Source organism: Chryseobacterium sp. ISL-6, from assembly GCF_018613715.1.
GTDB classification, from domain to species: domain Bacteria; phylum Bacteroidota; class Bacteroidia; order Flavobacteriales; family Weeksellaceae; genus Chryseobacterium; species Chryseobacterium paludis.
Genome location: NZ_JAGGPT010000005.1, coordinates 115,343 through 230,685 on the forward strand (window position 1 = coordinate 115,343; position 115,343 = coordinate 230,685).

At 34.2% G+C, this 115,343-nt stretch carries 117 protein-coding genes, 8 tRNA genes, 1 other RNA gene, 1 pseudogene and 1 riboswitch (1 of these 128 cut by a window edge); of the genes and pseudogenes, 63 read left to right on the plus strand and 64 right to left on the minus strand.

Annotated features, from left to right (window positions below):
- The first annotated feature begins 116 nt into the window (after positions 1-116).
- On the plus strand, positions 117-1,199 hold the full coding sequence (locus J7E44_RS08125) for a type I restriction endonuclease (RefSeq protein WP_214827705.1): 1,083 nt from the start codon (positions 117-119) through the stop codon (positions 1,197-1,199).
- 211 nt (positions 1,200-1,410) lie between these two features.
- On the opposite strand, the gene J7E44_RS08130 is transcribed toward J7E44_RS08125, so the two are convergent.
- Positions 1,411-2,259 carry an AraC family transcriptional regulator gene (locus tag J7E44_RS08130; RefSeq protein ID WP_214827708.1) on the minus strand — a complete coding sequence of 283 codons (849 nt, stop codon included), beginning with the start codon at positions 2,257-2,259 and terminating at the stop codon, positions 1,411-1,413.
- A gap of 111 nt (positions 2,260-2,370) precedes the next feature.
- On the opposite strand from J7E44_RS08130, the gene J7E44_RS08135 reads away from it, so the two are divergent.
- Positions 2,371-3,504, plus strand: coding sequence for an acyltransferase family protein (locus J7E44_RS08135; RefSeq protein ID WP_214827711.1), 1,134 nt, complete (start codon positions 2,371-2,373; stop codon positions 3,502-3,504).
- A gap of 127 nt (positions 3,505-3,631) precedes the next feature.
- Here the strand turns inward: J7E44_RS08135 and J7E44_RS08140 are convergent, their stop codons facing one another.
- On the minus strand, positions 3,632-5,863 hold the full coding sequence (locus tag J7E44_RS08140; RefSeq protein WP_214827714.1) for a reprolysin-like metallopeptidase: 2,232 nt from the start codon (positions 5,861-5,863) through the stop codon (positions 3,632-3,634).
- Positions 5,864-6,541: 678 nt separating this feature from the next.
- Between J7E44_RS08140 and J7E44_RS08145 the strand changes: the two genes are divergently transcribed.
- The 7 genes from J7E44_RS08145 to J7E44_RS08175 all read left to right on the plus strand — a co-directional run bounded on the left by J7E44_RS08145 (position 6,542) and on the right by J7E44_RS08175 (position 12,813).
- Positions 6,542-8,158, plus strand: a complete 1,617-nt coding sequence (locus J7E44_RS08145) for a hypothetical protein (RefSeq protein WP_214827717.1) — start codon at positions 6,542-6,544, stop codon at positions 8,156-8,158.
- Positions 8,159-8,174: 16 nt separating this feature from the next.
- Positions 8,175-8,747: a DUF6705 family protein gene (locus J7E44_RS08150; RefSeq protein ID WP_214827720.1), complete on the plus strand. Its 573-nt coding sequence runs from the start codon at positions 8,175-8,177 to the stop codon at positions 8,745-8,747.
- A 284-nt stretch (positions 8,748-9,031) separates the two neighbouring features.
- On the plus strand, positions 9,032-9,400 hold the full coding sequence (locus tag J7E44_RS08155) for a hypothetical protein (protein WP_214827723.1): 369 nt from the start codon (positions 9,032-9,034) through the stop codon (positions 9,398-9,400).
- Positions 9,400-9,780: a DUF6705 family protein gene (locus tag J7E44_RS08160; protein WP_214827726.1), complete on the plus strand. Its 381-nt coding sequence runs from the start codon at positions 9,400-9,402 to the stop codon at positions 9,778-9,780. The genes J7E44_RS08155 and J7E44_RS08160 overlap by 1 nt, the downstream gene beginning before the upstream one ends.
- A gap of 147 nt (positions 9,781-9,927) precedes the next feature.
- The gene (locus J7E44_RS08165) at positions 9,928-10,533 is read left to right on the plus strand and encodes a hypothetical protein (protein WP_089756268.1); all 606 of its coding nucleotides are present in this window, start codon (positions 9,928-9,930) and stop codon (positions 10,531-10,533) included.
- 2 nt (positions 10,534-10,535) lie between these two features.
- Positions 10,536-11,540, plus strand: coding sequence for a DUF262 domain-containing protein (locus J7E44_RS08170; protein ID WP_214827730.1), 1,005 nt, complete (start codon positions 10,536-10,538; stop codon positions 11,538-11,540).
- A gap of 139 nt (positions 11,541-11,679) precedes the next feature.
- Positions 11,680-12,813, plus strand: a complete 1,134-nt coding sequence (locus J7E44_RS08175; RefSeq protein ID WP_214827734.1) for a restriction endonuclease — start codon at positions 11,680-11,682, stop codon at positions 12,811-12,813.
- Between the two features lie 239 nt (positions 12,814-13,052).
- On the opposite strand, the gene ssrA is transcribed toward J7E44_RS08175, so the two are convergent.
- Positions 13,053-13,455, minus strand: a transfer-messenger RNA (tmRNA) gene (gene ssrA, locus J7E44_RS08180).
- Positions 13,456-13,699: 244 nt separating this feature from the next.
- On the opposite strand from ssrA, the gene rpsU reads away from it, so the two are divergent.
- The 31 genes from rpsU to J7E44_RS08335 all read left to right on the plus strand — a co-directional run bounded on the left by rpsU (position 13,700) and on the right by J7E44_RS08335 (position 42,190).
- Complete coding sequence (gene rpsU / locus J7E44_RS08185) at positions 13,700-13,897, plus strand: 30S ribosomal protein S21 (RefSeq protein ID WP_045501128.1); 198 nt, start codon at positions 13,700-13,702, stop codon at positions 13,895-13,897.
- A gap of 84 nt (positions 13,898-13,981) precedes the next feature.
- Entirely contained in the window at positions 13,982-14,869 is an 888-nt protein-coding gene (locus J7E44_RS08190) for a tyrosine-type recombinase/integrase (protein WP_214829204.1), read from the plus strand.
- Positions 14,866-15,156: an HPF/RaiA family ribosome-associated protein gene (locus tag J7E44_RS08195; protein WP_214827737.1), complete on the plus strand. Its 291-nt coding sequence runs from the start codon at positions 14,866-14,868 to the stop codon at positions 15,154-15,156. The genes J7E44_RS08190 and J7E44_RS08195 overlap by 4 nt, the downstream gene beginning before the upstream one ends.
- A 108-nt stretch (positions 15,157-15,264) precedes the next feature.
- Positions 15,265-15,338 (plus strand) — tRNA-Thr (locus J7E44_RS08200).
- Positions 15,339-15,354: 16 nt separating this feature from the next.
- Positions 15,355-15,435 (plus strand) — tRNA-Tyr (locus tag J7E44_RS08205).
- A gap of 87 nt (positions 15,436-15,522) precedes the next feature.
- Positions 15,523-15,595: transfer RNA gene (locus tag J7E44_RS08210), tRNA-Gly, on the plus strand.
- An 88-nt stretch (positions 15,596-15,683) separates the two neighbouring features.
- Positions 15,684-15,757, plus strand: a tRNA-Thr gene (locus J7E44_RS08215).
- Between the two features lie 20 nt (positions 15,758-15,777).
- Positions 15,778-15,858: transfer RNA gene (locus tag J7E44_RS08220), tRNA-Tyr, on the plus strand.
- An 87-nt stretch (positions 15,859-15,945) separates the two neighbouring features.
- Positions 15,946-16,018, plus strand: a tRNA-Gly gene (locus tag J7E44_RS08225).
- 40 nt (positions 16,019-16,058) lie between these two features.
- Positions 16,059-16,130: transfer RNA gene (locus J7E44_RS08230), tRNA-Thr, on the plus strand.
- 135 nt (positions 16,131-16,265) lie between these two features.
- Positions 16,266-16,946: a response regulator transcription factor gene (locus J7E44_RS08235; protein ID WP_214827740.1), complete on the plus strand. Its 681-nt coding sequence runs from the start codon at positions 16,266-16,268 to the stop codon at positions 16,944-16,946.
- Complete coding sequence (locus tag J7E44_RS08240) at positions 16,947-18,311, plus strand: ATP-binding protein (RefSeq protein ID WP_214827742.1); 1,365 nt, start codon at positions 16,947-16,949, stop codon at positions 18,309-18,311.
- Between the two features lie 77 nt (positions 18,312-18,388).
- Positions 18,389-19,630: a TolC family protein gene (locus J7E44_RS08245; protein ID WP_214827745.1), complete on the plus strand. Its 1,242-nt coding sequence runs from the start codon at positions 18,389-18,391 to the stop codon at positions 19,628-19,630.
- Positions 19,631-19,634: 4 nt separating this feature from the next.
- Positions 19,635-20,717 (plus strand): efflux RND transporter periplasmic adaptor subunit, encoded by a 1,083-nt coding sequence (locus tag J7E44_RS08250; protein WP_214827747.1) that lies wholly within the window; start codon positions 19,635-19,637, stop codon positions 20,715-20,717.
- A 50-nt stretch (positions 20,718-20,767) separates the two neighbouring features.
- Positions 20,768-23,866: an efflux RND transporter permease subunit gene (locus J7E44_RS08255; protein WP_214827749.1), complete on the plus strand. Its 3,099-nt coding sequence runs from the start codon at positions 20,768-20,770 to the stop codon at positions 23,864-23,866.
- A gap of 194 nt (positions 23,867-24,060) precedes the next feature.
- The gene (locus J7E44_RS08260; protein WP_214827751.1) at positions 24,061-24,621 is read left to right on the plus strand and encodes a hypothetical protein; all 561 of its coding nucleotides are present in this window, start codon (positions 24,061-24,063) and stop codon (positions 24,619-24,621) included.
- Positions 24,622-25,086: 465 nt separating this feature from the next.
- Complete coding sequence (locus J7E44_RS08265) at positions 25,087-25,713, plus strand: hypothetical protein (protein WP_214827755.1); 627 nt, start codon at positions 25,087-25,089, stop codon at positions 25,711-25,713.
- A gap of 498 nt (positions 25,714-26,211) precedes the next feature.
- On the plus strand, positions 26,212-27,423 hold the full coding sequence (gene tuf / locus J7E44_RS08270) for an elongation factor Tu (RefSeq protein ID WP_214827758.1): 1,212 nt from the start codon (positions 26,212-26,214) through the stop codon (positions 27,421-27,423).
- Positions 27,424-27,477: 54 nt separating this feature from the next.
- A tRNA-Trp gene (locus J7E44_RS08275) sits at positions 27,478-27,548 on the plus strand.
- 12 nt (positions 27,549-27,560) lie between these two features.
- Positions 27,561-27,767: a preprotein translocase subunit SecE gene (gene secE, locus J7E44_RS08280; RefSeq protein ID WP_172280674.1), complete on the plus strand. Its 207-nt coding sequence runs from the start codon at positions 27,561-27,563 to the stop codon at positions 27,765-27,767.
- Positions 27,768-27,784: 17 nt separating this feature from the next.
- Complete coding sequence (nusG, locus tag J7E44_RS08285) at positions 27,785-28,327, plus strand: transcription termination/antitermination protein NusG (protein WP_214827761.1); 543 nt, start codon at positions 27,785-27,787, stop codon at positions 28,325-28,327.
- A gap of 334 nt (positions 28,328-28,661) precedes the next feature.
- Positions 28,662-29,294 carry a hypothetical protein gene (locus J7E44_RS08290; protein WP_214827771.1) on the plus strand — a complete coding sequence of 211 codons (633 nt, stop codon included), beginning with the start codon at positions 28,662-28,664 and terminating at the stop codon, positions 29,292-29,294.
- 14 nt (positions 29,295-29,308) lie between these two features.
- A complete protein-coding gene (locus J7E44_RS08295; protein ID WP_214827774.1) occupies positions 29,309-29,956 on the plus strand; it encodes a hypothetical protein in 648 nt (215 codons plus the stop codon).
- Positions 29,957-29,964: 8 nt separating this feature from the next.
- Positions 29,965-30,633, plus strand: coding sequence for a hypothetical protein (locus J7E44_RS08300; protein WP_214827777.1), 669 nt, complete (start codon positions 29,965-29,967; stop codon positions 30,631-30,633).
- Between the two features lie 268 nt (positions 30,634-30,901).
- Entirely contained in the window at positions 30,902-31,345 is a 444-nt protein-coding gene (gene rplK, locus J7E44_RS08305) for a 50S ribosomal protein L11 (protein WP_214827780.1), read from the plus strand.
- Positions 31,346-31,356: 11 nt separating this feature from the next.
- Complete coding sequence (rplA, locus tag J7E44_RS08310) at positions 31,357-32,049, plus strand: 50S ribosomal protein L1 (RefSeq protein ID WP_214827784.1); 693 nt, start codon at positions 31,357-31,359, stop codon at positions 32,047-32,049.
- Between the two features lie 17 nt (positions 32,050-32,066).
- The gene (gene rplJ / locus J7E44_RS08315; RefSeq protein ID WP_214827786.1) at positions 32,067-32,666 is read left to right on the plus strand and encodes a 50S ribosomal protein L10; all 600 of its coding nucleotides are present in this window, start codon (positions 32,067-32,069) and stop codon (positions 32,664-32,666) included.
- A gap of 48 nt (positions 32,667-32,714) precedes the next feature.
- On the plus strand, positions 32,715-33,080 hold the full coding sequence (rplL, locus tag J7E44_RS08320; RefSeq protein ID WP_034710359.1) for a 50S ribosomal protein L7/L12: 366 nt from the start codon (positions 32,715-32,717) through the stop codon (positions 33,078-33,080).
- A 547-nt stretch (positions 33,081-33,627) separates the two neighbouring features.
- Entirely contained in the window at positions 33,628-37,449 is a 3,822-nt protein-coding gene (gene rpoB, locus J7E44_RS08325; protein WP_214827789.1) for a DNA-directed RNA polymerase subunit beta, read from the plus strand.
- A gap of 80 nt (positions 37,450-37,529) precedes the next feature.
- The gene (gene rpoC / locus J7E44_RS08330; protein ID WP_214827793.1) at positions 37,530-41,795 is read left to right on the plus strand and encodes a DNA-directed RNA polymerase subunit beta'; all 4,266 of its coding nucleotides are present in this window, start codon (positions 37,530-37,532) and stop codon (positions 41,793-41,795) included.
- 86 nt (positions 41,796-41,881) lie between these two features.
- Positions 41,882-42,190 (plus strand): DUF3467 domain-containing protein, encoded by a 309-nt coding sequence (locus J7E44_RS08335; RefSeq protein WP_089027859.1) that lies wholly within the window; start codon positions 41,882-41,884, stop codon positions 42,188-42,190.
- A gap of 356 nt (positions 42,191-42,546) precedes the next feature.
- Here the strand turns inward: J7E44_RS08335 and J7E44_RS08340 are convergent, their stop codons facing one another.
- The 4 genes from J7E44_RS08340 to J7E44_RS08355 all read right to left on the minus strand — a co-directional run bounded on the left by J7E44_RS08340 (position 42,547) and on the right by J7E44_RS08355 (position 46,777).
- Positions 42,547-44,754 carry a T9SS type A sorting domain-containing protein gene (locus tag J7E44_RS08340; protein ID WP_214827800.1) on the minus strand — a complete coding sequence of 736 codons (2,208 nt, stop codon included), beginning with the start codon at positions 44,752-44,754 and terminating at the stop codon, positions 42,547-42,549.
- Positions 44,755-45,059: 305 nt separating this feature from the next.
- The gene (locus J7E44_RS08345) at positions 45,060-45,977 is read right to left on the minus strand and encodes a hypothetical protein (RefSeq protein ID WP_214827803.1); all 918 of its coding nucleotides are present in this window, start codon (positions 45,975-45,977) and stop codon (positions 45,060-45,062) included.
- Between the two features lie 28 nt (positions 45,978-46,005).
- The gene (locus J7E44_RS08350; RefSeq protein ID WP_214827806.1) at positions 46,006-46,332 is read right to left on the minus strand and encodes a helix-turn-helix domain-containing protein; all 327 of its coding nucleotides are present in this window, start codon (positions 46,330-46,332) and stop codon (positions 46,006-46,008) included.
- Positions 46,319-46,777, minus strand: coding sequence for a transposase (locus J7E44_RS08355; RefSeq protein WP_214827809.1), 459 nt, complete (start codon positions 46,775-46,777; stop codon positions 46,319-46,321). Before J7E44_RS08355 ends, J7E44_RS08350 begins: the two co-directional genes overlap by 14 nt.
- Positions 46,778-46,987: 210 nt before the next feature.
- On the opposite strand from J7E44_RS08355, the gene J7E44_RS08360 reads away from it, so the two are divergent.
- The 8 genes from J7E44_RS08360 (at position 46,988) to J7E44_RS08395 (ending at position 53,343) form a co-directional block, all read left to right on the plus strand.
- Positions 46,988-47,965 (plus strand): helix-turn-helix domain-containing protein, encoded by a 978-nt coding sequence (locus J7E44_RS08360; protein WP_214827812.1) that lies wholly within the window; start codon positions 46,988-46,990, stop codon positions 47,963-47,965.
- A 388-nt stretch (positions 47,966-48,353) separates the two neighbouring features.
- Positions 48,354-48,998, plus strand: a complete 645-nt coding sequence (locus J7E44_RS08365) for a Crp/Fnr family transcriptional regulator (protein ID WP_214827816.1) — start codon at positions 48,354-48,356, stop codon at positions 48,996-48,998.
- Positions 48,999-49,132: 134 nt separating this feature from the next.
- Positions 49,133-49,975 (plus strand): DUF5777 family beta-barrel protein, encoded by an 843-nt coding sequence (locus tag J7E44_RS08370; protein WP_214827818.1) that lies wholly within the window; start codon positions 49,133-49,135, stop codon positions 49,973-49,975.
- Position 49,976: 1 nt separating this feature from the next.
- A complete protein-coding gene (locus J7E44_RS08375) occupies positions 49,977-50,327 on the plus strand; it encodes a c-type cytochrome (protein ID WP_214827823.1) in 351 nt (116 codons plus the stop codon).
- A 12-nt stretch (positions 50,328-50,339) separates the two neighbouring features.
- Positions 50,340-50,885: a YceI family protein gene (locus J7E44_RS08380; RefSeq protein WP_214827827.1), complete on the plus strand. Its 546-nt coding sequence runs from the start codon at positions 50,340-50,342 to the stop codon at positions 50,883-50,885.
- Positions 50,882-51,409 (plus strand): ankyrin repeat domain-containing protein, encoded by a 528-nt coding sequence (locus J7E44_RS08385; RefSeq protein ID WP_214827830.1) that lies wholly within the window; start codon positions 50,882-50,884, stop codon positions 51,407-51,409. The genes J7E44_RS08380 and J7E44_RS08385 overlap by 4 nt, the downstream gene beginning before the upstream one ends.
- Before the next feature lie 3 nt (positions 51,410-51,412).
- Positions 51,413-52,162 carry a T9SS type A sorting domain-containing protein gene (locus J7E44_RS08390; RefSeq protein WP_214827837.1) on the plus strand — a complete coding sequence of 250 codons (750 nt, stop codon included), beginning with the start codon at positions 51,413-51,415 and terminating at the stop codon, positions 52,160-52,162.
- A 326-nt stretch (positions 52,163-52,488) separates the two neighbouring features.
- The gene (locus J7E44_RS08395; RefSeq protein WP_214827840.1) at positions 52,489-53,343 is read left to right on the plus strand and encodes a GNAT family N-acetyltransferase; all 855 of its coding nucleotides are present in this window, start codon (positions 52,489-52,491) and stop codon (positions 53,341-53,343) included.
- 66 nt (positions 53,344-53,409) lie between these two features.
- Here the strand turns inward: J7E44_RS08395 and J7E44_RS08400 are convergent, their stop codons facing one another.
- The 3 genes from J7E44_RS08400 to J7E44_RS08410 form a co-directional block, all read right to left on the minus strand.
- Positions 53,410-53,724 carry a transcriptional regulator gene (locus J7E44_RS08400; protein WP_251040528.1) on the minus strand — a complete coding sequence of 105 codons (315 nt, stop codon included), beginning with the start codon at positions 53,722-53,724 and terminating at the stop codon, positions 53,410-53,412.
- Positions 53,725-53,948: 224 nt separating this feature from the next.
- Positions 53,949-54,260 (minus strand): hypothetical protein, encoded by a 312-nt coding sequence (locus J7E44_RS08405; protein WP_214827844.1) that lies wholly within the window; start codon positions 54,258-54,260, stop codon positions 53,949-53,951.
- A gap of 209 nt (positions 54,261-54,469) precedes the next feature.
- Complete coding sequence (locus tag J7E44_RS08410; protein ID WP_214827847.1) at positions 54,470-54,928, minus strand: hypothetical protein; 459 nt, start codon at positions 54,926-54,928, stop codon at positions 54,470-54,472.
- A gap of 232 nt (positions 54,929-55,160) precedes the next feature.
- On the opposite strand from J7E44_RS08410, the gene J7E44_RS08415 reads away from it, so the two are divergent.
- A complete protein-coding gene (locus J7E44_RS08415; protein WP_214827850.1) occupies positions 55,161-56,441 on the plus strand; it encodes an alkaline phosphatase family protein in 1,281 nt (426 codons plus the stop codon).
- A gap of 70 nt (positions 56,442-56,511) precedes the next feature.
- Here the strand turns inward: J7E44_RS08415 and J7E44_RS08420 are convergent, their stop codons facing one another.
- Positions 56,512-57,396, minus strand: a complete 885-nt coding sequence (locus J7E44_RS08420; protein WP_214827853.1) for an NAD(P)H-binding protein — start codon at positions 57,394-57,396, stop codon at positions 56,512-56,514.
- Between the two features lie 170 nt (positions 57,397-57,566).
- Between J7E44_RS08420 and J7E44_RS08425 the strand changes: the two genes are divergently transcribed.
- A complete protein-coding gene (locus J7E44_RS08425; protein WP_214827861.1) occupies positions 57,567-57,941 on the plus strand; it encodes a winged helix-turn-helix transcriptional regulator in 375 nt (124 codons plus the stop codon).
- A gap of 82 nt (positions 57,942-58,023) precedes the next feature.
- Here J7E44_RS08425 and J7E44_RS08430 read toward each other — a convergent pair whose 3' ends face one another.
- Together J7E44_RS08430 and J7E44_RS08435 are read right to left on the minus strand one after the other, a co-directional pair.
- A complete protein-coding gene (locus tag J7E44_RS08430) occupies positions 58,024-59,076 on the minus strand; it encodes an NAD(P)-dependent alcohol dehydrogenase (RefSeq protein WP_214827863.1) in 1,053 nt (350 codons plus the stop codon).
- A 30-nt stretch (positions 59,077-59,106) separates the two neighbouring features.
- The gene (locus tag J7E44_RS08435) at positions 59,107-59,514 is read right to left on the minus strand and encodes a cupin domain-containing protein (RefSeq protein WP_214827865.1); all 408 of its coding nucleotides are present in this window, start codon (positions 59,512-59,514) and stop codon (positions 59,107-59,109) included.
- Positions 59,515-59,645: 131 nt separating this feature from the next.
- On the opposite strand from J7E44_RS08435, the gene J7E44_RS08440 reads away from it, so the two are divergent.
- From J7E44_RS08440 to J7E44_RS08460, 5 genes are all read left to right on the plus strand, one after another.
- Positions 59,646-60,548, plus strand: coding sequence for a helix-turn-helix domain-containing protein (locus J7E44_RS08440; protein ID WP_214827867.1), 903 nt, complete (start codon positions 59,646-59,648; stop codon positions 60,546-60,548).
- Between the two features lie 184 nt (positions 60,549-60,732).
- Complete coding sequence (locus J7E44_RS08445) at positions 60,733-62,067, plus strand: carboxylesterase family protein (protein ID WP_214827869.1); 1,335 nt, start codon at positions 60,733-60,735, stop codon at positions 62,065-62,067.
- Positions 62,068-62,383: 316 nt separating this feature from the next.
- Positions 62,384-62,641 (plus strand): hypothetical protein, encoded by a 258-nt coding sequence (locus J7E44_RS08450; protein ID WP_214827871.1) that lies wholly within the window; start codon positions 62,384-62,386, stop codon positions 62,639-62,641.
- A gap of 37 nt (positions 62,642-62,678) precedes the next feature.
- Positions 62,679-62,963 (plus strand): hypothetical protein, encoded by a 285-nt coding sequence (locus J7E44_RS08455; RefSeq protein WP_214827873.1) that lies wholly within the window; start codon positions 62,679-62,681, stop codon positions 62,961-62,963.
- Between the two features lie 31 nt (positions 62,964-62,994).
- Positions 62,995-63,168 carry a hypothetical protein gene (locus tag J7E44_RS08460; protein ID WP_214827876.1) on the plus strand — a complete coding sequence of 58 codons (174 nt, stop codon included), beginning with the start codon at positions 62,995-62,997 and terminating at the stop codon, positions 63,166-63,168.
- A gap of 90 nt (positions 63,169-63,258) precedes the next feature.
- Here J7E44_RS08460 and J7E44_RS08465 read toward each other — a convergent pair whose 3' ends face one another.
- From J7E44_RS08465 to lpxK, 6 genes are all read right to left on the minus strand, one after another.
- Positions 63,259-64,731, minus strand: a complete 1,473-nt coding sequence (locus tag J7E44_RS08465) for an alpha-amylase (protein ID WP_214827877.1) — start codon at positions 64,729-64,731, stop codon at positions 63,259-63,261.
- A 43-nt stretch (positions 64,732-64,774) separates the two neighbouring features.
- Positions 64,775-65,872, minus strand: coding sequence for a DNA polymerase IV (gene dinB / locus J7E44_RS08470; protein ID WP_214827887.1), 1,098 nt, complete (start codon positions 65,870-65,872; stop codon positions 64,775-64,777).
- 41 nt (positions 65,873-65,913) lie between these two features.
- Positions 65,914-66,375, minus strand: coding sequence for a GNAT family N-acetyltransferase (locus tag J7E44_RS08475; RefSeq protein WP_214827889.1), 462 nt, complete (start codon positions 66,373-66,375; stop codon positions 65,914-65,916).
- Between the two features lie 14 nt (positions 66,376-66,389).
- Complete coding sequence (locus J7E44_RS08480) at positions 66,390-66,905, minus strand: TlpA family protein disulfide reductase (protein WP_214827892.1); 516 nt, start codon at positions 66,903-66,905, stop codon at positions 66,390-66,392.
- 106 nt (positions 66,906-67,011) lie between these two features.
- On the minus strand, positions 67,012-67,827 hold the full coding sequence (locus J7E44_RS08485) for a purine-nucleoside phosphorylase (RefSeq protein ID WP_214827895.1): 816 nt from the start codon (positions 67,825-67,827) through the stop codon (positions 67,012-67,014).
- On the minus strand, positions 67,799-68,836 hold the full coding sequence (gene lpxK, locus J7E44_RS08490; protein ID WP_214827897.1) for a tetraacyldisaccharide 4'-kinase: 1,038 nt from the start codon (positions 68,834-68,836) through the stop codon (positions 67,799-67,801). The genes J7E44_RS08485 and lpxK overlap by 29 nt, the downstream gene beginning before the upstream one ends.
- 49 nt (positions 68,837-68,885) lie before the next feature.
- Here lpxK and truA point away from each other — a divergent pair, with 49 nt between their 5' ends.
- From truA to J7E44_RS08505, 3 genes are all read left to right on the plus strand, one after another.
- A complete protein-coding gene (truA, locus tag J7E44_RS08495) occupies positions 68,886-69,677 on the plus strand; it encodes a tRNA pseudouridine(38-40) synthase TruA (protein WP_214827899.1) in 792 nt (263 codons plus the stop codon).
- Positions 69,678-69,700: 23 nt separating this feature from the next.
- Positions 69,701-70,045, plus strand: a complete 345-nt coding sequence (locus J7E44_RS08500; RefSeq protein ID WP_214827901.1) for a hypothetical protein — start codon at positions 69,701-69,703, stop codon at positions 70,043-70,045.
- 207 nt (positions 70,046-70,252) lie between these two features.
- The gene (locus tag J7E44_RS08505; RefSeq protein ID WP_214827903.1) at positions 70,253-72,016 is read left to right on the plus strand and encodes an ABC transporter ATP-binding protein; all 1,764 of its coding nucleotides are present in this window, start codon (positions 70,253-70,255) and stop codon (positions 72,014-72,016) included.
- A 62-nt stretch (positions 72,017-72,078) separates the two neighbouring features.
- Here J7E44_RS08505 and J7E44_RS08510 read toward each other — a convergent pair whose 3' ends face one another.
- The 7 genes from J7E44_RS08510 to J7E44_RS08540 form a co-directional block, all read right to left on the minus strand.
- Positions 72,079-73,860 (minus strand): GEVED domain-containing protein, encoded by a 1,782-nt coding sequence (locus tag J7E44_RS08510; protein ID WP_214827905.1) that lies wholly within the window; start codon positions 73,858-73,860, stop codon positions 72,079-72,081.
- A 105-nt stretch (positions 73,861-73,965) separates the two neighbouring features.
- The gene (locus J7E44_RS08515) at positions 73,966-74,655 is read right to left on the minus strand and encodes an aspartate/glutamate racemase family protein (RefSeq protein ID WP_214827907.1); all 690 of its coding nucleotides are present in this window, start codon (positions 74,653-74,655) and stop codon (positions 73,966-73,968) included.
- Positions 74,656-74,677: 22 nt separating this feature from the next.
- Positions 74,678-77,041: a patatin-like phospholipase family protein gene (locus J7E44_RS08520; protein ID WP_214827909.1), complete on the minus strand. Its 2,364-nt coding sequence runs from the start codon at positions 77,039-77,041 to the stop codon at positions 74,678-74,680.
- Between the two features lie 60 nt (positions 77,042-77,101).
- Positions 77,102-77,716, minus strand: a complete 615-nt coding sequence (locus tag J7E44_RS08525) for a class I SAM-dependent methyltransferase (protein WP_214827911.1) — start codon at positions 77,714-77,716, stop codon at positions 77,102-77,104.
- Positions 77,717-77,789: 73 nt separating this feature from the next.
- On the minus strand, positions 77,790-78,383 hold the full coding sequence (locus tag J7E44_RS08530; protein ID WP_214827914.1) for a hypothetical protein: 594 nt from the start codon (positions 78,381-78,383) through the stop codon (positions 77,790-77,792).
- Positions 78,370-78,843, minus strand: a complete 474-nt coding sequence (locus J7E44_RS08535) for an RNA polymerase sigma factor (RefSeq protein ID WP_214827916.1) — start codon at positions 78,841-78,843, stop codon at positions 78,370-78,372. Before J7E44_RS08535 ends, J7E44_RS08530 begins: the two co-directional genes overlap by 14 nt.
- Positions 78,843-79,694 carry an alpha/beta fold hydrolase gene (locus J7E44_RS08540; protein ID WP_214827925.1) on the minus strand — a complete coding sequence of 284 codons (852 nt, stop codon included), beginning with the start codon at positions 79,692-79,694 and terminating at the stop codon, positions 78,843-78,845. The genes J7E44_RS08535 and J7E44_RS08540 overlap by 1 nt, the downstream gene beginning before the upstream one ends.
- A gap of 394 nt (positions 79,695-80,088) precedes the next feature.
- Here J7E44_RS08540 and J7E44_RS08545 point away from each other — a divergent pair, with 394 nt between their 5' ends.
- Entirely contained in the window at positions 80,089-80,304 is a 216-nt protein-coding gene (locus J7E44_RS08545; RefSeq protein WP_251040529.1) for a hypothetical protein, read from the plus strand.
- Positions 80,305-80,365: 61 nt separating this feature from the next.
- Here the strand turns inward: J7E44_RS08545 and J7E44_RS08550 are convergent, their stop codons facing one another.
- From J7E44_RS08550 to J7E44_RS08570, 5 genes are all read right to left on the minus strand, one after another.
- A complete protein-coding gene (locus J7E44_RS08550) occupies positions 80,366-81,658 on the minus strand; it encodes an MFS transporter (protein WP_214827926.1) in 1,293 nt (430 codons plus the stop codon).
- Positions 81,659-81,679: 21 nt separating this feature from the next.
- Complete coding sequence (locus J7E44_RS08555; protein ID WP_214827929.1) at positions 81,680-83,092, minus strand: porin; 1,413 nt, start codon at positions 83,090-83,092, stop codon at positions 81,680-81,682.
- A gap of 101 nt (positions 83,093-83,193) precedes the next feature.
- Positions 83,194-84,462: a sensor histidine kinase gene (locus J7E44_RS08560; protein ID WP_214827932.1), complete on the minus strand. Its 1,269-nt coding sequence runs from the start codon at positions 84,460-84,462 to the stop codon at positions 83,194-83,196.
- Complete coding sequence (locus J7E44_RS08565; RefSeq protein WP_214827935.1) at positions 84,459-85,136, minus strand: response regulator transcription factor; 678 nt, start codon at positions 85,134-85,136, stop codon at positions 84,459-84,461. The genes J7E44_RS08560 and J7E44_RS08565 overlap by 4 nt, the downstream gene beginning before the upstream one ends.
- A 99-nt stretch (positions 85,137-85,235) precedes the next feature.
- Positions 85,236-85,988, minus strand: a complete 753-nt coding sequence (locus tag J7E44_RS08570) for a DUF3575 domain-containing protein (protein WP_214827938.1) — start codon at positions 85,986-85,988, stop codon at positions 85,236-85,238.
- 205 nt (positions 85,989-86,193) lie between these two features.
- Here J7E44_RS08570 and J7E44_RS08575 point away from each other — a divergent pair, with 205 nt between their 5' ends.
- A complete protein-coding gene (locus J7E44_RS08575) occupies positions 86,194-88,281 on the plus strand; it encodes an outer membrane beta-barrel protein (RefSeq protein ID WP_214827941.1) in 2,088 nt (695 codons plus the stop codon).
- A gap of 75 nt (positions 88,282-88,356) precedes the next feature.
- Here J7E44_RS08575 and ribB read toward each other — a convergent pair whose 3' ends face one another.
- The 18 genes from ribB to J7E44_RS08665 form a co-directional block, all read right to left on the minus strand.
- Positions 88,357-89,007 carry a 3,4-dihydroxy-2-butanone-4-phosphate synthase gene (gene ribB, locus J7E44_RS08580; RefSeq protein ID WP_214827945.1) on the minus strand — a complete coding sequence of 217 codons (651 nt, stop codon included), beginning with the start codon at positions 89,005-89,007 and terminating at the stop codon, positions 88,357-88,359.
- Positions 89,008-89,098: 91 nt separating this feature from the next.
- Positions 89,099-89,224: riboswitch (FMN riboswitch) on the minus strand.
- A 215-nt stretch (positions 89,225-89,439) separates the two neighbouring features.
- Positions 89,440-90,219, minus strand: coding sequence for an alpha/beta fold hydrolase (locus J7E44_RS08585; RefSeq protein WP_214827947.1), 780 nt, complete (start codon positions 90,217-90,219; stop codon positions 89,440-89,442).
- Between the two features lie 131 nt (positions 90,220-90,350).
- Positions 90,351-91,136 (minus strand): hypothetical protein, encoded by a 786-nt coding sequence (locus J7E44_RS08590; RefSeq protein WP_214827950.1) that lies wholly within the window; start codon positions 91,134-91,136, stop codon positions 90,351-90,353.
- 153 nt (positions 91,137-91,289) lie between these two features.
- Positions 91,290-91,910, minus strand: coding sequence for a hypothetical protein (locus tag J7E44_RS08595; RefSeq protein ID WP_214827952.1), 621 nt, complete (start codon positions 91,908-91,910; stop codon positions 91,290-91,292).
- 165 nt (positions 91,911-92,075) lie between these two features.
- Positions 92,076-92,576: a DinB family protein gene (locus tag J7E44_RS08600; RefSeq protein ID WP_214827954.1), complete on the minus strand. Its 501-nt coding sequence runs from the start codon at positions 92,574-92,576 to the stop codon at positions 92,076-92,078.
- 142 nt (positions 92,577-92,718) lie between these two features.
- Positions 92,719-93,564 (minus strand): sialate O-acetylesterase, encoded by an 846-nt coding sequence (locus J7E44_RS08605; RefSeq protein ID WP_214827957.1) that lies wholly within the window; start codon positions 93,562-93,564, stop codon positions 92,719-92,721.
- 27 nt (positions 93,565-93,591) lie between these two features.
- Complete coding sequence (locus tag J7E44_RS08610; RefSeq protein ID WP_214827960.1) at positions 93,592-94,224, minus strand: TetR/AcrR family transcriptional regulator; 633 nt, start codon at positions 94,222-94,224, stop codon at positions 93,592-93,594.
- Positions 94,225-94,362: 138 nt separating this feature from the next.
- Positions 94,363-95,598: an RNA polymerase sigma factor gene (locus J7E44_RS08615; protein ID WP_214827962.1), complete on the minus strand. Its 1,236-nt coding sequence runs from the start codon at positions 95,596-95,598 to the stop codon at positions 94,363-94,365.
- Positions 95,599-95,612: 14 nt separating this feature from the next.
- A complete protein-coding gene (locus J7E44_RS08620; protein WP_214827964.1) occupies positions 95,613-95,960 on the minus strand; it encodes a YciI family protein in 348 nt (115 codons plus the stop codon).
- 68 nt (positions 95,961-96,028) lie between these two features.
- Positions 96,029-96,784: an SDR family oxidoreductase gene (locus J7E44_RS08625; RefSeq protein ID WP_214827966.1), complete on the minus strand. Its 756-nt coding sequence runs from the start codon at positions 96,782-96,784 to the stop codon at positions 96,029-96,031.
- Between the two features lie 95 nt (positions 96,785-96,879).
- On the minus strand, positions 96,880-97,233 hold the full coding sequence (locus tag J7E44_RS08630) for a DUF2200 domain-containing protein (RefSeq protein ID WP_214827969.1): 354 nt from the start codon (positions 97,231-97,233) through the stop codon (positions 96,880-96,882).
- A gap of 5 nt (positions 97,234-97,238) precedes the next feature.
- Positions 97,239-97,784, minus strand: coding sequence for a dihydrofolate reductase family protein (locus J7E44_RS08635; RefSeq protein WP_214827972.1), 546 nt, complete (start codon positions 97,782-97,784; stop codon positions 97,239-97,241).
- An 18-nt stretch (positions 97,785-97,802) separates the two neighbouring features.
- Positions 97,803-98,381 (minus strand): peroxiredoxin family protein, encoded by a 579-nt coding sequence (locus J7E44_RS08640; protein ID WP_214827975.1) that lies wholly within the window; start codon positions 98,379-98,381, stop codon positions 97,803-97,805.
- A 91-nt stretch (positions 98,382-98,472) separates the two neighbouring features.
- Complete coding sequence (locus J7E44_RS08645; RefSeq protein WP_214827977.1) at positions 98,473-99,135, minus strand: DUF2461 domain-containing protein; 663 nt, start codon at positions 99,133-99,135, stop codon at positions 98,473-98,475.
- 92 nt (positions 99,136-99,227) lie between these two features.
- Positions 99,228-99,716, minus strand: a complete 489-nt coding sequence (locus J7E44_RS08650) for a GDYXXLXY domain-containing protein (protein ID WP_214827980.1) — start codon at positions 99,714-99,716, stop codon at positions 99,228-99,230.
- On the minus strand, positions 99,703-100,776 hold the full coding sequence (locus J7E44_RS08655; protein WP_214827983.1) for a DUF4401 domain-containing protein: 1,074 nt from the start codon (positions 100,774-100,776) through the stop codon (positions 99,703-99,705). Before J7E44_RS08655 ends, J7E44_RS08650 begins: the two co-directional genes overlap by 14 nt.
- Positions 100,766-101,722 carry a DUF2157 domain-containing protein gene (locus tag J7E44_RS08660; RefSeq protein WP_214827986.1) on the minus strand — a complete coding sequence of 319 codons (957 nt, stop codon included), beginning with the start codon at positions 101,720-101,722 and terminating at the stop codon, positions 100,766-100,768. Before J7E44_RS08660 ends, J7E44_RS08655 begins: the two co-directional genes overlap by 11 nt.
- Positions 101,723-102,020: 298 nt before the next feature.
- Positions 102,021-102,401 (minus strand): nuclear transport factor 2 family protein, encoded by a 381-nt coding sequence (locus J7E44_RS08665; protein ID WP_214827990.1) that lies wholly within the window; start codon positions 102,399-102,401, stop codon positions 102,021-102,023.
- A 53-nt stretch (positions 102,402-102,454) separates the two neighbouring features.
- Between J7E44_RS08665 and J7E44_RS08670 the strand changes: the two genes are divergently transcribed.
- Positions 102,455-102,898 carry a winged helix-turn-helix transcriptional regulator gene (locus J7E44_RS08670; RefSeq protein WP_214827993.1) on the plus strand — a complete coding sequence of 148 codons (444 nt, stop codon included), beginning with the start codon at positions 102,455-102,457 and terminating at the stop codon, positions 102,896-102,898.
- 23 nt (positions 102,899-102,921) lie between these two features.
- Here J7E44_RS08670 and J7E44_RS08675 read toward each other — a convergent pair whose 3' ends face one another.
- From J7E44_RS08675 to J7E44_RS24100, 14 genes and pseudogenes are all read right to left on the minus strand, one after another.
- A complete protein-coding gene (locus tag J7E44_RS08675) occupies positions 102,922-103,299 on the minus strand; it encodes a VOC family protein (RefSeq protein WP_214827996.1) in 378 nt (125 codons plus the stop codon).
- A 75-nt stretch (positions 103,300-103,374) separates the two neighbouring features.
- Positions 103,375-103,812, minus strand: a complete 438-nt coding sequence (gene arr, locus J7E44_RS08680; protein WP_214827999.1) for an NAD(+)--rifampin ADP-ribosyltransferase — start codon at positions 103,810-103,812, stop codon at positions 103,375-103,377.
- A 44-nt stretch (positions 103,813-103,856) separates the two neighbouring features.
- A complete protein-coding gene (locus tag J7E44_RS08685) occupies positions 103,857-104,522 on the minus strand; it encodes a DUF4919 domain-containing protein (RefSeq protein ID WP_214828002.1) in 666 nt (221 codons plus the stop codon).
- A 57-nt stretch (positions 104,523-104,579) separates the two neighbouring features.
- On the minus strand, positions 104,580-105,755 hold the full coding sequence (locus J7E44_RS08690; protein WP_214828004.1) for a T9SS C-terminal target domain-containing protein: 1,176 nt from the start codon (positions 105,753-105,755) through the stop codon (positions 104,580-104,582).
- Between the two features lie 18 nt (positions 105,756-105,773).
- On the minus strand, positions 105,774-106,538 hold the full coding sequence (locus tag J7E44_RS08695; RefSeq protein WP_214828007.1) for a hypothetical protein: 765 nt from the start codon (positions 106,536-106,538) through the stop codon (positions 105,774-105,776).
- 16 nt (positions 106,539-106,554) lie between these two features.
- The gene (locus J7E44_RS08700) at positions 106,555-106,962 is read right to left on the minus strand and encodes a helix-turn-helix domain-containing protein (protein ID WP_214828010.1); all 408 of its coding nucleotides are present in this window, start codon (positions 106,960-106,962) and stop codon (positions 106,555-106,557) included.
- Positions 106,963-107,119: 157 nt separating this feature from the next.
- Positions 107,120-107,506 carry a hypothetical protein gene (locus tag J7E44_RS08705; RefSeq protein ID WP_214828013.1) on the minus strand — a complete coding sequence of 129 codons (387 nt, stop codon included), beginning with the start codon at positions 107,504-107,506 and terminating at the stop codon, positions 107,120-107,122.
- A gap of 259 nt (positions 107,507-107,765) precedes the next feature.
- Positions 107,766-108,641 (minus strand): longin-like domain-containing protein, encoded by an 876-nt coding sequence (locus J7E44_RS08710; RefSeq protein ID WP_214828016.1) that lies wholly within the window; start codon positions 108,639-108,641, stop codon positions 107,766-107,768.
- Positions 108,642-108,832: 191 nt separating this feature from the next.
- Positions 108,833-109,039: pseudogene (locus J7E44_RS08715) on the minus strand (TCP-1/cpn60 chaperonin family protein); the annotation flags it as partial.
- Positions 109,040-109,138: 99 nt separating this feature from the next.
- Complete coding sequence (locus tag J7E44_RS08720) at positions 109,139-109,786, minus strand: hypothetical protein (RefSeq protein WP_214828020.1); 648 nt, start codon at positions 109,784-109,786, stop codon at positions 109,139-109,141.
- Between the two features lie 27 nt (positions 109,787-109,813).
- Positions 109,814-110,599, minus strand: a complete 786-nt coding sequence (locus J7E44_RS08725; protein WP_214828023.1) for a TIR domain-containing protein — start codon at positions 110,597-110,599, stop codon at positions 109,814-109,816.
- A gap of 90 nt (positions 110,600-110,689) precedes the next feature.
- Positions 110,690-112,315, minus strand: coding sequence for a chaperonin GroEL (groL, locus tag J7E44_RS08730; protein ID WP_214828049.1), 1,626 nt, complete (start codon positions 112,313-112,315; stop codon positions 110,690-110,692).
- A gap of 104 nt (positions 112,316-112,419) precedes the next feature.
- The gene (locus J7E44_RS08735) at positions 112,420-112,698 is read right to left on the minus strand and encodes a co-chaperone GroES (protein ID WP_089027780.1); all 279 of its coding nucleotides are present in this window, start codon (positions 112,696-112,698) and stop codon (positions 112,420-112,422) included.
- Positions 112,699-112,889: 191 nt separating this feature from the next.
- Complete coding sequence (locus tag J7E44_RS24100; protein WP_261509882.1) at positions 112,890-113,024, minus strand: hypothetical protein; 135 nt, start codon at positions 113,022-113,024, stop codon at positions 112,890-112,892.
- 279 nt (positions 113,025-113,303) lie between these two features.
- Between J7E44_RS24100 and J7E44_RS08740 the strand changes: the two genes are divergently transcribed.
- On the plus strand, positions 113,304-114,488 hold the full coding sequence (locus tag J7E44_RS08740; protein ID WP_214828052.1) for a trypsin-like serine peptidase: 1,185 nt from the start codon (positions 113,304-113,306) through the stop codon (positions 114,486-114,488).
- A gap of 98 nt (positions 114,489-114,586) precedes the next feature.
- Positions 114,587-114,712 (plus strand): hypothetical protein, encoded by a 126-nt coding sequence (locus J7E44_RS24105; protein ID WP_285439738.1) that lies wholly within the window; start codon positions 114,587-114,589, stop codon positions 114,710-114,712.
- On the opposite strand, the gene J7E44_RS08745 is transcribed toward J7E44_RS24105, so the two are convergent.
- Positions 114,709-115,343, minus strand: the 3' portion of a protein-coding gene (locus J7E44_RS08745) for a cation:dicarboxylate symporter family transporter (protein WP_214828055.1). 598 nt of this gene lie beyond the right edge of the window; only the last 635 of its 1,233 coding nucleotides appear in the window; its start codon lies off the right edge, out of view; its stop codon occupies positions 114,709-114,711. The two genes, J7E44_RS24105 and J7E44_RS08745, sit on opposite strands and share 4 nt — an antisense overlap.

Sequence of the window (115,343 nt, forward strand, 5' to 3'; positions counted from 1 at the left end):
TTTACAAGTTATTCTTTTAAGACGCTCTGTATTAAAAGAAATGCCGTACTTAAATAAATAAAACCTTAATAGTTTCACATAATTTGTAAATTTGAAATTAAACTAAACAATAACCAATGGAAGCAGACTTAAAATTAAAACTAGAACAACTTCATCAAAGGGTTGATTCTCTAAAAGATCAAATCAACACAGAAGAAGGTACTAAAAATGCATTTGTGATGCCATTTATACAAATATTAGGATACGACATTTTCAACCCTACAGAAGTGATACCTGAATTTATTTGTGATATAGGAACAAAGAAAGGTGAAAAAGTTGATTACGTTATTAAAAAGAACGATGAACCAATCCTTATCATTGAATGTAAACATTGGAAAGAAAATGCAGATGCACATAATTCTCAACTCCATCGATATTATCATGTTTCTAAAGCTAGATTTGGTGTTCTAACAAATGGGCACACCTACAATTTTTATGCTGATTTGGAGAAGCCAAATATTATGGATGAAAAACCATTTTATACGTTAGATCTTGCAAATCTAAAAGATTCGAGTTTGAAAATTCTTGAAAACTTTACTAAAAATGGATACAATTTGGAAAGTATTTTGGATTCTGCCGAAGCATTAAAATATACTAAAGCTATCAAGAATGAATTTGAAAAAGAGTTAGATAATCCTTCAGATGAAATGGTAAAGCTCCTTGTTGGTAAATTTTTTGATAAACCGATAACGGCTGCAAGACTCGTAATATTTAAGGAGTATACAAAACGAGCGCTTGCGAATTCAATTAATGAATCAATTAATTTTCGTTTAAAAAATGCACTTAGTATAAGCGAGACAGTACCTTCTAAGGAATCAGGTGGAACCTTACCTATTGATGAAAATATTGATTTGGTGAAAATAAATACTACAGAAGAAGAGGTGGAAGGATCACAAATTGTAAAAGCTATACTTCGAGAGGAATTAGTAGCTTCTAGAATTGCGTTTAGAGATACTCAATCGTATTTCGGAATTTTATTTGATGATAACAATAGAAAGCCATTGTGTCGTTTGCATTTTAACTCATCAAATAAGTATATTGAATTATTCCATAATGGTAAAGATAGTGGTGAAAAAAAACTTTTAAATAGTTTAGAGGATATCTATCTTTATAAAAAAGAGTTGTTACAAACGGTGAAAAGTTATAGTGACAGTAAGTAGATGTTTTAGTATAAGATAGCTGGAGTTTTTGCTTTGTATTTTAGATAAGACTTTCAGTGATTTACAAATATTGGAAAAGGAAAATCCAGGAAAATTCTTTCCTGGATTTTTAAAATATCTTCTGGGGCAATCATCTTGCTCGTATCCAAATAGGGATGGTTAATAAAAGTCGTCATGTAAGGACTTTTAATTACAAAAGTAGAACACAGTACTAGTGATATTTATTCCTATAATAACCCGGACTCATCCCTTTGATCTTTTTAAAAACCCGATTATAATAAGGAATATCACTAAAACCCGATGCTATACAGATTTCTTTCACGGACAGTTTTGTTTTTAATAGCATTTGACATGATGATTCGATCCGGAATTCGGTTAAATAAGTGAAGAAAGATTTTCCGGTCATTCTTTTAAAGAAAACACAAAAGGAAGATTTCTGCATACCCACAGATTGTGAAATTTCTTCCAGAGTGATATCTCGTTGGAAGTTACTCAGGATATAGAGGTGTATTTTCTGTAGCTTCTTTTCCTGTTTATTTTCAGTTATTGGTCTTCCAACAATCCGCATGTCTTTGCAATAGGAAATCAGCTCTAATAATATAATGAAGGAAGATATCCGCTTAATATCATTCTGATGAATCATTGAAGTCATTAAAACCTGAAGTTTTTCTAAGGGTTCTCCTGTAAATGAAACTGCATTTTCATTGTTTTGAAGTTCAGAAATGACAGTAAATAGCTCAGGAAAAATCAGGGTGCAGTTTTTCAGGAAGTTATTTTCAAAGACTATAGTAATGTTTTCAATTTTGCCTTCACGGTCATGAACAGATTCATCAAAAGACCAACAATGTGGGATATTAGGTGGAATCAATATGATTTCGCCTTTTGAAAAATTTTCCACGACATCGCCAATAATTCTGGCTCCGCTTCCAGTGATGATATAAGACAGTTCCCACGTTTCCTGTTGGTGGAGTGGAACCTGCTGATCCCATTTGATATGTACATGGTCAAAGTGAAACCTTTTGGTTTTGATATTTGGATAATATTTTAAATTTTGCTTCATTTATATGATAATAAAATCAATTATGTAAATATAAGACAATGATTAAAAAATATAGAACAAGTATTTTAAACTACGAACCTATATTTTTGTATCAAATTTTATAATCCATATATGAGCTCAACCTTACCCATTTCCTCTTCTAAACCTCACTACGAAATTCTTGACGGATTACGTGGAGTAGCTGCCATTATGGTGGTATTCTTTCATATTTTTGAAGTGTATTCGAATGGTGATCATACGAAACAGATTATTAATCACGGTTATTTAGCGGTAGATTTTTTCTTTATGTTATCGGGTTATGTAATCAGCTATGCCTATGATAACCGATGGGGTCAGATGACAATGAAAGATTTTTTTATACGCCGTTTGATAAGGTTGCAGCCTATGATCATTATTGGCTCGTTGGTAGGAGCAGTTTTATTTTATTTCCAACACTCGGAAGGAATGGGATGGGGTGGTATTTCAACAACTCCGGTATGGAAGCTCTTGTTGGTAATGTTCATTGGAATGACGGTAATTCCAGTAGGAAAGGGTCTTGATATCAGAGGTTGGAATGAAATGCATCCACTGAATGGTCCGGCTTGGTCATTATTTTATGAATACATCGCGAATATTTTTTACGCCCTGATTTTACGGAAGGTTTCAAAAATCGTATTAGGGATCTTAGTTTTGGTTTCGGCAGCATTTACCATTCATTATGCATTCACTAATCCCAGTGGCGATATAATCGGAGGTTGGTCTATTGATGATGCCAAGCAGTTGAGAATTGGTTTCATAAGGTTGGCCTTTCCATTTCTAATGGGAATATTTTTAGCCAGAGCGGCCAAATTGAAATTGACGAAAAATGCTTTTTTTACCACAAGTGTTTTATTGATGGTCATATTGGCTATTCCACGACTGGGGGGAAATGATGCTTATTGGCAGAATGCTTTATATGAATGCTTTGCATTAATGATTTTATTTCCGGTGGTTATTTTACTGGGAGAAGGAGGGAAAATTTTAAATAAAAATACCCATCAATTCTGTAAGTGGCTGGGTGATATTTCATATCCTATTTATATTACTCATTTTCCGTTGGCATGCACTTATTATGCATGGGTTGCCAATGGAAAACATACATTGGCAGAACCCCGATCATGGGTTTTTGGTTTACTGACTGTCGTTATTTCTATTATAATGGCTTACCTGTATATGAGATTTTATGATGTGCCTGTACGGAAGTGGCTTGTGAAAAGGTTTCAATAAATAGTGTTTCGGTTCTAACTGATATTGATAATCCAATGGGTTTTATATCATTTAATTATAAAAATAAAAAAGGTTGTTTTACAATGAAAACAACCTTTTTTTATTAAACTGATGGATTTAGATATTCTTATTCTTTAACCCATTTTACGGATTTCTCCATATTTTTAGTTTTAATCTTAATCACATAATCTCCTGTCATTAAGTGAGCTAAATTGAAAGTGCCCACCTTGCCAGCGTCTAATGTATTATTCAGCTTACTGAATGCTACTCTTCCGCTTGCATCATACACCATGATGTCGTAGTTTTCATTGGAGTTGGTAAATTTAATATTCAAAAGTCCTTTACTTGGGTTAGGATATACTACAAATACATCTTTACTTCCTACTACTTCGCTAACACCTAATACCTTATCAATCGCAAAATTAACAGGATTAATATTATAAAACACATTACCCTGTCCTGCAACCATAATTCTTGCTTGTGCTGTAGTTACATTAGGAACTATAATCGTTTCTGAACCATCATTTGGAGTAGAGGCGATAATTGTGGTAGGATAAGTAAGACCTCCGTCTGTTGAAAGTAAAATACTTACATTCGCACAGCTCACAGGTGCAGCAGTTGTATTCGCTACATTCCATGTGATGGTCTGAGTAGTATTGCCCGTCCATGTTACAGCAGTTGTTGGTGCGGTAACTGTAAATGGCCCAGAATTTCCATCCACTGTAACTATTGCATCATCGTTTGCAACCCCTGCACAGCCTGGATTATTATCTCTAACCGTTAATCTGAACTCCATGGTTCTTGCATAAGATGGCAAGATCTCTCCTCTGGTCATCGTATTATTAATTACATCAGTAATTTTTGGAAAATATCTGTAAGGAACAGTGACAGGGACAAATGATCTGAAAATAGCAGCATTTCCAGTTGGAGCATTCCAGTTTCCAGCAGGTCCTACATCATTTTGTTCCCATGAGTAGGTAAGTGCATTATTTTGTGCATCAGTAGCAGAACCTGTTAACTTAAACGGAGTTCCTTTAGGAATGGTGTAATCATTTCCTGCATTCACAACGGGAGCTGTATTGGCAACCGGCGTTGTCACCTGACATGTTGTTGATTGAACTTTCGTGGTGATCGATTGGAATGATTTGGTGTGAAAAGTAGGAATACTGTTTGGTGCAAGGTCGTTTACAGAACCACAAATACCTGCGTAAGCCATGATCGTAACTCCGCTTCCCGGTTCTACAGCATTTGAAGCACTGCGGTTTCCTGCACAATTTCCTGTTATTGCATTAAAAGTATGAGGACCGCCGAACTGATGTCCAACTTCATGGGCAACATAGTCGATATCATAAGGATCTCCAACAGGATTGGATGATCCGGTAATGCCGCTTCCTTTGTTACCGGTGCTGCAGATAACTCCTAATCCAGCCAGTCCGCCACCTCCTGTACTGAAGGTATGTCCTATGTCATAATTGGCGTTTCCTATTAATGCATCAATCTGTGCCTGACTTTCATCTATTAAGGTATATGCATCATTATTGCCTGTAAAAGGGTCTGTAGTAGGGTTGGTAAAGATAACGTTGGTTTCAGTAGGAACCAATATCAACCTTACAGCTACTTCCTGTTCGTATACTCCATTTACTCTGTTTACAGAGGTTACGATGGCAGACAGGGCTTGAGCAACTGTAGGTGTAGCTAATCCTGTTGCAGCCTTTGCATATTCACCAGTACAAGCTACTGCAAATCTGAAAATTCTAATTTGAGTACCTACGCTTGGAGTAACGCTTTTCTGAACGCTTTTTTTTTCGGGTGTTATTTCCTCGTCTTTTGTTCCGCAAATCCTTGGATTTCTATCAATTAAATCACTCTTTTTGTAAACAATATAATCATTGATATTAGTTTTTGCATAAGGATCAATATAGGTATCACCAGTTATTACAGATTTTATTTGAGCATGAAACCCTAACTCTGTAAAATCCAATTTTATAGTAGCATATTGGTCATCTACGCCCTGTCCTGTGAAAGTAACCAGTTGAGGGAATTTCTGAGCCAGTTCAGGAGCCATTACTGAAGACTTCCAGATTCTGAATTTTGCTTTCGTCCCATCAGGCATAGGCAGGACAATAATCGGTGCGTTGTCTTTACGCTCATTGTCTCTCAGTTCCGGAACCGAATTGAAATAGCTTTTCATTCCAGACACATTCAATGTGTATGTCAATGATTTTTCGGGTTGAACCGTTCTGTTTTTTGGGTCTGCTTTAATGGATCTCTCACTGATCGTGGTGAAAAAATCCTGTGCCTTTCCCAGGGAAATGGATAAAATAAATATCCCCAGATAAAGTAATTGTTTAATTTTCATAGTTAATATATTTAATATGGTGTTTGGTGGTGTTATTTCGTAAAATGAAAAAAAATCCTGATTTATGGAATTTTTAATTCAAAATATAAATAGCCATAAAAGTAATTAAATTTGCATAATTATTATAATAAAAACATATTATTATGATTTTTTTTATTAGAAACTGCCTTTTTTGGGTTATTTTAAAATAAAATTCTCAATAATATTTATATGTAAAAAATATTAATTTATGGCAGTTAATCTTGTTATGATCAAATTTTTAGCGGGATATTGCACTTGTTTCTGTCTTTTGAAACAAAAACTCCTCGTAAATCAATGTTGACGATTCTATATTTTTTATAATTTAAGAAATAATGAAAATAGTCTTACAGTGGGGACAATAAGTCATTTCGACCCTGAATTAAATTTCTATATTTTATTTTAAATGCCGATATTCTATAATAGCGAAAATAAAATGTTTACAATAGCAAATTAAGATTATTTGCATCATAAATTTAACACGACATGTTCTGTCGTTATAGTGAATTAGCTTTACTTATTCAACAAAATGAGAAATAAAAAGATCCTAAACAATAAAGCTCTAAGTTTTCTCGTTTTACCGATATGAATTACGAAATTAATATTAAAAAGTGTTAATACTTGTAATTATATTTAAAAACTAAAATTAATAAACTAGAAATGAAAAACAAATTTTTCTTATGGTTATCATTATTGATAACATTAAGTGTTGGCTTACAATCATGTCGAAATGAAGATTTGGTAAAAGCCGAAACTAATCCAAAAAGAAACAATTCTGATTTCTTTAAACACCCATCATCTATTCAATCAAAATCAAGTGTAGATTACATTAACATTCTTGAAGCCTACAATAGAGAAACAGATTTTTTATCTAAAATGCCTGATCAAAATGGAATGCCAATTTGGGATAAAATGTATGAAGTAGTGACTGAAAATGCAGTAGGCCTTATGATTCCTCTTTCTGATGACAATGAAACAATGAGTTCCATACTTTTTGCAACTTTAGATAGCAAAGACGTGGTAACAGCTGTAAAAGATTATGACAATGCATTACTTGAAGATATAGTCTACGATCAAAGGATCAGTGTAGAAAATCGGGAGAAACTTTTTCTTACTTTCATGCACATGGATAATAGGACATTTGGAAATGAACATTTTATAGGAATACCAAAAGATTTGTTTATTGGTAAAAAGTCTGATGACGAATATGGAATCATGTGGATGAGGAATTTTGCCCCTTCAACGAAAGTTACAATTCAGCAAGAAGGGAAACTAATGATTATAGAAACATGTTTTATAGCGCTTCATTGCACCCATCATGGCGAAGGGATTTGCGATGCTGAAAGTGGCTGTACCGACTGTGGAACTACATATTGCACCTATGAGGTTATCGGAACAGTAGATGATCCTTTTCCCTCAACCCCTGGCGGAGGTGGAGGCGGCGGCGGTGGCGGCGGCGGTGGCTGCTTCGGTTGCGGAGGCGGTGGCGGGACACCAGGCCCTAATGTTCCGTCAAACCCCTGTGGTTTAAACTTTAGCAGAGCCTTTTATAGACTTGCTCCAGGATGCGGAGGCGGCACTCTTCCTGATCTGGATGACCCTTGTGAAAAAACTAAAGCTATGTTAAAAAAACCAAATGCCCAGCAAGCCATTGCTGATGTAACTGAGCAAGCTAAAAAAGCAGCTAATGACATTAATGAAGGAGAAATAGGAAGAATAGAAAATAATGGACAGTTTACATCTGCCGATGTTTCAGCAGATCATCATGTTACTTTTAATAATATAAATGGAGCGAAAGGGATTTATCATAGTCATACATTTAATGGAGCAAAAATGCATTCACCGCCAGATATTAACTTTGTACTAAACTTAGCAAGCGGGCAAACAAATGCTTCAAATTATGGAGATGTTTATGTCGGAATGATAGGAGCTGTAAAATGTTATCCAGCAACAGCTGGATGCTATAGAATGCATCATTATTTAATTCGATTTATTGGTACAGCATCTGATTTGGCAACATCTTTTACCGACGATCAAATGAAAAATTTCATAAGATTTACTAAAAAAAGAGAAAGTGAGTTAGCTGAAATTTTACCTTATGTAGACTTTTTAGGAGATGAATTAAATAATAAGGGGGTAGAAAAACTTTTTTTTGATACCTTAGCTAAAATGGGGTTAGCAGGAAAAGTGATGTTGCAAAGAGTAGATGATGACGGTACTGTAAATAATATTGATTTAGATGCTAATGGAGTTCCTACAGCTATGCCGTGTCCGTAACTTTAAAAATAAACAAATGAAAAATACATTTTTTAAAATACTTTTTGTAACAGGTTTAATAAGTGGTTTTATATCCTGTAATGCACAACTTCCTTTAAATACATTAATGGAAAACATTCCACAAGATGCACACGTTAAGGATCTCAACAATGAACTAAATCCATATATGGGTATTTATAAAGCAAACTATCAGGGAAGAGAAATTACTTTGTATATTACCAAGGTTGAAAATAAGCTGGAAAAAAGTGTGGACAAAACATATTATTTAGATGCACTCGTTATCAAATATATCGTCAAAAGTTCTTCTGGTGTTATTTTACAGGATACCCAAAATGTAATTTTACAGAATAATGCCATCACCAGTCATAGAGTAAGATCATATGATAATACTATTATTCTTTATTATGAGGGCACTAATTGCAGTGTCGGTTGGGGAAATATTTATTTAAAAAAAATAAATGCTACACAAATATCTTGGCTTTATAAACCAGATGATGTTATTCTTACCCCAAGTAAATGTCCTGGAAATCCTGATTTAACAATTTATCTTCCAGAGACAGAAAATCCTTTGATTTTTACTAAACAATAATAACAATAAAAGAAAACAGGCATATTCGGGCCTGTTTTCTTTTTATTGTATTTACATTTCTTAAAATGCACCAAAAACCACTACTTTCCATATTTTCATAAATTTCACCATTAATAACCCCAAGTACAGGGGAAATTGGTTTCAAGGAAAAGAAAGATGGAACTGTAGTTCCAGCAGATGTAAATTCATCACACCAAGTAGTATTTAATGATGTAACTGATGGCTGAGTAATTCTTCAACGTATTGAGGCTATGGAACAGTATACAACGTAGCAAAAGATAGCAATGGAGTCATTACAGCAACACAGAGGTAAACAAATTTATAAGGATATTTTCTCTGTAAGATACATTATAAATAATTCTTCTGGAGCTATACTCCAAGACACTAAAAATATGACATTTCAGCCAGACCAATTGCATACTATTTATAGTTTGTGGGTGATAGAAAACGGTACAAAGACAAGGCTAAACTATGCGGGTACTAATTGTAGTGTAGGTTGGGTAGATATTTTCTTAAAGAAAATTAATAATACCCAAATCTCTTGGGAATACAGACCTGATGATATAGTTACAATTTCAAGTAAATGTCCTTCTAATTTAAATACAACTATTTATCTTTCAGAAACAAAAGACCTGATATTTATTAAACAATAATGAAAATCTTATTAATAGCAGGAATATTTATTGTGTTTTCTTGTAAAGCTCAGAATCTTCCTTTAAATACTGCATTATCAAATATTCCTAATAATGTTTATGTTAAAGATACTAATAATGAACTAACTCCATACATAGGCAACTATAAAGCCAATTATGGAGGAAAAGAAATTACATTATTTATTACAAAACAGGAAAATAAATTAATTGATTATGGTGATCAAAAGTTTTATAGAGATGCTCTCATTGTAAAATATATCGTAAAAAATTCTTCAGGTACAATTTTACAAGACACTAAAAATAATAATACGGACATAGACTTTTATAGTACTAAAATTAAATCTACTCAAAGTTCGATAACATTCGCCAATCCAAATTAAAATATTTATAAATAATTGATAATAAAGTCTTCAAAATTAATTTTATATTAGCAGTAGAAATGGCTTTACGCAAGTCATATAAATCAGATTTACGCAATTTGTAAATCCAATAGTTAGCTGCAAGCAAAATAACACAACAACGATAAAATGACCTTAGAAGAATTTAAAGCAGAACTTAATGCAATTTCTACTGAAATTGAAAGGACAACTTTTGTTCAAAGGAATTTTTTCAACGGTACACCTTTTGTGTTTCGTGAAAGAGATGGTGACTATTACAATTTCTCTAAAAGAATAGCCGACCAATTTAACATTAGATATACAGACATAAATATCGTTGGGTCATCTAGATTCGGATTTAGTCCATATAGATTTACAGAGTTTTCATTTGAATCCGATATTGATGTTACGATATGTAATGAGACACTATTTGAACAGTACTTTGAGCTAATTTCTGATTATACATATAAGTTAAGATACCGCGAAATATTTTTACGGAAGGATCAGTACAATCAATACATTAAGTTCTTAAAATACTTTAGCACCGGTTGGATGAGACCTGATTTATTACCTTCAAACACTGTTGAATTCATTGAAATAAGAGAACGATGGGATAATTTTTTTAAAACAATTTCATACGGAAAATCAGAAGTTGGAAACTATAAGGTAAAAGCTGGTTTATTTAAAAATCAAGCATACGCAGAAAAATACTATCAGAGCAGTATAGCTCAATTGCAAAAAGAAATAAAACAATAAATATGGCAAGGCAAATACAAGCACAACCAGATAAAAAGACAATTTCCGACCTAATTGGAAAAATTCAAAGAAATGAATTAATTCTGCAACCGGAGTTTCAAAGAGGATTTGTTTGGACACCAGAACATATGGAGAATTTTATTAAGACAATCTTAGAAGGTTATCCGTTTCCTGAAATATATATATCGCAAAAAGGAATTGACTTAGAAACACTTTCTACACAAAATGTTGTTGTAGATGGTCAGCAAAGGTTAACTACAATTAAAAGATATATTGAAGGTACCCATAACTTTGAAAGACGAATTCCAAAGTTCGCTGATCTATCCGGCCAGGATAAGACGGATTTTTTAAATTATGATGTTACAGTTCGAGATTTGAAAGACGTAAATCCAGAAATAATGATTGAGATATTTCAAAGGATTAACTCAACCAAATTTACATTAAATGCAATTGAGATTAATAATGCTATCTATGATGGTCAATTCATTAAATGTGCGAAAGATGTATTAGAGCATTTCAAAAATGTTGAGTTTAAAGTACCAATATTCAGTGAAAGCGAACTGACAAGAATGGCTGATCTTCACTTTTTACTTCTTATTATGGCTACAATTGAAGAAGGTGGATATTTCCCAGCTGACAATGAGGTTGAAAAGTATATAGCACAATTCAATGATGAATATCCAAGATTCATCGAAATGAGAGATAACTTAATAAGAACTATATTATCAATAAATCAAAGCGACCTAGCTACTGACTCGATATGGTATAGAAAATCAAATTACTTTACGTTGGTTTGTGAATTACTTTGGAGTGGCAAACAAATAGAAGACTTGATTGAAGACTTAAATGCATTCGAGGTAAATGTTTTAGAGAATAAATCATCTGATAGAAGTACAAATGAATTTGCAATCTATTATGCTAATATGTATGCAGGTACGAATAGTAGAAACGCAAGAGTAACACGGAGTGAAATATTAAAAGCAAAGACAAATATTGCCAGCAGCTAACAACGGTTTTGAAATAGTGGGGCGAAACTACAAATTTCAACGATATTTGTTCGATTCAGCTTTTGTGCAAAATTGAAGATTTGTGCTTTTGCCCCACCATCGCAAAGCCCCGAAACGTTATGTGCAATTTTATTCCAATATGGTTACAAGGACAATTAATCCAATACATTTTGAAGATTTAGAACCACATCGATTTGAGGATCTAATTCGGCAATTAATGTATGATTTTAAAGATTGGAAATCAATCGAAGCAACTGGTAAACTTGGTTCCGATGATGGTATCGATATATTAGCAATAGAAAATAATTTTGAGGAAGCAGATAATTATGATGATGATAATTATGATGATAAATTTATACTTAAGGAAAGAGTCTGGATAATTCAATGTAAGCGTGAGAAAGCTATTTCCCCAAAAAAAGTTGAAAGTATAATTGAAAATGATATAATAAAGCAAGCATTACCTCCGTATGGTTATATCTTAGCAGCCTCAACTAATTTTTCAAAAAAAGCACGTGATACTTTTAAGTACAAACTAAATGAACTTGGAATAAAAGAGTTTTACATATTTGGGAAATCAGAAATAGAAGACTTACTTTTTCTACCAAAATATGACCATTTATTATTCGCGTATTTTGGTATTTCTTTACAGAAAAAAAGAAGTTCTATTAAGTCAAATTTATCTTCCCAATTAGCCACTAAAAGGAAACTGATAAAACATATTTCAGATTTGTCAAGTATTAAACATAAAATTATTTTTATTCGCCCTGCTAATGTTTTAAACTACCCAAAATTGAATGGAGAAAAACCATTATGGAGATATTACGAAGCATATGAATATATGCCATTTAATTGTATCTCTGTAATTGCTATAAAACATTATGCTTTTATAAATTGGGAAACTGAGGAATGGGATTATATTGATATTTATGACAGTGCATTTTTACGCTATCCAGAAATTTTTGATTTTAATTATGAGAAAGATGAAAATCAATTAAATCATAATAAAGCTTGGGAAATTTGGAACAAATTGGAAGATAAAAACAAAGGCTTTTATATAGAATTAAAATCAATTCATTTTGACAGAATATTACAAGTAGACGAAATTGGAGATCGATATAATAGTAATACTCCTCATTTAATTGTTGATTACATAAATGATTCGCCGTTCGAAAATAGAACGGTTTGCATTCTTGAGTCATTCAATAACACTCAAAACAAAGTCATTGAAGCTGATTTTAGTAAAAAATTAAATTTATATAAAAACTGCACATAACATAGGTTTTGCAAAATGCGGGGTTTAGCGGTTGATTTCAAGAAGGTTCACGGTCTTATTTTTTTTGAAAAAAACCCACGCCGTTGTATATACTTCTAAAGTATTTAGTAAGATAATATCAGCAACGTATAAAACGATATTACGCAAACAGTGCGAATAATATTGAATTGAAAATTAATGGCACCTAAAATAGCACCTTGAAATAGAAAACCCTGTAAATAAGCGACTTACAGGGTTTTAAGTGGAGTTGGAGGGATTCGAACCCTCGTCCAAACAAGCAATACATAAGATTTCTACATGCTTATTCTACTATTGGTTTTCGACTGGAGGCAGAGAGCAGACACCCAACTTCCAGCTTATCTTCTGAGGTTTTCGAGTTTTAGCCAAAGTATCTAAAACCTTATTTTTGCATTCCTATATCTCAGGATCAAACGCCGCAAAACAGAGCATTTGTGAGATATCTTGCTTCCCTACTGAAATCTTCGGGAAAGCGCTTGAATCTACTAAACTTCGATATTAAGCTGCAAGAGCGAACTCTTCGTTGCCAGTTAAAATTTTGTAGCAAGGGATTTAAGAGATCGCGCTACGGTTCTCTGCATGCTTACTTACCCATTGGTCTTGCTGTCGAAACCAGTCAACCCCATGTTAAAGTGAATGCAAAAGTAAGGATTTTTGTTCAAATATGAACGGTTTTTTAACGAAGCCTTTAATTGATCTCTGTTTGGGAGGTTTTAAAGCAATGTTCCAATTTACTGTTTTTAAGAAAATCAAGGTGTGAGTGGTGTTACAATTGGTTTTCGTATAAAAAATGTAAAATAATTTGAGAGTAATTTTGCACATTAAGAAAAAAAGTCCTAGTTTTGCAATCCAAAATGAGATGTAATATATGTTAATAATTCCAGTAAAAGATGGTGAATCCATCGACAGAGCATTAAAAAAATATAAAAGAAAATTTGATAAAACGGGTACAGTTCGTCAATTGAGATCTAGACAAGCGTTTATCAAGCCTTCTGTAACTTTGAGACAATCTAAGTTAAAAGCTGCTTACAAGCAAAGAGCACTTAGCAAAGAAGAGCAGGCTTAAGAAATTTTTCTTAAACAAATACTAAATTCACTTCTTAAATACTTATATTTGAGGAGTGAATTTTTTATGTTCACTCCAGACGTGATGCTGAATAAGTATTTAGAATATTTAGAGTTCGAAAAGAGGTATTCACCTCATACTATTACAAGTTATAGAAAAGATCTTGAAGATTTTTCTTATTTCTTCCTTGAAACAGAATCTTCTGAAGATATTTCCAAAGCTGATAAAAAAGTAATCCGGAATTTTATTGTTGCGTTAAGCGAAAATAATATCTCCAAGAGAAGTATCAACAGAAAACTTTCTTCACTTCGCAGCTTTTATCTTTTTCTTTTAAAGATTGGTGAAATTACAGTTTCACCCACAGAAAGTATTTCTTCACTTAAATTTTACGCCGAAAAACAGATTCCCATTTCTCAGGAAGAAATGCAAGTGCTTGATAATGCATTTTTTGAAGATGGGCATGATGTTTTAGACCATTGTGTCATAGAGGTTTTATATCAGACGGGTATTCGTAAAGCGGAGCTTTGTGGCTTGATATTTGAGAATGTAAACCTAGATGGAAATGAGTTGAAAATTATAGGTAAAGGGAATAAAGAAAGATATGTTCCCATAGCTGAAGATTTAACACATTTACTTCGAAGTTATTTAGAATTAAGAAAACCTGATGAAGAATATAAATCCTATTTTTTCGTCAATAAGAAGGGTAAAAAACTGTCGGAAAAGTTTGTCTATGTAGTCGTAAATAAGTACCTTAGTCTTATAACTTCAAAGCAAAAAAGAAGTCCTCACATTCTGAGACATAGCTTTGCTACACACGTTTTAGATAATGGGGCAGAGATTTCTAAAGTAAAAAAAATATTAGGTCATTCCAGTCTTGCGAGTACGCAGGTCTATACAAATGCTAATATTGAACAATTGAAAAAAGTGTTTAATCAGGCTCATCCAAGAGCGTCTAAAAAAGAAGAATTATGAAGATCACAGTACAATCAATTGGTTTAACTCCACACGAACCATTAGAATCACACATCGAAAAAAAAGTAAGCAAACTTGAAACCTTTTATGACAAAATTCATGAATGTAAAATATTCCTGAAAGTTGAAAATAATTCGGATAAATCGAATAAAACGACCGAGATTATTTTGGCCGTACCAGGAGACGATATCGTAGTAAAAAAGACAAGTGTAAGTTTTGAAGAGAGTTTGGATCTATGTGTTGATACTGCTAAGAAGCTATTAATCAAGAAAAAAGAAACCGCATAGAAAAAACTTTTAAAAAAGTTAACGAAAAATTTGAGAATTCAAAAAATCCGTTCTATATTTGCACTCGCAAAAAGGGAACAGTGATCTTTTGAATTCTTTTTAAAATATGCCTCCATAGCTCAGCTGGCCAGAGCACGTGATTTGTAATCTCGGGGTCGTGGGTTCGAATCCCTCTGGAGGCTCATTTAATATAAACTAGGGAAGATTCCAGAGTGGCTAAATGGGACTGACTGTAACTCAGTTGCTTCGGCTTCGCAGGTTCGAATCCTGCTCTTCCCACTGTTTATATTGAAAATAAAACTTGCAAGTTTAAAAGCTTTTTTATAGATTTGCACAGCGTTTACCAATAGTTTTGGAAACAAAATTGCGGAAGTAGCTCAGTTGGTAGAGCGTCAGCCTTCCAAGCTGAATGTCGCGGGTTCGACCCCCGTCTTCCGCTCAGTAAAATCACACCATAAGGCGTGATTTTTTTTAAACCTGATACAGCTTAAGATAGAGTCTTCGAAAAGCTTCAGAAAGTTTAAATTGCCTCCATAGCTCAGTTGGCCAGAGCACGTGATTTGTAATCTCGGGGTCGTGGGTTCGAATCCCTCTGGAGGCTCAATTTAATATAAAACATGAGGGAAGATTCCAGAGTGGCTAAATGGGACTGACTGTAACTCAGTTGCTTCGGCTTCGCAGGTTCGAATCCTGCTCTTCCCACATTTTATATTAGAAAAAAGACTTGCAAATTTAAAAGCTTTTTTATAGATTTGCACAGCGTTTACCAATAGTTTTGGAAACAAAATTGCGGAAGTAGCTCAGTTGGTAGAGCGTCAGCCTTCCAAGCTGAATGTCGCGGGTTCGACCCCCGTCTTCCGCTCAAAGAAAATCACGCTTTTAGTGTGATTTTTTTGCTTAATGCCGACTTAGCTCAGCGGTAGAGTGCTTCCTTGGTAAGGAAGAGGTCACGGGTTCAAGTCCCGTAGTTGGCTCTCGTAATAATCCCGGATTCTTTCGGGATTTTTTTTTGGAAATAAATTAAATTCAAAGAAACATATAAATCATCTGCTGATGATTTTAATCAACAATCATAAAAATTTTCGTTAAATTCGTATAAATATTTTTTGATGAATATACTTTTATTAGAAGACGATCTTATTCTCTCAGCTGAACTTTGTAAATTTTTGGAATCAAATCATTTTACCTGTGATAAAATTTATGACGGTGAGACTTTCCTTCGCCAGATAAAAAACAATTCTTACGATTTATATCTTCTTGATATTAATGTTCCCAAGATAAACGGGTTGGATGTCTGCCAGACGATTCGTTCTTTTGATAAAAATACCCCCATTATCATTATTTCGGCGTACGGAGATCTTTCTGATAAAAAAGATGCCTTCACAAGACTTGCGGATGATTATCTTGTAAAGCCTTTTCAGTTTGAAGAATTGCTTTTACGTGTAAATTCTCTGTTGAGAAGAAAAATGCCTGTAGATACTTCAGATCAGGAAATTGTACGGATTGATGATCTTATCATTAATAAAACAGAGCAAAAAGTTTTCAGGGCCGGAAATGAAATTACCCTTACTTTGAAAGAATTTCAATTATTGGCCTATCTGGCCGAAGCTCAGGGAAGGACGGTTTCCAAGCAACAGATCACAGAACATGTTTGGGAGCATAATTTTAATACCAATACGAATACCGTAGAGGTATACATCAATTTTTTAAGAAAGAAAATAGATAAAGACTTTAAAGTTAAACTTATTCATACCCGATCGGGATTTGGATATTACTTAAGCCCACTATAAATGTCGTTAAAAAGGAAGATCGCTTTAAATTTAAGTATTGCCTTCTCATTACTTTTCGGTATTGTGATGGTTATAATATACATGTCTTTTAATGATTTTAGAAGAGATGAATTTAAAGAGAGATTCAGACAGAGGTTAGAATTTACATCTCATTTTATCTCAGAATCTAAAGATTTCGAAAGGGAAGCACCCATTTTTTTTAATGAAAATTCGGATAATATCCTTCTTAATGAAAAGATCCTGATCTTTAATGCAGAAAAGGAGTTGATCTACAGTACCATAAAAGATCGGAATGTCACCTGGGACGCCGCTTTATTAAAGGAGCTGGATCAGAAAAAAATGATCTATACAGAAAAGACAGTTCCTGAGATATATGCAGCATTAAAAAACATCCGTGGAGAAAATTACTATATTCTCACCAGCGCTTTTGACAGCAATGGGAAATCAAAGTTGAACTATTTAAAATATCTACTTATCACTGCCTATGTGATGAGTACACTTTTGATTGGTCTTTTCAGTTACTATTTTATGGGACAGTTTCTTCGTCCATTAGAAGAATTGAATCAAGAAATATCCGAAGTTACAGCCCACAAACTGACTACACAAATTCCCGTACAAGAATCTCAAGACGAGATTAGCATTCTGGCACAGTCATTCAATACGATGATTGTAAGGCTAAATGACGTATTTCAATCTCAAAAAGATTTCACAGCGAGCGCCTCGCACGAAATAAGAACCCCCATCACAAGGATGGCATTCCAGTTGGAGAATCTGATTAAATTTGAAAAACATTCTCCTGAGACACTATCTTCATTAAAACAGATTCAGAAAGATGTATATCAGTTGTCTGATCTGACCAATTCCTTGCTGCTTCTTACCAAATTTGACAAAGAGAATATTCAGAGTTTGTATGAGGAAGTACGAATTGATGAAGTTATATTCAGTTCCTTTGAAACCGTAGAAAAAAGTTATCCGGATCTGAAAATGGATTTTTTAATTTCTGAAGAAACTTCAGAACAAGCACTATTAACCATTAAAGGAATACAATCATTGCTAGATATCGTGTTTATCAACCTGTTCAAAAATGCAGCGGTATATTCAGATAATACTGAAGTGGATGTTCTTATTACAGAAACTACTTCAAAACTGATTGTGGATGTTATTTCTCATGGAAATACTATTTCAGAGGATGAGCAGTCAAAACTATTTGAGGCATTTATGCGGGGACACAATTCCCAGCATATTTCCGGCTCCGGATTAGGACTTCGTATTGTAAAAAGAATTTTAGAATACCACGGAGCTGATATCATTTATTCTTCACCATTAGAAAACGTAAACAAGTTTAGTGTTACCTTCAAAAACTAAAATTTAATTTTTTTTTAAGCCTCATTTAAGTTCGTTTTAATCGTGTCTTAGCACTTTTGTATCATAAAATTGAAAGAATGAACAAAATTGCAGGACTGTTTGTTGTCATTTCCTCATTCATGACAGCACAACAGAAAATGTCACTCCTGGATTGTGAAAATGCTTTCCAGACGAATAATCTTCAACTTCTCGCCCAACAGTATAATATCAATATGGCGGATGCTGATATTTTACAGGCCAAGATCTGGGAACTGCCGCAACTAAGTGGACAAATCAATGCTTATAATCCTGAAAAGAAAAAAGTATTTGATGTTGGAAACGCTAAAGGGGCACAGGTAACTCAGCTGATCTACATGGGTGGAAAGAAAAAGAATGAGATTGCTTTTGCGAAATCGAATAAGGAACTGGCACAATTTCAATTTTCTCAACTTTTAGTTGATCTTAAAACACAATTACACACCACTTACTACAATCTTTACTTTGAAAAATTAAAACTGGAAAACACCAACAAGCAGTTGGGATACATGAAAGAGCTTCTGAGTGCTTACAAAGTACAGTCCGCAAAAGGAAATGTATCACTTAAAGACGAGGTAAGATTACAAAGTATCGTTATTCAGCTGAACAATGATAAGGTAGAGATCAATAAAAATATTCTCACAGTAGAGCAAAATCTAAAAGTCCTAACAGGAATTACAGAAGATATAGAACCGCAGCTGTCGGATTCTGAGGCTAAGGAAATTCTTGCCACACAGCCTTTTGGTGATGAGGAGGAATTAAAGAAAAAGGCATTGGAAAATAATGCAGACTATCAATACAACATAAAATTGATTGATAATAGTAAATTATTTGCCCAATGGCAGAAGTCTTTAAATGTTCCGGACCTTAATGTAGGAGCAGGCTGGGATCAGAATGGAGGGACTTTCAAAAATGAAATTAATTTGATGGTAGGTATTCCGTTGCCTTTATGGAAAAGTAATCAGGGAAATGTTGAAAAAGCAAATTATGCTATTCAGCAGAATCAGAAAAATGCTGATTACCAAAAACTGGATCTTGAAACAAAAGTACAGGCTTCATACAGAACCTGGAAAAGCCAATATGATCAGTTAGCCGAAATAAAAGCGACAGATCTTAATAATCTTGATCTTGTATATAATGGGATGCTTAAAAATTTCAGAAGCGGAAATGTAAGTCTTATTGAATTTACTGACTTTATGGAAAGCTACAGACAAACGGCTCTTCAGATATATGACATGAAAAATGATATCATCCAATCGGCTGAACAGCTTAATCAATTAGTACAAACTAAAATCTTCTATTAAAAAAATGAAAAAATATATAATTGCTTTATTTGTGGCCATTGCATCATTATCTTGCTCTAAGAAGGAAGAAACGAAAGTTGTAGAACCAAAAGGATTTGAACTAAGCAATACAATGCTTAAATCCATCGCTTTAGCAAAAGTTGAAAAAAAATATATCGCAGACAATTATAATTTTTACGGAAAAATATCTGCAGATCAAAACAGCTATATAGATGTTTATCCTTTAGTAGGAGGAAATGTTTTGAGTGTAAATGTTGAACTTGGAGACCATGTAACAAAAGGTCAGGTTCTGGCGACCATCAGAAGTACGGAGCTTGCTGAAGTACAAAAGGATGTAAGCGATGCTAAAACAGATTTGGTAGTTGCTCAAAATAATGTTCGTGTTGCTAAAGAAATGTATGAAGGCAAACTGAATACAGAAAGAGATGTCCTTGAAGCTAAAAGTCAATTGCAAAAAGCACAGGACCAAATGCAGAGAGCAAGTGCGATAAGCACGGTTTATAATGTAAAGAGAGGAAATATTTATAGTGTCTTAGCTCCCATCAGTGGATTTATTGTTCAGAAGAATATCAATAAGGATATGCAGTTGAGAACAGATAGAAGTGACAATATTTTTGATGTTGCCAATACCACTAATGTTTGGGCTATTATGAACGTTAATGAATCTGACATTGATAAAATTAGTCTTGGAATGAAAGCTGAGGTTTCTACACTTTCTTATCCTGATAAAATATTCTACGGAAAGATTGATAAGATATTCAAAATTATTGATCCTCAAACCAATGCGATGCAAGCCAGAGTTGTTTTAGATAATGCAAACGGATTGCTGATCCCAGATAGTAAGGCTACCATAAAAGTTTCTACTTCAGAAAATAATATGGCATTAACTGTCCCTTCCAAAGCGGTAATTTTCGATGATAACAGAAGCTTTGTTGTTGTTTTTAAATCCAGAACTAATTTAAAAGTTAAAGAAGTCAAAGTTTTAAAACAGGTGGGAGATACCACTTATATATCTGATGGGTTAGTGGATGGAGAACAAGTCATTACTGAAAATCAATTGTTGATTTATCGTTCTCTTAACAACTAAATCAAAGTCTTTTTTTAAACGACTTTTCTAGGTCATCAATTTAAAATACTATGAATAAATTCATTAAAAATATAATTTCTTTTTCACTTAAAAATAAAGCATTTACCTTTATTTGGGTAGCAATATTGGCTGTTGCAGGGTTTATAAGTTTCAAAAATATGCCTATTGAAGCTTTTCCTGATGTTACCAATACCCAGATTGTAATTATTACCCAGTGGAACGGACGAAGCGCAGAAGAAGTAGAACGCTTTGTTACCACACCAATAGAATTAGCAATGAGTCCGGTTCAGAAAAAAACAAGTGTAAGAAGTACCACTATGTTTGGTCTTTCTATTGTTAAAATTCTGTTCGATGATGGGGTGGACGATACTTTTGCCAGAAATCAGGTGAATAACCAACTAAGAACTATAAGCCTTCCTGATGAGGTAGATCCCGAAGTACAACCACCCTACGGACCAACAGGTGAAATTTTCAGATATACTTTAGAGAGTAAAACGAAAGATTCACGGGAATTATTAACACTACAAAACTGGGTAGTAGACAGAGCATTGAGAGGAGTGCCGGGTGTAGCAGATATCAATGTCTTCGGAGGCCAGGATAAAGTTTTCGAACTGAGCATTGATCCGAGAGCTTTGGATAAATATAATCTGACACCACTTCAGGTGTATGATGCTGTTACAAAAAGTAATCTGAATGTAGGTGGAGATGTGATAGAGAAGAACGGTCAGGCTTATGTGGTAAGAGGTATTGGCTTGGTAAAATCTATCGGAGATATTGGAAATATTACCATTGAGAATGAAAGTGGAAATCCTGTATTGGTAAAAAATGTTGCCAATGTTCACGAGAGCTCTATGCCAAGAGTGGGGCAGGCGGGGCTAAACAACCATGAAGATACGGTGGAAGGGATTGTGGTAATGAGGAAAGGAGAGAATCCCCGCGAGGTATTGGTAGGTGTTAAAGCCAAGATCAAGGAGCTGAATGAAAAAATCCTTCCAAAGGATGTGAAAATGGTTACTTTTTATGATCGTGATAACCTGATGGATTTTACGACAGAAACCGTAATGCATAATTTACTTGAAGGCATTGTACTGGTAACTGTCATGGTTTTAATATTCATGGCAGACTGGAGAACGACATTAATAGTTTCTATTATTATTCCTTTATCCTTATTGTTTGCATTCCTATGTCTGAAGCTGGCGGGTATGAGTGCTAATTTGCTTTCATTGGGAGCTGTCGATTTCGGAATTATTATCGATGGAGCCGTCGTCATGGTGGAAGGTATCTTTGTTATGCTTGACCATAAAGCCAAAAAGTATGGAATGGAAAAATTCAATAAGCTTGCAAAAGGTGGGTGGATAAAACAAACCGGAACAGGTTTAGGAAAAGCAATATTCTTTTCTAAATTAATTATCATTACTTCTTTAATCCCAATTTTCTCATTCCAGAAAGTTGAAGGTAAAATGTTTTCACCTTTGGCTTTTACGCTAGGATTTGCTTTGATGGGGGCATTAATATTTACTTTGACATTAGTACCCGTTCTTTCTCATATTCTATTAAATAAAAATGTAAGAGAAAAGAATAATCCATTTGTAAATTTCTGGGATAGGATTGTTGAAAAAGGATTCAGCTATACTTTTAAAAATAAAAAATTAAGTTTAATTGTTTCTATTTCTTTCTTAGTCGCTACATTATTTTCGGGAAAATTCTTAGGAACTGAATTTTTACCCCAGCTTAATGAAGGGTCATTATGGATCACTGCAGAAATGCCGATGAGTTCTTCACTGAAAGAATCTTTAAAAACTGCAGATCTCCTAAAAAAAGACATTATGAGCTTTTCTGAAGTTACCGACGTATTGGCACAGACAGGACGTAGTAATGATGGAACAGATCCTAATGGATTTGGATTTGTACAGTTTGCCGTCAATCTGAAACCACGGGAAGATTGGAAGCGAAAGATTTCTTATGATGAACTGATCCAAGAGATCGATGGAAAGCTAAGAAATTATCAAGGAATTACTTTTAATTATTCGCAGCCAATTTCTGATAATGTTGCGGAAGCGGTAGCAGGATTTAAGGCTGAAAACGGAATCAAAATTTATGGGGATAACCTGCAGACTTTAGATCGTTTAGCAGCGGAGGTCTTAAAAGAAATAAAAAATGTGGATGGGGTTAAAGATCCCGGAATCATTAAAAATATTGGTCAGCCAGAGGTTAGTGTGGTGCTTGATAGAGATAAAATGGCAGCCTATGGAGTAATGCCGGCTGATGCACAGGCGGTTCTGGAAATGGCTTTTGGTGGTAAAACTGCCTCAGAAATGTTTGATGGTGAACGGAAATTTCCAATAAGACTTCGTTATTCTCAGGAATATAGAAAAGACGAAAATGATATTGCGGCATTGATGGTTCCCACTCAGGATGGGGCGAAAATACCTTTAAAAGAAATAAGCAATATTGTAAAAGATAATGGTGCCGCCTTTATTTATAGGGATGATATTAAACGTTACATCGGTGTGAAATTTTCAATACGTGATCGTGACTTGGGGGGAACAATTGCTGATGCTCAGAAAAAAGTTTCCAAGATTGAACTTCCCGATGGCTATTCAATTGGATGGACCGGTCAGTTTGAAAATCAACAAAGAGCATCACATCGATTGGCACAAGTAGTCCCGGTAAGTATTCTGATGATCTTCTTTTTATTGTTTATACTATTTGGAAATATAAAAGATTCTCTATTAGTTTTAGCGAACGTTCCATTCGCACTGATTGGAGGTATAATTGCTCTTCATGTTACGAGAATGAATTTTGGGATATCAGCAGGAGTAGGAATGATCGCACTTTTAGGAATCTGTATCCAAAATGGGGTAATTCTAATTACAGAGTTTCATCAGAATATTAAAAATGGATTAAACCTGGATGAGGCAATATTCACTGGGGTGAAATCCAGAACCAGACCGGTAATTATGACTGCCTTAATGGCCTCCATTGGTCTTTTGCCTGCTGCACTTTCTACAGGTATAGGTTCCGAATCTCAAAAGCCATTGGCAATTGTTATTATTGGGGGACTGATAACTGCGACAGTACTTACATTGCTTATTTTTCCAATTATTTTCTGGATTTTTAACAGAACGAAAAAATCGGAACATATATAGTTGATCGATTTTTAAAATAAAAAGATAAGTTCGGGATAGGTTTATTCCGAACTTATCTTTTTATTTTATTTATTATAGGTAGAACTTTAATTCTTTTATCGGAATCATTTATTTCATGATAATGAGTTTAAAAAATAAAGTATATTTGCGCACAAGTAAACCGTTTCCCACTAAAAACACAAGAAATCCCTCACATGAAACGTTATAAGAATACCGTATTATTCGTATTTGTAGGCTTTTGTATACTATTACCCCTGCAATTGTTTTTTAAAATAAGTTTAGAAGAAACCTATCCCTCATTTAATTTTCCTGGATTTGCTTCGTTACCTATTAAAGAAGAAAAATATATTGTATTTACTAAAACGACTACCAAAGTTTATTTTAAAGACAAAACTGATACAATTGTAGCGCAAAACGATTATTTAGGAAATAAAATCCCGCGAACGATACAAATTACGCTCATTAAAAATCTTCTTTTTCCCACAGAATATCCCATACTTGATGCAAGGGTCAATTCCTTACCGCCCTACAAAAAAAGATTGTATATACTAAAAAAGTCTATTCTCAATAGAAATATTAAGAAAATCAATTTAGAGGAAAGCAAAGCTTTTGTTGTAAAAAAGCTTAGAGAAAACTTCCCAAACAAAGAGGTAGCTCAGATATTAGTCACTAATGAGAATAAAGATTTTGATATAACGACTAAACAATTAACGAATAGGGTAACCAGGGACACACTGATTAATTTCAAGTTTTAATGAGCACAATGATTGAAAAAATAAAAAAACTACCGTTCACAAGCTACAATCCGAGTGATGAGTTTTTGGCTTTCTATAGGATATTTTTTTCTTTATATTTATTATGGATGGGAATATCAAACGATAGCTGGGTATATAGTATTCCCAATAGTGCAATGCATCCACCAATAAGTATTTTATCATTTACAGATAATGTACCTCCGGAATGGTTTTTTATTGGATGCTATTACAGTATGTATTTATGTCTTTTATTGATTTTAATAGGGTTGAAGCCCAGGATATTTGCAATACTATATATGGTGGTCTATATTGTGAGCAGTAATTATGCCTTTTCTTTTGGAAAAATAAATCACACTTTTGTTTATGCTCTCCCTATAATAATTATGGCTTTTTCGCCCTGGAATACGACCTATAGTTTTTTTCCGGAGCCCAAGAGAAACTGATATACTTTCTAAATCATGGCCTATGTTTTTATTAAGTATGCTTCTTGGATTTGGAATTTTTACAGCAGGTCTTGCAAAAATTTTAGGAGGTTGGCTTAATACTGATATACAAAGTACTCAGGTGTTTTTTTATCAATACAGATATGGTATTGGATGGGATGATCTTATGTCAGATACCTATGATAAAATCAACTCTCAATTTTTTTGGGAATTTTTAGACTATTGTACCGTGTTTTTTGAAACTATTTTTCTAGTGGCATTTTTAAAACCCAAATTCTTTAGGTTGATGATATTGGTTACATTGTTTTTTCATTTAAATGTGCTGCTGATGTTTAATATATCATTTACCTATTCTATAGGTTTCTATGCGCTTTTTATTCCCTCGCAATTGATACCATTAAATTTTAAAACAAAATTAAAAAGGCTGTTGAAAACAGTATTTCAACCTAGATATAAACTTTGGGGTATTGCTTTTGTTGCTTTATATCTGCTACTTATTGTAGTTTTCGATTTTAATTGTGTAAGTTATATTCTAAATAAATTCTTTGAATTGTTTGATTCTATTTATGCTTCATCCTTAATTATATTAGGGGGAGCTTTCCTGTTTGGAATTTACCTTCTTATCAGATCATTTAGAAAATATGCTTGATAGCTTGACATAAACCAGCGATTCAATGTGATGAAATAATTCTTATCTAAAATTTTAATAGGAATTTACCTTTATCTTAAGTTAAATATATTAATTAAAGCCTATCAATAATTGTTGACAGGCTTTTGTTTTATTAAAAGAAATAAGTTGCAAATTATCTAAAGAGGAAATAAAGCTATTTTGTTGATTTTCTACTTGGTATATGTCAAAATTAATGTCGTTTTTTCTAGTACTTTTTTATATGAATGAACAATTTTCAATTCTCTATAATATTCAGAATTAATCAGATAGTTTAGATTTTAATGAAAAGATTTCCAATGATTTTTTCTATCGAGAAATTTGTGTAAATTTGCACTTCAATACATCGAAGTATATAAGGTTTGTAATTCTTTGGATTTGAATATTAAAATTTTTTAGGAAAAAAGATTTTAGTATTTAAAAATTCATTATATTTGCACACCGAAAATTTGAATAAACAATAAATAAATAATTTAAATCATGGCAAAGGAAACGTTTAATCGTAACAAACCACACTTGAACATTGGTACTATTGGTCACGTTGACCATGGTAAAACTACTCTTACAGCTGCTATTTCTGCTGTATTAGCTAGCAAGGGTCTTGCTGAGAAAAAAGACTTCTCTGCGATTGACTCTGCTCCAGAAGAAAAAGAAAGAGGGATCACTATCAATACTGCTCACATTGAGTACGAAACTGAAAATAGACACTATGCTCACGTTGACTGTCCAGGTCACGCCGACTATGTTAAAAACATGGTAACTGGTGCTGCTCAGATGGATGGAGCAATCGTAGTATGTGCTGCAACAGATGGACCAATGCCTCAGACAAGAGAACATATCTTACTTTGTCGTCAGGTAAACGTACCTAGAATTGTTGTTTTCATGAACAAAGTTGACATGGTAGACGATGCTGAGTTATTAGAGCTTGTTGAAATGGAGCTTAGAGACTTATTATCTACTTATGATTTTGACGGAGATAACTCTCCTGTAATTCAAGGTTCTGCACTAGGTGCACTTACTGCAGCTACTGCAACTCCTGTTAACACAGAAGATAAGTGGTTCAAAAGCGTAGAAGAATTAATGGATGCTGTTGATACTTGGATCGAGCAACCAACAAGAGATATGGATAAGCCATTCTTGATGCCTATTGAAGATGTATTCTCTATTACAGGTAGAGGTACTGTAGCAACTGGTAGAATAGAGGCAGGTGTTATCAATACTGGAGATCCAGTTGATATCGTAGGTATGGGTGATGAAAAATTAACTTCTACAATTACAGGAGTTGAGATGTTCAGAAAAATCCTAGACAGAGGTGAAGCTGGTGACAACGTAGGTCTATTGTTGAGAGGTATTGAAAAAACTGACATCAAGAGAGGTATGGTTATCGCTAAGAAAGATTCTGTGAAGCCACACAAAAAATTCAAAGCATCTGTTTATATCCTTTCTAAAGAAGAAGGTGGACGTCACACTCCATTCCACAACAAATACCGTCCTCAGTTCTATGTAAGAACTACTGACGTTACAGGTGAGATCTTCTTACCACAAGGTGTAGAAATGGTAATGCCTGGTGATAACTTAGAGATCACTGTAGAATTACTTCAACCAATCGCTCTTAACGTAGGTCTTAGATTTGCGATCAGAGAAGGAGGTAGAACAGTAGGTTCTGGTCAGGTTACTGAAATCTTAGATTAATATCTTAAAATAAATAAAGCTTCCGTAAGGAATTTCTTTACGGAAGCTTTTTCTACGGGCATCGTCCAATGGTAGGATACCGGTCTCCAAAACCGTTGATCAGGGTTCGAATCCTTGTGCCCGTGCAAATAATAATTATGAGTTCATTTATCGATTTTTTAAAAGGTTCTTATAACGAATTCAGACATAAAGTTGAATGGCCAAAATGGGCTGATCTGCAATCATCTACAATTGTAGTAACTATTGCAACAGTTATTCTGGCGTTATTTACCTTTGGAGTTGACGAATTGTTTTCAAAAGCAATTAGCAACATAATAGGAATGCTAATTAATGTGTTCAACTAAAAAAGTATTTTCCCATAATGAGCGAATTGAAATGGTATGTGCTGAAAGCAATCAGCGGACAGGAAAATAAAGTGAAAAACTATATTGAGACAGAAATCAAACGTTTAGGGTTTGAGCAGTACGTTACTCAGGTGGTTATTCCTATGGAAAAAGTTATTCAATTAAGGAATGGTAAAAAAGTTCCTAAAGAAAGACCTTACTATCCTGGTTACTTAATGGTTGAAGCAGATTTAATGGGAGAGATTCCTCACGTTATTAAGAATATTCCAGGAGTTATATCTTTCTTAAGCTTAACCAAAGGGGGTGATCCGGTTCCAATGAGAAAATCTGAGGTTAACAGAATGCTTGGAAGAATGGATGAGTTATCAGAATTTGCTACTGATCTTGAAATTCCATATGTAGTAGGAGAGAATGTTAAAGTGATCGATGGTCCATTTAACGGATTCAATGGAACAATTGAAAAAATTCTTGAAGATAAAAAGAAAATTGAAGTTTCTGTTTTAATCTTCGGTAGAAAGACTCCAATGGAGTTAAGCTATATGCAAGTAGAAAAAGTATAAAAATACTCTCAATAATATAAAACCACTCATCTGAGTGGTTTTTTTATTTTAAGTCAGATTCATCATGGTATTTTAATGCTAAGATGTTTTTATTTTAAAACTTTTTATTTATTTTATACGCTTTAATAGTAATGTCTTATTAGTAATTTAATTAAAACTAAATATTTAGATAAAAAATATTTTTTATCTATGGCACACTTCTTGTAAACTATACTTTCGAAAAACACAAATGAGTTCTATTATTCTGATTTTTAAACTTATACACTGGTTTAATTAACTGTTTCTTTAGAATTCTTTGTCAGGAATTTAAACACAAACATAAACACATACTTCAATGACAAAAATTATTTCGATAGTACTTTGTACAAGTACTATTGCACTGATGAATGCTCAGGTTACTGGTAAAGTAGGGATCAATACAAAAACGCCTGAAAAAGAATTATCTGTAAACGGGACAATGAAAACTTCTGGAATGGTTTTTAAAGATCCAATCGAAAAATTGGGTTCTAATGAAAATTATACCTTTATCATTAAGTCTCCCGCACCGGAAAACAAAATTACAGCGTATAATGACACCTTTGTACCCAATTCTCCTGCACCTATCAATATTATCCAATATAAGATCACCTGTGACCCGACAGATAAAGATTGGGTTAATCAGTATGACACAAAAATTAACTCGGATAAATTTCTTGTTGTCATTTCTTCTTTCGGATTTACTCAGCCAATAAGAACGAATAGTCCAGATTGGATTACACCAGTACCTCAAATATATGCTTATTATAATGCAGGCACCTGGAAGGTGAAGGCTGACTATCAGGGTTTCGCTCCAGCAGCAAATTTACCAGCTGGGGTATGGACACTTAACTTACTAGTTTTTGATAGGGCCTACGCAAAAGAAATCAATAAAACACAAGCGATGGCCACTTCCACTACTGGTGTAGCTGCATCTCCTTTAATTCAATAAAAAACATTCACATAATGAAAAAAATTACCATACTATTTTTTATGGCTTATGCGTTCTGTGGCGTTAAGGCCCAACTAGGAATTAATACAAATACACCACAGGGAACTTTAGATGTGGTTGGTGGTACACTAGTAGAATCCTATATTATAGATACAACGAATTCGCCAGCAACAGGAAACTATTTTCTGCTTACAAGATCAAAGGATACTACTCCTGTAGGTAAAGTTAAGATGCTTGACATTTCTCTAAGAGATGTAGCTCCGGTCAATGCATATAATGTGGTTTTGAAAAACGTTAAACTGGATGAAGTTATTAATTTGAACACTGGATTAGAGGTTAATAAATATGTAGTAGCAATTACCGGTGCCGTATTTACTGATGCGGTTTCAGCATCAAATACTTCTACTACTCCTAAATCATATGGTGCCTACTCAACTGAAATAACCCAAGTTACCAGCGGAGGAAAAACTTATCATGGTATTAACCTGGCTTTTAAAGGAGCGGGAACTGTAGGATCAAAAAATGGAACCTGGACCCTTACTTTGAATGTTTATGAAAGATCATTGATTAAGGATTGGGGAACTTTTACTGGCTCAGTTTCTTCTTCAGCATCTCCTGGATATTCAGGAGTATCCACAAATACACCCGTAGGACTTCAATAACAAAAATTATGAAAGAAAAAATTTATATCATCATTATGGCTTGTATGGGGATGATCCTACAGGCTCAAACAGGAAATGTAGGTATTAAAACTACAACTCCTACTGAAACACTGGATGTTAATGGTAATTCTCTTACGAATTCTTTATATATGAGAAATCCAGGCGAACCAACCACAACAGGAGGACACTTTTTAGCGACTTCTCAAAACTCATTACAGATATACGATCCGAATTTGGAAACCAGTGGATTATTCAATTATATCAAATTATCACTTACTGGGGTTTCTGCTTCTGGAATTACAGATTACGATACCAAAATAAATGCAAATGACTTTTTGGTAACTGTACATAATTACTCTTTTAAATTAAATGACGGGAGTACGAGTGTCGCTCTTGATTATGGAGATAACGGAATTGATGATAATGCACAAGGATCTCCTAATGTAATTGCATTTAAAAGTAACGGGACATGGCATTTAAAAGCAGGATTTACAAATAGTAAATTAATTGCCTTTACTTCGGCCAGACCATCAAGAGTGTACAACGACTTTACAGTGGAATTTTATCTGATGGTATATAAGCGATTGATCACCAAGCAGAATATAAATGACATCAATACTGATCTTGGTGGTAAAGATGGATCTACGGAAACGATTAATAAACCGTCTGGGTTTTAAATAAAAAGATAAACCATATAAAAAGCCATATACCAATAATAGGATATGGCTTTTTTTCTTTTATAGCAAAATTTATCGGGAAGGTTGAGTACACTTGTTTGTAAAAAATATTAAAAACTTTCTAAAAATCAATCAATTCCATTTGCTATTTCAAAAATATTTTATAATTTTGCAGTCCGAAAAGTAGGTTTACTATATGTGAGTGCGGTAACCTGCTGAATAATAAATGCTTCCAAACTCATTAATTATTCAATTAAAAAAAAAGAAAATGGCTAAAAAAGTCTTTAAAATGGTAAAGCTTCAGGTGAAGGGAGGGGCTGCAAACCCGTCTCCACCAGTAGGTCCTGCATTAGGTTCTGCCGGTGTAAACATCATGGAGTTTTGTAAACAATTTAACGGAAGAACTCAGGATAAGCCTGGTCAAGTTTTGCCAGTAGTAATTACTGTATACGAAGACAAATCTTTTGAATTCGTAATTAAAACTCCTCCAGCTGCAATTCAGTTAATGGATGCTGCAAAAATTAAAGGAGGTTCCGGAGAACCAAACAGAAACAAAGTAGGTTCTGTATCTTGGGATCAAGTAAAGAAAATCGCAGAAGATAAAATGGTAGACCTTAACTGTTTTACATTGGACTCTGCTCTTTCTATGGTTGCAGGTACTGCTAGATCTATGGGATTGAGAGTAACAGGAACTAAACCAGCTAACGCTTAAAACTTAGAGAAATGGCAAAATTAACAAAAAAGCAAAAGGAAGCTTTAAGCAAAGTAGAAAAAGGAAGAGTATATAATCTTGAAGAAGGTTCAGCTCTTGTAAAAGAAGTGAACACTGCAAAATTTGATGCTTCTGTAGATATCGCTGTTAGATTGGGTGTAGATCCAAGAAAAGCAAACCAAATGGTAAGAGGTGTAGTATCTCTTCCTCATGGAACTGGTAAAGATGTTAAAGTATTAGCTCTTGTAACTCCAGATAAAGAAGCTGAAGCTAAAGAAGCTGGTGCTGATTATGTAGGTCTTGACGAATATTTACAAAAAATAAAAGATGGTTGGACTGATGTTGACGTTATCGTTACTATGCCAGCTGTTATGGGTAAATTAGGACCTTTAGGTAGAATATTAGGACCAAGAGGTTTGATGCCTAACCCTAAATCAGGAACAGTAACTATGGAAATAGGAAAAGCTGTAACTGAAGTGAAATCAGGTAAAATTGATTTCAAAGTAGATAAATATGGTATTATCCATGCAGGTATTGGTAAAGTATCTTTTGATGCTGCTCAATTAAGAGAAAATGCTCAGGAATTAATCCAGACATTGGTTAAAATGAAACCAACTGCTGCTAAAGGAACTTATGTGAAGAGTATTTATTTATCTTCTACAATGAGCCCGGGTATTGCAATTGATACTAAATCTGTTAACTAATATAAATCCTTAAGACAATGACAAAAGACCAAAAAGTTGTAGCAATACAAGAGATCAAAGACTTGCTTCAGGATGCAAAAGTAGTATACGTAGCAGATCTAGATGGGTTGAACGCTGCTAAGTCTTCAGAATTCAGAAGACAGGCTTTCAAACAAAACATCAAAGTAAAAGTGGTAAAAAACACACTTTTACAAAAAGCAATGGAGCAGATTGAAGGAGTAGATTACTCTGAAATGTTCCAGACTTTTAAAGGGAATACTGCATTAATGGTTGGAGAAACTGCAAACGGTCCAGCAAAATTAATCCAGGGATTCAGAAAGAAAGAAGATAAGCCGGCTTTAAAATCTGCTTACCTTCAGGAAACTTTCTATGTTGGAGACGAAAACTTAACTGCACTTGCTAACATCAAGTCTAGAGAAGAAATGATTGGTGAAATCATCGGATTACTTCAATCTCCAATTCAAAGAGTTGTTTCTGCTCTTCAAAACAAACCTGAAACAGTAGAAGCGAAAGCTGAAGAAGTAGCTGCTGCACCTGCTGTTGAAGAAACTCCTGCTGAAGCAGCTCCAGAAGCTCCTGCAGCAGAAAGCACGGAAGAAACTCCAAGTGCTGAATAATTAGACTCAAAAAATTAAATAAAATAATCAACAAAAAACATTACAACAATGTCAGATTTAAAAAATTTAGCTGAAACGCTAGTAAACTTAACAGTAAAAGACGTAAATGAATTAGCTACTATCCTTAAGGATGAGTACGGAATTGAGCCAGCTGCTGCTGCTGTAGTAGTTGCTGCAGGTGGTGGAGAAGCTGCTGAAGAAAAGACTGAATTCGATGTAATTCTTAAGGCTGCAGGTGCATCTAAATTGGCTATCGTTAAATTGGTAAAAGATTTAACTGGTGCTGGTCTTAAAGAAGCTAAAGATATCGTAGATGGAGCTCCTGCTGCAATCAAAACTGGTATCTCTAAAGACGAAGCTGAAGCTCTTAAGAAGCAACTTGAAGAAGCTGGTGCTGAAGTAGAAGTAAAATAATTCAATTTATCTTACAAATATAAGCCCGGACATTTGTTCGGGCTTTTTTTATTGATTCTTTTTAGATATATTTCCAGTATTAATTTTAAGTTTGAGAAAGCTTTTAGCAGCATCGTTAAAGGTTTTATTAAAATTAATTCACATTCTGGAAATCATTAATACATTTTACGTTAATACATTACATAATAAATCTTGTGAATGTGGATAACTTTTTGTACCTTTGCTCCTCTTTTGGCGCTAATAATTGTTTGTAAATCTATAAAATATTATAAATCAACTCTTTCATAATGATGAAGGGGATTTTATGTTTATAGGTGTTACGAAATTTCTGCCTCAAAAGTATTAAGAATATTTTGCATTACGCTGTGAAAAGATATACCAGTGTTGCAGTTAGGAATCAGATTCTTAGAATAAAGAAAAAAGAATAAAGACTATTTCTAAATAGCGCCAAACATTTGAATTCTTTTATCTTTTCTCTATTTTCTTTCTTCTGTTCCTGATATTTTTTTATAAATCAAAATATTTTTTAACCCTTCTTAAAAGTTTTATGAGTAAAACAACAGTAACAACTAGGGGAAATCAGAGAATTAATTTCTCATCAGCGAAAGGAAAAATTATTACTCCTGACTTCTTGGATATCCAATTAGAGTCTTTTAAAGAGTTTTTCCAGCTTGATACCCTTCCTGAAGACAGGAAAAAAGAAGGTCTGCATAAGACTTTCCAGGAAAATTTCCCAATTACAGATTCAAGAAACCAATTCGTATTGGAATTCTTAGATTATCTGGTAGATTCTCCACGTTATTCAATCGACGAGTGTGTAGAAAGAGGTTTAACGTATTCCGTTCCTCTTAAAGCAAGACTTAAGTTGTATTGTACAGACCCTGAGCACGAGGATTTCCAAACAGTAGTTCAGGACGTATATTTAGGTCCGGTTCCTTATATGACACCTAGTGGTTCTTTCATCATCAATGGTGCTGAGAGAGTTATCGTTACGCAGTTACACCGTTCACCTGGTGTATTCTTCGGGCAAACTTACCACGCAAACGGAACTAAACTTTACTATTCAAGAATTATCCCTTTCAAAGGATCTTGGATGGAATTTACTACGGATATCAATAGCGTAATGTATGCGTATATTGACCGTAAGAAGAAGTTACCATTAACTACTTTATTAAGAGCTATCGGATTTGAATCTGATAAAGATATCCTTCAGATCTTCGACCTTGCGGAAGAAGTGAAAGTTTCTAAAGCTGCTCTTAAAAAAGTGGAGGGAAGAACATTAGCTGCGAGAGTATTGAACACTTGGTTCGAAGATTTCGTAGATGAAGACACTGGTGAGGTTGTTTCTATCGAAAGAAATGAAATTATCCTGGATAGAGAAACTGTTCTTGAAAAAGAGCATTTAGATCTTATTCTTGATGCTGGTGTGAAATCTATCTTGATCCACAAAGAAAACAGCAATGAATTCTCTATCATCCAGAATACATTACAGAAAGACCCTACTAACTCTGAAAAAGAAGCAGTAGAATATATTTACCGTCAGTTAAGAAATGCAGATCCACCAGATGAGGAAACAGCTAGAGGAATTATTGAAAAATTATTCTTCTCTGAGCAGAGATACTCATTAGGAGAAGTAGGACGTTACAGATTGAACAAAAAATTAGGTCTTAATATTCCTACAACAACTGAAGTTCTTACAAAAGAAGATATTATCGCTATTGTAAGACACTTAATTGAATTGGTAAATTCAAAAGCAGAGGTAGATGATATTGACCACCTTTCTAACAGAAGAATTAAAACTGTTGGAGAGCAGTTAGCAGGACAATTCGGTGTAGGTCTTTCAAGAATTGCCAGAACGATTAAGGAAAGAATGAACGTTAGAGATAACGAGATCTTTACTCCTCTTGATTTGGTGAATGCTAAGACTTTAACATCAGTTATTAACTCATTCTTTGGTACCAACCAGCTTTCTCAGTTCATGGACCAAACCAACCCATTGTCAGAGATCACGCACAAGCGTAGACTTTCTGCCCTAGGACCTGGTGGTTTATCAAGAGAAAGAGCAGGTTTCGAGGTTCGTGACGTTCACCATACTCACTATGGAAGAATTTGTCCGATTGAAACTCCAGAAGGACCAAACATTGGTTTGATCTCTTCTTTAGGTATCTATGCTAAAATTAACAACTTAGGTTTCATCGAAACTCCATATAGAAAAGTAGAGAACAGTAAGATCGATCTTGATGCTGCTCCTATTTATCTGAATGCAGAAGACGAAGAAGATAAAGTTATTGCTCAGGCAAACGTTGAATTGAATGATAATGGTGAATTCTTAACTGAAAGAATTATTGCGAGACTAGATGGAGATTATCCGGTAGTTGAGCCATCTGAAGTTAATCTTATCGATGTTGCACCAAACCAGATCTCTGGTATTTCAGCTTCATTAATTCCATTCTTGGAACATGATGATGCGAACCGTGCATTGATGGGATCAAACATGATGCGTCAGGCAGTTCCTCTATTGAAGCCACAAGCTCCAATCGTGGGTACGGGTCTGGAACAACAAGTTGCGAAAGATTCTAGAATTTTGATCAATGCTGAAGGTAATGGTACTGTAGAGTATGTAGATGCTGATCAAATTACTATTAAATATGAAAGAAGCGATGACGAAGATTTAGTATCATTCGAATCTGCTACGAAAACATATAAACTGACTAAGTTTAGAAAAACCAACCAGAGTACAACTATTACATTGAGACCAAACGTAAGAATTGGTGAAACTGTAGAAAAAGGACAGGTACTTTGTGATGGTTATGCTACTGAAAACGGAGAATTGGCTCTTGGTAGAAACTTAGTGGTTGCGTTCATGCCTTGGAAAGGATATAACTTTGAGGATGCGATCGTAATCAATGAAAAAGTAGTTCGTGAAGACTGGTTTACTTCGATCCACGTGGATGAATATTCTCTTGAAGTTCGTGATACCAAATTAGGTATGGAAGAATTGACAGCAGATATTCCAAACGTTTCAGAAGAAGCAACTAAAGATCTTGATGAAAACGGGATGATCAGAATTGGTGCTGAAGTGAAGCCTGGTGATATTATGATCGGTAAGATCACACCTAAAGGTGAATCTGACCCAACTCCTGAAGAAAAACTTCTTAGAGCGATTTTCGGTGACAAAGCTGGTGATGTAAAAGATGCTTCATTAAAAGCAGATTCTTCATTAAGAGGTGTTGTTATCAACAAGAAATTGTTCTCTAGAAATATTAAAGATAAAAAGAAAAGAACTGAAGAAAAACTTAAACTTGAAGAAATTGAAAACACTTACAAGGCTAAGTTTGATGAGTTGAGAAATACTTTAATTGAAAAATTAAATACACTTGTAAGCGGTAAAACTTCTCAAGGGGTTACTAATGACCTTGACGAGGAAATTATCGGAAAAGGAGTGAAATTTACTCATAAATTATTGACTTCAGTTGAAGATTACGTTAACGTTAGCGGTGCAGATTGGACTGTTGATAATGATAAAAATGAATTGATCAAACAATTAATTCATAATTATAAAATCAAGTTCAACGATATCCAAGGGGTTAAAAACCGTGAGAAATTTGCAATTTCTATCGGAGATGAGCTTCCAGCAGGTATCATGAAGTTAGCTAAGGTTTATATTGCTAAAAAACGTAAACTGAATGTAGGAGATAAAATGGCAGGACGTCACGGTAACAAAGGTATCGTTTCGAGAATCGTTCGTGAAGAAGATATGCCATTCTTAGAAGATGGAACACCAGTAGATATCGTATTGAATCCACTTGGGGTACCTTCTCGTATGAACATCGGACAGATTTATGAAACAGTTCTTGGATGGGCTGGTCAGAAATTAGGAATGACGTTCGCTACACCAATCTTCGATGGAGCAACTCTTGATCAGATTACTGAATATACTGAAAAGGCAAGTCTTCCTAAATTTGGTAACACTCACCTTTATGATGGTGGTACTGGAGAAAGATTTACTCAGCCTGCAACAGTAGGGGTAATCTATATGTTGAAACTAGGACACATGGTAGATGACAAGATGCACGCACGTTCTATTGGTCCTTACTCATTAATTACTCAGCAGCCGTTAGGAGGTAAAGCTCAATTCGGGGGTCAGAGATTTGGAGAGATGGAGGTTTGGGCTCTTGAAGCATTCGGAGCATCAAATATCTTGAGAGAAATCTTGACTGTGAAGTCAGATGACGTGATTGGTAGAGCAAAAACTTATGAAGCAATTGCAAAAGGTGAATCTATGCCTGAACCAGGTATTCCGGAATCATTCAATGTATTACTTCACGAGTTACAAGGACTTGGACTTGATGTAAGACTAGAGGAATAATTTTAAATTTTGAGTGTTGAATTTTGATCAGTTCAGAATTTAAATCCAAAATTTATAATCCAAAATCTAAAATCTAAAAAATGTCAAATAAAAATAAATCAAGTAGATTTAATAAAATAACCATCGGTTTAGCTTCTCCGGAATCCATTCTTCAGGATTCAAGAGGGGAGATCCTAAAACCGGAAACTATTAACTACAGAACGCATAAGCCTGAAAGAGATGGTTTGTTCTGTGAAAAAATCTTTGGTCCAATTAAAGATTACGAATGTGCTTGTGGAAAGTATAAGAGAATTCGTTATAAGGGGATCGTTTGTGACCGTTGTGGGGTTGAAGTTACAGAGAAGAAAGTAAGAAGAGAGAGAATTGGACACATTAATCTTGTTGTTCCTATCGCTCATATCTGGTATTTCCGTTCTTTACCAAACAAAATCGGTTACCTTTTAGGTATTCCTTCTAAAAAATTAGATATGATCATCTACTACGAGAGATACGTAGTAATTCAGCAAGGTATTGCTAAAAAATTAGATGGTTCTGATTTTGATAAAATGGAATTCTTAACAGAAGAAGAGTACCTTGATATCATGGAAACTCTTCCTGTTGAAAATCAATATCTTGATGATTCTGATCCAAACAAATTCATCGCTAAAATGGGTGCTGAAGCTGTAGAAGAATTATTAAAGAGAATTGATCTTGATGCATTGTCTTTCGATTTGAGACACAAAGCTCACAATGAAGGTTCTAAACAAAGAAGAACTGAAGCTCTTAAAAGATTGAACGTTGTAGAAGCATTGAGAGGTGCAAATACTAGAATGATCAACAGACCGGAGTGGATGATCATGCGTGTACTTCCTGTAATACCACCAGAACTGAGACCATTGGTTCCATTGGATGGAGGACGTTTCGCTACTTCTGACTTAAATGACCTTTACAGAAGAGTTATTATCAGAAACAACCGTTTAAAGAGACTATTGGAGATCAAAGCTCCAGAAGTAATCTTAAGAAACGAGAAGCGTATGCTTCAGGAATCAGTAGATTCACTATTCGATAATACAAGAAAATCTTCTGCCGTAAAATCTGAATCAAACAGACCATTGAAATCACTTTCAGATTCATTGAAAGGTAAGCAAGGTCGTTTCCGTCAGAACTTACTAGGGAAAAGGGTAGATTACTCTGCGCGTTCGGTAATTGTTGTAGGTCCAAACCTAAAACTTCACGAATGTGGTATCCCTAAAGATATGGCAGCAGAACTTTACAAACCATTTATCATTAGAAAACTAATTGAAAGAGGGATTGTAAAAACAGTAAAATCTGCGAAGAGAATTATTGATAGAAAAGAACCTGTAGTTTATGATATCCTTGAAAACGTGATGAAAGGCCACCCGGTTCTATTGAACAGGGCACCTACTCTTCACAGATTGGGTATTCAGGCTTTCCAACCTAAGATGATCGAAGGTAAAGCTATTCAACTACACCCGTTGGTAACAACAGCCTTCAATGCCGATTTCGATGGTGACCAGATGGCGGTACACTTACCGTTAGGCCCAGAAGCGATTTTGGAAGCTCAGTTATTGATGTTAGGTTCTCAGAATATTTTGAACCCTGCTAATGGTTCTCCAATTACAGTACCTTCTCAGGACATGGTTCTTGGTCTTTATTTCATGACTAAAGAATTGAGTTCTACAGAAGATATGAAAGTAAAAGGTGAAGGTCTTGCATTCTATTCTCCTGAGGAAGCAGAAATTGCTTATGCAGAAGGTAAAGTTTCTTTAAATGCTAAGGTAAGATGTAGACTACCGGTTAAAGAAGATGGAGAATTAGTAATTAGATTAATTGAAACGACAGTTGGTAGAATTTTGTTCAACCAAATTGTACCTAAACAATCAGGATATATTAATGAACTTCTAACTAAGAAATCATTAAGAAACGTTATCGGTAAAATTCTTGCAGATACTGACTTCCCTACAACAGTGAAGTTCTTGGACGCAATGAAGGATCTTGGATATTCGAACGCATTTAAAGGTGGTCTTTCGTTCTCACTTGGGGATATTGTAGTTCCTGTTGAGAAAAAACAAATGGTCGCTCAGGCAATCGGAACTGTAGATGAAATTAGAGCCAACTATAACATGGGTCTTATTACAGATACAGAACGTTATAACCAGGTAATTGACGTTTGGACAAACACAAATGCTGGATTAACTGAGATGATCATGAGCAGAATGAAAACCGATCAAGGTGGATTCAACTCTGTATATATGATGCTTGATTCTGGTGCGAGGGGGTCTAAAGAACAGATCCGTCAGTTATCAGGGATGAGAGGTTTGATGGCAAAACCGCAGAAAGCCGGTTCTACTGGTGCGGAGATCATCGAAAACCCGATCCTTGCAAACTTTAAGGAAGGTCTTTCGATCTTAGAGTACTTTATCTCTACCCACGGTGCACGTAAGGGTCTTGCGGATACCGCTCTTAAGACTGCCGATGCAGGTTACTTAACAAGAAGATTAGTAGACGTAGCTCAGGATGTTATCGTTACAGAAGTAGATTGTGGTACTTTAAGAGGTACTGAGGTTACTGCCCTGAAGAAAAATGACGAGATCGTTGAGAAGATCTCTGAAAGAATTTTAGGTAGAGTTTCTCTTCATAATATCTATGATCCTGAAACAGATGAGTTAATTGCTGAGGCTGATCAGGTGATCAATGAAGAATTAGCTAAGAGAATTGAAGAAACAGGTTTAGAAGCTGTTGAAGTTCGTTCTCCATTAACTTGTGAAGCTAAGAAAGGTATCTGTGCTAAATGTTACGGTAGAAACTTGGCAACAGGTAAAGTAATTCACATGGGTGAAGCGGTAGGTGTAATTGGTGCACAATCAATTGGTGAACCGGGAACTCAGTTAACATTGAGAACCTTCCACCAAGGGGGTACTGCAGGTAACGTATCAGAAAATCCTTCAATCGTAGCAAGAAGAGATGGTATCGTTGAAATGGATGAAGTAAGAACAATTACTTCTGAAGATGAAAACGGAAACACTGCTGAAGTAGTAGTATCTCGTTCTACGGAATTTAGATTAGTCGCTGATAACGAAACTAAAACACCATTGATGATCGCTAACGTACCTTACGGTTCAGTATTGGCGGTAAAACCTGGTGATAAAGTGAAGAAAGGTGATATTATCTGTAAGTGGGATCCGTATAACGCGGTTATCATTGCTGAAACTTCTGGTAAAGTAGAATACGAAGATATTATTCAGGGTATTTCATTCCAGTTGGAAATTGACGAACAAACAGGATTCGAAGAGAAAGTAATCTCTGAATCTAGAAATAAGAAAGCCGTACCTACCTTGAAGGTGGTAGACTCTAAAGGTGTTGAGCAAAGAGCTTATAATTTACCGGTAGGAGCCCACTTAATGGTAAATGATGGTGAAAAAATTAAGGCTGGTAAAGTCTTGATCAAGATCCCAAGAAAATCTGCAAAAGCAGGGGATATCACCGGAGGTCTTCCAAGAGTAACCGAATTATTCGAAGCAAGAAACCCTTCAAACCCAGCGGTTGTTACAGAAATTGATGGGGTAGTTTCTTATGGAAAAATTAAGAGAGGTAACCGTGAACTTATTGTAGAGGCTAAGACAGGAGAAAGAAAAATTTACTTAGTGAAACTTTCTAATCAGATCTTGGTTCAGGAGAATGACTTCGTAAGAGCTGGTTCTCCGCTTTCTGATGGTTCTATTACTCCAGATGATATCTTAAGAATTAAAGGTCCAACTGCGGTTCAGGAATATCTTGTAAATGAAATTCAGGAAGTTTACCGTCTGCAAGGGGTAAAAATTGATGATAAGCATTTTGAAATTATCGTAAGACAGATGATGACAAAAGTATCTATCGTTGACGGAGGTGATACTCAATTCCTTGAAGGAGCTTTAGAACATAAATACGATTTCTTAGAAGAGAACAACAGAGTATTTGGTCTTAAAGTAGTTGTTGAAGCTGGTGAGTCAAAAGAATTCAGACCAGGTCAGATGATTACAGCAAGAGAACTAAGAGATGAAAACTCTAAACTGAAACGTGAAGATCAAAAACTGGTAGAAGTAAGAGAAGCACTTCCTGCTACAGCAACGCCTGTATTGCAAGGGATCACAAGAGCAGCTCTTCAAACCAAGTCATTCATGTCTGCAGCATCGTTCCAGGAAACCACTAAGGTTCTTAACGAAGCAGCAGTTGCTGGGAAAGTAGATTTCCTTAGCGGTCTTAAAGAAAATGTAATTGTAGGACACAGAATTCCTGCAGGTACAGGTCTTAAAGAGTATCAGAGTGTAATCGTAGGCTCTAAAAAAGAATTCGAAGATATTAACTAAAATGTATATAAAAGTTTCAGGATTCAAGTTTAAATTTTAAATTAGAGGCCTGAAACTTTTTAAACAAAAAAATATTTAAAGAAAACATGGACAATCAAAATCAAAATCCACAAGACGGAAACATCAACATCGAACTGAATGAAATGGTAGCTGCTGGTATCTATGCTAACTTAGCTTTAGTGAACCACTCTCCATCCGAGTTTGTAGTGGATTTCATCCAATTAATGCCAGGTGTTCAACAAGCTAAAGTGAGATCAAGAATCATTCTTGCTCCTCTTCATGCTAAAAGAGTATTATCTGCTCTTCAACAAAACATCGCTAACTACGAGCAACAATTTGGAGAAATCAAAGAAGTTGAGCCTTTCGTTTTAGGAGGTAACAATGTACAAGCATAAGATTTTTCTTAAAATAAATCAGAATGCCTCAATTTATTGAGGCATTTTTTTATTATATCATGTAAGATTAATAATAAAAATTAACCTTAAAAAAATATCTAAAATTCTGATAGGGGTACATAAAAATATTATGGTTGTATTTTTGCCTTTTTTTCCCAGTAAGTAAATACTGATCCGATTACATATCATATTTCAGACTAAAAAGTTCTACTAATATCACGGATTATTTGATATAAAATTGATCTATAAAATAAAGATGGCCGGATTTTTCCGGCCATCTTTTGCTGTTTTATGATTTTTCTATTCTTCAGTATAGAATTTTTAAACAGTTTTTATATTTAAATAGACATTAAAAATTAGTCTTTTAAAAATTTATTGCTATGCTTTCCATCAGCATCTTCTACTGTAAGGATGTAAGTACCTTGCATAAGTTTTGTAACATCTATTGCAGTATCTTCTGAAACAGTACCAGAAGCGACTGGTCTTCCTCCTAAATTAAAGATTTGATATGAAGCTTTCCCTTTGATAGGAGAAACCTTAAGAAAATCTTTTACTGGGTTTGGATATAATTTTAATATCGTTGATTCCTTGGTTGTAACAGTTTTTGTTTCAATATCATTTTTCATTGCATTTGCTGAAACTGACGCCATTCTGTTAGAAATTGTACCATTATCCTCGTCTTCCACACGTGCACTGCACTTACTGAAGGCTACAATAACATCATCATATTTAGTGTCAAAAGTTACAGTAAGCTCTGTGTAAGGCTGGCTAGCCGAAATAATATAAGCAACTCCTGCAGCATTTCTACTAGATATGTTACCTGCTGTTCTTAAGAAAGTTCCAGAATTGTTGGTAACCAATGAAGCATCACCAGCTATCCCTTTCATTTCTAGTGTTCCTCCACCCTTGGTCGTTATGATTGCTGAATCGTTATTTGCGTACCAAGTTGATTTGAATCCAATATTATTAACAGGTCTATCGAATACCAGCGTCATACTATTAACATAACCATTCCCCATTCTGAAACGTGCACAGGCATTCCCCATAGTAATTCCATTTTGGGTCTGAGAAAATGCTGCATAACAACTTGGGTATTTTGCTCTGTTAGTGGTTTTTCTATATACTTTTACTTGCTCGCCTCCGATCATAAGAGTTGTCGGAGCATTGGGATTTTCAGATATGTTGTAACCAAAGTCTTCTGCAGAATTGCAATTTGCATCTAGGATTTCATCTTCTACTCTTACCGTAAATGAACAAGATTTGTTTCCAATGTTTACAGTGAATGTAGCCGTACCACTGGATTGAGGAGTTCCTGTGATTTTATAAGTAATAGTACCAGAACCATTATTTAATATTCCAGCTTGTGCTACTGCGGTTAATCCTGTTACTCCTGTAGAGTTGATTACCATTTGATTGTAAGTGCTTGATGCACCTCCTTGATAACTGACTACTTTAGTTCCGTTGGATGTATAACTTTTCTTTCTGTAAGTACCTGTTAATGTACCATTACAATTTAGGCTTGTAACAGTAGGATGGCTTCCTACATTCACTGAGAATGTACAAGTTTGATTTCCTATTCTTGCTACAAAATTTGCGGTACCTGCACTAGCGGGAACACCTGAAATTTGATAGGTAATGTTACCATTACCAGAATTTAATACACCGGCAGTAAGTACTGCGGTCAACCCTGTTACCCCAGTAGAATGTGCTACTTGCGGAGCATGAGCTTTTCCATTACCAGAGAAATATTGTACTATTTTTGCACCATTGCTGTTAGCGCCTACTATAAATGATCCTGTTGCTTCTGATGCAGCACAGTTTAAAGAAAGAACACTTCCGTCAGCATCGGTCACATCTACAGAGAAAGTACAATTTTGTCCACCAAAAGATACTGTGAAATAAGCTTTTCCTGCACTACTTGGAACACCGTAAATTTGAAGTGAAAGTTTTCCCGGAACTGAATTACCGGAGTTCAATGTTCCACTATTCAATACAGCAGTTAATCCGGTTACTCCGGTAGAGATTATTTGTTTCTCTAAATAAGGACGTCCGTTACCTCCTGTATATAGAATATCCTTGCTTCCTGCGCTTGGCATGTTTGCAGAAAAAGTTCCGACAACGGTTGCAGAAGAACAGTCTAAAGAGGCTACCCTTTCGCTGCTTAACGCCTCTTTTACAGTAACCTGAAATTGAACAGGAGTATTATTGATAACAGTCCAGAAGTATGCTGTACCTACGGCAGAGGGAGTTCCACTTATATTGAACGTAATATTCCCCCCAGTTCCGGCATTGGCTACGGCTGTTAATCCTGTTACTCCTTGGGATGCTATACTCATTGCCGAATAAGCTCCCCCAGTGTATGGTACAGCCAGAGTTCCTGTAGAATATACATTAGCGTAATATTCTGAATTAACAAAATTAACGCTGGTGGGTGAGATCCCTGAAGGCACGATGAATCTGCTTGCCGTTAATTTTGATGTTTCCATTTTGTTATCAAAATGGATGTCATTAGCCATTGCCAGCGACTGCGCTGAAGCAGCTAACAAAAAAATGATTTTTTTCATAACTGAAATTTTTAGGTTAAAAAATTGTATAATAATTTAGTCTGTACAGGTGATTTTTCTAAGGTTGCCAACAAAAATGCATGTGAGGGTAATGCTTTATTTCTGTTGAAAGCTGTAGCATATAAACATAGTACACCCATACAATTCATCTATGTTTTTTAATATTTATTTTTCAAGAAGATTCTATTGCCATACTTTATTCAGAATGGTGTAATGTAGACTTGTATCTTATCTATGATCAAATCTGTGAAAAATAGTACAATGAAATAGATCACTTGAATTCTGATCTTTTTAATACTTTTGGTTTAATGATTTTCAATGGGTACCTGGATCGTAGCTGCACATGGTACTGAATTTAAAATGCTTATATTGAAAACAGCATAGCCTTGCTGATTGGCAGTTCCGGTTACTGTAAAATCAAGAGGATTGTTGTTATCAAGTGTTGAAGGAAGAGAGGTGGCAGTTAAGCCTGTAACTCCAGTTGAATTAAATATTTGTCCACCAGCATAGTTTGCACCATTACCATTGATATAGGGGATTCTTAGTTGCCCTGAAGACGTTCCGCCTACAGTAGTATTTCCGAAGAATTGAGCTTCTCCACACTTGAAAGCAAAGTTGTTAGCGGAGGTTACTTGTATTTGGAAATGACACGTTTGTCCTCTCAGGGTTATCGCAAAATTAGCAATACCTTCACCACTTGGTATACCATTGATGCTGAGTGCAATGGTGCCACTGTCATTTGCCATGGTACCTGCAGGTGCTGTAGCAGTAAGGCCGGTAACACCTGTAGATGCAATACTGATGGCTCCGTAAGATTGTCCCTGGCCGGCTGTGTAGTTAATTACTTTGCTTCCCGAGCTGCTAATTCCCGGTTTATAGATTCCTGCAAGAGCTCCATCGCAGGTTAATGTGAAAGTAGGATCTGTGTTTTTGCAATCATCACATAAGCAGTTGGACCAGCCTGATGGTTTAAAAACCCTGACACAGCTGAGAGTAGAATCATACATAATGGTTCCTATTGCTACAGAGCCACCTATTGGGTTGATGAGATTATTAGGATCTGCATTAATAGGCAGTACAAGTCCCATATTATTGGTGGTAGGTTTGTTGATATCAAGTGCTCCCCTTGGAGTGCTGTTTCCTATTCCGATCTGAGCGGACAGATTGCCCATCGATAATGAATAAATTATACAAATTGCTAAATAATAAATTTTTTTTCTCATTGCTTTGTGTTTAAAATTAATTGTTCCTTTATAGTGATAATGGAAATTGACTTTTCCATTTGGCAAGTGTATTTCGGCTTATTCCAAATAATTTAGAGGTCTGTATATTATTGATTTTATTCACTCTCTGATATTCTATAATTTTTTGGATACTTATCTGATCATAAGAATGAAGTTTCTGATTAAAAGCATGCATTTCTTTGGTCTGATGAGTGAAAATACTTCTGTGTATTTCAATAAATTCAAGAGAAGTTTTTATTTCTTTGGATAATAATGGATTGAGCTCTTTCCTTCTTTCAGGAAATTCTTTTTCAATCAGATCACTATAAATTTTATTGTAATTAGGGTTGTTCATATTTGGTATTTTTTGATATCCATTTATAGAGTGTGGTTTTAGGGATTCTGTATTCATTTATAATCTGTTGCTTTGTTTTTTGTTGACTGCTGATCAGTTCTAAAATAAAATTGATTATTTCCCGGGTATAAATATTCTTTTTAAAAACTGGCAGTCTGCTTTTTTTATTATTTTCAGTAATGGACAATCCTTGCTTTGAAGGTGGTGAGTAGAGTACTAAATGCTGGGAATACAACCTGAAAAAATCATACTCCAGTAATTTGCTCCATCTCAATAATTGCCGGCTGTCTATACTTTCAGATTGATACATTATTTCTACTTCTTCTTCTAAGACATTTAGAAAATTACAGATCCTAGCCATTGGGACTTGAAGCTCTTCAACTTTAATCTTTAGGTATTGACCTATATGGATATGTTTAAAGTTTTGTTGTATAGGGTGATTCATTTATCTTTTGAATAGTGTTTTTTTGTTTTTTTTGCTTTCCTTGTATGTTTTTTGTAAAATTATGTACTTTTGTAAATCAGTTATATGGGATATAAATTAAATTTGAAAATAAATTTATTTTTTATTTAATGTATTTAAAATCAGTATATTACATGAAATAAAATTGAAAAATATTTAGATAAAACACTAATGATAATTTATAAGGTAAAAATGGAAGAGCTTAAACGTCGTTTTATATACCAGTATTTCATTTTGATGAGCAGCATTGTCTTGTTAGAGATTGGGATTAGATTTTTTATAGATGATACAGTCATGGCTTTATATAATATAGGTGGGCTGATATTTTTATCTTATGGCTATTTAATGATGCGAGAAAGATATCTTGCAGATAAAATGGTACATGCCTATCTGATTATACTTCCCTTGTATCTTTTTTTTAGTATGCTTGTACATTGGGAAAGTACAGTGGTAACTTTTGCATGGTTATTTCCTTTGCCACTGATGGCTTACATATTTTTCTCAAAAAAAGTTGCTATAGCCTATTCTGTGTATATCATTGCCAATATACTAGCTTCTTTTGTTGTTTATTACTATTTTAATTTTCAATTTAGAGACTATTCTCGTGGAGAAATTATTATTCTTGATACTATTGCTTTTGTTTCTAATTTTACTTTCATCATGATGTTGTTGATTTATAATAACGAAATCAATAAATTGGAATTCTTATTGGAAATTCAGGAGCAGGAATTAGGTCGTAATCGCATTAAAGTTCAAAAAGTAACTGTTTTAGAGAAGATAGAAAGGAAAGATGATATGATTAATGAAGAAATAGCAGAACAGCTGGAAAGGTGTATGAGGGATGAAGAATTATTTAAAAATTCGAATCTCACTATATCAATAGTAAGTACCCATTTAAATGTAAATTATACTTATATTTCAAAAATTATCCGTTACAAAGGGTATAAGAACTTTAATAGTTATTTAAATACGTTTAGAGTTAACTATGTCAAAAATCTTATCAATGAAAGTGATTTGCAGAAGGTGACCCTTATGTATATTTATACGGAAGCGGGATTTAGCAATCAGGCTACTTTCAATAGGGTATTTAAACAGATAGAAGGGATTACGCCAAGTGAATATGTAATACAAAGCTTAGAGAAAAAAAGAGTTAAATCTAGGTCTTTCTAATTTTTTCAGATGAAGAATACAACTCAAAATGGAAGTTAGGGAAAATTAATGAAGTTGAGCCTTTCGTTTTAGAGGTAACAATGTACAAGCATAAGATTTTTATTAAAATAAATCAGAATGCCTCAATTTATTGAGGCATTTTTTATGTATAATTTTAATTATTCCAGAATTGCTGTGTTTATCACTATAATTTATGATAGTTTATATTTTGATAAATTATTATTCGATTAGTAATTTATGATTACGAATTTGAGCGGTGTAATTTTTTTTATTTAGTATTACTTTAAATAGAGTAAAATATTCGTCATTTGAATGCGGATAATAAAAATTTAACATTTATTCACCAATTCATTTTATATATTTGTCTTCTATTAGTTTGATATAATATATGATCGATCATCAATTTATTGTTAATAAATTCGGCTTTCTAGGTAATGATTTTGTAAATGAAGTGCATGAATACGGTATTACAGATAAAATCAAAGCAAAGACTGAATTGATCAGAGAAGGAGAGAAAATTAAGTATATCCCTTTTATGATTAGAGGATCTGTGAAGGTATACTGTCTGAATGATGGACGGGAACTGATCTATTATTATGTAAGACCTAATGAGAGCTGTGTGATGACATTTTCGTCTATCTTCAGTAATTACATCAGTAAAATCTATGCAATCACCGAAGAAGAATCTGAAGTATTGTTAATACCTGTTTCTGTAATGCACGATTGGCTCATTCGTTTTCCTGGAATTAACAGAGTTTTTTATCAGGAATATGATAAGCGATTTATAGACGTAATGAATATGGTGAATGAAGCCGTATTCCATAGGTTGGATAAAAGGGTACTTAATTATATCAAACAACAAATTTCAATAACAGGGAATCATCCTATAAAATTAACACATAGAGAAATTGCGAGTAACCTTGGGACATCCAGGGAGGTCGTAAGCAGAGTCCTGAAAAAGATAGAAAATGAAGGTGAGATCTTTCAGGGAAAAGAGGGGATTAGAATTGCTATTCATGAAAATGTTAGCTAACTCTAATAAAAATTGTTTTAATAGTTTTTTTTAATAAGCTAATTGATAAATACAATTTGTTAGGTGACTTTTATCACACATTTTTGAACTGATAACTCTATAAGTTTGCCATACTAATATTTTTTAAAATTTGTATGACAAAAACTCTATTATTTTTGTCAATATTATCCTCAACTCTTGCCTTTTCACAGGAGGATTTGCTGAAAGATATTGACACCATTAAAGCAAACACAGAAAATTCGCAGCCCGCTTTTAAGGCCCTGCAGATTGTTACAGGACAATCTACAAAACTTGCTGCTAAAAATGAATGGTACATTGTGGTGGCGCACCGTTTTGGTGACATCAGTACAGGATTCAAAAATTTCTTTGGACTGGATGAAGCTTCTACTAAATTAGGAGCTATTTATGGGGTTAACGATTGGCTATCTCTAAACCTATCCAGAGAAACCAATCAGAAAACTTTTGAATTAGGCGCTAAATATAAGATCCTTAAACAAAACGAAAGTTTTCCTGTTGATGTAGTTGGTTACAATGTATTGGCCTTGAATACTGATCTTGATAAGGATAATTATCCGGGGCTTCATTTTGGCGACAGACTTTCTTATCTTACTCAGGCTTTAATTTCCAGAAGATTTGATGATAAACTTTCGTTACAGTTAACTCCCTCATACATTCATAAGAACCTTTACGAACCTAAAAATGAAGATAAAAATCAGTTCTTAACAGGATTAGGAGGACGTTACAAAATTTCTAAAAGGATCTCTATCAATGCTGAATATTTTGTGAATTTTGACAATCATAGTTTTTATAAAAATCCTTTATCATTAGGCATGGATATCGAAACAGGAGGCCATGTTTTCCAGCTGGTATTTAGCAACTCCCAGCTAAATTCTGATATAGGTTATCTTTCCAATGCTGTTGGAAACTGGGGAAAAGGACATATTTACTTTGGTTTTAATCTTTATAGAGTTTTTTAAGATGAAGAAGTTAATATACATCATAGCATCGACGGCTTTACTTATTTCTTGTGAAAGCAGAACATACGAAGAGATTTCAGATAATACGCCAATCACTCAACAGGTAAAGTACACAACAGATATAAAACCAATTATTGATGCCAATTGTATCAGTTGTCATTCTGTAAATGGTCCAGCTGCCTATAAGCCATTTACCAATTATGATCTGGTGAAAGCCAGTATAGATGATATGTTAAATAGGATACAAAGACCACTTGGAGATCCTGAGAAAATGCCGCAGGGAGGATCGTTACCACAATCACAAATCAATATTTTTATCAAATGGAAAGCTGATGGACTTATTGAAAATTAAATCAATTTTAATATGAAAAAATTAACACTCATAATGGTTTCGTTACTTTTTAGTAATCTGATTTTAGCGCAAAAATACAGCTCTAAAACAGGCAAAGTAACTTTTGAAGCATCTGTACCACTATTCGAAGATGTGTATGCCCAGGATGATAACAACATCGTTGTTGTGAATACAGATACGGGTGATATGGCATCTATATCAATAGTGAAGAATTTCCATTTTAAAGTAAAATTAATGGAAGAACACTTCAATGAAAGCTATGCAGAAACGGCAAAATATCCCAAAACAACTTTTACAGGAAAGATTGCCAATTTTGATAAAAGTAAGCTGTCTGCAACACCGCAAAAATATACAGTACAGGGAACATTAAATTTCCATGGGGTAAATAAACCGGTTTCTTCTACAGCAACAATTTCCTCAAAAGACGGAAAGATATACATGCAGGGAAGTTTTGTAGCGAAGCCAGCCGATTTTAATGTGACCATTCCTAAAATGGTTACGAAAAAAATTGCTGAAAGTATCAATGTTGAATACAATTATACACTGGTTAAACAATGAGAAAACTAATTATTATTCTAAGTGTTTTCCTGAGCTTTTCTTTTGTGTCTGCTCAGGAAAAAGCAAAATCAATTTTTGATATTGCCAGAAGTGGAACTGTAGCTGAAGTTAAAGAACAGATGAAACAGAATCCGGATGTTATCAACCAAACCAATGAAAGTGGCTTCTCTCCTCTGATTTTAGCATGCTATAAAGGCAATTTGGAAGTGGCTAAGTTTTTGATGGACAATGTGAAAGACGTTAATTATAAAAGTCAGGAAGGAACTGCTTTAGCAGGACTTTCTGTCAAATATAATAAAGATTTGGTAGAGTATTTATTAAAAAAGAATGCTGATCCTAATATTGGGGACACAACAGGATCTACCCCTTTATTCTGGGCTGTTAAATTCGGAAATAAAGAATTAATAGAATTATTGCTTAAATATAAAGCTGATAAATCTAAAAAAGATTCAATGGGAATGACTCCATTTGAATATGCACTTAAAACAAACAATACTGACATCATTAACCTTTTAAAAAATTAATATATGAAAAAAGTTTTACTAACATTAACAATGGCTCTGGCAGCTTCTCTCGGAGCGCAATTTAGCTCGGGTGTTGTGAATCTCACGACAACAGGAATGACAATAAAGTTGGATACTACTCCAAGTTTAGTGACAATGACCCTTACTGGAAATGATAATGCTTTTATGGGAATTGGCTTTGGAAGTAGTGGAATGGCAAGCGGAGCTGATGGATTTATTTATAATTCTTCTGCCAATAGAGATTATACCTTTAATGGAGTAGGGGTTATGCCATCTGCAGATGCTTCTCAGGATTGGACCGTAACAACTAATACAACTTCAGGAGGAATAAGAACTGTAGTTGCAACCCGATCTCTTTCTGGGGGAGCGGGTGATACGGCAATTCCAAATGCAGCAGGGACTATTAGTATTTTCTATGCCAAAGGAAATAATACTTTGAATTTAAGTTATCACGGTGGTGGAAATAGAGATTATGCAACATTAAATATGGCAGGAACTTTAGGAACAGGGGAAGTTATTGCTGAAAATAAGAAAATTGTTCTTTATCCAAATCCTGCAAAAGAAACAGTGAACTTCAAAAATGCTGACAGAATAAAATCTATTGATATCTATGAAACAACAGGTAGAAAAGTGAGAACCGTAAAATTGAATGGTGAAAATATCAGCGTTTCTGATTTAAAATCTGGAACCTATTATTTTGAAATCACTTCTAAAGACGGAACTTTATCTTTCGAAAAATTGATCAAAGAATAAGAAAAAAATAATTCTTTAATTTATAATACCTCTAGAAATAGAGGTATTTTTATTTTTGTGGAAACCTGAGCTTAAACCATATTGGGAAGAGATGGTATTTTTTGATGTATGTTCAGGTGAGAATATCAATTGTGAGATCGAGTGTTTTTCGAAATACAGGATGTAATCGTGCGAGCTTAGTTCAGAAGAAAAATGTATTGAGATCTGCTGTAAATCACTTGAGATTATTTTACAAAGACCTGCTCAAAATCATGTATTATAACACGATCATCCACAGCACGAATTCATATGAATTCAGTAATTTTAGTACATATAAAATAATTTAAATGGAGTTTAGAAATTTAGTCAGCCTCAATATAACAGACCTTTTATCAGTATTTAATCTTTCTTTTTCTGATTATTTGGTTCCTTTTCATTTGACTTTGGAGCAGCTCACATCAAAAATTAATGCAGAAAAAATAGATATGAATTTTTCAGTTGGCGCATTTCAGGATGATCAGATTGTTGGTTTTATTCTGCATGCTGAAAAAGTAGAAGATAGAAAACGAATTGTGTATAATGCAGGAACTGGGGTTACTCCTGAATACCGTGGACAGGGATTGGTAAGAAAGATGTATGATTATATTATTCCAATACTACAAGATAGAAATACAGATGTGTTGACTCTGGAAGTTATTGAAGGAAATGAACCTGCCATCAGAGCATATACCAATCTAGGATTTAAGATTTCTCGAAAACTGCTTTGTTTTAAAGGAAATATTGAAACTAAAGAAACATCTTCTGAGATCAATGTGCAACAGCTGGATCACTTCCAATGGAAAACGTTCAAGTCTTTCTGGGATATTGAACCCTCATGGCAGAGTTCGGTAATTGTCCTTGACCAGATGCGAAATGACTTGGTTATTTTGGGAGCATACGAAATGACTGAGCTTGTAGGTTATGCTATATTTAATCCAGCGATAGGAAAAGTATATCAGGTGGCTGTTAATAAAGAAAATAGGAGAATGGGGATTGGGGCGAAACTTTTTAAGGTGATAAGAGAGATGAGTGCTGGATCGGTGACCGTTGTTAATAATGTGGATGATTCCTCAGAAAATACGTCTCATTTTCTTAGTGGAATGGGTCTTGAAAATTGGGTGTCTCAGTTTGAGATGGCGAATAATATTAATATTGAATCATAAAAAAGAATGCTGCTTCTATAGAAACAGCATTCTTTCATTTATATTTTTAGTAGAAATGATCAAAGATTATTTTCCAGATTTAAACTTTTCCAAGTCTTTCTTCTGAGACTCATTTTGCTCTTTAAGTAAGTTAATATAGTCATTTAAATGATCTAAAACATGATTGGGAATACTACAATAATAATTATAGTTACCCGAGCTATCATTAAATGTAAGATTGTCATTATTCTGGATGATACTTGAAGGCTTTTCTTCTTTTATATCTTCAACCGGAACCTCTAAAGCTTTAGCCAGCTTTTCCCATTCATCGTCAAATATTCTCACATCTCCACTTTCCTTCCTGCAATAATTGGAAACATCCGTTGAAAGAATGTTCGACATGTATTCCTGAGTATATCCTCTTTACTTTCTTAAACTTCTTAGCTTTTCCATAGTTGTTGTATATGTGCTTTGTACAAATATAAAGAAAATTGTTGTTTTTAATATTCTTGTTGATACTTATCCTTTGAGAAAATTGCTCTCCTTGATGTGCTCTGAAGTAAACAAAATTGTCGTTTACTATTTTATTACAAAAAAGCCACTCATAAACATGATTGATTCTTTTCTTATTTAGATTTCTGCCAGTTATAATCCAGTGCTTTATTTGTGTAATTATATATAGTTTCACTATCTGATTGGAGCTCCTGTTTTATGAGAATATTTCCATCTTCAGTAGTTTTAAAATCTTCACCATAGTAGCTTAAAACTTTCTTTAATCTTCTATGAAATTCTGAATTATTTTCAGGAATATAACTTTCATAATTATTACCATCAAACCTGGTAGGTTGAAATGTAGTATAAGAGTTTCTGTAAAATAAATAACCAGCAAAAAATACAATACAGGTTAAAAATAGGATTATTATGTTTCTCTTTTTCATAATATTATTACTTGCACGCTACCGCACGAATCTTTTCGTGTGGATAAAATTATATTCCTGCATCTTAAAAAAATAAGATCTCATTCAAAACCTATTTTTAACCAGATTTCTACATGTTTTATATAAAGATATAAAATGAGGCAGTTTGTCGAAAGTAATTATAATAAAAATGCCACACGAAAGGATTCGTGCGGCAGCGGAGGATTTTTTTATTTAAACATTGTATTTTCTTTTACAAAATCTATATCAGTGGAATTGGCAACTACCCATATATATCCTTCGGAACTTTGTTTTGTCTGTACATTATAATAATGACTATTTTTCTCACACGATTTTAATCTAACACTATCACCCTCATTTATTCCACCGGGTATTATTGTATATAGTTCAGCGAGAGATCCTTCAATTCTATAGGGATAAATTCCATTTTTTACTGTGTCGTTAAGTGACTTATTAAACTCTTTTATACTGCTATGTGTCAATCTTAATTGAATAATACCAAAGGCATGATTACGTGACTGTTTAATATTTGTAACATAACCATTCAATTCTACATTATTATTTAAAACATTATTTAATCTAATATCTTCTTTTGCACCTGTTTTTTTAAAAAATATTACTATTGTTGCAAAAACGATAAACACTATAAAAAATCTTAAATATTTCATATTAATTAAGTTAAAGCCTTTCTGTACAAATTTAAGTCTATTTCCATGGTAATTATCAGCAGTTATCTTATTATTAATTCTTTTAATCTATTGTCGATCTTAGCTTGTGGATTATTCGAATTAACGGATAGGATAATTAATTTTCATCAGTTTCCAATTTCTTTAATATACTTTTAATCTATTAAACTTTTCAGAGAAAAACATAGGATGTAACTTTACCAAAAATTTTATAATGAAGCGAGGAATACAAATTTTACTCCTGTTTATTTCGGTAATGGGATTTGCTCAGAAAGCACCAGTTGATACGACACAGGTCGTGATCCCTAATCGATATAATAGTGTAGATGCTCAAACGAAGCCATATGTTATTATGATCTCAACGGATGGGTTTAGATATGATTATGCTAAAAAATACAATGCTGAAAATCTTTTAAAATTATCTAATAATGGGGTTCAGGCAAAGGCAATGATTCCAAGTTATCCAAGTATTACATTTCCTAATCACTGGAGTTTAATCACGGGATTGTATCCTGCACATCATGGATTAATTGATAACTTTTTCTACGATTATAAAAGGAAAGAGTTTTATGCGATGAGTGATAAAAAGAATGCTGAAGATGGAAGTTGGTATGGTGGAACTCCACTTTGGGGGCTGGCTGAAAAACAAGGGATGATCTCTGCCACAATGATGTGGGTAGGTTCTGCGAGTGATGCAGGAGGGAAAAGACCAACCTATTATTATCCTTATCATGAAAAGTTCACTCCTTCTGAGAAAGTGGATAAAGTGGTTAACTGGTTAAAATTGCCAATGGATAAAAGGCCGCATTTTATTACATTATATTTTCCGGAAGTAGATGGAAGCGGACATCATTTTGGACCTGATGCTAAGGAAACGGAAGTAGCCGTTCATCTGGTGGATAATGCAATCGGAGAACTGGTTCAGAAAGTAAATAATCTGGGATTAAAAAATGTAAATTTCATTTTTGTTTCTGATCATGGAATGATAAAAGTAGATGGAGGGACTCCTTTAGAAATCCCTGAGATGCTTTTTAATAAAGAAAGATTCGATTTCTTTAATTCTCAGACCTTGTTAAGGGTTGTGGTAAAAAATCCCGCAGAAACTAAAACAGTTTATAACGAACTTAAAGCAAAGAAAACTGACGATTACGAAGTTTACTTAGATAAAAGGCTTCCTAAATACATGCATTTTGGAGCTAAAGATGATCAATATCACAGAATAGGACAGATTCTTTTAATACCGAGGGCTCCTAAAATATTTTTAGAAAAAGGAAAGAAGACATCGGTTGGAAAACATGGATATAACCCAAGACTTGTTCCGGAGATGAAAGCAACGTTCTTTGCCTGGGGTCCACAGTTCAAAAATAATCTGGTTATTGATGAATTTACCAATGTGAATGTCTATCCTTTAGTGACTGAAATCTTGGGATTGAAAAATGACCAGCCAATTGATGGTAAATTGAAAGTTTTAAAGGGAACTTTAAAAGATAAATAAGATTAAGATCCGATTAAATAAAGTTTCGGAGGACCAAAGGTCCGCCGAAACTGTTTTATTGATAAAAAATCTAGGAATTAAATTGAACTGCAAATTCCTTCGCAAACTCTTCTAATTTAACTCCTCCTGAAACAGGTGAGCCGTGCTCAATAAAATCGGCCTGTACCACTCCCGTTCTCATCCCTTTCCCCATTTCGGTGTATAATTCAGCCATTTCCTGGGGAAGACCTCCCTGAAGTGCTCCATTCAGATATTCTTCATCTGTAAATTCTACCCAAGGCAATTCAGGCTTTCCAACAGCTGAACCCAGAATGGTAGCAAAATCTGAAGGCGTACGTACATCACTTACTATATATCTGATGTTTTTACTATCAGAATTTTTAACCAGTTCTTCCGCTGCTGCTTTTGCAATATCTGTTGGATGTACCAATGGAATGCTTGCATTTTCAGGAAAATTTCCGCCAATGATTCCAGCATTTTTAACTAGTGGAATATCATTAAAGAAATTGATATAAAAATATCCGGCGCGTAATAGTGTCACAGATGTGTTTTCTAACTCATTATAAAATTTTTCGATACGGTGAAGACCTTTAATAGGACCGGTTTCTATTGGAGAAGCTGCACCTACACTACTTAACATGACAAGTCTCTTCACGTTTGCTTTTCTGATTGCTTCTGCATAATTCTTTCCTACATTTGCCGTTTCTTCAACAATATTTACACCACCCATATTTGGAGGGGTCATGGCAAAAACGGCATCTGCACCTTCAAATGTTTTATTTAAGAAATCTAAGTCTGTAATAGAGCCGATAGCTGCTTTTGCTCCTAATGATTCAATTTCACTTTTTTTAGATTCATTACTGCTGATGACAGTAATATCATGTCCTTCTGTAATTAATTGTTGAGCTAATGGTTTGGCTACATTTCCTAATGAACCTGTGATTATAATTTTCATATGTAAAATTTTTATTGTTTTTAATGGTCATATGTAATCGTTGAATATTGATTAGTCTTTATGAATTGATCAAGTGATTGCGATTTCATATGTAAATATTTTTTTATTTCTGAGAACAAAGTTATATTTGTACTTACTTTTATACAAGTACTTACCCTAAAGTATGTATCATGGCAGAAATTAAAGAAAGTTCAACCATCCAGGAAAACAAAAGAAATATACTGGATCAATGTCCCGTAATGTACGTTATGGAAAAGATTGGTGGTTTTTGGAAACCTATTATTCTATTTCAGTTGTCAACAGGAGGAAAAAGATACAGTGAGCTAAAAAGAGCCATTCCCGAAGTAACAGAAAAAATGTTGATCCAGCATTTAAAACAATTGGAAGCTGATGGTTTAATCATTAGAACGGCGAAGCCTGTTGTTCCACCTCATGTAACGTATGAGCTAAGTGAAGCAGGCAATAAACTGGCTCCTGTGATCGATGCGATGGCAGATTGGGCTTTTCAGGATATGAAAGGAGAGCACAATTGGAAACCAGTGTAATTAAAACGTTAAGAGAAAATTAAAAGTATAGCAAAAAAGCCCCTCAATTGAGGGGCCTTTCTATTAAAAAATATCCGAAGAATTACAAAGATTGCATATCAATGACAAAACGATATTTAACATCGCTTTTCAACATTCTTTCATAAGCTTCGTTGATTTCGTTCATTTTGATTATTTCGATTTCAGAGACAATATTGTGTTTACCACAGAAATCAAGCATTTCCTGAGTTTCAGCAATTCCACCGATGACAGAACCTGCTACCGATTTTCTTCCCATGATCATTGGAACTGTATTTAAGATGGGTTCCAATCCACCTAAATAGCCAACAACAACTAATGTTCCACTGATATTTAGAGTGGCTACATAAGGATTCACATCGTGAACGTAAGGAACAGTATCGATGATCACATCAAATTTTCCTTTTACAGAATCCATTTCAGACTGTTCTGTAGAAATCACTACGTGATCTGCTCCTAATTGTTTTGCATCTTCAGATTTTCCAGGAGTTCTTGAAAATAGAGTTACTTCAGCTCCCAATCCTTTGGCTAATTTGATGGCCATGTGTCCTAATCCTCCCAATCCTACAACAGCCACTTTTGAGTTAGGTCCTACGTTCCAGTGTCTCAATGGAGACCAAGTTGTAATTCCAGCACAAAGAAGAGGAGCTACAGCGGCCAGATCTAAATTTTCAGGTACTTTTAATACGAAGTGATCATCTACCACTACTTTTTGAGAATAACCACCAAAAGTATGTCCTCCTAAATGTACATCTTTTCCATTGTAGGTTCCGGTAAATCCGTTTAGGCAATATTGTTCCAAATCTTGTTTACAGCTGTCACATGTTCCACAAGAATCAACTAAACAGCCAACTGCTGCTAGGTCTCCAACTTTAAATTTAGAAACATTACTTCCTGTTTTTGTGATTCTTCCGACAATTTCGTGTCCCGGAACAGCCGGGTAAATAGTTCCGCCCCAATCGTTTCTTGCAGTATGAAGATCAGAGTGACAAACCCCACAATATAGAATTTCAATTTCTACATCATTAGGAGTTATTTCTCTTCTTTCGATATTCATTTCTTTCAGGTCTGCCGTAGTAGACTCTGCTCCGTAAGCTTTTACAGTGAATGTGTTCATTTGATTTTTAATTTTAAGTTATGTTTTAGTTTATAAATTGTTATATTCTTCGTCGGTTACCGGTTCCATCCATTCCACAATACCGTTCTGAGTATTGGGATTCACAGCGATGTGGGTAAATTCACTATTGGGACTGGCACCATGCCAGTGAATGATGTTAGGAAGGATATTCATGACATCTCCGGGATTTAGAATTTGTATAGGCTTTCCTTTTTCCCGATAATAACCGGTTCCTGAAGTTACAATTAAAATTTGTCCGCCACCGTGAGAATGCCAGTTATTTCTACAGCCAGCTTCGAAGATTACATTTCCGATCTGGCAATTTAGTTCGTCTGTATTAGGCTTTAGAATTTGTATCCAGGCTGTTCCTCCCGAAAAATATTCGGAAGGTGCTTTTTTTCCTTTGGGAAAAATGTTTTTGTTTTCTGATGTTTCCATAACAATACAAAAGTCGATACTTTTAACCAAACGGGACTTATACAGATTACAGAAACATGTACCAATTTTACAGACCTTATAAAAAGTAGAATAGAAAGTGGTAATTTTGGATAAGATTAAAAGGGTATTTTATGGAAAATCAAGAGGTTCAGATAATTAGCAGTGTTTCGGATTATAATAAAATGATGAATCATGAGACCTTACATCCCTTGGTAAGTATTGTAGATTTTTCTAAATCAGATCCTATTTCCCAATACAGAAGGAGTTATGGTTTTTATACTGTGTTTCTAAAAGATGTTATGTGTGGAGATATGTATTATGGAAAGAATAATTATGATTATCAGGAGGGGACATTGGTTTTTATAGCCCCCGGACAAGTGTATGGGATCAATAATGATGGAACGTATACCCAGCCTGGAGGATATGCTCTGATATTTCATCCCGACTTAATAAAGGGAACCAATCTGGGTAAAAACATCAAAGATTATTCTTTCTTTTCATATGATGTTCATGAAGCTTTACACCTTTCTGAGAAGGAAAGGGAAATTGTTCTTGAATGTTTTAAAAATATCAAACTTGAATTAGAACAGTCTATCGATAAACATAGCAAATCTTTAATCGTTAATAATGTTGAATTATTTTTAAATTATTGTATGCGGTTTTATGATCGCCAGTTTATCACTAGAGATCATATTAACCAAGGTGTTATTGGTAAATTTGAAAATCTCCTGAATGAATACTTGAAATCTGATAAGCCTAAAAGCATTGGATTTCCAATGGTTAATTATTTTGCAGAACAACTTAATCTTTCGGCCAACTATTTCGGAGATTTAATTAAAAAAGAATTGGGTGTTTCAGCTCAGGAATTTATTCATAATAAACTGATCGATGTCGCTAAAGAGGAGATTTTTAATCCCGGCAAGTCAATCAGTGAGATTTCTTATGATCTGGGATTCAAATATCCACAACATTTTACGAGGTTGTTTAAGGCTAAGGTGGGAGTGTCTCCCAGTGAATATAAATCGTTGAATTAATCTTTTTTGACACTAATAGCACTAATTTTTTACACGAATTGTTATATTTATTATTTGTGAACATTTGTGCTAAAAAATCTGTGGCATTTGTGTTTAAGTAAATTAAAAGGATAGTCATTTTCTTTCAAATAAATTCGAGATTTAAAAAAAACTGCTTTAATTTTAATAAAGAAGTTTTTTTGAGATGAAATCACAGCAGCAGATCGGCACTTATGTCTTTCAAACTCCTTTCGGAAGAATAATAGCACTTAGAGAAAATGGCGTTATCAGGGCCAGAAGTATCCGTTATGCCCGTTCCGAAAGATTTAAAAAGCCTGTTCCTATTCAGCCATCAACTACTGAAATTATTTTCCCGGATCAAACACCTGTTTGTCCACAAAGCATTAGCCCTCTTATTGAAAAAATGATTGGACATACCAATCTTGACAACTTTGAAGTGGATGAATCTACACAATATCTTTCCGTTGTTCGTTCTGAAGGTGAAAAAAATAAACTCCCTGTTGTTGTTTGGATTCATGGAGGCTCCCACGAAATAGGCTGTGGAGATATTCCCACTTCAGATGCCAGTGAATGGGTGAAAGAACAGGATATTATCGTTGTTTCAGTTTCTTACCGGTTAGGAATGTTTGGTTTTTTAGGAGGGAATGAAGAAAGACCTGCAAACCTTGGTTTGTTTGATATCATTGAAGCATTAAAATGGATCAAAATGAATATCGAAAGCTTTGGTGGCGATGCAGAAAATATTACCCTTTTTGGACAGTCTTCCGGAGGTGATGTGATTGCCCATTTAATGATCTCAGACGGTATTGAAGGATTATTCCAACGGGTTATTATTCAAAGTGCACCATTAGGACTTCGTCATGGCAGGCAAAAAATGTCCGCTGAATTTCTCAGGAGAACAGACGGTATAAAAAATGAAGCTGATGTTTTAAAAATGATGTTAGCATACAAAAAAGAAGTTCCCTCTGTCATAAAATACGGTCTGAAAGCGGTAATGCCATTTGGCCTTCAATATGGGTTTCCACCTTTATGCAGAGAAGATGAAGCAGAAGAAAGATGGAATACCAGGGCAAATAAATTTGATGTTTTAATAGGATTAAATAATGATGAAACCGCTTTTTACCTTAAAGCATCTGAAGCATTAAATACCTATTTCGGTAAGGGTTTTGGGCAGAAACTCATCAATAAAACAGTTCATTTAACCACAGAAAAGATCTATGGGAAACCAGCAGAGCTTTTTGCTGAGAATTATGCGTCGGCGGGAGGTAATGTTTATTTATTCAGGATTTACTCGACGCTGGAAACGAATCATATCGGCGCAGTTCATAGCATTGACTTACCCTTATTATTTGGAAATGAAGGTGCATGGAAATCTGCAGGATTATTAAAAGATATTCCTTGGGAGTATATTCATGAAAACGGAAGAAAACTAAGAGCGTTATGGGCGGAGTTTGCTCGAAACGGGCATATTTCCGATGATTCGGAAAAACCGGAGATCTTAAAAATCCAAAGAATGTAGTTTAGATCTAAACACAAATAACACTAATGATTTCACGAATCACACCGATATTTATTTGGGAATACTGAGCTTTAAAAATCTAGGCCATTGCATTTGAATTAAAAAATGTCAGAAATGTAACCAATAGAATGAGACTTTTGATAGGTCTACAAAATCTATTTGTAAACATTTGTGCTAAAGATTTGTGTTCTTTGTGTTTAAAGAAGAAATCAAAATGTGTTTTTGGTAGCTTTAATTCTTTATTTAGTGATTTTTATTCAATAATACGTTTAATATTTTGTTATATTTGAGTAATCAAGTCTTAAATGTAATAAATATGAAAACAAAACTTTTTCAAAAACAGTTGAGCAGAACAGCTCTGAAAACAGTACTAGCTGGTGGTGAAGGCTGTACTAATGTATCCGCCAGAGGAGGTGAGGAATGTCTTTATCCTTATGTATGTGGATTATATGGATGTGAACTTTCCGGAAGTAGTGGTGGTTCCGGTGGAGGTACTGGTACAGGTGGCTCTGGTGGTGGTGGCGGAGGAACTGGTGGTGGCCTGGGTGGACCAGATCCTGAACAAACAACATAAACCAAAAAAGTAACTACTAATACCAAATTAAAAGATCATGAATACCAAATTTCAATGGAATGAACTGAGTAGAGATACACTAAAGAATCTACTGGCCGGATCTCCCGGAGAGCCTGCTTATTGTTTTTCAGGAGGTGGCCCCGGAGAGGGGGGCTGTGGCTCTGGTGAGATATGTGATAATGGACGATGTGTACCTTATAATCCTTCTACTGGTGGTGGTACAGGAGGTGGAGGTGGCACAGGGTCAACACATACCTGCTATTGTGGGACTTACAATTATGTGACTTCGGATCCTTGTCCGAATTTCTGTTTCAGCGATTAAACTTTACTTTATCAATCAAAAATATTTCAAAATGAAAAATAATACTTTACAACAGCGTCGTGTTCGACAGCTCGACAGACAGGAACTTAAAACTATAAAAGCAGGAGACATTACCCGGGGTAAGGTTTGTTGTACTTCAAACGAAGACAATCAATGTTGCGAATGGGCTACGGACATATGGAACTGTAGATATATACAGTGTTAGGATCTACAAACTAATTAAAAGATTCCACTTTTAAGCATACATGACAGAAGGAATAACCTTTCCTGCCATGTATGCTCTTTTTTTGAAAATTTATTGAGGGATCCATACACTTACATTTCCTGCAGGAACCGGAAAATTTCCCCAACCTTTCTCATCAATGATTATTTTTTCGTCAAATCTGCCGAGTAAATCGTAAAAAGTTTGTCCAATATATTTTTCACCCATTTCCATGGGCTTATTGTAAGCCTCTTTATTACTTAGAACAATGGCACAGCCTGCATGCTCATCATTTCCTTCACGAATCCATCCCAGGCAATTGGAATCTTCAAAATAATCTTTTTGAATCCCATAGGCATACTCCTTTCGGGCTTTCAGTAATTCTTCAATTCCATCTACCTTATTCAGGAAAATTTCCTGATCATTCCCTTCCCTGTCTTTATCAACATAATGAGCACCATAGAGATCGGGGTAAAATACGCATGGATACCCATCTTCTCTTAATAGGATCAAAGCATATGCGATCGGTTTGAACCATTCTTCAACAGGAGCTTCAAGGTCCTGTAGTGGCTGAGTATCATGATTATCAACAAGACTTACCGAATGTAAAGGATCTGCCTGGGTCAAGGTCTCATCAAATATTTTTCTTAAATCATAAGAACCTCCTTCTTTAGACGCATTATGAAAATTATTTTGTAAAGAGCTGTCAAACAAACTCATACATCCTTCCGTGACGTCAATGTATTTTTGAAGTAGATGTAAGTATCCCGGCGCCCAATATTCTCCAACAGCAAAAATATTTTTCCCTGAGTTGGACCGGATCAGCGTAAGCCATTCTTTATAAAAATCAAAAGAAATATGTTTTAAAGCATCCAGTCTCACTCCATCAAAATCAGTTTGATCAAAATACCATTTTGCCCAGTTATTAAGTTCCTCACGAACAAAAGGATTACGATGTTCAATGTCATTATACATCAGATAATCATAATTTCCTTTTTCATCATCTATCATCTCTTCCCAGTCATTTCCATATTCAGACTGTATTTTAAAAATATGAGAATCCATTCCTTCCGCATAATCTACACCGCTGAAACAGGTAAAGTTCCATTCAAAATCAGAGTATTTTTTATGTCTTCCGGGAAAGGTAAATTTAGTATAAGACTCTATTTCAATAATATCAGAAATTACTTTTTCCCTATTGTTTTCATCCACTTTTACAGCTTTGAATTTTTCAAGCTCATCACCCCCTGCCTTATGTCCTAAAACAATATCAACAATAACCTGGATATTCTGTTTTTTTAAAGCCTGAATTGCTTTTATATAGTCGTCTTTTATACCATACTTGGTAGGAATTCCTCCCTTTTGATCAAATTCTCCGAGATCGAAAAGATCATAAGCGTCATATCCTGTAGAATACCCACCGCTAGTTCCTTTGTAAGCTGGTGGAAACCATACTGATGTAATTCCTAATTCTGCAAGATATTCGGATTGATTTTGAGCCTCCTTCCAAAGCATTTGATTTCCATCTGAGTACCAGTGAAAAAACTGAATCATTGTTGAATTCATACATTATAAGGTTTACTTACTACAATGTAGTGAAAATTTATAACTATTGATTTCCAAACTCTTCAAACGGGATTTTTAGTTGAACGGAGATTTGTTTTTTTTCTTCCGTATTAAGGTGGGAGAGGGATAATCCCAGTAAACGGACCGGCTTATCAAAAGGTCTAAGTTCCCATAGCTTTTGGGCTGTTTTGAAATATTCTTCATCGGAAATATAATATTCTTCTTTTGTCATACTTCTGGTAAAAAGCGAAAAGTCTTTATATTTTATCTTTAAAGTAAGTGCTCTTCCAAGAATATTATTCTTTTGTAATCTTTGATGTAATTCCTCGCTTAAACTTTTTAATTTTTCATTGATCTGCTGTTCATCATAAAGATCTTCAAAAAATGTACGTTCTACAGCTACACTTTTTTGAATTCGATGAGGTTTAACTTCAGAATTATGAATGCCACGGACTACATTATAATAGTAACTTCCTGATTTACCAAAAAGGCTGACAAGTTCCGGGAGTGTTTTCTTCTTTAGATCTTTTCCTTTAAAAATCCCCAAAGTAAACATCTTATTAGCAGTCACTTTTCCAACTCCATAAAATTTTTCTACAGGTAATTCTTCCAGGAAACTTTCGATCTTATCAGGATGTATTGTTTTCTGGCCATTAGGTTTATTAATATCAGAAGCTACTTTTGCTAAAAATTTGTTGACAGAAATTCCTGCTGAAGCCGTAAGGCCGGTTTGTTCAAATATTTTCTGACGGATCTCTCTTGCGATCTCATTAGCAGATTCTATATCTTTTTTATTTTCAGTAACATCCAGATAGGCTTCATCTAAAGATAAAGGTTCTACCAAATCTGTATATTCATGGAAGATTTCCCGGATCTTTTTTGAAACTTCCTTATATCGTGCGAAGTGTGGCGGAACGAAAATAAGATGGGGGCATTTTTCTTTTGCTATTTTACTAGGCATGGCAGAACGGACTCCGAATTTCCTTGCTTCATAACTTGCAGCTGAAACAACTCCGCGATGTTCACCGCCTACTGCGATGGGCTTCCCCCGAAGTGCAGGATTATCATGCTGTTCTACAGAAGCATAAAATGCATCCATATCAACATGAATAATTTTGCGGATGGGAAAAGAAAAATCCATATACAAAGATATGGATTCATTTATTTCTATTTTTCAGTGAATTAAGATTCTTTTTTTAATCTCATCGTAAGAAGCAGGGGTTCGAAACCGGCCTTTTCATAAGCTTTTACTGCCGATTCATTTTTATCATATACATCTAACCTTATTTCATACATTCCTTTCTCTTTTGACCATTCAATCAATTTATCAACAATAGATTGATTGATTCCCTGGCCTCTATATTCGGGTTTTACAAACATAAAACCGAGGTAGGCATATTTTTTAAAATTGCTGTAATCTTTTTGTGTTTCCTTGATCAAGGCATATCCTGAGGCAACAATTTCGTTGTTTTTTTCAACCACAACTAATAAAGCATTTTCTGAACTAATCAAAAAATTTAAATCGTAATAATGAATTTCACCATCAATTAAAGTTTTATCAAAAGGTCTTTCAGAATCAACAATACCTTGTTCAAATTCTAAAAGAACTTTTAAATCTTCTTTCGTAGCTTCTCTTATAGTCATAACAGTATATTATTCTATTGTAAAAGCTTATTTATGGTAGTTTGAATTTCAGGATCTTCCGGTGTGATCGCATAGTATTTTGCAATTGCAGATTTTTGGTCAATCACCATATATCTTGGGATCCAGTTGAGGTCAATATAGTTATTGAAATCATTTTTCCATCCCGTTGCAAACCAGTAATTATCTTTATCCTTCATATCAAATCTTTCAAGGCTTTTATCAAAACCCTCTTTAGATCTTTCTAATGAAAGAAATACAAAATCTATATTCGGATTGTTTTTCTCCAATTCCTGAGCTTTTGGTAGTGCCTTCAGGCAATCTCTGCACCATCCGGCCCAGAAATCAATCACAACAACTTTCCCTTTATGCTGATCAAGAATATCTTGTATCGTAATATTTTTTCCGTCTTCATTTTCAAGCTTTTGTTGTAAAGCTTCTTTAGAAAAACTGGTTTTCAGAACTTTTGGAGTTTGCTGTGCATAAGAAAGTCCAAAACTTCCTAACATAAAAAATAAGAATAGCTTTTTCATTTTCAATTTCATTTTTTTTACAAATCTAAACAATGAAACGAAGTTATGAATTGCTTTCTGTATTAATTAGAAAAAATTTAAGAAATTTGAAAATTCAATAAAAGAATTATTGAAAGTTTTTAACCAAGCCTTTTACAACCGTAATTACATTAGGCATTGCTTTGTTGGCTGCATTCAGAACTTCTTCATGTGATACAGCGAAAGCAACATCCGGGCCTCCAAGATCGGTAATAATAGAAACACAAAAGACATTCATATCCATATGTTTGGCAACGATAACTTCAGGAACGGTGCTCATTCCAACCATGTCACCACCTATCGCTTTTATCATTCCATATTCTGCAGGCGTTTCAAAAGTTGGACCTTGCAGACCTACATAAACTCCCTGATGAATTTTAATATTATGTTCAGAAGCTGCCTTTTCTGCTACAGCGATCATTTTTTTATTGTAAGGCTCGCTCATATCAACAAAGCGAGGTCCGAATTCATCAATGTTTTTGCCTCTAAGAGGATGCTCAGGCATCATATTGATATGGTCTTTTAAAAATACAATATCTGCTACATTATAATTGGGATTTACTCCTCCTGCAGCATTAGAAAGAAGAAGGTTTTTGATTCCTAATAGATGAAAAACACGGATAGGAAATACAACAGTTTCCATAGAATAGCCTTCATAATAATGAAAACGACCACTCATCATCAAAACTTTTTTACCTTCTAAAATTCCATAAATTAATTGACCTTCATGACCAGCCACGGTAGTTTGAGGAAAGTTGGGAATGTCTTTATATTCTAATATATGAATAGGTTCAACTTCATCCTGTAGTTTTCCTAATCCCGATCCTAAAACAATAGCAAATTCAGGGGTATCCCGAATAATATTTTTAATGAAATTAACGGTTTCCGTGATTTTTTCTAACATAATCTAAGATGATTTGGTTAAACTCTTCCTTTTTATCAATGATCACATTGATAGGCCAGTAGTAAACAATATCTCTAAGATAGTCAAAGCTTTTTAAACGGACATAATCTTTTTCCGTTGTAAGGATTAATTTGTATTCACCTAATTTTTTATATTCAGCAACAATTTTTTTGATATCGTCGTCAGAAAAATTATGATGATCCCTGAATTTTAAATGTTTTACTCTATTGGAAAATTTAGCCAAATGTTCTAATAGAGGTTTTGGATTTGCAATTCCTGTAATGAAAAGAATATCATAATAATTAAGGTTGTTGTCAGGAAGCATTTTTTCTTTCCCATATACATTTTCGTCATATCCTATAGATGAAAAGAATACTTTCTGATAACGATCAGGTCTTATTCTCGAAATGTAATACTGTTTGGTTTCCTCAGTCAATTCGTCAGGACATTTACTGACCATAATGATATCTGCTCTTTTTACTCCGCCTCTCGATTCTCTTAAGTCTCCTGCAGGAAGAAGATGATCTTTAAAATAAGGATCATTAAAATCGGTCATCAAAATATTGAAACCAGCTTTGATCGCTCTGTGCTGCAGTGCATCATCAAGCACCAAAACATCGAGATCCATATCCTCAATCACTTTTTTAGCACCAGGAACTCTTTCTTCAGAAACGGCAATTACAAACCGGTTCTTAAAACGTTCGAATAACTGCATAGCTTCATCACCAACCATTTTATAGTTGCTGTCATAATTCGTTATTTCATAACCTTTTGTAAGTCTGCCATAGCCGCGTGAAAGAACACCGGTTCTATAATGTTTAGATAGATATTGGGCAAGGTACATCACCATTGGTGATTTTCCACTTCCGCCAACAGACAAGTTACCGACATTGATGATCGGTGTTTTGAATTTCGTAGATTTAAAGATCCCCAGATCATACATTGTGTTTCGGATACCCGTTACCAAATGATAACCTACAGAGAAGGGATAAAGGTACCATCTTTTCATACGATTGCAAAAATAGTAATTTTCAAGAGGATTTTGTTTAATATTCTCAATGACTTTTCAACAAATATTTAATAAAATTAAAGTATTTTTGTGGAGTTATTCTATTACATTGAGGTACTTTATAGAGTTTTCTTACAACGGGAAAAATTATTTCGGTTATCAGATCCAGCCGGATGCTAATTCTGTACAGGAAGAATTAGAAAAAGCACTTTCCACAATTTTAAGGGAAGAAATTAAAATGACGGGTGCCGGAAGAACGGATACTGGTGTTCACGCTAAAAAAATGTTTGCTCATTTTGATACTGAAGAAGTTTTAAATGATCAGCTTTCCCATAAACTAAACAGCTTTCTTCCACCAGATATTTCCATTAAAAGAATTTTTCCGGTAAAAGATGATTTCCATGCGCGATTTGATGCTACTTATAGAACTTATGAGTATTATATTTCTTTGGAAAAAAATCCTTTTACAATAGATTCTGCATGGCAGATGTGGAGAAGATCTTTAAATGTGGAGGCGATGAATGAAGCTTGTAAAATTTTATTTGAATACGAAGATTTTACAAGTTTTGCTAAATTGAAAACAGATAATAAAACCAATATCTGCAAAATGTATAAAGCAGAATGGGAGCAAAACGGGAATGAATTAAAGTTTACTGTTTCTGCCAATCGTTTTCTCAGAAATATGGTACGGGCAATTGTTGGAACAATGGTAGAGATTGGTGCCGGAAAAATAAAACCCGAAGATTTAAGAAAAGTTATTGAAGATAAAAACCGTAATTCTGCTGGAACTTCTGCTCCGGCTCAGGGTCTCTTTCTTGTTGATGTAGGCTACGAATTTTAAAATAAAACTAAAAAATAATAACTATGATGTCAATTTTTATTCTGATAGGAGCCTATAGATATTACGCGGGGCTGGCCGAGAAATTTGGAAAAACAAAATGGCATTTTGGGCTTTTGGCGATTGGTATCTACTTGGGATTTCAGGTAGTGTTTCTTTTATGCTACGGCGTTTATACTGCGATTACGAATCCCGGTTCTCTGGAAGATAATAACTATAGTGGTTTTACACTGGTTAATGTTATAAGCTGGATATTTGCTATAGTTGCGGTCTGGGGTATTTATCAACTTCTTGAAAAAAAGTTTAAGAAAGAAGTTATGAAGAAACCTAGTTTAGAGATTGAAGAAATAGGCATTAAAGAAAATATATAAATACTTATCTGTCATTGTATTTATCCATCGTATGTGTGATGGATATTTGGGTTGAAAATGACGAATATGTAATGACAGGATATTCATATTTTAAATAATAGGTATCAGAAATTTTCTATTACTATTTGAATAAGTTGTTCCCGCTTTCAAATTATAAAGTGTTATTTTTGCAAAGAATTTAATTGAATTCTTTCTTCAATTTGTACAATGAAAAAACAAGATACCTGGGGAATTATTAAAAGGCTCTTCTTTATCGGAATGAAATTTCGTTCTTGGTTTATCCTTACCCTAATAATTTCTATTATACTATCAATAGTTTCTACTTACAGACCTTATCTTACAATGCAGGTTGTAGATAACGATATCACGAAACTGCAGGATAAAGCTTTAATGATGAAGCATATCTACATTTTAGTGGGATTGGTTTTTGCTGAAACTGTTTTAAATTTCTTTTTGGTGTATTTCTCCAACTATATTTCTCAGAATGTAATCAGGGATATAAGAGAAAGGCTGTATGCTAAACTTATCTATTTCAGGACATCATTTTTTGATAAAACTCCAATTGGGCAATTGGTAACACGTGCTGTTGGTGATGTTGAAACCATTGCTACTGTATATACAGATGGTTTCCTGATGGTTTTTGGAGATATACTGAGAATTGTGTTTGTATTGGTGATGATGTTCAGTACCAATGTTCATTTGAGTTATATTACCCTTGCAATTCTCCCTTTAATGGTGTTGATCACGAGATTCTTTCAAAAGAGACTGAAGAAAGCTTTTGGAGATGAAAGAACATGGACAGCGAACCAAAACTCTTTTGTTCAGGAAAGATTAGCAGGGATGCCCATTATTCAGGTTTTCAACAGGCAGCAAGCAGAATTCAAAAAATTTGATGATATCAATATTACGCTGAAAGGCGCTTTATTGAAAACTGTTTTCATTTTCTCATTATTCTTTCCTGTAGTAGAACTTATTTCTTCATTATTTATCGGATTCATTCTTTTTTATGGTGGATACATTACAATTAGTGCAGGGGTAGTTATTGCGTTTATTCAATATATCTCAATGTTGATTCGTCCGTTGCGACAAATAGCGGATCGTTTTAATAATATTCAACGTGGAATTGTTGGAGCAGAAAGGGTTTTGGGGGTAATGGATGAAGATTATGCAATGCCTAATCATGGTACCATTAAGAAAGATCATTTTGATGGTAAAATCGAGTTTAAAGATGTTCGTTTTGCCTATGATGAGAAACAGGAAGTTTTAAAAGGAATAAATTTTAAAGTAAATCCTGGAGAAACTGTAGCGATTGTGGGAGCTACTGGAGCTGGAAAATCTACGATCATCAGTTTGATCACAAGACTATATGATATTAATTCCGGGGAAATTTTTATTGATGATGTGGAACTTAAAGATTATGAGCTATATAATCTAAGAAGTCATATAGGGGTGGTATTGCAGGATGTTTTCTTATTCCACGGAAGTATCTTTGAAAACCTTGCATTCGGAGATGATTCTGTTACATTAGAAAAAATAAAAGCAGGTGCTAAAGAGATTGAAGTAGATGAATTTATTCAGCAGCTTCCGGGTGGATATGATTATGTAGTAAGTGAAAGAGGTTCATCGATATCTTTAGGTCAGAGACAGTTGTTGTCTTTCTTAAGGGCTTATTTATCAGATCCCAAAATTCTTATCCTTGATGAAGCTACATCTTCTATTGACCATGAAAGTGAGAAGCTGATTCAAAGGGCAACCGAAAAAATTACCAAAAACAGAACTTCTATTATCATTGCCCACAGGCTTTCAACAATTGAGAAAGCAGATAAGATCATTGTCATGGAGCATGGTAAAATTGTTGAGGAGGGAAAACATATGGAATTGCTTAATAAAAATGGATATTATTCTACTTTGTATAAAGCTCAGCTGAGACATGAGGTTGAAATGGAAGCAGAGAGTGAAGCTTCAAAATAAAATAAATAGAATTTAATAGATATAAAAAGAGAGCTGAAAACCAGCTCTCTTTTTTTGTGTTTTTAGAATCTTAATTTTTGGGTGATCACTTTTCCATTTTCCAGTGTTGCACGTACTATAACGACAACATTTTTAGCATTAATTGGAACCGTTACTTCAGTTGATCTGATGTTGGTTTGGTTGATCAGCATTCTTCCTGAAGAATCATAGATGGTGAGTGAAACAATTTTTATATCACTGTTTATTTGGACTGTATTTTCTATCTGGGAAATAGTTGTCCTGTTTTCAATCATATTATTTTTAGTGGATAAAGTTCGGGGCTGAATAATAACTGAATAATCTTCCACTTGTCCATATTTTGGGGTATAACATGAAGTCACCGCAGTACCATTATATTCACCGATCACACGCATTCTTAAAGCTTTATTAACGACAGCGTTCGATGGTGGAGTAACAGCTGCGGTCGCAGTAGTTCCACTTGCTATATTACTCTGGTTAAGAACCAATTCTGTTGTTTCATTGAACTGGCCATCATTATTATAATCGATGTATGCTTTAATTATATGTGGGTTATTTGCTCCGGGAGCAATCGTGAGGGTTGTTGGAGAGCCTGAAGGTATGGATGTTTTTGATGCGCCTAAGCAATAATTTCCTGTGAAATTTTCATAGAAATTGTTAGATACGGCCTTAAAATTGGTTGAATAATTATTAATGCTTCCAAACTTAACGGATGTAATTCCGATATTGAAATTTCCTGGATTGGTAATGGTTGTCGGTATACAAGCTGTTGTTAAAGATACCGTGTTGTTAGGAGGAGTTGCATTACCTACAGGAGAATTTATAAGTGATTGTCTGTATTGTAAAAGCTGTGCTGTTGCCCTGTCAGATTGGCCGTTGGTAAATAAATCCCTGAAACAGAAAGTATAAGACATTACATTTCTTTCACCTCCTGCATAGGTTAGACTTGTACAAGGATTGATCTGCCCTGTCTGACACGTAAAAGGAACAGAAGAATGATAGAGGCTCTTCATAGGTTCTGTATCACATACCAGGTCTCCCTGTAATGTACAATCTGTATTGGTGGGACATGCGCCAGTGGAGTCATTAAAGCCTTCATGAGTGTGGCGAAGTCCTAGGGCGTGTCCAAATTCATGTGCCAATGTTTGGGCATTAACAGCAGATGCACTGGTGGACATAAATGCATAATCATTGCTTCCGCCAGGATAATAGGCAAAACCATTAAGAGTTCCAGAGTTGGATGCTAATTTTTTAACGACGTAGATATTGTAATATTTGCTGGTATCCCACATTCCCATGGCTGTAATTTCAGATGCAGTTACGGCATTGGTGGTATTGTCATTATTTACGCCGCCACTTACATACTTAGGGAGATTTGATGCGTTGATCCTGTTGATTCCATTCGTTGTTGCACAACTGGGGCTGATTTTAGCAAAAACAAACTTTACAGGCAATATAGCACTGGAAGGTGACATACCGCTGGAGGAATTTCCTGCGAAAACACCGTTCGTGTAATTTACCCAAGCAATAATATCAGCATCGGATTTGTTGTTTACCGTACCTATAGCACTTCCGTCGCCTACGACATGAACTACGATAGGAATTTCATAGACTTGATTTTTGTCGATAGTTGATGCTAGTTTTCCACTTTTGATCAGTTTTGATAATTCTAAATTAAAAGCATCGTCTCTGGCTTTTTCTTCCGGAAATCTCTGATAATGTTTTCGCATTAATTCATCGGTTCCGCATTCTACTAACTCGGTTTTCTGTGCATAAAAAGTAGTGCACGAGAAACCAAGAATAACAGAGAATAATAGTTTTTTCATAATATATTTGTTAATGGTGTTAATAAAATATTATTAAAATTAAACAAAAATATCAATACTATGGGAAATAATTTAAAAGCCCTCTGAAGTGCCTAAGAGGTGATATTAGGAAGATATTGCATATTCAATAATGGCTTCAGAATGAATTTTTGTAGTGTCAAAAACAGGGATTGAAAAATCATTTTGGTTAAGAAGTAAAGGAATTTCTGTACAGCCTAAAATAATTCCTTCGGCACCTCTTTTAATCAGATCCTGGATGATCTCCAGATATTTTTCTTTAGTATGATGGTTTACAATTCCTCTTCCCAATTCTTCCTTTACGGTATGTTGAATATAGTCTCGCACTTCTTGTGTTTCAGGGGTCAGTACCTGTATTCCAAAGCTTTCTAATTTAGTGCTGTAAAAATCCATTTCCATCGTGAATTTGGTGCCTAAAAGTCCTATGGTTTTCAAGCCAGCCTTATTAATAGATTTTGCAGTTTCAGAGATGATGTTTATGAATGGCAATTGAATCTGTTCTTCTAATTTATCAGCAAATAAATGGGCTGTATTAGCACATAAAACAATTGCTTCAGCACCGCTTTTCTTTAGGCTTTCGCAGGCATTAAGCAGAAGTTCATAAGAATTTTCCCAGGTTTTTTCCTGGATATCCCCAAAGTTCAATGAGTAAATGATGCATTCGGCAAAGTTTAATCCACCCAACTTATTATTGATTCCCTCATTAATGAATGTATAATAATCTAAGGTGGATACCCAACTGATTCCGCCTACCAATCCGATCTTCTTTAATTTCATTTTTTAATTGCTAAGGTGAAAATTAGAATTTAAAACCAATACTGAAATAAGCCCTCCAGAAATTAAGAGCATCATTTCTTGATATATTGAAGTTAATAGGTCCTAAAATAGATTCATAACCAAGATTTAGTCCATAACCAATTAGCTTGGCATTACTTTTAAAAGGAGAAAGCTCATCACTAATCGCTGCATAATGAAAAGAAGGGGTAAGATATAACTTATGGTAAAATCTATATTGAACTTCTAGTCCAACTTTCGCAACAGAATTTATGGGAACCTCTTTTTGTCTGAAACCATTAAATTCAGGACTCATACCATCAAAATTAAATTCACTTCCACCAAGGTTAAATTTCTGGTTCAGAAATAGGTAAGGCATACCTTCTGAAGATCCTAAAGTCTGAGGTGAAAAATTGGTTCCTAAAAAAGCACTTGCCTTTACAGATACCTTTTTATTGATGGGAATGATATAATTCTCATTAAGGGTTAAAGTAATAAGATTCTTCGGTTTATAATATCCATCAGTTCCCGGGTTTAAATATTCATATAATTGCGGCTGTATTTCCTTTAGATCGTATAAATCGTGCTGATCTCCGAAATAGTATTTTGTAATAAACTGTAAATTATTTCCTGAGGTTGGATAATACCTTGTATTAAAACTGTTTTGATTAAATTTAAAGAATAGATCGAGGTTGGTGTGATAGTAGACTTTTTTGCTGTATAAATCGGTAAAGGTCTGACTAATTCTGTCGACAGATCTGTTCAGCTTTTCTGCATTGAACTCTAATCCAAATGAAGCCATTGTATTTGGATGGATAGAATAATTTATGGCTGTATTAGCCTTGATGTTTCTATAAATATAATTTGGAAAAAACAAATTATTCTCTGCGTCATTGTTATCAGAAAATCTTAGCAGGAGATCATTACTTTTTAAAAATGAAATATTCCCTTCCATACTTACCCACCAGTGATAATCAGTATCCAGAAACTTCTGAAACTGTAAGCGTGCTTTAAAACGTTCTGAAATATCAACAGTAGCCAATGCTCGAAATTTTCCTTCCGCATAATCACGGTAAGTGTAATTTAATATAATCCCTACAGATTGTTCATTATCGTAATGAAGGGCTAATTTTAGGTTGCTGGGAGCCGATCTTTTTACGAAAATATTCATAATTAATCCATTTTCAGAATCGGTGTAGGTATAATAAACCCTATCATACTGTCGCACTCCAAAAACTCTGTCAATTGCTGCATTAATTGTTTTTGCATCATAATATATGCCTTCCTTTAATCCCATCAGGCTTTTTATTGCTTCAATTTCTGATAGATTAGTGATTGGTGTACCATTGTCTTCACTATATGTAAATTGTATAGTTGGCTTTTTTACCTCTTCGATAAGCTGATGATCATAAATAATTCCCAGTCTTCGCTGTTCATTGGCAAGGGCTATAAATTCAGGAAGATGTCTTTTAGCTTCCTGTTCACCTATTTTAATGATCTCTTTATATTTTCTGAAATCCTTGGTGGTATAATCATTAAGCGGTGTTACAAAATCGACGAGGATATCAGAGGTTTTCTTTTGTTCATTGAAGTCCTGAACAGAATGAAATGCGTGAGTCTGATAGATCATTTTCATTGGGTTCTTGATTTCTTCTTTTGTGAAAAGCCTGAATCCCGTGTAACCACCGATAATATAATCAGCGCCCATATCTTTTACTTCCTTTACGGGAAAATTTCTATCAAGTCCTCCATCTACAAGAAGTTTTCCATCAATATAAACGGGCGCAAAAGCTGCGGGTATAGCCAATGTAGAACGTATAGCCAATGCGAGAGACCCTTTTTTCTGCATAACCAATCCTCCATTTACAATGTCCGATGAGGTAAGCTCTACAGGAATACGTAGTTTGCTGAAGTCATTGATATGTTTTGCAGGAAAGGTAAGCGTATTAAGTACTTCACTCATGTACTGACCTTCTATATAAGAACTTGGCAAAGAAGGGCGCCCATCATTAACGGGAAATTCAAGGATATATTTATTGTACTCATCTTTTTCACTTATATTGACCTGGTTATATGGAATTTTATTACTTAGAATCCTTTTCCAGTTCATGCCATACACCATTTTTTTTAACTGATCTCCATTGTATCCCATTGCATAAAGCCCACCAAGAATTCCACCCATACTGGTTCCGGTAATATAATCTACTTTTATACCGAGTGAATCTATCGTTTTTAATATTCCTAGATGTGCAAATCCCTTGGCGCCACCCCCACTGAGTGCTAATCCGAATTTTGTATCTTTTGTAATAGGTGTTGGGGCTTTTATCGAATCCTGAGCAGAAAACAAAGAAAATACAGATAAAAAAAAGACAAGAAGAAAATTTTTCATTTTGATTATATTACTTGAAAAATAGCGAGAACGAGAAACATTATAACGAAATGTGTCCTGCTATCGTTTTTTAAAACTACAGAATGTGAAATTTTGAATCGTATTGAAAGGAGTAGTATGATCTATTGAAGTACATTCTATTTTTTCAAAATGAGTTTCAAATTGTCCTGTCATAGATTCTTCATCATATTGCTTAATTTCCAATCCACTGCATTTTGTCGGTCCATTTTTTGAAAAAGTACCCAATATTAAAAATCCTTTTACATTTTTTTCTGTAATGCTGAGGTATTTCAAAATTTGTTCTTGTTCCGTTAAAAAATGAAAAGTAGCTCTGTCATGCCAAATGTCATAGTGATGATCTGGCTTGAATTCTGTTATATCTGTCGCAATAAATGTTACTTTTTTTGCTCTGTCTCCCAATCTAATTTTTACTTTTTCCAATGCTTTTTCAGAAATGTCAAGTAAAGTAATATCCTGATATCCCTCATCAAGTAAACAGTCAATAAGGTTACTGTCGCCACCGCCAATGTCAATTATTCTAGCATCTTTTCCAAGTCCAAAAGAAGCAATAAAGTTGAGTGAAGTTTCAGGTCTTTCCTGCGTCCAGCTTACTTGATCAGGGTTTTTAGTTTCATATACTGTGTCCCAGTGATTTTTATTCGTTGGCGAGCCCATAAGTAATGATGTTTTTAGCAGGGACTAAATTACAAAAGACATCATGAAAGAAAATATTTTAATCAAACTATTTTTAGTCTTTTAGTTGTTTGTTGATATCTTCAAATTTTTTAATTAATTCGTTAAGTTGGGTCTGTTGTTTTTTTATAGTCTTTGGTCTTACATAAAACCAGTTAAATCCTATCCAGATCAAGGTAACCCCATAAGCGAAAACAGCCATGAAAATAGTCATTCGTGAAGCATATTCATACATATATAAGCATATTCCGGTCGATAACATGATGAAATACAGATTCATCATCGTTGTTTGCATAAATCCCTGTTTGCTTTTCAGTACATAAAGACTTTGCAAATATTCGCTGTTCGTTTGCGTGCTGTCAGTTACATAGAAAAGTGAAAATAGTTTATTATAAGCAAATAGATAAATAGCCATAGCCAAAATAATAAGAACAATTCCAATTTTTGTAGTGATCATCTGGGGTTGATAATGATACCAGATCAAGCCAATACCGACACTTGTCAACAGTAATAAAATGTTTGTAATGATCAATTTCCGCAAACTTTTATTTTTAAACTGTTTTAATTTTCGTAGCAAATCTTCAAAATTGGGCTCACTGACCTTTTGTTTTTGCCAGATGTTTTTAAAATCTATATTAGTGGGTTCCATGTTCCTTAAACTTTTGAGTTAATTTTTCTTTTATCCTATGAATTTTTACTCTTACATTGGATTCTGAAAGTCCAACGATATTAGCTATTTCCGCCTGTTTTAAGTCTTCTAATTCCAAAGAAATGATGATACGGTCTGTTTCCGGAAGCTCTGAAATAAATTGATAAAGAAGCTGTATTTCGGTTTCCAAAGACTCTTGTTTTTTCTCCTCCAGATTGATGGGCAGATCACCTTTTGTAAACCGCTTTTCTTTTTCAATCTGTCGCAGACAATTGTTTGAAGCTATCCTGAATATCCAGGTTCCAATACTGGATTCATTTCTAAATTTTGGAAGTTGCTGCCAGACGATGATAAATGTTTCCTGAGCCAGATCCTGGGCAGAATCAGAATCGTTCACATATCCCATGCATAGGCGGAATATTTTTTGCCAATACAGCTGATAAATCTCTTCAAATGCCATTACTTTGGTAATAAGAAATTATTCAATTGGGTGAAATACCATTCTTTATCATCGTACATAATAAAGTGTAATCCTTTTGTAGAGTATAGTAAATTAGCATTTTTCATATTTTTATATTGATCTTCCATGGCTGGCTTAAAATTAGCAAAATAAGATTCTAATAAAATAAGGGAAGGACACTGAATGGTTTTTATTTTTTCCCTTAGGTCTGTATTTGAAAAGTCACAATACATTTTAGCAAAAGTTTCTCGGTCTGATCGATCGCTCCAACCAATAACAGTCTCCTGCATGGTAGTATCTGCCAAAAGCTGTGGAATGGATTTTACCTGCATTTGGTGAAACTGTTCATCTGTCATAGCAGTCATTTTACTGATCATTGGGGAACAATCATTATTTTCTTTAGATGTAAAAGAAGGGTTCATTAATGCTGATAAGCAGGGTAGAGCATCCACCACTACTATTTTGCCGATTAATGTTGGATAGTCGGCAGCAAGAGCCAATGCCAGACCGCCACCCATACTGTGGCCAATGATAATGGGTTTATCGATCTTATTATCTGCAATATATTCTGCAATTTTACTTTCCCAGTTTTTAAAAGTAGCGTCAGACTGTGGTTTTACTCCTGCGAATCCTGCCATTGTTAATGTATAACATGTAAAGTTCTTTTCGAATTTTGCTGTTGTTTCTTTCCATACATCACCTGAAGAAGCAAAACCTGGAATGAAAATTAATGATTGTTTCCCCTGTCCTGTTTTTTTTACCTCAAATGGAAATGATTTTATCTGTCCAAATACATTAGCACATAATGCTAGAAATAATAATATCACGGCTAAGAAAGTTAGTTTTTTCATTTTTTTCTAATTTTTAATGGTTAATTTATCTTTTAGATACGACACCTTTTAAAATGTTACAAAATTTTTAAATTAATTTAAAATATTATGTGAAATGCTTGGAAATGCCCTTGGATTCTGGAAATTTTAAAATCACATTTAATGAAGTAAAGTCAAGTTTTGGTTGTTAGTCCTCATTTCCTGTAAGTTAACTTCGGTTTTTTTAAAAAATATTATGTAATCCCTATAATAATAGGTATAGTTTTTGCATCGTATAGGAATTAATAAAATTTTAGTGAAACCTAGTGTTTGTATTAGAAAATTCACTAAATTTAGTAAGAATTTATAATTGCCCCATGAAGATAGTGGGGGTGTTGTAAATAAAGTAGCCGTTTTTTTAATTAAATCCAAAAATATGATGAACAATATACAAGACGAATTTCAAGTTCTAAAAGACGAATTGAGAAAATTGAATATCGAAGTACAAAAAGTAGTAAAAGTAGGAAATGGAAGCATGGACTTTCATGAAGTATTTTATAAGTCTCCCAAATATGAGGAGGTGAAAACAATCTATGTGCAGCGTCACAATTTAGATGATCTTATCGTCAAATTCAGACAAGCTTATAGCTAAAATAAAAATAAAAGACGCGCCACAGAATTTCTGTGGCGCGTCTTATTAATGGGATATGTATTTAATCCTTATTTAATGTTGATGTTTCTTTGGTGTCTTTCATTCGGGCATATACGACCAATGAAAAGAATATACACGCTGTGATATACCAATAAAAGTAAGACTCCATATTAGATTGTTTAAGCCAAAGAGCAATATATTCTGCCGTTCCTCCAAAAATAGCGACTGTTAAAGCGTAAGGTAGACCAACGCCAAGTGCCCGTACTTCGGATGGGAAAAGTTCTGCCTTTACTACAGCATTAATCGAAGTATAACCACTTACTATAATTAAAGCGATCATAATTAAAAAGAATGCACCCCACATGGAAGTTGTTGTACTCAAGGCAGTAAGCAGGGGTACAGTACAAAGGGTTCCTAAAATTCCAAATCCTAAAAGCAATGGTCTTCTTCCAATCCTGTCTGATAAGCCACCAAAAACCGGTTGGAGGCATGCGAAAATAAATAAGGAGATAAAAGAGATCAGTGTAGATTGTTCTTTTGTGAGATGAACGGTATTCACAAGGAATTTCTGCATATAGGTAGTGTAGGTATAGAAAGCTAATGTTCCTCCTAAAGTTAACCCTACAACAGTAAGAAGAGCTTTGGGATGTTTAAGAAGCTCAGTAATAGTTCCTTTTTTCTTATCGCTTACTTCCTTTTTATTTTCAAAAGCTTCCGTTTCATGAAGGTTAGCCCGTAAATATAAAGCGATAATCGATAGGGCTGCTCCGATGATAAAAGGTATCCTCCAACCCCAATCTTCCAACTGTGCCTCCGTTAAAAGCAATTTTTGTAAAACCAACTGAATTCCCAGTGCAATCAGCTGACCACCAATAAGCGTTACATATTGAAAGCTTGAATAAAAGCCCCGTCTGTCTTCGGTGGCCATCTCACTGAGGTACGTTGCTGAAACTCCATATTCTCCACCTACACTTAACCCTTGCAATAATCTAGCAATTAAAAGTAAGATGGGTGCCAAAATACCTATGGTTTCATAGGTCGGGGTAAGGGCAATAAGCAAAGAACCAAATGACATCAGTAAAACGGAAAGGGTCATTGCTTTTTTTCTTCCGATCTTATCGGCAATACTTCCAAAAAGCCATCCTCCAATAGGACGCATTAGAAATCCTACTGCAAATATCCCTGCAGTATTCATCAGTTGAGCATTAAGATCCGAATCCGGGAAAAATGAATTGGAAAAATAAATGGCAAAGGCTGCATAGGCATACCAATCATACCATTCTACAAGATTTCCAATGGAACCACCAACGATGGCTTTGATCCTTTGGGCGGTTGTAATTTGAGTCGTATTCATAGGGGTAATATATTAAATTTTTTAAAGTATAATTTGCAAAGACAATAAGAATTCTCCTTTTCTGTCAAAAATTGTTTTCGATGTCAGATCATATAGTGGTCTGCTGCTGTATTGCGCAACTATTCTTGCATTCTGACCATATAAATAGAAATTGGCACCCACATCATAATAGCTTCCACTTTGGTTAAGCGCTTTCATATCTTTCAATGCATAGTTAAAGAAGGGCTGTACTTTCAGGATCTTACTGAATTTAGGAAGAACAAAACCCACTTGAGAAAACCAGATATTTCCTGTTCCCATCAAAACTCTGTTATTTCCTGCTCCTTCTAATGCCTTTTGTCCTGTAAATTGTGGATCTGGAGTACCTGGATTCAGAAGCCCGCTTACCCTTAAATAATTCGGACCATAGTTGTAATTATAATAAACAGAATATAAGGTTAATCCCATTTCCTTATTCTTATTTCCTAATGGAAGTTCTGAATAAACATCTGCGCCAAAAACATTGGCATCATGAGATTCAAAAACATTTTCTGAAGGTTGAGATTGAGTGGCATCCTTAGTGGTATAAAAGCCTGCTCCAAAGTTTAATATTTTTTTAGCTGCAAGATTATTTCCGGGAAGAAAAGAGGTTACGGTAGTTTCTTTATTAAAAAACTGATAAAATGCATATCCTGAATAAGACAATTTCCCACTTTGATTATTATCTACAGCAGGTCCTCCAATAGCAGGTTTTAAATTAGTTGCAAAAGGTTTGTTCACACTAAATCTATAATTTAATCTATCAAATTCTCCATGAACGAAAATACCAAATTGTCTTGAAAACTGATCGGCAATTTCTATAGCAGGAAAATTAAAAACCGGAATATCACCAGCCAGCATTTTCGTAGTACTTGCATTGGTTAATCTGCTGACACCATTCCATGAGTGAAGTCCTGCTCCCAGATACAAATTGTTTTTATTGGGCTTTCCAGTCTGAAAATCATTTCTCGGAATAATGGCCAATTCATTATAAGCATCGTGAAAAAAGAATGGGGCTTTTTTTCCGGCACCATTATTTCCAGTACCCGTTCCACCTCCCGAAATAAAAGACTGATTGTTGATTCCCATTTGTAAAAAGATAGAATAAAACGGTGTCAGTTGACTTTGAATCGTTAATCTCATTCTTCGGATTCCGGCATCATAGGTTTGTTCTTGAGGAACCCCATTCACTAAAGTTCCAGGGTTATTATCAATACTACGTAGCCAAATCTGACTCGAAATACCAAATTTCAGCCATTTGTCTCCTTTTGAATTCAGATTGATTTTAAGCTCGCCGATATCCAAAGGATCTTTTTCAGTCACAATTTCTTCAGGGTTCTTATCGACTTTAAGAGTATCCTGGCTATAGGTATATTGTATAGCAGCTAAACCTAAAATAATGAGAAGTTTTTTCATTGATGCTTTATTTGCACCTAAACAATAGATAAATTCTGAAGAATTTCTGAAGTTTTAATCAAAATTCAATATTTGTTGTTATGTTTTTGAAATTCAGTCGTTTATTTTGTGAAATTGACTTTTAATATGTGCTGATTGTTTTCAAAATGATAAGAGATTTCAGAATCATAAATCTCCAAAATCTTCTTCACGAGCGCTAGACCGATACCAATCGAGTTTTGATCTGGATTTCCACGCTTGAATCTTTTGAACAATTCTTCAGTAGGAATAGTAGGCGGATTTCCTGTATTTGAAATCTGAAAATAGCTTTCTGTAAGTGTTACAGCGATCTTTCCATTTTCAATATTGTGTCTTTTAGCATTATTGATGAGGTTATTGATAACGATGATGGCTAAGTTTTCATCAAAATTAAGATAAACTTCTTTCTGGATTTCTTTCGTCAGTGTAAGATTCTGAATTTCGAATAAGTCTTCAAAATAATAAAGCCTTTCAGTAAGCAGTTCTGAAAAATTAATATGATGTGAATCATTTTTTTCAAAATGCTCCAGCTTGGCTAAAAGAATAAGGGATTGATTAATGGAAGAAAGTCTATCCAGCTCATCATTCATTGAAGAAAGCGTAAGGAGTTGCTTTTCGGAAAGATCACTATCCATCAATAATTCTATCTTCCCTTTAATAGAGGCCAAAGGGGTTTGTAATTCATGAGAAGTATTTTCTGAAAGTTCCTCTAATAAGTGATAATCTTTTTTTGAACTCTCAGACATTTTAAGTAGAAAGGTATTTAATGATTTAAATTCTTCCGTCTGTGTTTTCATTAAGCTCATAGAACGATTGTCTTTCAGACTGAACTTTTTGATCTCATCTATAGCATGGTAAAAAGGTTCAAGAATTTTTTTAGAAACCAGAACTCCTACGATAATGGTCAGAATAATAAGAAAGACCATAATCCATGCAACAACCATAATGATGCTTATGAGGAAATGATTTTCTATGATGGTAATATATCGGACACTTGTTATTGCATATCTTTTTTGATGAATTACTGGATAGGTGATCACCGTAATTTTGTTGATATAAGATTGTACGCTCTTATTCCAGATGTATTTTTCTTCAATAATCTTTTCTTTGGTATTCTTATAATTTGCGGGAAGGATTTTAACCTGAGTCTGCCGATGGTGAGAATTAAGATAATCATAAGCAGAGTCTTGCTCCAGTTTTTTGGCGACATAAACATTCAGATCTTCAAGCTTTAGAATGGCAGAACGCATAGTAGCTCTTTCAAAGGCAAAATATAGAATTGTAAATCCCGTCGTAAGGACGAAAAATACCAAGATGGTAAATGCTCTTGCAAAACGAAAACTTAAATTCATTTGTCAATCCATTTATAACCCAATCCATAAACGGTCTGTAAATAATCTTTACCACCACCATCAATAATCTTTTTCCGAAGGTTCTTTAAATGCTGATATACAAAGTCTATATTATCAACACTATAGGTGTAATCTCCCCAAAGGTGGCTGGCAATGGCTTGCTTGGAAAGCATCCTGTTTTGGTTGTTGATGAAGTAGATCAGTAGATTCAGTTCTTTTTTTGTCAGATTCAGCAATTGGTCATTGACTCTACATTCCTTGGATTCCAGGTCGATTGTAAATTCATTGAAACTGAGAATACGATGGGCTTCCGGGGTTTTTCTTCTGAGAACGGCCTTTATTCGGGAATGTAATTCAGGTAGTGAGAATGGTTTTGTAATATAATCGTCAGCTCCATCATCCAAGCCTGTAAGTTTTGTATCTAAGGAGTTTTTTGCTGAAACAATGATAACACTTGATTCCGGCGCATCATTTTTAATATGTTTAAGAATTTCCAATCCATTTCCGTCGGGAAGCATAAGATCCAAAAGGATACAATCATACTCAAAAAGCTCAATTTTTTCTAAAGCTTCTTTTGCATTGGTAGCCACTTCACAGACGTAATCTTCTTTTTTAAGATAGTCTGTAATGTTGGTAGCCAGATCTTTATGGTCTTCGATGATAAGGATTTTCATGTGAAAATATTAATCAAAATACATTATTGCGGGCTTAAAGATATAAAAAAACCATTCTAAAAAATGAGAATGGTTTCTTAGGGGGTCATTTTCATATTGTTAGAACCGATATCCCAAAGATAGTCCACTTCTAAAACCAGCCCAAGGCCCATCCACTTTTATTCTAGCTCCGTTGGCATTGGTTTCAACGGTATATTTTACGAAAGGAATATCAAGGTTTTCGATCTCTTTTTTAAGCTGCTGCTGCATTTCAGGGGTAAGTAAAAAATCACTGCTAAGGCTAAAGTCACCTTTTCCACTGCCGTAGTGTGCTCCTGCAATCCAGAGATCTAAAACTAAATTCTGGCTTCGGGTGAGAAAAAACTGAACCCCAACCATCAATCCACCACTGTTACCGTTAGTACTTCCGGTTCCTTGCAATGGAATCTGATAAGTAACTCCATTAACAGGTTTAAAATCATAATAGAAATCAAAAGTATTGGAACTTACTTTAGAATATCTGTAATAAGGAGCAACATAAAAGCCTTTTCCGTAGCCTGCTCCGAGATAGAAACGAGGCTCTACGGTGAAATTGGTAGCCTTAACTCGCAGATTTTGGAAACGGTCTTCATCTTTGTCTTTTAGAAATGCATTAATGAAAGGAACTTTTCCTTCAGGCATTGTCCCAAATCCAACATTAATAGAAAACCATTGATTAATAGCTCTTTCATAAGATAAATTAATATTTCTGACGGCGTATGCAGTTACATTGGTTTTAATAATGTTCATTTTGTTCGACGGAGATTCACTGATTTCCTGGCCATAAACTTTCAAAATAAGGAAAGAAAAGAAGAGTAAAAGACCTTTTTTCATGACTTTAAATTTTCATTAAATATTAGGCGATGGTGTTCGTAAAAGTTGAAGCAAAAAACGGGCAAGAATTAATCAAAAAGCAAAATTGAGTAAAAATAAGCTCTTCATTTTAAGTTTTATAAGCTTTTAATAGAAGTTAGGATTCGATTACTATGTAATGAATTTCTGATCCTGCTTGTTCTATTTATATTATTCCAATTCTGATATGAAAAAGACCATAGGTGCTGTGTTTTTTCTTTGTGGGGTTTTTGTGTTTTCGCAAGAGGCCGTAACAAATGATACTATCGATAAAACGAAAACCGCCGAAATCCAGGAGGTAATTATTAAATCTCAGCGTAAAAAACAATTTGCCGATAAGGCTGTTTATACCTTTGATAAAGATGCTTTAGACAAAGCCCGCTATGCAAAAGATCTCCTGCAGACATTACCGGAGCTGCAACTCGACCCTATTGAAAATAAGCTTAAAAGCACCAAAGGTGGAACCTCTTTATTTCTCATCAATGGAATTGAGGCCACGGATATGCAGATCCGAAGTGTGGCACCAAGTGAAGTGGTAAAAGTAGAATACTATGATATTCCACCAGCAAGATGGGCAACAAGAGCAGATACGGTGATTAATATCATTACCCGGTCTAACGAGACGGGATATGTTTTTGGAGCCGATGCCAGAACAGCCTTGAATACCGGGTTTGTGAACGGATCAGCCTATGCCAATTTTACCAAAGGTAAAAATAACTTCGGGTTAGAATATTCTATTAATTTAAGAGATTATAATAATAGAAAAGTACATAGTATCTACGACTACCAGCTGGATAATACTCATTATCTTTCAGATGAAAATAAAAAAGATCATTTTGGATATACCGATCAAAATATTGCTTTGAGATACACCCGCATGGTTCCCGATAATTATTCATTTCAGGCAAAATTGAATATGGATATTCTTAATAGTTTCGTTAAAGGCAATGGAGAAAGTTCTTTTTCAAAAGATAATTTAATGGAGGATCATACGATGATGAAAAGAGGTTCTACAGATTATGTGACCCCAACGCTTGATCTTTATTTCTCCAAAAACCTGAGTAAAAAAGATGAATTAAGTGTGAATCTTGTAGGTTCCCACTTTACAACCGATACATCCGAATTTACAAAAGAATGGGTTACCAATACTGGGAATCCTGTTTTTGACAATGATATGAACCTTAACACTAAACAAACCGGTTTTGTTGGAGAAATTGCCCACACGCATGACTTTGAAGCAGGAAAACTTTCTTCAGGTTATCGTATTTCCAATACATCAATCTCGAATGATCTCCAAAACCTTGCAGGTTTCTCACAGTATAAGGTGAATTATTTAGAACAGTATTTTTATACAGAATTTTCAGGTAAGATTAAAAAATTCTCATATCGAATCGGAGCAGGGCTTACCAATATTCATAATAAAAGTGCCGAAACTACATTTGATGAGTGGTCTGTTACACCTAAAATCATTTTAGGATATCAGCTGAAAGGAAATCAGAGTCTGCGTTTGACCAGTAGTTATAAACCAAGAAGTCCATGGAGTGCTGCATTAAGTAGTAATGTCGTTCAGATGGCACCCAATATTGTGCAAAAAGGAAATCCATTTCTTAAATCACAGTTGACATGGGGAAATAACCTGATTTATTCATTAAATAATAAGCATTTTGATTTCAATGCCAATTTATTTTATTCGGATACGCGCCGTACCATTAATCAGTTTTATGTATTAGATGACACTTTTGGAGGTTATGCTCTTACCTATGAGAATGCAAAAAATTCGAAACAGTATGGGATACAGCTTACGGGTTCCTATAAACCTTTTGGAAACAACCTTCTCGTGATCAAAGCGATGATTGCTCCTTCATCAGAAACGGTAAGAACCAGCAAAGGAGCATTGATCAAAAACAATTATATAGCCAATAACCTGGAGCTGTCTTCAGAGTATAAGTCATTCTCAATACAGTATCAGTTGAATATTCCTGTTTATATGCTTAGTGGAGCGTTTCTTAATTCAAACGAAAACCAGAATCACATTTTTGTCAGTTATAAACATAAAGACTGGACATTTTCTACGGGAATGTACTGGATAGGAATGCCTTCGGAATATAAAACAAAAAGCCTTCCTGAAAGTTTGGTTAACTATTCAAAGGTTGGTCAGATCATGAACAATAAATCGATGTTTGTTCTGGGATTAAGCTATGATTTTTCTAGGGGTAAGAAAACGGATCTTGAGAAAAAACTGAATAATTCAACCGCTCCTGCAGCGACTTTCTAATGATCATTCTATTTACAATAAAAATCTCCCATGACAAAGTCGTGGGAGATTTTCTGTGCGTTAAATTATTCTGGTTTAGTTCTGGCTGATCATCATTTTACGATATGAATAAATATCCTCAATGGTCACCACACTCATTTCTCTTTTTGTCGCAAACTCTACAATTTCCGGAAGTCTGGCCATAGAACCATCTTCGTTAGTGAGTTCACAAAGTACAGCATCGTCACCAAGGTTAGCCATTTTTACTAAATCTACACTGCCTTCAGTGTGGCCTCTTCTTTCGAAAACACCATCTTTTTTAGCAATTAAAGGAAAGACATGCCCCGGACTTGCAATGTGATCTGCTAAAGCATTTTCTGCCACAGCAGTTCTGATCGTTGTCACACGGTCTTTTGCTGAAACGCCGGATTCAACACCTTCTTTAGCTTCAATAGAAATGGTAAATGCGGTTTGATTTTTACTGTTGTTGGCTTCCACCATCGGACGGAGATTTAGATGTTTGCTTTTCTCTTCAGAAATACACAAGCAAACGATGCCGCTGCATTCGCGGATCAAAAGTGCCATATCCTGTTCTGTAATGGTGGAGGCAGGAAAGATAATGTCGCCTTCATTTTCACGATTTTCATCGTCTACTAAAAGGATTCCTTTACCTTGTTGTAATTTTAAAAGTGCATTTTCTACACGTTCTCTGGAGGAAACTCCGAATTTTTCTAATAATTTTTCCATGTTATTTTACTTTAAAAAGTTAAAATACACTTCGGTACATGGAAATGAAATACAACACAATAAGTCCATAAGGTAGCCTTATTGATCGTTTCATTTTCTTCTCCCATCCAGACTTTAACTGTCGGTTTTGGAATTTCACCAAATCAGTCCTTTAATAAAAAAGGAGTCGCGGACTGTAACCGCCGGTAGGGAATTACACCCTGCCCCGAAGAAAACTTATACTAAGTTTTACTGTATGTTTGTTTAATTGTTCTTTAGTTCATTGATTTTTTATTTAACGCACAGACTGCTAATTTCGGGAAGTTTTTGAAATGGAGAAAATATTTTTCATGCTTTTTATCAATGTACCTTAAAGAATTTAGAATAGATTTAAAAATAAAAACCGCTCTAAGAATTGGAACGGTTTATTTGGTTTTATTGAAACGGACGTTTTTAAATCAGGTGCTTTATGATATCCTCAAGGATTATATTAAACTCATCCGGCTTTTCAAGCATAGGGTAGTGACCAACCCCTGCCATATTTATATAATCAAAATCTTTAAAATACTTTCTGTTCGACTCTGTATTGGTTGGTGATCCATCAGAATTAATAGCCCTTACAGGAATCTGAATTTGTTTTGCAACGTTTCTGAAGTCCCTTTTGTATAATGGTTTAAGAAGATTGATAGCCATCTCTGGCGTGTTTTGTAGAAACTCCGTTTGTAATCTATCCTTTACTGTACCTGGAGTCGATTCAACAAAAAGATATTGCGGAAGAATATTTTCAACTGCGTTCTTATAATCATTTCGATAGTGTACAAATAAAAATTCTTCGGCCATCTCCTCATTAAAGTATTCATCAAGATCTTTCAGTGTATCTACTAAAATAAGTGCTTTTACTGCAGGAATTTTCAAAGAAGCATCAAGAACATATGCACCCGACATCGAATGCCCTACAAGAATAATATCTTGTGAATCGATCTGATCGGCTACTGCTTTGATATCATCAGCATATTGTTCACTCGTCCAGTTTTGCCTTGATTTGTCTGACTTTCCGTGTCCGGCCAGGTCAATTTGTATGATATTGAATTGATTCTTCAAATAATCTACTTGAGTGATCCACCAATCCACATTGCCCAACCATCCATGGACAAAAATAATTGAAATATTTCCTTTACCTGATTCTCTGTAATGAATTTTCTGACCGTCCGAAGATGTTGCGTATTTTTCCATTGGTATAAGTAAAATGGTTGTATTATTTTCTAAGAATATAAATTTGGGAATTTTTTTTCTAATATGGGTCATGTATTTTTGAAATAATCTATACTTTAATTGCCAAATTTCAAACTTAATTATCTCAATGTCTATTTCTTCTCAATAACTACGTTTTTCAATTCAAAAGGTATTTTTCTCACTGACTTTTCATTTTCTATCATCAGTTCAATTCTGACATTATCCAGTTCGGAAGGAGTGATATCACGTTTTAATTTGATTAGAATATAATTAATTCTTGTCTTCTTATCTCCCACGGTGAAGGTGTGGTATCCGGGGGCAGGATTATCATTAAAGAAATAAACTAATTTTTGTTTATTATTATATCTGTAGGCATATATAAAATCAAAATCTTTGAAATTAATTTTTTTGTATTCTTTCTCATCACCCTCTTTATATTCGAAATCAGGAAAAACTTTTTTGATCTCTGTGGAATCAACAATACTGAAATGGAGGTATGGATTTTTATCTGTAATTTTCCTATCAATGAGATTTACATTTCGCTTGATATCTTTAAGGGTACCCAAATCAAAGTAGGTATTGGTTTCTTTAGAAGGTGTAAAATAGTTAAATACACCCTTTATATCAGCGGTTTTAATTTTTTTATCCGGGATGTAAAAACGTCTTACTTTGGTGATGCCATTGTTATAGTTGTAATTTAGCGGATATTCCCAATTCTCTTTTAGGATATTGTTCTTAGTATCACTGATAATTAAGGTATCCAGATCAATTAAATCAAATTTACTGACTGGTTTGTCTATTTCTATTCCGATCTCAATAAAATCATCATACTGGGACGCGTGAGAAAGCGAAATTTTATTCTGGGAGAAATAAAGAGTATATATAAAAGTGAAAGTAAGGAGTAGGTTTTTTTTCATTTTGTGCGGGGACAGATAGTGATGTATATTATATTCAAATATACATATTTGATCGGTGCTTAATGAAAAACTGTCCTGAAAATCAGAACAGTTTTATATTGATATTAGTGAAATTCTTATTGAGATAATTCTCCAGAGTTAAAGTTCAACGGTTTATTCTTCGAGGAATGGGGGAATTTCAGTGGGTATACCAAGATCATTAAGTTCTTTTCGTACCAGGTTTAATTCATTAACAATCGTTGTTTTTATGTAACTTTCCCCGTACATGGCCTGGATATCTACAAAAGTTTCACTTCTCCTGTGCCCACCGGTTTTCCATCTAATTGAAGTGGGAGCAGTTGAATCGGGCTGCCATATTGGGCCTCCTTTCCAGTCGCCATTTGTTGTGCGCTTCAGAGTATTGACCAAGAGATAGAAACCGGGTTGGACGGTTAGCGTTCTATAGCTGCTGTTGCCTGGTTTATTCCAATCTGTTTTGTAGTAATGACAAATAGTTTTTCTGTATTCCTCTCTGCGGACTTTCATAAAAGCCTGAAATGTTTTGGCTATTTCCTTCTGTAAATTAGCAGTTCTTTCTTCGTAGGTGCTTCCTGCATTTGGATCTGAACTGTTCATATAATACTGATGTGCTGTACGAACCTGGCTCGTTATCTTTCCTTTTATAATGGCATCGAATAAACTTACTGAATGCTCACAACTTCTTGGTGGATCTTGTGCCTGAATAAGATTAATGGAGACTAGCAAGATAAAAAATGTTTTAAATAGTGTTTTCATGGTCGTTTGTTTTATTAATTTATATACCAAATTTACCCTGCCCATGATTATGAATCAATTACTCTTTTGTGTACTTTTTAATTTGTTCAGAAAATAAAAAACCATCCTAAATTTTAGAATGGTTAGTTTGAAGTTAGTCTTTATTGGAATAAATAATTTCACTTATTACTGATCTTTATAAATATTCCAGAAATTGTAGTCGGTCATCGGTGCATCTGTAATTCCGACATTTCTCCCCATGGTTACGATTTGTCCCCTGTGATAAGTTCCATGAATGATGGCATGCTGGATGTATTCATATTTGGAGAAATCACACTGAAACCATTGAGATTCTATTTTTACATTTTTGGTTAAATCTTCTTCAGACAGGCTTTCCACATACTTCAACAGCATTTCGGAATTGTTTTTAATGGCACTGAAAATTTCTTCCTTAGTATTTACTGCTGAAGTTTTAGCAAAATCAAAATCACCGTTTTCAGCAATGTGACTCCACCAGTATTGCTGAGTTTGCCAGATGTGATGTAATGTTTTTAAAATGGTTGGAAAGCTTGAGATCGTTTCCTGATTAAGCTGTTCATCCGATTTGGTAGAAAGCCAGTCAATGTATTTATTAACGACCCAATTATTGTACTGAACACTTTTAGTGACTAATGTTTTTAAGCTCATAATTATTTTATTTTTTGATGTTGTTTTTGATATTATTTCAAAATAAAAATAAATAAAATATGAATTGAGTTTGTATAAAATAAAACCCGGTCTGAAAAAAGACCGGATTTTATTATTTCTTATGATTAATAAGATCTATTGATCAAGCAAGTTTTGCCAATTGGGATTGAAATTCCTCAACCTCTATAGCTCCCATTGCTAATTGAAATTGGAGCAATTCATGCTTTTCATTTTTCGTCAGTGGACGGTTATTGATCATTTCTATAATTTGATCTTCATCTGGTAATCTTCCCAGAATATGATTTTTTTGCTCGAAAGCTCTAAAATACCTGATTCCAAATTTTCTTTGAGAAATAGCATCAAAATGAATGTTATCGGGATTGGCTGTTAAACCTTCTGCAGATACAAAGTAGGTGTGATCATGATCTTCTGCGAATTGAATTAAAGCTGCATTGACTTCATTATATTCATTAAAATACTGACCATAGATACCATCTCGTAAAAAATCTCCCAATCCTCCAATGATCAGAGGGATATCCGGAGCATTAAGTTCTTTTCTCAAGGTTTCTATAATCAGACTTAATTTTTCTTTATAGAGCTGATGTTTTTGTCCATAGCTATCACTTTCTCCCTGATGCCAGAGAATTCCACTCAGGTTACTTATTTTTTGTGCAGCTTTTGCCTGAGAAACTGCATTTTGAAATAACGGACCTTCTACAGACCAATCTTCCAGGCTTGTACCTCCATCGGCGCATGGAATTAATGCAATATCATCTTCCTGATTATGAAATAATCGCCATGAAGAAGCAAAAGTAGCTGCCAGACTGATTCCTGAAGTAGATCGGTCAAAATTAATAGGTTCCGCCATCATCTGCCATCTTCCGTTTCTTAACATTTTTATCTTTTCGTCATGAATAGAAGGAACGTCTTTCAGGAACCCCCGACCTGCCATATTGGATTGTCCGATCATTAAAAATGAATGTGTCATTGTGCGTATTGAATTATGATTCTTTTATTAATTTTTTAATGCTTTACAAACCTTGTTGAAAGTTGACCATATTATTTCATCGGTTAAAACAAAAGGTAATCCGTTGATATTTCTTCCCTGCTGATGAAAACGTAATAAGGTATATAATGGAGCAAAAGCAATTGACCAGTAAATTTCAAATGGAGTTTCTTCCATTTCTCCCCGTTGCACCGTATTGGAGATGAAATTTAAAAGATTGTTTTTGAATTCGCTCATAAACATCCCTGGTTTTTCATTAAACATTTGAACAAATTGCTGGCTGTAATGAGAATTGTTGATCTGCTCAAAGAAAGGAAGGAGTAGGGGATTTTTGATGGCATAATGATATCTGTTCGTCCACTGTACACGCAGTCCTTCTTCAAGAGAAGAAGCCGGATCAAATCCTTCATTGATCAGTGTTTCCATTTTATTTCCTTCCTCAATAACCAGTTTAACGATGAGGTCATCTTTATCTTTATAATATACGTAAGGGGTACCTACAGATATATTGCATGCTTTCGCCAATTTGTTGATCGTAAAACCATCCAATCCATCTTTTACAATGATTTCAATAGCCTTTTGCTTAATCATATTTTCTTTGGTAGAATCCCGGTTACGCATATTTATTTTATTATCAGTCATTTATAATTAAATGAATGTTCATTTAATTATAAATGCAAATGTATAGTATTTTAGAATATATTCAAAGAGCGTATGCGTTAAAAATCAAATAATGGGTTTTCAAAACTACTTAAGAGAACAAATATCTATTAGATGACGTTATTTTCTTTTCAAAGTATCAATATACCTTTTCAGGGTTTTCATAACGGATTGCGAATTAGAAAGTTTTATGGCCGATTCAAAATGTTGTATCGCTTTTAAATCATCAATACCGGTATAAAGATGTCCTAAAAGGGAATAATAAAAAGGATTGTCAATGAGTTCCAGCTTTTCGCCCTCAATAATTGCCGCAGCTTTTCCTCTCACCTTTGCAAAGGCAAAAGTTCGGTTGAGAGCAGCCATTGGAGAATATTCAACCTGTAAAAGCTGATTGTATAATTGCAGAATATTTTCCCATTTTTCATCTTGATCCTGTTTCTTTGTGTGCCAATAGGCGATGGCTGATTCCAAATGAAATTTGGTTAAAGAATTTCCTGAAGCACTTTGGTTCAGGTGTTTAATCCCTTTATTAATCAATTCCAGATCCCATAAAGTGTCATCCTGTTCCCCGTATAAAATACTTTCACCCTTATCATTAATCCTCGCATTGAATCTTGAGGAATGAAAATACATGAGAGATAATAATGCGTGAGTAGATGGAGTATTGGTAAGCTTGTTTTTAAGAAGTAATAATGTTAACCTTATCGCCTCAAGACAAAGATCTTTTCTAAGAATGGCATTTTGAGAGGTTGAATAATAACCTTCCGAAAATAATAAATATAAAGTGGTAAGAACTGTTTCCAGGCTTGAATGGATCTGTACAACTGAAGGTTGCTCAATTTTTATTCCCTGGGCTTTTAGTTTTTCTTTTGCCCTTTTCAGTCTTTTATAGATCACTTCTTTATTAACCAGAAAAGCATCGGCAATTTCCTGGGTCCCAAATCCACAAAGTAAGTTTAAGGCTAATGAAATTTGAGAATCTTTTGAAATAGAAGGATTACAGACTGTAAACATCATAGCCAATTGACTGTCAATAATATTTTTATCGGAAAGATCTATTTCAAATTCTTCCTGATCAGAAGCTAAATATTTAATTTCATCTGAGATTTTTTGGTGAAACAAAGCATCTCTTTTAAAATAGTTCTTGGTTTTGTTTTTGGCAACAGTGTAGAGCCAGGCAGTAGGATTTTCCGGAATCCCATTAATACTCCAGGTTTCAGTAGCAGTAAGAAAAGTGTCACTTACAATATCCTCTGCAATTTCAATATGATTGATGCCAAATACAGAACAGAGCACCGAAACAATTTTCCGGTACTCTGTTCTGAATAAATTGGGTATTAATGAATGCTCCTGCATTAAATTTTAATAATTTATTGCGCTGGTGGAATTGCCATCCTAACTTCTACACTGGCCCCCCATTGAAGGATAGGACAGCCTTTTGCTATTTCTACCGCTTCATCATAATCATTAGCTCTGATGATGAACATCCCGCCAATAGATTCTTTGATTTCTGCATAAGGTCCATTAATAACAGTGTCGTTTTTTACCACTCTTCCGCCAAGGTCCCATCTTTTGGGTGGAGAAACGAGTTTGTTCTGAGCGGCAATGCTTCCTAACCAGTCTTGAAAAGGCTGAATAGAAGCCTGCATTTGCTCTGGTGAAGGACTTGCGTCTTTATTAATAATATCCCGGTGTATGGCGATTAAAAACTCATTCATGATGTTGTAATTTTAAATAAAATGTATTTTACTTTATAAATTTAATAATAAAAAATCCTGCTTGGATCTTATCTCTGATTTTCAGGATTTGAAATCCATTCTTCATAACGGATACTTCCTAATTTTGCATCGTTATTGGGCACTAAAGTGCTGTCATTTAATGGAGCTCCGAAATAAGTAGCCTCCGGATTTGTTACTACTTCATCCTGATTCTTCATGATCGATGTGTATTTTCTTACCAAATCATCCAGTTTTATTTTTTCAGGACCTCCGATTTCTACGGTATTATTTTTAGGAGGATTAATGGTAACTTCAGTCATTGATTTTACCACATCATCTGAAGCGATAGGCTGGATTAATGCTGGAGAAACTAAAATCTTGTGATCAACTGTACTGGAATGAACGATACCACCAACAAATTCGAAAAATTGAGTAGAGTGAACGATCGTGTAAGGAATTCCAGACTCTTTAATAAGATCTTCCTGAACCTGTTTTGCTCTGAAATATCCACTTTCCTGTAGACGGTCTGTCCCTACTACCGATAAAGCGATGTGATGCTTTACACCTGCTTTTTTTTCTGCTGCAATTAAGTTTTCACCTGATGTTTTGAAGAATTTCATGACATCATCGTCTGCAAAAGAAGGAGAGTTGGCAACGTCTACCACGACATCTACATTTTCCAAAGCTTTGTCAAGGCCTTCTCCTGTTAAGGTATTGACTCCTGAATTGGGAGATGCCGCTAAAACTTCATGACCTAAATTTTTAAGACTACTAACAAGTTTGCTACCGATAAGGCCGGTACCGCCAATTACTGTGATTTTCATTATGTATAATTTTATGGGTTTATACTCTAATGACAATCGAGTTTTCGAAATTGGACAAAAGATGGAGAAAAATTATTTAGAAATTTAAAAATATTTTATCGTCTCAGAATTTTATCCATGGATTTTCCCTTCGCCAATTCATCAATTAACTTATCCAGATAACGAATTTTTCTCATCAGCTCATCTTCAATTTCTTCAACGCGATAGCCACAAATAACGCCTTTTATTAAGGAAACATTAGGGTTTATCAGAGGAGCCTGTTCAAAGAAATCTCTAAAGTTGGTTTTGTTATTTAGTATTTCCTGAAGATCTTTTTCATTATAACCAGTCAGCCAGAAAATAATTTCATGAACTTCTTCTTTTGTACGTCCTTTTTTTTCTGCTTTTTGAATATAGTGAGGATAAACTCCTGCAAAAGACATATTATAAACTCTGTCGTTATTTTGCATGAATTTTATTTTACAGGTTCATAAATAAGCTGTACTACTCCGGATTTGAAGACATTGGTTGTTATGAGTTTTAAATGTAATCTTTCGTTCAGATCTTCAAATAAAGGTTTCCCACTTCCTAAGACAATAGGATGAACAGATATTCTGTAGACATCAATCAAATTATGCTGAATAAAAGTTTTAATAAGACTGGCACCACCATACAGCCAAATATCTTTTCCGCCTTGATTTTTTATCTCTGAAACTTTTGTTTCAATATCCGTATTAATAAAAATGGCATTTTTGTCTTCTCTGTCCTGACTGGAAAACACAAATTTATTTTTAGAATGAACGGCCTCCCAGAGTTTCTGTTCTTCTGGAGTTGCATTTTCACCAGCCTGATAATTTCCCCAGGCATCATAGCTCACTCTCCCGTAAAAAATAGTATCTATACTTGAAAGAAAACCATCGAAATCCATATCATCATCCATAATACACCAATCGATTTCACCGTTCGGTCCCTCGATGAATCCGTCTAAAGTAGTCGCCAGATCTAATATTACTTTTTTCATTTTTAAAGATAAAATTAATTATTTTACAGCAGATCTTATGCTGTCCAGCTTTCGTTCGATTTCTGAATTGTTTCCACCACCACAAGAAGAATGGATCACCTTTCCATTGGTGTCGATGAGTATTTTTGCCGGACTGCAAAACAGGTTGTAGTTTAATTTTTCGGATTTACTATATGACTTGGTATTGTCAATCTGTTCAAACAAAATATCTGACTGGCTCAGATAATCTTTTAGTTCTTTTTCATTTTCTATAAATCCTTCTACAATACCAATAAAATTGGCCTCGTTTTTAAATTCTTTATACAGCGCATTAAACTCTTCTGGCATATCATAAGATGCACTCTTTTTTAGATAAGATTTATCGTAAACAAAAACGACCAGATTTTTACCCTTATAATTTTGTGAATTGAAAACACTTCCATTAATTGTTTTAGCCGAAAAATATTTGGGCTTTGCATTAAGAAAGAAGTCAATCTGATTTTTTTTCAATTCTTTTGCCTCCTTTTGGAATTCTTTAAAAATTTTTTCTTTTTTTTCCTTTTCGCTTTCACAGGAAAGTATAGATAAAATCACAAAAAGGGCTAAAATTTTTTTCATGCTGGTTGTATTAGAATTTTAAAATGAGAGTAAATATAACAAAAAAGACTTTCTAAAAACAGGAAGGCTTTGATAACAGGTGAGCTGACTTTTAAAATAAAGGTTCTCCGTTTAAATCCACTGTAAGAACTTCACTCATATAATTAAAAAAAGGCCGCATGGCTAATAAGGTCAGAATGGCTTCTTTCTGGAAATCACCAGACAGAACCTGCTTATCCGTGAATTTTCGCATCACAACATATTGCTTTTTTCTGATGAGATCAATGGCGGGATGATTTTTATCAAAACCTCTTGGAGCCGTTTTTACGGCATCACCTTTGATTTCTCCGAAATATTTTATAAAAGTTTCATCAGACATTATCTTTTCAATTTCTGTTGTATTGAGTTCAAATTCTTTGCGGATACGGAGCAGATCTTTAGCCTCAGGACCCCAGAATCCACCTCCCACGAAGCTGTTATTGGGTTCCAGGTTAATATAATACCCGCCTCTTAACATAGGTTTTGAACGGGAATATCCAACTCCGAAATTAGTTTTATAAGGCGTAGATTGATCTTTAGAAAAACGAACGTCTCTGTAAATCCTGAAAATATGGATGCCTTTTAAATTATCATACTGCTGTAGCTCACTATAGATCTCATTAAAAAAGACTTTGTTTTCTTTTACAACTAAATCATATTCATGCTTATGTTCATTAAACCATTCGCGATTGTTATTTTCATTGATTTTTTTAAGAAATTCAAGTGCCTTTTTCATGATGTTATATAAATGCTGGAAATTAAAAGTTTAAGTAGGTTTCTTGATCTGTAGTCAGATCATATATTTTGTAATCTTGTGTGATAACGTTTTTATTTTATGTTTTTTAGTTGCCCGTTATAAAGTCCCACTAACACGCTGTTGCCATTTTCATCGATTTTCACACCACCATATTTGGCATTTTCATATTTTTCGGCTTGTCCTTCCTGGAAAAAGAAAGATTCTGCTCCAATATTGATGGTCCACTGTTCAGGTGAAGAATATTTAATAAGATATTCACCATTATTCAGTGGTGTTGTCTCTTTTTGAAGCCTTACTCTATCTGCGACTCCATTCTTATCAAGACGAACAACGCAATATCCTCTTTTAGGAATATGATCCATATTTATATTTTGTGCTATATGATACCTTAAACTCATGTAATCACCCTGCATTAAAGAACGTGGATCAACCGGAGCAAGCTGTAAAAGAACCAACTTTCCGTCTTTTAGGACGGCTTCCTTTTTAGATACTGAAAAATTAAAATAGATCAGTAAGACGATGAGGTTTAGTGCTATAATAATCCATTTATACTTTTTCATTTGATGTCAGTTTTTTGTGAGTTAATAGATAAAGACCCAGAAATAAAACACCTGACGAAAATAAAAATATAGATTTGGTAAGCAGTGTAAAATGAAGGTCGTAATAATATTGTGAAATAAAGCAAATGAAGGCAATAATGCCAATAACAAAACTGGTTTTATAGTTGACCAGAAAACTTAGAAGAATAATTAAAAGAGCACCCGATACCCCTGGAGATAATAGGGTAGATAGCAATATGACCGTGCTTACAATATATATTCCGGCCTTTTGTTTCGTTTGTGAAATATTCAATACTTCAAAAAGGTAGGAAAGTACATATAGTATGGTCAGGATAATCACTGCCGATGATATCCAAAGGTAGTTTATTGATATATCGGGAATGTCACTTTTATTAAGAAGAACCAATCCTGCAAGGAATGAAAAAATCAGTCCTATTCGAACAGGGTTGTATAATTTTGAAAATGCTGGATGGATAGAAATTATTTTTGCCTCTTTCAGGAACACAACAGTTACCATGATGGCAAGAACACAAGTGTACATCTGAATACCAAAAAAATTGTTATTGAATAGGAGTAGTGCTAAAATAGATCCATTAATGATCAATACCGAAATAAAGGAAATAATATAACTCCGAACGATCAGTAATGATGCAATGGCTATCAGAATAAAAAGAAAGCACACCGTATTTTCACTCGCTTCCATTTTAAACATACCTACACCTAAAAGAATAAACCCAATAATATAAGACGAAACACTGATGGTATCAATAATTAATTTATCAAAGAACTTATTAATGAAGACACCTCCAATAATAGCCACTACTCCAAATGCTAATAATCCTGAATCTGAATCATATATCCCCGTAATAAACAACGCTCCCAGAAAAACAAGACCTGCTGAAATTCCACCAAAAATGGATAGGATTTTTATGGCTAAAGACTGATGATCTTCTTTTTTCTGATATGCGGTTAAAATAGCTTCTTCATCAAATTTCAATTCTTTATCATCCATTGTTTGGAAATAATCCAATACTTCTTTTATCTCTTCTTTATTTCTCATTGGTCCATTTTTTTTGAAGTTTAAGCAGACTCATAATAACCAAAGTAACACTTACAATGATAAATATGCCGACAATTAAAAACATGATCATTTCATCTGATATTTTAAATAATAAGGTGGTAATGATAATGATAAGGCTCAATGGAATGATTGAAAGATAAAATGTATTTTTCGAACGTATTCCGTGCCAGATTCCAAGGGCAAAAACCAGTATAATAGCTGAAATCAAAAGGGGAAATAAAGGTGGATTATCATCCAAGATTCCAAAAACAATTCCCATCGTCGCGAAGGTAACCGATCCTAAAGCCAGAATGTAGGTAAACCACTTCGGAATATTTTCAATCTTTTTATAGTGATCCAATAGAACGGATGCAATAAGTATTGCTGTATTAAACAAAAACAATGATGTAATAACAAGGATTTCAGGCAGATCTTTGGCAACCTGCTCTGTATATAAAAAAAATGTGGTGTTGATTAAAACAATATACAGCAGCCATAACGGAGCAAAATTGGAAACAATAACCCATAGCGTTATAAATAAGGTCCAGGCTAAAAAGAAGTCATAGGCATCGGCACCTGTCTGATAAATCTGTCCGAATACGGCAAATAGAGCCCCTACCAAAAATGAAGAACCCGTAAGAATAATATTTTTGGTTCCACTTTTTATCTTTGGAAGTAAGACCATAATGGTCGTTGCTACAATGAGTACTTCGATCAATCCAAGTTTTACAAATTTATTCAGATCCGCCCAGTTATAGGCAAAAAAGAAAATGATCCCTGCTGTCGTAAAACCAATACCGAGAGTGATCAGGAAAAGGCGGAAGAATTTTTGCCATGTTTCTTTATCATTGTAAACGTTTTCTTTTAAGGCTCTTTCAATGCCCTGTTCGGTCACATTACTGTGGCGGCTGATAATTTGGATATCTTCCCGTTGCAGGTTTTTCATGGATGTTTTTTTTAATTGAAGCCTCGTGAAAAAAAATTATTTCTTTAGGATTCAGTAGAACTAAACTACAAAAAAATACATGGAATCGAAATGGGAATTTTCTGAGTGTCATATGACAGGAAAAAAGAAATTATTCTACAAGAATATTCTTCTTTTTTAATTTTCATCTTAAACAGCTGATTGTAATTATTATCTTCATTAAAAAATTAATTCATTTGCTAAAGCTAGGCAATATTAGCTTTTTCCGCTCTTTAATTGAAAAAATTATACCAGGCTTATTCCACTCAATAATCGAAAGTTATGGTTTCAGATTGGCCATAAAAGTCAGGGTGTCAAAATAAAGGGTTAAAGATTGCAGTTTGCCTTTTTTTACGGTCCAATTTTCTGAGACATTCCCATTAATTTTAAAACCATTTGGGAACTGAAAGTCATAGTTACCAATAACACTTGCTTTATCCCCCTCAATTATCATTTCCTTTACGCTCATTGCTTCAAAGCGCTGAGAAAATCGCTTTATGATTTCAATATAGGCTTGCTTTCCAACGATAGGGGTTGTGTTGTTCATATCACCGCCAATATATTCAAAGTCATCGGCTATCGTGCTTTCCCAGTTTGCTTTTTCAGCAAAACCTTTGTAGTAAATTTCAAGAAGTTGTCTTGTTGTTGCTTGATTTTCCATTTTATTAAAATTTTGTGGTTATATTTGTTGTTGCATTATGCAAGTACAAATATATGAAAGTTATTGCATTATGCAATAAGATATTTTTTATGGATAAACATAGGTCGGATTGCCCAATTAGTTGTTCTCTTGATGTTTTCGGAGATAAATGGTCACTTTTAATAATTAGAGATATTATGCTGAGAGGTAAAATGTCTTACAGTGAATTTTTAAATTCAGAAGAGCGGATTGCATCCAATATACTTGTTAACAGGCTGGGGATTCTGGAGTCGGAGAAAATTTTGCTTAAAGAAGTATCACCACTTAACAAGTCAAAATTTATATATAGCTTAACAAAGAAGGGAGTTGATCTGCTGCCTATTGTCATTGAGATAATGGATTGGGGGGCAAAGTACAATGCTAATTGTCCACGGAAAGAATTGGGGAAAAAAATCAAAAAAGACAAAGCCGGAGCTATTCAGGAGTTGACCAAGGTATTAAAGGCGAAGGTCAAATAGTTCCAGAATAGAATAAACCTTTATTATTGTTTTCTACTCTTTAGCTGAAAGACATTTCCTTCAGGATCTGTTCCATCACATAACCAGAAATCATAATTCTCAAATGTTTTGATTTCCCGCATGAGAATATTTTTTGATATAAATTCGCTCCTTGCCGATTCTATGTCAAGATCTATTTCAAAAACTAATTTGGTGTTGTTGTCGAACTTGTAATCTTCACCTATTTCTTTAAGAAATTGCTCTCCAATTGTATGGAGACCAATATTGATTGCTCCCGCATTAAGGAGAACCCAGGTAGGATCTTCTTCAGTCACTTTCAGGTTAAAGTTGTCAACATAAAAGTTTTTAAGTAATTCAACGTTTCTAACATACAATATTATCGTGCCCAATGTTGCCTTCATTGATTCTTTTTAATGAACGTAAATATAACAAAAAACCATTCTGAAGAGGCAGAATGGCTATCGTATTTTAATGAGTTAATTTATAATTTCAGCATTAGGGTTCTCTCGTATCTTCACGATATTTTCCCGCCATCTTTGGAGCTCTTCATCTGTCAGTTTGATCCAGTCTGTCAATTCGCCTACAATTTTTAAAGGTTCTTTACTGCGATAAGATCGGGTAGGATTTCCAGGGAATTTTTTGTCTGTTACATTAGGATCATTTTCAAAAGCTCCTGTAGGTTCTACAATGTATATGCGCTCCTGACCATCACCCTGTGCCAAAGCAGCAGCAAGTCCGGCGCCATTTCTTAAAGCGGTAAAATAGATGTGGTTCATGATTATTTCAGGATAATAATTGGATCCGAATCCGGCAGTCAGCAAATCTCCGATCTGTAGATCTGCCTTCGTTCCATGATAAAATGGTCCATTGTCTAAAACATCACTAGTAAGCGGTTCATTTTTGTTATTTTCCATTGTGTTAATATATAAGCTATTGGTTGATTAATTTATTTTATGGCTCAAAGTCGGTCGCTGGAAAAGTAATATCCACCAACAAGTTTTACATAATAAACTTCATCTCCCATTTTATATATACTTAAAATACTTCCATCTTTAAGTTGCTTGGTTTTTTGTTCGAATTTAGTTCGGTCTATAAAACGGAATTTGCCAAGTTGAGCATGCACATCACCAGGATTTATAACACAAATGGGAGTTTGTTCCGATTTTCCATCTCCGCTTTTTTCAATAGTGGTTTTAATTAAATCCGATTGCTCCTTAACAATTTTTAATTTTTTCTCATCCTCACTTGCAGTGTATAGATAAAGCATTCCCTCTAAAACAAATTTATTCAAAGGGTTTTTTATATATTTCGGTTCGGCTTCAATGATTATTTTATCGGCCTTCATTTTTGATAATTTATTTTGAGTCTTCTTCCATATTTTTTCATAATCACTGTTATAATCACCTATGCTATATTCGTTTTTAATGAATTTACTTCCGTAATAGAGCTGATTTAGCTCTTCCTGGGACAGATCATTGGGATTAACTTTGAATTTTTCCAATAACGGATAATAATTATCTTTTGGATTTTCAGTTGCATTTTTTTTGATCAGATTCACATCAATCTGTGCAAATGAATAAGTAAATAAAAAACTTAAGAAAAAAGTATATACTGTTCGCTTCATTATTGTTTCATTATTGAATTATACAAAGGTGGGAAATTTTGCGAAGCTGTAGGTTTATTATCTCACAATTTTAATGCTTTCTAAAATTCCTTTTTCATTTTTAAAACGAAAAATATAAGTTCCCTTCCGTACTTTTGATAAATCTATATTTTTATTATAGTAGGTAAAACCTTTGGTGATTTGTTTTCCATCCATTGAGAAAATGGTGTATTCAAATTGATTGCTATTATTTTTATTACTGATTACAAAACCGTCTCTATAGGCATTGACGTAGGCTTTTGTTTTAGATACTTGATCTTCATTGGCTGCATTTGCTGAGAGTGCACTTTCACTAATATCTGCTACTTGTATGCTTTTAATAGCTGAGCTGGTTAGAGACGTTGTACTTCCACCGATGATGTATAATTTATTGTTATATACTTCCGCTACAGCGTGTCTTCTGGGAATCATATTGGATGATAGCTGATGTAATTTATTAGTTGTAGTATCAAAATAGGCCAGAAAAGATTGATTATTAAAACCGCCTACAATAAAAATCTTATCACCGGATACCGCTAAAGAGTGTCCGGATATAGCAGCAGGCATCGTATATTGATCGACCCAAAGATTAGTGTTGAGGTCGTAAACATTGATCAGACGAGACGGTGTGCCATTAAAACCACCAATTACATAAAGCTTATCATTAACAATTTTGCCCTTTGCTTCTCTCGCTGTGGGCATATTGGGTAATGGATTCCAGGTATTTGAAGCAATATCATAATACTGGAATTTATTAGAAAATACAGTCTTTGCAGCTCCATTGAGTCCGCTGCCACCGAACACATATATTTTGCCATTATAGATTGCAGAACCTGCATTTCCTGTATAGGAACGGTTAACAGCCCCCTTCGTTATGGTATTGGTGGCAAGGTCTAAAATTTCAAGATGGCTGTTTCCCCAACCATTAAAAATATAAATTTTATTATTGTAAGTCTCCGAATTAGCAAATCTTTTGGGAAGTAGAGTAGAATTGAGAACACTCCAACTGTTATCAGTAATATTGTATTTCTCAACATACTTTGCATCACTTGCTTTTTCCTGATACCCGTTGCTTACATATATATTATCATTCACGATTACACTGGTTGTGGCACCTCTGCCTACAGACATATTCGTGAGATTTTTAAAATTAAGCGTTTGTGCATTGGCTAACACTGAACCAAAAAATGAAAGGAGCAATAATTTTGTTTTCATATTTTCATAAAATTACTGTTAATAATCAACATACACCTTTTCCAGATTCGACATCATAAATAAAAAATTGTCAATTTGATCTTTTGTCGGTTTCTTTGAATATTGTTTCTTTATCTCTTTAATTTCTTCTTTTGATAATTCTTTGGTGTTTTCATAGGATAGATCCCATTCTTTGTCCTCTTTGTTACTTTTGAGATAGTTTTTATATGCAATTCTATATTCTTTAGTTTTTTGAAATTCTTTGAACTGCTTTATTTTAAACTTTATGTAATCCTCGTTTTGTAACTCTTTGCTTTTAGTTAAGATATCATTGCGTAAAGTAAGAATGAGATAACTTGAATAGTAGCTTGAAAAACCAAAATTATCAGAATCAATAAAATCTCCATTCGGGACGGTAAGAATTCCTGAATAGTTCAATTTAGTTTTTTTATTGGGGAAAATTTTGTTGAACATTGAAATTTGTATGTCTGAATCACTGTCAGGGTCCGTTATTGTAAGATCAACCAGAAATAATTCATTATCTATTATTTCAAAATAAGCAATATACCCACGATGGTTTGCGGTAGTCATTGAAAATGTTTCATCTCCATTTTCATTTTTTCGTACAAACTTTTCTCCATAAACAGGGTGGTCTTCTGGATGTTTCTCAAAATAACTTTCTAAAGGATCATTCAGTAGTTTATAATTTTTCCCTTGTATTGTGATAAAATTAGTTTGCTGGCCGGTTGCTAAAAATTTTATAGATATTAATATAAACAGAAATAAAAATTTGAACTTCATCATTGTAAGAGAAATTGTACTATTTTTCCATTAGTTTTTTCAACTCTGCCATCATCTCATCTTTTTCTTTCAGCATTCTTTCGTATAGGGCAATTTTTTCTTCGTGTAGCTGCAAAACCTTATCTAAAGGATGGAATGAAGGATTGTAATTAATGCCATTAAGTATAGCACCATTATCAAATGTGTTAGCAATAATATTCACCGCCTGTTCTTCATCCATATTTTCAATTGCTTCCACGGGAATTTTAAGAATGCTGGAAATCTTTTCTAAAATATCCTCTTCTATTGTTTCTTTCTGCTCTAAAAGTGAAATCTTCTTTTGGTTCCAATCTTCACCAAGATCAAAGGCCAAAGCATCCTGCTTAATGCCCAACATCTCACGAAAACGCTTGATATTTCTGCCTTGGTGTATTTTTTTGTTTTGCATATTTGTGTATGTTATATAAACAAATATAGGTAAAAGTTGGAGGATAAAAAATGGGGGAGTGGGGGTAAATTATGTGGGTTTGGGATTTGTATGTTGAAAAAATAAAACAGCTTTAGAAATAGAGCGGTTATATATCAAATGCGTTGTCCATTTAGCTCTAATTATTCGGCAACAAAATGTCTGTTTCGTAGCCTAATTCCGTCAAATAGTTCAATCCATTTTGCTTTTCGATTTTGTTTGTTCCTGTCCAACCATTTTTTCGTCCCTGCAAAATCAATTCTCTAATATATTTTGGTTCGTTCATATTTACAAGGTCATCTGTACTCTTTAGTATGTTTGTCAATTTTACGCCTGATTTTAAAATCTGTCCCATATAGTAGTGGTCAACTGTTAGAAATTCTATTATTAATGGTGTCTGTTTTTGTCTGTCTAAGAATACTTTTACCGTCAGCGTATTGGTTTCAGTTCCTAAATGATATTTGTCTGTAACAGAATACAAGTACACTACATCTTCAATAGTTATTTTTCTCAACTTATTTTTCATTCTTTGTCAATTTACTTTCGTGTGCTTTTTATATGATAAATTAAACATTTTAATAATTTAATTTAAAAGCAAAAGCCAAACGATACAATCGTGCGGTAGCGAGGAGGTTGCGAACTACGGAACACCCGCTACCGCACGAATCCTTTCGTGTGGTTGTAGTATTATAAATTAAACATTCTAATAATATAATCTAAAGCCAAAGTCACACGATACAATAAAATACAAGAAACTTTAAATTAATTAGCATGGAATTTTAGTCTTATATACCTATTCCAAATTTATCTTTTATTATAATTCCAATTTTAGTGTCTTTTATAGCTTTAATTATATTATCTTGACCCCTTACCATAATATAAAGTCCACCTAATAATTTCAAATTAAAATCTAATGTAAACTGTAACTTTTGGTAATTGAAATTGTTTGGTATAAAAAGAATAATTATTGCGCCTACTCCTACAAAAAACTCAAAGAAACCATAGCTCAATCTTTGTTTTTCGCGAAATATAAATAAACAAATGCCAACTAACAATATCATAATTATAGTACCCCAAATATTTATTTTTGAAATTATTAATTCAATGTTATTATAGAGAATTATTCCAATTAAGCATGTAATTATTCCTATGGAAAGTCCTTTTAAAAAAGTTTTAGTCTCCGTATTTTCATAATTTAATATTAGGTGTTCTATGGATTCTTTTTTTAAGCCATCATCATTAAACTCTGATAAAAAATTCAAAATTTCATTTTTGGATAATACTTGAATATCATATTGTTCCGCTATATCTATTACAATCTTATCTAGTGTAGCAATCTTTACTTGCTGATTTTTATTTTTAAATTCTATAGCACCTGCTAGTAATGCGATATCTACACTACTTAGTCGATTATTATATAATAATCTATTATACTTTGCCAAAGTAGGTCCATCGGAATTTATTATTGAAATTGTTCCTTCTTTGATTGCTTTCTCAATTAAATCCAATCTAACATCATAAGCAGCTCCTCTTTTTTCAGACCTTATGTTTAATTCTGATATGACCTCAAGCGGTATAATGAAATTAATATTTGGAATCCTTAACCCTAGAATTTGTGGATATCTTACAATAATATTTGAGTCAATTATAATATTTGTCACTTTATAATGTTTATTATTTTTTATAATTTATGTAAAAAGTTAAAATTACTATATATTATTGAGATACTTATTATTCAAGATAGTATACTTTTATTGAGACAAATCAAGGACATTAACAACTTTATCCGTTTTTTTTATCACAAAATATAAACCGTTCTACATAAGCAAAGCGGTTTATATATTAAGTTGCCTCAGTGACAAACTGTTAAATCATTCCTGTATTCCAACTCCAATTGGCATAGTAGGTTAACACTCTTAATTATACATTCAGTGGTAAGAAGCATTCCAGATACAGAAGCTGCATTTTCAAGAGCAACTCTTATTACTTTCGTAGGGTCGATAATTCCTGCTTCAAGCATGTTTACATACTCGTCAGTTTTAGCATTGTATCCGAAGTCTCAAGGCTTTGGAGCACATTTTAAAAGGGAAGTTTTTTATTTTACTCACTCAAAGTCAGGAGACTTTGCACAGCTGGTGTATAATTGTAGGGATTAAAATTAGCTAAATGATTCTTTCAATATTTTTTCCAAGTATTTTATTAGATTATTTCTATGTGGTATTATATCTTTCATTTTACTGATAAGAATATTGTTATATTTACGTGTTTGTTCCATAATTTTATCATGTCTTGCTTGGGGATCTGTTTCTATCTTTATAATAACATTTAATTGACTACAGTGCATTTCAAATTCTTGTTGAAGTCTTAATAATTTAATTGTAACCTCTGTTCTTAATTTGTAAAACTCTTCATCCTCGATAAAGAGTTCAATTTCACCTTCTTTCAAATTATATTGTAATTTTGAATCTTTTATTTTTTGAAGTAGAATGTTATTTTTAGTCTCAGAATTAATTTCTGTATTTGCATTACCATCTGTGATTAATCTTTCCCAACTGTTATAAGTGGCAAAATATTCTAAAACAATTTTTCGTTTTAATGATTGATAATCAATTTCTCCGTTTGTTCTAACATTAATTTTTGACTCAACTGTTTTTATTTTTTTTGTAATATCTTCTATATCTTCTTTAGTAGCTAAGTTTTTCCCTTTTTCCGAAAAATAACTTGGCAATAAATTTTTTATGAAAAAGTATGCAATAATAATGGCTGCAAAAATTAATACTTGAATGATAAAAATAGCTATATCCATAATGTTTTAATTTGATTGTTTTTTATATTAAGAAATTAAGCCACTTTTCTTTAACTTTCTCTGCAGCTCATAAAAAGTTTGCTCAATATTTTCTCCATTAAATGGTATGTATTGTAGCCCTGCAAGATTTGACAGGTCTTCTGTTTCCGTTTGTTTTAGTAAAACAACATTCTCAAACCCTAATCTTCCCTGAAATAGGCCGCATTCATGAATTACATTTTGTCTTGCTCTTAATTTACCTTCTAAAGTTTCATCTTCAGCAGTTAGTATTAAAATTGCAAAACTAGAATTCTCTAAAAAGTCCTCTAAAATTTGAATAATTGAATTGCTTGTTTGATTTTCAGACTCGAAAGTAAAAGACTCAATATTTAAATCATCTTTTAAAAATAACTGAACGCGTGCCCAAAGCTTACTTCTTCCATGCCCAATGAAAACTTTTTTTCTCTTTTTACTTTTTTCGGTTACTTTCTTTGGCTTTAGGTCATTTATTTGGACTTCTAATTCTTGTTCGCTCATTTGATCTAAACTTTTTACAATTATTCCAATTCTTTTAACTGTTGAATCATTAGTGGAAGTTTGTTGTGGCGGAATATATAGTGAACTTGAGCCTCCTGAGCTTCTATATTTTGAAAAGAAATTTTCAATATTGTTTATATATATGCTTATTTCAAGTAAATCATTTTTTGTTAAATCAGAATAATTAAATTCTGCCATTTTTTTAACAAAGGAACTTATTGATGAAAAAAAATCTAAATCATTTTTTACAGATTCCCACAATGCTTCCGTTAATATTTGTAGTTCTTTGATTATCATTTTTTGTTTTTAAATATAATTAAAGTTTTTGATTAAAAAACCGCTCTGCAAAAACAGAGCGGTTTCAATATATATCGATAGCTTGCGCTGTTACATCATTCCTGGCATTCCACCTCCCATTGGCATAGCAGGTTCTGCGCTCTTAATCTCAGTGATTACACACTCAGTTGTAAGAAGCATTCCAGATACAGAAGCTGCATTTTCAAGAGCAACTCTTGTTACTTTCGTAGGGTCGATGATTCCTGCTTCAAGCATGTTTACATACTCGTCAGTTTTAGCGTTGTATCCGAAGTCTCCAGTACCTTCCGCAACTTTAGCAACGATTACAGAACCTTCACCTCCTGCGTTAGCAACGATTTGTCTTAATGGTTCTTCGATCGCTCTTTTTACGATTTTGATCCCTGTCGTTTCGTCAGAGTTAATTCCTGTAAGGTTTTCTAAAGCAGTGATTGCTCTTACTAAAGCAACACCACCCCCTGCAACGATTCCTTCTTCAACAGCTGCTCTTGTAGCGTGAAGTGCATCATCTACTCTGTCTTTTTTCTCTTTCATTTCAACTTCAGAAGCTGCACCTACGTAAAGTACGGCAACACCACCAGCTAATTTAGCTAATCTCTCCTGTAGTTTTTCTCTGTCGTAATCAGAAGTAGTTGTTTCCATCTGAGCTTTGATCTGGTTTACTCTACCTTTGATCTTGCTTTCTTCACCACCACCGTTTACGATCGTTGTATTGTCTTTATCGATTGTTACTTTCTCAGCAGTTCCAAGCATATCTAAAGAAACGTTCTCCATCGTGAAACCTTGTTCTTCAGAAATAACCTGTCCACCTGTTAAGATCGCGATATCTTCTAGCATTGCTTTTCTTCTGTCACCAAATCCTGGAGCTTTTACAGCAGCAATTTTAAGAGAACCTCTTAATTTGTTTACGACTAAAGTAGCTAAAGCTTCACCTTCCACTTCTTCAGAGATAATTAATAAAGATTTTCCGCTTTGTGCAATTGGTTCAAGAACTGGAAGCAATTCTTTCATTGAAGAGATCTTTTTCTCTACTAAAAGGATGTAAGGGTTTTCTACTTCAGCTAACATTTTTTCAGGGTTAGTCACGAAGTAAGGAGATTGGTATCCTCTGTCAAACTGCATACCTTCTACAACATCTACTGTTGTATCGATACCTTTAGCTTCTTCTACAGTGATTACCCCTTCTTTACCTACTTTTCCGAAAGCTTCAGCGATCAAAGACCCGATTGTTTCGTCGTTGTTTGCAGAAACAGAAGCAACTTGCTTCACCATTTCTTTAGAATCTCCAACTTCTTTAGATTGAGCTTTTAAACTTGCAACAACAGCTGTTACTGCTTTGTCAATCCCTCTTTTCAGATCCATTGGGTTAGCACCAGCAGCTACATTCTTAAGACCTTCTCTTACGATAGCCTGTGCTAAAACAGTAGCGGTAGTTGTACCATCTCCTGCGATATCATTAGTTTTGGAAGCTACTTCTTTTACCATTTGCGCTCCCATATTTTCTACTCTGTCCTCAAGTTCGATTTCTTTTGCTACAGAAACACCATCTTTAGTTACGTGTGGAGCACCGAAAGATTTTTCAATCACAACGTTTCTACCTTTTGGTCCTAAAGTTACTTTTACCGCATTTGCTAATGCATCAACCCCTCTCTTTAAAGCGTCTCTTGATTCAATATCGAATTTAATTTCTTTTGCCATTTTATTTAGATATTAGATGTTAGACGTCAGATATTAGACGCCAAGCATTATTTTTAAATTAATTTTTTATTCAGTTTAAAATCTGAAATCTGAAATCTGGAATCTTATCCAATAATTCCTAATAGATCTCCTTCCTTTACAATTAAGTAATCCTTCCCGTCTAATTTTAATTCAGAACCTGAATATTTTCCGTAAAGAACTTTGTCACCTGCTTTAACAGTTGTAGGCTCATCTTTTTTACCAGGACCTACTGCTACTACTGTACCTTCTTGTGGTTTTTCTTTTGCAGTGTCCGGAATAATAATACCTGAAGCTGTTTTAGTTTCTGCAGCGATTGGTTCGATCAAAACTCTATCTGCTAGTGGTTTAAAGTTTACTGACATAATATATCTTTTTTTTAATTATTTCTGCATTCAAATTCTCTAAATGTGTGCCAAATGAAGTTCAGGGTTCATTGTTCATCATTGACAGTTAAAAATGGCAGAGTTTTATTTCGGGTGTGAAATTTTGGCAGAACAATAAAAAATAAAGCCGGAAAAATTCCGGCCTGTATTTAACTGTAATGGTCTTTTGATTAAGGACAATTTTGCCCTGGTCCGATCCAAAGAGTACATTTTCCGTTATCGTCGCGTTCGCAACAAACAAGTCTCGCGGCACCTCCCTGAATGGATTTTTGTGCGTCTCTGCTTAGTAATTTAGCATTTTTCATAAGTAAATATTTTGTTTTGATGACCCCAAACATTTAAAGTCAATTGGGACTTTTGACTATCTGTTTAGCGAGTTAAACAGTATTTGTTTTTTGGTTCTTCTAATATAAGTAATTTTCTCTTTACATAGAAAAAAAATAAAATATAATAAATTGATACCCTGTGGATTATACTGCGATCGATTGCGGGGATTGTACTATGTAAAAGCAGGGATACCACTAGAGTATTTGCTGTTGCATTGCTTCACCTTTGTTAAACCAAACCATCATAAAATTAAAAAAATGGAAAAATTAAAAAAAATCTTTCAAGGTGTTCCAGCTGACTCACCAATTCCTAAGGAGTTATTATTGGAACAGGAGAACCCACGTCCAACTAAAGAATTGGACAGAAATCTTTTTATTACAGATGCTGCCAAAAGTTTTAGGCTCACTGAAAAGGTAAAAGATTCAGCAAAGCTTTCGGTATCAAAACTGAATAAGGAATTAGGTCAGTTAGATCAGATCTCCCCATTTGACTGGGGGATTCCAGGTAAAACGGAAGAAATTATTTCTATGGAAAAACTTCAGACTAAAATCAAGTCTGAGAAAATAAAAGTGACCGAAGCTGAAGCTTTTGTTCCGGAAACGCATATCCTTGGACTGCACCCTAAAGTAGTTTTTGCAAATACCAAATCTGCAAAGAGAAACCGACTAAACAGAATCGTTACGAAAAGTGCCAACCACACCACGATTTTTGGCAGCGATAACAGAGTGAATATTTATCCTAATACCTATCCTGAATGTTGTGTCTGTAGAGTAGAGGTTTATACTAAGCTAACTGACGTATCACCCTGGTCCTATCAAGGGCGGGGAACCGGATTTATGGTCGGTAGAAAAATTCTGATGACTTCAGGACATATGAGACCGCAACAGCCATACAAATCATGGATGATAAAAGTAATACCTGCTTATTACGATGGAAGATCAATTTATGGAAACTCATTCTACACCTACGGAGAAAGTTATATAGCCTATCAAAGTGATGTTGGGAATGATATGATGGTCGTAAAATTATACGATAATATTGGAGATACGACAGGGTACTTCGGAGCCAAAAGCTATAACAGCGATTGGGAAGACATGAATGTATGGACGATGACAGGTTATCCGTATGATAAAGGTGAAAATAGACCAACCTACCAAAGCAGTATCAGTGTTGTGGATGACGACGACGGTGATGATGTTAGATTACCGGATGGAAGAACAGTAGACAGCACTCAGATAGAATCCTATGCTGATGAGGCAAGTGGAGCATCGGGTTCACCATTGTACAGTTGGTTCTCTAACGGACAGATGTATGCTATAGGAGTTCATCATGGTAATGAAACAGATTGGGAACTTTTCGGTTCAAATCTTCATTCTGTAGCTTCAGGAGGAGATATGTTACCGGCTCTGGTTGTGTGGGCTAGAAATAACTGGGGAAATTAGTAACAGGCGGCCTTAAAAAACAATAAATGATCTATATAAAGAACGCTTTACTTTTTGTAAGGCGTTTTTTGTACTTTTCTGTTGAAAATTATTTCTAAATGAATGAAAAAAAGAAACAGGTTTTAAAAAAAGCCAGCATAAGAAAATATCTGTATGCATTTCTTCTTTTCAGTTTGGACTATTTTAGCACCTCTAAAAAGAAATGGACCTCTCAGGAGCATTAATTATTATTGAATTCTGTCACTTCATTTTTCTCCAAAGGCTGATTGATTTTTGAAATTACAGCACCTGAAACAGCAATGCCAATGAAATTGGTTACCGATCTTGCTTCATTCATAAAACGGTCTACACTGTAAAGTAATGCTAAATCAGTCACCGGAATTTTTCCAAATCTATTCAAAGTAAATATAAGGGCCAAAAAGCCAGATCCAGGAACTCCCGAAGCTGTTTTTGAGGTAATGGAAATAATGACAAAAAGCCATAAATAATCATTAAGGCTTAAAGAAATATGATAAAACTGGATCAGAAAACAACAGGCTACAGAAATATAGATACAGGCTCCGGCAAGATTGAAATTATACCCAAGTGGAATAATAAATCTTAAAATCTTTCTGCTGTACCCCTGGGATTCCATTTTTTCAAAAATAATGGGGAATGCGGTTTTCGAAGAAGATGTAGTAACGACAAGAATGATTTCCTCTTTGATACTGACAAGAAATTTCCACAGATTAAATTTGAATACATAGGAAACAAGTCCTAAAATCCCAAAAATAAAAACAATATCTGTGAGGTATACGGTTGCCACAACTTTGCTAAGTGGCAGAAGGGTATTGATACCATATACAGCGATGCCAT

What these genes read in the sequence shown, in the direction of transcription:
- J7E44_RS08125 (WP_214827705.1), top strand. Translation starts at nt 117, where the DNA reads ATGGAAGCAGACTTAAAATTAAAACTAGAACAACTTCATCAAAGGGTT.
- J7E44_RS08130 (WP_214827708.1), bottom strand. Translation starts at nt 2,259, where the DNA reads ATGAAGCAAAATTTAAAATATTATCCAAATATCAAAACCAAAAGGTTT.
- J7E44_RS08135 (WP_214827711.1), top strand. Translation starts at nt 2,371, where the DNA reads ATGAGCTCAACCTTACCCATTTCCTCTTCTAAACCTCACTACGAAATT.
- J7E44_RS08140 (WP_214827714.1), bottom strand. Translation starts at nt 5,863, where the DNA reads ATGAAAATTAAACAATTACTTTATCTGGGGATATTTATTTTATCCATT.
- J7E44_RS08145 (WP_214827717.1), top strand. Translation starts at nt 6,542, where the DNA reads ATGAAAAACAAATTTTTCTTATGGTTATCATTATTGATAACATTAAGT.
- J7E44_RS08150 (WP_214827720.1), top strand. Translation starts at nt 8,175, where the DNA reads ATGAAAAATACATTTTTTAAAATACTTTTTGTAACAGGTTTAATAAGT.
- J7E44_RS08155 (WP_214827723.1), top strand. Translation starts at nt 9,032, where the DNA reads ATGGAGTCATTACAGCAACACAGAGGTAAACAAATTTATAAGGATATT.
- J7E44_RS08160 (WP_214827726.1), top strand. Translation starts at nt 9,400, where the DNA reads ATGAAAATCTTATTAATAGCAGGAATATTTATTGTGTTTTCTTGTAAA.
- J7E44_RS08165 (WP_089756268.1), top strand. Translation starts at nt 9,928, where the DNA reads ATGACCTTAGAAGAATTTAAAGCAGAACTTAATGCAATTTCTACTGAA.
- J7E44_RS08170 (WP_214827730.1), top strand. Translation starts at nt 10,536, where the DNA reads ATGGCAAGGCAAATACAAGCACAACCAGATAAAAAGACAATTTCCGAC.
- J7E44_RS08175 (WP_214827734.1), top strand. Translation starts at nt 11,680, where the DNA reads ATGGTTACAAGGACAATTAATCCAATACATTTTGAAGATTTAGAACCA.
- rpsU (WP_045501128.1), top strand. Translation starts at nt 13,700, where the DNA reads ATGTTAATAATTCCAGTAAAAGATGGTGAATCCATCGACAGAGCATTA.
- J7E44_RS08190 (WP_214829204.1), top strand. Translation starts at nt 13,982, where the DNA reads ATGCTGAATAAGTATTTAGAATATTTAGAGTTCGAAAAGAGGTATTCA.
- J7E44_RS08195 (WP_214827737.1), top strand. Translation starts at nt 14,866, where the DNA reads ATGAAGATCACAGTACAATCAATTGGTTTAACTCCACACGAACCATTA.
- J7E44_RS08235 (WP_214827740.1), top strand. Translation starts at nt 16,266, where the DNA reads ATGAATATACTTTTATTAGAAGACGATCTTATTCTCTCAGCTGAACTT.
- J7E44_RS08240 (WP_214827742.1), top strand. Translation starts at nt 16,947, where the DNA reads ATGTCGTTAAAAAGGAAGATCGCTTTAAATTTAAGTATTGCCTTCTCA.
- J7E44_RS08245 (WP_214827745.1), top strand. Translation starts at nt 18,389, where the DNA reads ATGAACAAAATTGCAGGACTGTTTGTTGTCATTTCCTCATTCATGACA.
- J7E44_RS08250 (WP_214827747.1), top strand. Translation starts at nt 19,635, where the DNA reads ATGAAAAAATATATAATTGCTTTATTTGTGGCCATTGCATCATTATCT.
- J7E44_RS08255 (WP_214827749.1), top strand. Translation starts at nt 20,768, where the DNA reads ATGAATAAATTCATTAAAAATATAATTTCTTTTTCACTTAAAAATAAA.
- J7E44_RS08260 (WP_214827751.1), top strand. Translation starts at nt 24,061, where the DNA reads ATGAAACGTTATAAGAATACCGTATTATTCGTATTTGTAGGCTTTTGT.
- J7E44_RS08265 (WP_214827755.1), top strand. Translation starts at nt 25,087, where the DNA reads ATGTTTTTATTAAGTATGCTTCTTGGATTTGGAATTTTTACAGCAGGT.
- tuf (WP_214827758.1), top strand. Translation starts at nt 26,212, where the DNA reads ATGGCAAAGGAAACGTTTAATCGTAACAAACCACACTTGAACATTGGT.
- secE (WP_172280674.1), top strand. Translation starts at nt 27,561, where the DNA reads ATGAGTTCATTTATCGATTTTTTAAAAGGTTCTTATAACGAATTCAGA.
- nusG (WP_214827761.1), top strand. Translation starts at nt 27,785, where the DNA reads ATGAGCGAATTGAAATGGTATGTGCTGAAAGCAATCAGCGGACAGGAA.
- J7E44_RS08290 (WP_214827771.1), top strand. Translation starts at nt 28,662, where the DNA reads ATGACAAAAATTATTTCGATAGTACTTTGTACAAGTACTATTGCACTG.
- J7E44_RS08295 (WP_214827774.1), top strand. Translation starts at nt 29,309, where the DNA reads ATGAAAAAAATTACCATACTATTTTTTATGGCTTATGCGTTCTGTGGC.
- J7E44_RS08300 (WP_214827777.1), top strand. Translation starts at nt 29,965, where the DNA reads ATGAAAGAAAAAATTTATATCATCATTATGGCTTGTATGGGGATGATC.
- rplK (WP_214827780.1), top strand. Translation starts at nt 30,902, where the DNA reads ATGGCTAAAAAAGTCTTTAAAATGGTAAAGCTTCAGGTGAAGGGAGGG.
- rplA (WP_214827784.1), top strand. Translation starts at nt 31,357, where the DNA reads ATGGCAAAATTAACAAAAAAGCAAAAGGAAGCTTTAAGCAAAGTAGAA.
- rplJ (WP_214827786.1), top strand. Translation starts at nt 32,067, where the DNA reads ATGACAAAAGACCAAAAAGTTGTAGCAATACAAGAGATCAAAGACTTG.
- rplL (WP_034710359.1), top strand. Translation starts at nt 32,715, where the DNA reads ATGTCAGATTTAAAAAATTTAGCTGAAACGCTAGTAAACTTAACAGTA.
- rpoB (WP_214827789.1), top strand. Translation starts at nt 33,628, where the DNA reads ATGAGTAAAACAACAGTAACAACTAGGGGAAATCAGAGAATTAATTTC.
- rpoC (WP_214827793.1), top strand. Translation starts at nt 37,530, where the DNA reads ATGTCAAATAAAAATAAATCAAGTAGATTTAATAAAATAACCATCGGT.
- J7E44_RS08335 (WP_089027859.1), top strand. Translation starts at nt 41,882, where the DNA reads ATGGACAATCAAAATCAAAATCCACAAGACGGAAACATCAACATCGAA.
- J7E44_RS08340 (WP_214827800.1), bottom strand. Translation starts at nt 44,754, where the DNA reads ATGAAAAAAATCATTTTTTTGTTAGCTGCTTCAGCGCAGTCGCTGGCA.
- J7E44_RS08345 (WP_214827803.1), bottom strand. Translation starts at nt 45,977, where the DNA reads ATGAGAAAAAAAATTTATTATTTAGCAATTTGTATAATTTATTCATTA.
- J7E44_RS08350 (WP_214827806.1), bottom strand. Translation starts at nt 46,332, where the DNA reads ATGAACAACCCTAATTACAATAAAATTTATAGTGATCTGATTGAAAAA.
- J7E44_RS08355 (WP_214827809.1), bottom strand. Translation starts at nt 46,777, where the DNA reads ATGAATCACCCTATACAACAAAACTTTAAACATATCCATATAGGTCAA.
- J7E44_RS08360 (WP_214827812.1), top strand. Translation starts at nt 46,988, where the DNA reads ATGGAAGAGCTTAAACGTCGTTTTATATACCAGTATTTCATTTTGATG.
- J7E44_RS08365 (WP_214827816.1), top strand. Translation starts at nt 48,354, where the DNA reads ATGATCGATCATCAATTTATTGTTAATAAATTCGGCTTTCTAGGTAAT.
- J7E44_RS08370 (WP_214827818.1), top strand. Translation starts at nt 49,133, where the DNA reads ATGACAAAAACTCTATTATTTTTGTCAATATTATCCTCAACTCTTGCC.
- J7E44_RS08375 (WP_214827823.1), top strand. Translation starts at nt 49,977, where the DNA reads ATGAAGAAGTTAATATACATCATAGCATCGACGGCTTTACTTATTTCT.
- J7E44_RS08380 (WP_214827827.1), top strand. Translation starts at nt 50,340, where the DNA reads ATGAAAAAATTAACACTCATAATGGTTTCGTTACTTTTTAGTAATCTG.
- J7E44_RS08385 (WP_214827830.1), top strand. Translation starts at nt 50,882, where the DNA reads ATGAGAAAACTAATTATTATTCTAAGTGTTTTCCTGAGCTTTTCTTTT.
- J7E44_RS08390 (WP_214827837.1), top strand. Translation starts at nt 51,413, where the DNA reads ATGAAAAAAGTTTTACTAACATTAACAATGGCTCTGGCAGCTTCTCTC.
- J7E44_RS08395 (WP_214827840.1), top strand. Translation starts at nt 52,489, where the DNA reads ATGGAGTTTAGAAATTTAGTCAGCCTCAATATAACAGACCTTTTATCA.
- J7E44_RS08400 (WP_251040528.1), bottom strand. Translation starts at nt 53,724, where the DNA reads ATGTCGAACATTCTTTCAACGGATGTTTCCAATTATTGCAGGAAGGAA.
- J7E44_RS08405 (WP_214827844.1), bottom strand. Translation starts at nt 54,260, where the DNA reads ATGAAAAAGAGAAACATAATAATCCTATTTTTAACCTGTATTGTATTT.
- J7E44_RS08410 (WP_214827847.1), bottom strand. Translation starts at nt 54,928, where the DNA reads ATGAAATATTTAAGATTTTTTATAGTGTTTATCGTTTTTGCAACAATA.
- J7E44_RS08415 (WP_214827850.1), top strand. Translation starts at nt 55,161, where the DNA reads ATGAAGCGAGGAATACAAATTTTACTCCTGTTTATTTCGGTAATGGGA.
- J7E44_RS08420 (WP_214827853.1), bottom strand. Translation starts at nt 57,396, where the DNA reads ATGAAAATTATAATCACAGGTTCATTAGGAAATGTAGCCAAACCATTA.
- J7E44_RS08425 (WP_214827861.1), top strand. Translation starts at nt 57,567, where the DNA reads ATGGCAGAAATTAAAGAAAGTTCAACCATCCAGGAAAACAAAAGAAAT.
- J7E44_RS08430 (WP_214827863.1), bottom strand. Translation starts at nt 59,076, where the DNA reads ATGAACACATTCACTGTAAAAGCTTACGGAGCAGAGTCTACTACGGCA.
- J7E44_RS08435 (WP_214827865.1), bottom strand. Translation starts at nt 59,514, where the DNA reads ATGGAAACATCAGAAAACAAAAACATTTTTCCCAAAGGAAAAAAAGCA.
- J7E44_RS08440 (WP_214827867.1), top strand. Translation starts at nt 59,646, where the DNA reads ATGGAAAATCAAGAGGTTCAGATAATTAGCAGTGTTTCGGATTATAAT.
- J7E44_RS08445 (WP_214827869.1), top strand. Translation starts at nt 60,733, where the DNA reads ATGAAATCACAGCAGCAGATCGGCACTTATGTCTTTCAAACTCCTTTC.
- J7E44_RS08450 (WP_214827871.1), top strand. Translation starts at nt 62,384, where the DNA reads ATGAAAACAAAACTTTTTCAAAAACAGTTGAGCAGAACAGCTCTGAAA.
- J7E44_RS08455 (WP_214827873.1), top strand. Translation starts at nt 62,679, where the DNA reads ATGAATACCAAATTTCAATGGAATGAACTGAGTAGAGATACACTAAAG.
- J7E44_RS08460 (WP_214827876.1), top strand. Translation starts at nt 62,995, where the DNA reads ATGAAAAATAATACTTTACAACAGCGTCGTGTTCGACAGCTCGACAGA.
- J7E44_RS08465 (WP_214827877.1), bottom strand. Translation starts at nt 64,731, where the DNA reads ATGAATTCAACAATGATTCAGTTTTTTCACTGGTACTCAGATGGAAAT.
- dinB (WP_214827887.1), bottom strand. Translation starts at nt 65,872, where the DNA reads ATGGATTTTTCTTTTCCCATCCGCAAAATTATTCATGTTGATATGGAT.
- J7E44_RS08475 (WP_214827889.1), bottom strand. Translation starts at nt 66,375, where the DNA reads ATGACTATAAGAGAAGCTACGAAAGAAGATTTAAAAGTTCTTTTAGAA.
- J7E44_RS08480 (WP_214827892.1), bottom strand. Translation starts at nt 66,905, where the DNA reads ATGAAAAAGCTATTCTTATTTTTTATGTTAGGAAGTTTTGGACTTTCT.
- J7E44_RS08485 (WP_214827895.1), bottom strand. Translation starts at nt 67,827, where the DNA reads ATGTTAGAAAAAATCACGGAAACCGTTAATTTCATTAAAAATATTATT.
- lpxK (WP_214827897.1), bottom strand. Translation starts at nt 68,836, where the DNA reads ATGAAAAGATGGTACCTTTATCCCTTCTCTGTAGGTTATCATTTGGTA.
- truA (WP_214827899.1), top strand. Translation starts at nt 68,886, where the DNA reads ATGACTTTTCAACAAATATTTAATAAAATTAAAGTATTTTTGTGGAGT.
- J7E44_RS08500 (WP_214827901.1), top strand. Translation starts at nt 69,701, where the DNA reads ATGATGTCAATTTTTATTCTGATAGGAGCCTATAGATATTACGCGGGG.
- J7E44_RS08505 (WP_214827903.1), top strand. Translation starts at nt 70,253, where the DNA reads ATGAAAAAACAAGATACCTGGGGAATTATTAAAAGGCTCTTCTTTATC.
- J7E44_RS08510 (WP_214827905.1), bottom strand. Translation starts at nt 73,860, where the DNA reads ATGAAAAAACTATTATTCTCTGTTATTCTTGGTTTCTCGTGCACTACT.
- J7E44_RS08515 (WP_214827907.1), bottom strand. Translation starts at nt 74,655, where the DNA reads ATGAAATTAAAGAAGATCGGATTGGTAGGCGGAATCAGTTGGGTATCC.
- J7E44_RS08520 (WP_214827909.1), bottom strand. Translation starts at nt 77,041, where the DNA reads ATGAAAAATTTTCTTCTTGTCTTTTTTTTATCTGTATTTTCTTTGTTT.
- J7E44_RS08525 (WP_214827911.1), bottom strand. Translation starts at nt 77,716, where the DNA reads ATGGGCTCGCCAACGAATAAAAATCACTGGGACACAGTATATGAAACT.
- J7E44_RS08530 (WP_214827914.1), bottom strand. Translation starts at nt 78,383, where the DNA reads ATGGAACCCACTAATATAGATTTTAAAAACATCTGGCAAAAACAAAAG.
- J7E44_RS08535 (WP_214827916.1), bottom strand. Translation starts at nt 78,843, where the DNA reads ATGGCATTTGAAGAGATTTATCAGCTGTATTGGCAAAAAATATTCCGC.
- J7E44_RS08540 (WP_214827925.1), bottom strand. Translation starts at nt 79,694, where the DNA reads ATGAAAAAACTAACTTTCTTAGCCGTGATATTATTATTTCTAGCATTA.
- J7E44_RS08545 (WP_251040529.1), top strand. Translation starts at nt 80,089, where the DNA reads ATGATGAACAATATACAAGACGAATTTCAAGTTCTAAAAGACGAATTG.
- J7E44_RS08550 (WP_214827926.1), bottom strand. Translation starts at nt 81,658, where the DNA reads ATGAATACGACTCAAATTACAACCGCCCAAAGGATCAAAGCCATCGTT.
- J7E44_RS08555 (WP_214827929.1), bottom strand. Translation starts at nt 83,092, where the DNA reads ATGAAAAAACTTCTCATTATTTTAGGTTTAGCTGCTATACAATATACC.
- J7E44_RS08560 (WP_214827932.1), bottom strand. Translation starts at nt 84,462, where the DNA reads ATGAATTTAAGTTTTCGTTTTGCAAGAGCATTTACCATCTTGGTATTT.
- J7E44_RS08565 (WP_214827935.1), bottom strand. Translation starts at nt 85,136, where the DNA reads ATGAAAATCCTTATCATCGAAGACCATAAAGATCTGGCTACCAACATT.
- J7E44_RS08570 (WP_214827938.1), bottom strand. Translation starts at nt 85,988, where the DNA reads ATGAAAAAAGGTCTTTTACTCTTCTTTTCTTTCCTTATTTTGAAAGTT.
- J7E44_RS08575 (WP_214827941.1), top strand. Translation starts at nt 86,194, where the DNA reads ATGAAAAAGACCATAGGTGCTGTGTTTTTTCTTTGTGGGGTTTTTGTG.
- ribB (WP_214827945.1), bottom strand. Translation starts at nt 89,007, where the DNA reads ATGGAAAAATTATTAGAAAAATTCGGAGTTTCCTCCAGAGAACGTGTA.
- J7E44_RS08585 (WP_214827947.1), bottom strand. Translation starts at nt 90,219, where the DNA reads ATGGAAAAATACGCAACATCTTCGGACGGTCAGAAAATTCATTACAGA.
- J7E44_RS08590 (WP_214827950.1), bottom strand. Translation starts at nt 91,136, where the DNA reads ATGAAAAAAAACCTACTCCTTACTTTCACTTTTATATATACTCTTTAT.
- J7E44_RS08595 (WP_214827952.1), bottom strand. Translation starts at nt 91,910, where the DNA reads ATGAAAACACTATTTAAAACATTTTTTATCTTGCTAGTCTCCATTAAT.
- J7E44_RS08600 (WP_214827954.1), bottom strand. Translation starts at nt 92,576, where the DNA reads ATGAGCTTAAAAACATTAGTCACTAAAAGTGTTCAGTACAATAATTGG.
- J7E44_RS08605 (WP_214827957.1), bottom strand. Translation starts at nt 93,564, where the DNA reads ATGACACATTCATTTTTAATGATCGGACAATCCAATATGGCAGGTCGG.
- J7E44_RS08610 (WP_214827960.1), bottom strand. Translation starts at nt 94,224, where the DNA reads ATGACTGATAATAAAATAAATATGCGTAACCGGGATTCTACCAAAGAA.
- J7E44_RS08615 (WP_214827962.1), bottom strand. Translation starts at nt 95,598, where the DNA reads ATGCAGGAGCATTCATTAATACCCAATTTATTCAGAACAGAGTACCGG.
- J7E44_RS08620 (WP_214827964.1), bottom strand. Translation starts at nt 95,960, where the DNA reads ATGAATGAGTTTTTAATCGCCATACACCGGGATATTATTAATAAAGAC.
- J7E44_RS08625 (WP_214827966.1), bottom strand. Translation starts at nt 96,784, where the DNA reads ATGAAAATCACAGTAATTGGCGGTACCGGCCTTATCGGTAGCAAACTT.
- J7E44_RS08630 (WP_214827969.1), bottom strand. Translation starts at nt 97,233, where the DNA reads ATGCAAAATAACGACAGAGTTTATAATATGTCTTTTGCAGGAGTTTAT.
- J7E44_RS08635 (WP_214827972.1), bottom strand. Translation starts at nt 97,784, where the DNA reads ATGAAAAAAGTAATATTAGATCTGGCGACTACTTTAGACGGATTCATC.
- J7E44_RS08640 (WP_214827975.1), bottom strand. Translation starts at nt 98,381, where the DNA reads ATGAAAAAAATTTTAGCCCTTTTTGTGATTTTATCTATACTTTCCTGT.
- J7E44_RS08645 (WP_214827977.1), bottom strand. Translation starts at nt 99,135, where the DNA reads ATGAAAAAGGCACTTGAATTTCTTAAAAAAATCAATGAAAATAACAAT.
- J7E44_RS08650 (WP_214827980.1), bottom strand. Translation starts at nt 99,716, where the DNA reads ATGAAAAAGTATAAATGGATTATTATAGCACTAAACCTCATCGTCTTA.
- J7E44_RS08655 (WP_214827983.1), bottom strand. Translation starts at nt 100,776, where the DNA reads ATGAGAAATAAAGAAGAGATAAAAGAAGTATTGGATTATTTCCAAACA.
- J7E44_RS08660 (WP_214827986.1), bottom strand. Translation starts at nt 101,722, where the DNA reads ATGAAAAACCTGCAACGGGAAGATATCCAAATTATCAGCCGCCACAGT.
- J7E44_RS08665 (WP_214827990.1), bottom strand. Translation starts at nt 102,401, where the DNA reads ATGGAAAATCAAGCAACAACAAGACAACTTCTTGAAATTTACTACAAA.
- J7E44_RS08670 (WP_214827993.1), top strand. Translation starts at nt 102,455, where the DNA reads ATGAAAGTTATTGCATTATGCAATAAGATATTTTTTATGGATAAACAT.
- J7E44_RS08675 (WP_214827996.1), bottom strand. Translation starts at nt 103,299, where the DNA reads ATGAAGGCAACATTGGGCACGATAATATTGTATGTTAGAAACGTTGAA.
- arr (WP_214827999.1), bottom strand. Translation starts at nt 103,812, where the DNA reads ATGGAAAATAACAAAAATGAACCGCTTACTAGTGATGTTTTAGACAAT.
- J7E44_RS08685 (WP_214828002.1), bottom strand. Translation starts at nt 104,522, where the DNA reads ATGAAGCGAACAGTATATACTTTTTTCTTAAGTTTTTTATTTACTTAT.
- J7E44_RS08690 (WP_214828004.1), bottom strand. Translation starts at nt 105,755, where the DNA reads ATGAAAACAAAATTATTGCTCCTTTCATTTTTTGGTTCAGTGTTAGCC.
- J7E44_RS08695 (WP_214828007.1), bottom strand. Translation starts at nt 106,538, where the DNA reads ATGATGAAGTTCAAATTTTTATTTCTGTTTATATTAATATCTATAAAA.
- J7E44_RS08700 (WP_214828010.1), bottom strand. Translation starts at nt 106,962, where the DNA reads ATGCAAAACAAAAAAATACACCAAGGCAGAAATATCAAGCGTTTTCGT.
- J7E44_RS08705 (WP_214828013.1), bottom strand. Translation starts at nt 107,506, where the DNA reads ATGAAAAATAAGTTGAGAAAAATAACTATTGAAGATGTAGTGTACTTG.
- J7E44_RS08720 (WP_214828020.1), bottom strand. Translation starts at nt 109,786, where the DNA reads ATGGATATAGCTATTTTTATCATTCAAGTATTAATTTTTGCAGCCATT.
- J7E44_RS08725 (WP_214828023.1), bottom strand. Translation starts at nt 110,599, where the DNA reads ATGATAATCAAAGAACTACAAATATTAACGGAAGCATTGTGGGAATCT.
- groL (WP_214828049.1), bottom strand. Translation starts at nt 112,315, where the DNA reads ATGGCAAAAGAAATTAAATTCGATATTGAATCAAGAGACGCTTTAAAG.
- J7E44_RS08735 (WP_089027780.1), bottom strand. Translation starts at nt 112,698, where the DNA reads ATGTCAGTAAACTTTAAACCACTAGCAGATAGAGTTTTGATCGAACCA.
- J7E44_RS24100 (WP_261509882.1), bottom strand. Translation starts at nt 113,024, where the DNA reads ATGAAAAATGCTAAATTACTAAGCAGAGACGCACAAAAATCCATTCAG.
- J7E44_RS08740 (WP_214828052.1), top strand. Translation starts at nt 113,304, where the DNA reads ATGGAAAAATTAAAAAAAATCTTTCAAGGTGTTCCAGCTGACTCACCA.
- J7E44_RS24105 (WP_285439738.1), top strand. Translation starts at nt 114,587, where the DNA reads ATGAATGAAAAAAAGAAACAGGTTTTAAAAAAAGCCAGCATAAGAAAA.